Consider the following 89,818-nt stretch of genomic DNA (forward strand, 5'->3'; position numbering starts at 1 on the left):
CTTGATCTTGTGTTGATGCTGCAGCTAAACAGTCCAATTGTGTAGGACTTAAATTTGCAAATTTGTATTCAGTAGCAGGATTTTGAAATTCTAAGAATAGTGCCAAATCATCTATTGAATTACCTGACCATTCATTTTCTCTTGCAAGTAGATTACCGTACAAATTTGCAATGATGATTTGATTCGGCTCAGGTTCTGGCAATATTAAAAAATCAGGTAAAAAAGCGATAATTTGTATTGGTAATAGGCTTAAAGCATGTTGCCAAGTTTCAATAGTAGATTGAGCAACACCGAGCACACTGAGTTGATCATTTTGAAAATGATGTACTATTTTCATTTGATCAATCGGAAGCGTAACAAACTCTTCAAGCAAATACTTAACGCCTTCTTGACCTAATTGCTTGAAATGCAACTTCGTCATAGTTTGCTGCATTAATTGAGCATTTCGACTTGGAAAATAAACGACGGCTTCTTTTCCGTTGTGCTCATGTAAGTCTTGAATTAATTGTTCTAGGCTGTTGGCCTGTAACCAATTTTCTCCAGTCGACCAATACCATGTTCCATTGGTTTCAGGCATCCATAAATACAGCATCGGTGTTTAGTACCCTTTTTCATCCAAATATAGGATATAAGATTTTATATTGTTGGCGTAAAACTTTTTTTCTGTGTTGATAAGCCATTTGCAATCACTGTCTGATCATAAATTCGAGCTTCAGCTAATGCAAATGGATTAAAATTCTCATGCGTTAATTGCTCCGCAATATGCCCTACTACATTCATATGGCATACAACTGCAATTGATTCATATGATAATTTTGATAGCCATTCTATCGCATCTTTAGCATCATCATCTGGTTTAATTTTATCGCAAATTAAAACAGGAACACCCTCAAAATGCGCTTTGATATGTGCCAAAGTTTCTTGTGCACGTAGCAATGGACTAACTACAAAAATTTCTGGCTGAATAATATCTTTTAAGAAGTTTCCTGTTTCTTCAGCTTGCTGATGTCCACGCTCTGTCAGAGGACGTTGCATATCATCACCATTAATCGCAGGAGACGCTTCACCATGTCGTACTAATGTTAATTGCATATAAATACCTTATTATTAATGCTTGAGTTTAACCAAATATGATGACATTTTTTTGATTAGACTTCATGGTGAGGCAAAACAAATTCAACATCACTGCGATGACCATTTTTCATTAGAGAAAGCGCAATTGTCATCGGCGGTGCATTCTCAAAAATAACTTCATACAATGCATTGGTAATTGGCATGTATACATCTAATTCTTGAGCTTTGGCACGCACTTGTACAATCGTGTTAATCCCTTCAGCAGTCTGACCTAATGCTTTAGTTGCTTCAACAAGTGTTTTTCCAGAACCAAGTGCATAACCAATTTGATAATTACGGCTCAATGGACTATTGCAAGTTGCAAACAAATCTCCAACACCTGACAGTCCTAAGAACGTCAATGGATTAGCACCTTGCTTGACAGCAAAACGACTCATTTCTGCTAAAGCACGAGTTAAAATCATACTCTTAGTATTTTCACCAATATTATAAGCAGCCCCCATCCCCATTGCGACTGCGTAAATATTTTTCAATGCACCGCCCAGCTCAACACCATGTACATCATCGCTACCAAATACACGAAATAGCGCACTGTGTAATGCATGCTGAACCGCATATCGCACTAGTTCTGATTCGCTCGCAATCACCGTACCAGATGGCATACCCGCCATAATCTCTTTTGCCAAATTTGGCCCTGATAAAACCCCATAAGGTACTTCAGGCAACTCTGCGCGAATAATGTCACTCATGAAACTAAAAGTTTTTGCTTCAATTCCTTTCGTAAGCGAAACAACCGCTTGAGCTGTGATAAATGGTGCGATTTGCTTGAGCACATCTCGGAATGAATGACTTGGAATCGCGACCAAAATAATATCGCGATCTCGCACAGCCACTTCCAAATCAGAAACCGCACGCAAACCCGTTTCTAAGGTGTAATCAGGTAAATAACGTTTATTAATATGTGTTTGGTTGATCTCTTCAGCTGCAGCTGCATCACGAATCCAAATCATCGTGTCACAACCATTACGTACAGCCAAATTCGCCATTGCTGTACCAAAGCTGCCACCACCTAACACGGTAATTCTTAATGCTGTTTTTTGATCTACTGCAACTGGTTCAACTAAATCACTAAATTTTAACTCTGCCATTTTTTATCCTGAAATTCATTTATTCGTTTAGTTCATCATTCAATCTAAAAGTTAGCTTGCTTGCCAATTTTTTAAGAAATCTTGAGTAGCAATCTCTGCGCGTGGAGCAATCGCTTTAGCAGCAGTTCCAATATAAATAATACCCGAAATAAGGTCTTGGTCGTTTAAACCTAATTGATGCTTGAGCCATGTAGACTCCACGACAGCACCAGATCGCCACATCGTAGCAAAACCTTGCGCTTGCAAAGAGAGTAAGAAGTTTTGAACAGCAGCACCAGTACTAAGAATCTGTTCAAAATGCGGAACTTTTGGATGATCTTGGATAGTTGTTAATGCTAATACTAATAACGGTGCACGAAAAGGATGCTGCTTTACACGCTCTAACTGAGCTGAATCAGTTTCACCTAAATCAGCTAAAGCTTTAGCTAAATGCTCGCCAAAAGCGGCACGTAATTCAGGTGTCACTACAACAAATCTAGTAGGCTTCAAACGATGATGGTCAGGAGCAGTAAGTGCAGCTTGCACTGCTTTTTCAAGTTGTTGTGTATTTGGTGCTGGCTCAATTAATTGCCCAATAGATTGACGTTGATGAATATTTTGATGAATTGTCTCTATATTTGAGTCCGTCATTTAAATGAATCTAACTAACACATGGATTTTGCTAGATTAGCATAATCTCACTATTTTCCACCACGTCTAATCCCTGCTTAATCATCAATTTGAGAAATTTAACAGAGCCTCACTACAAACTGTACATAACCTGCAAAAGCATTCAAAAATTATATGTTCAAATAATACAATTATCTAACGACCTGAGAATAAGCAATGAATAAAGCATTAGTAATGAGTTTAATTGGCGGCTTGGCAATCGGTTTAACAGCTTGTGCATCTACCCCAACCAACACTTTGGCAATACAAAAAGAAAATAATCAATATGAAGTCACTGGGATTGGTAAAACCAACCTAATCTCTAAAAATAATGCGATTAGCGCAGCTCAAAAGACCTGTACGCGAAATACTAGCCCTGTTGTTGTGGACGAAAAAACAGCATATCAAGGTGTATTAAAAGATGTTGTGGATGAGGAAACTGGAAGATTAGTTGAAGCCGCTGCCGGCGTAATTGGTACGTTAACAGGCAAGAATGCCTCTTTAGCCAAAGATGATGATTATCAAACAACATTGACCTTCTACTGCAAAGCAAATACTTAAATAAAAAAAGCCGATGTCATCACATCGGCTTTCTTTATTAGCGAGGAGCTTATTGAACTTCGCTCGCTGCAACTTCTGATGCTGCACTTTCTACAACATCAGTATTTTTCTCATCTAAATTCGGTTTGTCGATTGCATCAATCGCAGCTTGTTGTTCTGGAGTAGTCTGTGTAGATACAGTTGAAGCTGCTTCTTCTTGCTGTTCAGCGTTGTTCGCTTCTTCTTTTTTTGCACATGCAGTTAACATGATTGGAGCAATAATTAAAGCGGCAAGAGTTAATTTAAATTTCATCACGGCTTTCCACAGTTACTTGGTTAAGTTGATGACAAGCATATTTCAAATATGTGACAGTTTTATGACTGATTTGTAATATAAAAGTAAAAGAGCCGATTTACATCGGCTCTTCTTTTCTATCTTTGTATATAAATCAAAAGATTAGTAACAACTATGCACGCTCAAGTAAAACGGCAACAGCTGGTAAAGTTTTACCTTCCACAAACTCTAAGAAAGCACCACCACCTGTCGAGATATAACCGATTTGATCTGCAACTTCGTATTTATCAATCGCAGCAAGTGTGTCACCACCGCCAGCAATTGAGAAACCTGCAGATTCAGCAATTGCTAATGAAAGCGCTTTAGTTCCTTCACCAAACTGATCTACCTCAAACACACCTACTGGACCATTCCAAAGGATTGTTTTCGATGTTTTTAAGATCTCAGCAAATGCTTTCGCTGTTTCAGGACCAACATCTAAAATCATGTCAGTATCAGCAACATCTTCTACTTTTTTAACAATTGCTTGTGCGTTTGCTAAAGAACCTAGGAAGTCACCAAAATCAATTTGACTTGCATCAGCCACAACGACATCTGTTGGTAATGGAACGCTTACTTTAGCAGCGATTTGTTTTGCAGTTTCTACCAAATCAGCTTCGTAAAGTGATTTACCTACATTGAAGCCCGCTGCTGCAAGGAAAGTATTCGCAATACCACCACCTACGATTAATTGATCGCAGATTGTAGAAAGTGAGTTCAATACATCTAATTTAGTTGAAACTTTAGAACCAGCAACAATTGCAACCATTGGTTTTTCTGGTGTTTGCATTGCACGACCTAAAGCGTCTAATTCAGCCGCTAATAAAGGTCCTGCTGCTGCGATTGGAGCAAAACGTGCTGCACCCTCAGTTGATGCTTCAGCACGGTGTGCCGTACCAAATGCATCCATAACAAATACATCACAAAGTGCTGCATATTTTTTTGCAAGCTCTTCGTTATTTTTCTTTTCACCATGGTTGAAACGCACGTTTTCAAGCAAAACAACTTGACCCGCAGCAACTTCCACACCATCTAAGTAATCAGTAAATAATTTTACTTCTTGACCTAAAGCTTTCGTTAAATACGCTGCTACAGGTGCAAGAGATTGTTCTGGTTTTGGCTCACCCTCTACAGGACGACCAAGATGAGAAAACACCATAACTGCTGCGCCTTTTTCTACAGCCGCTTTGATGGTTGGCAATGCAGCACGTAAACGTGCATCGCTGGTAATTTCCCCATTTTTTACAGGTACGTTTAAGTCTTCACGAATAAGAACACGTTTACCTGCTAAATCAAGGTCAGTCATGCGCTGAAAATTCATGGATGGCTCTCTAGTTGATTTTAAAAACGGCACAATTTTAAATGATTCTCAAAAATAAAGGTGAGTTTTTTTGCAGAAAAGCTGGCGAAAGCGTCACTTTTGATTATGATAAACATCGTCATTAAATCTATATACATATTATGTCTATACATCCAGATCCTAAAATTAATCGTTTAAATGTACTTGGTGAGCCTTTAGCGAGTTGCTGTTACGATCCGATAACTGGATATTTTCGCAATGGTTTCTGCCACACAGCGATCACCGATCTAGGTCAACATACCATGTGTGCTCAAATGACCTCAGATTTTTTGAACTTCTCTCAAAAAGTTGGTAATGATTTAATTACACCATTACCTGAAGTAGGCTTTCCTGGGCTAAAACCTGGTGATTTTTGGTGTATATGTGTGACTCGTTGGGTTGAAGCTTATCAAGCTGGGCATGCTCCACCTATTAAGTTAAATGCCTGCCACAATGCCGTTCTGCATTACGTACCACTGAATGTTTTAGTGGAATACGCAGTTTGATGAGCAATATTGAATTAATATTGGCATCAAGCAGCCAAACACGTAAAGATTTAATGGATCGTTTACGCTTGGATTATCGTAGCATTTCACCTGATATTGATGAATCGGCTAAAGATGAACTTCATGCTGATGATTTAGCAAAACGTTTAGCTTATGAAAAAGCAAAAGTTATTTCACAGCAACATCCCAATGCGATTGTGATTGGTTCTGATCAAGTCGCATGGCGTGAACATACCCCATCGGATTTTATTGGCAAGCCGCTATCAATTGAAAAAGCAATTCAACAGCTCCAATTAAACTCAGGAAAAACTGTTTTTTTCAGTACGGCGCTTAGTGTTCAACACCTAGATTCAGGTTTTGAGACGACACTAGTTGAACATTATCAAGTTAAATTTCGAGAGCTCACATTAAACGAAATAAAACGGTATATTGAAATTGATCAGCCTTTAAATTGCGCTGGTAGTTTTAAATGTGAAAGCTTGGGTATCAGCCTATTTGAAAAAATGATTGGTGATGATCAAACCACTTTAATGGGACTACCAATGATTCAACTTTGTAAGATATTACGAGAGTTTAGAATCAATGTTCCTTAAGAGTTCCCTTACCCAAGCTTGCTTTGGATAAGGGTGATTGCTACTCATCAATTGCGATTACTTTCTTTGGCAATGTAAACAAAATAAAAATCGATAAAATCAAAAACAATAAAGCAGCGACATTCAATACTGAACGATGCGATTGACTGAATGCCTGCTTCGCAGCTGTAATTACATGATGAGCAATCGTAGGATCTAATTGCTTAGCAGCTTGAACTGCCTCACCAATCGAACTGCTCAACTGTTCAATCATGCTATGCGGTACATTAGTTGGTAGCATAATCGAGTTTGCGTAGAACCATGACAACATCAAACCGAAAAAGGCAATGCCTAGACCTGCACCTGGACTGCCACCACTCTCCTAGACAAATTTCGTCTATTCTTTTTGCATAGGAGAGAACATTATGAGTGGACAACGATACACCCCAGAATTTAAAGATGAAGCTGTTAAATTGATTACCGAACGTGGATATTCTGTCACTGATGTGGCTGAACGTTTAGGTGTATCACAGCACAGCATTTATAAATGGCTAAAGGCCGTACAGCCTTTACGCAACAACCCTGATGAACATGAACTACTCGAAGCAAAGAAAGAGATCCTTCGTCTTAAAAGTCAGCTTAAGCAAACTGAAGAAGAGCGAGATATCTTAAAAAAGGCCGCAAGGTACTTTGCAAGCCTGCCCGAGTAAAGTATCAGTTTATCCTTGAGTACAGCCATCAATTTAAGATTAAAACGATGTGTCGGGTTCTTAAGATTGCTCGTGCTGGCTATTACGCCTGGCTACATGAACCCGAATCAGGCAGAACAATTGAAGACAAACGGTTATTACAACTGATCCGCTCTTCTTATGATGCCAGTTATGGCATCTATGGTTATCGTCGCATCACGCTGGATCTTAAAGAGCTAGGTGAAAGCTGTGGCCCCAATCGTGTGCTGAAGATCATGAAGAACAATGGCATTGCCGCTGTTCGAGGATATAAAAAGCATAAAAGTTATGGTTGTGGCCGTCCTCCGATTGTGCCACCAAATCACTTAAATCGAGAGTTCGCTGTGAACACCCCTGATACTTCCTGGGTGACTGATATTACCTACATCCGTACTTGGCAAGGCTGGTTATATCTGGCTGTGGTTCTCGATTTATATTCAAGGAAAGTCATCGGTTGGTCAATGAAACCTACGCTTGCCAAGGATATCGTTTTGGATGCACTTTTAATGGCGGTATGGCGACGCAGACCCAATGAACCTGTGATCATACACTCAGACCAAGGCTCACAATACAGTAGCGGAGACTGGCAGAAATTCTGTCAAAAGCATAATTTAGTTCCGAGTATGAGTCGTCGTGGAAACTGTTGGGACAATGCTGTTGCTGAATCCTTTTTTAGTAGTTTAAAGAAGGAAAGAATTAAAAAGAGGATCTATAAAACACGAGAAATGGCCCGTGCGGATGTGTTTGATTATATCGAGATGTTTTACAATCGAATCAGGCGTCATTCGCATCTCGATGGGATGAGCCCAGAAGCATTTGAGACAGCTTCAAAATGAGGCGGTCTCATGTCTAGGATACTGGGAGCAGTCCAATTTTTACCTTTAAAGTTGGCTCACTCATACTAGGTAAAATTGAAGGAATAGTTGTATTTGCATCGATTGTTTTGATCGGAGATGACATTAATACCCAGTGCGCACGATCACTTACGTACATAAATTCATACTGATCCTCTTTTTTCAAAGTTAAGGTAGCTGCAGTATTTACATGAGTATTTGCGATTTTTGCTGACCAAGTCGCTGAGGACTTAATGACTACACGATCTCGATCATTTGCAGTTGATGGTAGCGTGAAGTTTGGAACCCAATTTGCATCACCAAAACTTACTTCAGTTAATTACACTACTAAGCGAACTACCAATATTCTTCACATTTAATTTCAATGATTTAATATATTCAGGCACCCACTTTTGTAATGCTGAATTGTACTTAAACCAATATTCAGTGCCTTTATTTAAGTTAAAACTGCTCGGGAAAAGTAAATTATCTTTTGCTAACTGTGATGGATAGCCAGCAGTTGAAGTAATTTGAACCAAAGTGCCATTATTTACGTTCGAAGGTAATGCAACTGTGCCTGCCCACTTACCATCAGCAATAAGCACATGCTGAATTTTTGCTGTTGAGAGTGCAACTTGCTCATATTGTGAACCACTCACTGGGCTAACTGTGTTGAGCTGGACTAACCACTTCTTTAAGTTTGCATCGTATACAAATTGAAAACTATCACCACTTTGGATTTCTAATACTTCAATCGGCAAATTGGTATTCGATGTATCTAAATAACTTTTATAAGCTGCACTTGATTGAATCGTCACTTTATCAAGATGGTTAGCAGTCGTCGGCAAATAAACATTTTTTACCCAATTTCCATTCGACAATACAAAAGTTAAGTCACTGTATCCGCTTGGGATATTACCTGTATTGTTAATCTGATTTGGAGATAAAATTGTTGATGCATACACAGCAGAAGCAGCTATCACCCCAGCAAAACAGATCGCTTTTAATCCAAATTTCATATAATAATCCTTTTTGTGTTTTTTCTGCACGATTAACAATATCAAAAACCAACCACATCAATAAAGTTTATTTTTTCACTATATAAATATATATATCATAAACTTATTTTAAATATATTTTTATATTTTTTGCATATACGTTCAAATTTACTTCAAAAACCTACAATTATTGCAAGCTTAACTTGATTAATTAGGACTAAATCTAAAATCATAAAAACAATGTCTAATAGCGCACACGATGCAGTTATTTATTAAGTTTTATTTAACAATTATTAATTATAAGCAGCCATACTTTATGATTGAAAATGAGTTGTTTTCTAAGAGAAACTAGAAGCAGCTTAATGTTCTAATAATAAAAAAAGGGTGGTTAAAACCACCCTTTTCTTCCTTTAATCACTGCATCTGCACAGCGTAAAGCTTCTTGACTTAGCCCCCACAAACGATAATCTCCTGTTGCGGAGGTAATATTAAAATTATGTGTATAAGCAAAACTAAGCTCTCGATCTGAATCACACCAAGCACCAGAACCATTAAAGCCGACATGTCCAAAGCCATGTGGTGCACGTTTACCCATCGTCAAAATACGATGATAACCTAAACGCCAGTGCATCGGAATTGGCATAACACGATCTCGTGAAGTGGTTTGAACTGTACTTAACTGCTCAAATACACCTGGGCGAATCAGTTGCTGATTTTTCCATTGTCCTTTATTTGCAAGCATTGCATATACTCTAGCAAGGCTATTCGCTGTGAATACGCCATTTGCTGCTGGAATAACAGCTTGCAATCCTTCATCACTATAAAAACTAAAATTCCGCATACCTTTTGGAATCATGGCATCCTGAAAATCTTGCGGGCTTTGACCAGATAATTCTAATAATTTTTCAGACAATGAGGCTTTACGTGGTTGCTTGTCTTTTTTGGAATGAGGTTTAGCTGATGTTGCAGGTTTCGGTCTTTCCAATAAGCGAGCCACTCGACTTAATTCACTAGTCGGAGTTCCAAAATAAGCACCATCTAATTCAAGAGGTTGGACTAGATAACGTTGCATCAACCAACTTAAAGGTTGCTTGGCTGCTTTCTCTATTACACCACCAAGAATCCATCCATAGGTTAATGGTTGATAAGCATAACTTTGTCCTGCTGCAAATCTCGGTGTCGCAGCAGCTACAACATCTAACATATGTTGCCAATCGAGCATTTCTGTTGCGGTCTCGATGAGATTACGAATATCAAATAAACCAGTTTGATGTGAAAGGACATGACGCAAGGTAATATTTTCTTTATTGTTTTGAGCAAACTCAGGCCAATATTTTGCAATTGGCTTATCATAGTCTAATAGACCTTCACTGACCAAGATATGTGCAAGAGTCGCTAGAATCCCTTTTCCCGTTGAATAACACATTGCTAAAGTATCAGCTTGCCAAGCTTCATTTTGTGATTTCTTACCAGTAAAAATATCAACAACTTTTTGACCTTGGAAATACACAACCAAAGCAGCTCCGCCTTCATGGCTTCGAGCATCTTGGAATCGGCTAAATTGAGTCGCTAAATCTTTGAATCGTTCATCAACAGTGCCATGGTAGTTTTCAGTATTGGCAAAAAGAAATTCTTTAATCAAAGCACACATCCTTATAATATTATTTTTAAGAAAATCTCTCCTGCGAACAGAAAAGATAGATCTCAATGAAAATTACATCTTAAATTGCTTTTACAGTCCCAGCGACATGAGGTTTTTTCGATTTCACGTTACGGATCAGGAAATCAGTTTGCTTAGCATCTGTAGCAGTTAAAAATTCAACTGTAGATGGTAAGAACATAGGCAATTTAAACCATACATCCGCTTCATAAGCATCTGGAAGTTGAACGTTCGCCAAAGCTTTTGCTTTACTCCACATCCCGTGTGCAATCGCTTGTTTAAAACCAAATGCTTTTGCTGTAACAGCATGGATATGGATCAAGTTAAAATCGCCAGAAATCATCGCATAACGACGACCAGTATTCTCAGAGATATTCCATTCAGCTTGAGGTTGATATGAAGGTTCTTGAGCTTCTTTAGATTTTTCAGCAGCTTTTTTCTCAACCTTTTGACGAGACAAATAAGTCGTTAAGCTTTCCATCACCACTTCGCTACCTACTTTTGCAGTCGTGATAAAATCAAACTGCAAACCTTTATCATGTGGTTTAAGCTCACCAAATTTGCAAGAAAGCGTAATTTGCTCATTCACACCAATTTTACGAGTTTGTTTAATTTGGTTACGAATATGCACCAAACCCAAAATTGCAAATGGAAATGCTTCACTGGTCATCATATGCATTTGTAAGCTTTGAGATAACACAGCTAAGTAAATTGCTGGCACGAAACCATCATTTTTGAAACCACAAATTTCGTTATAGCTTTCTAAATGTTTCGTATCAATTTTAAGAGTATCAACCACGTATTCAACTTGTGGTAATACTTTTTCGCCTTTTGGCTTTTTAAAGATAAGACCTTGAATAACTTTTGGATAAGCTAAGTAAGGCTTTGGTAATTCACTAAAATGACGAGTATTCATAGTTAACCTTTTGATATTTTTCTATAAAAAAGGGATGCTATCGCACCCCCTCTTCAAAACCCTAATGCTTAAGCACCTAGTAAACTTTGACCACATACACGCACAACATTACCCGTTACGCCTGTTGAACCCGTTGAAGCAAACCATGCAATCGCTTCAGCTACATCGACTGGTTGACCACCTTGGTTCATTGAGTTCATACGACGACCCGCTTCACGAATCGCAAATGGAATCGCAGCTGTCATTTGAGTTTCAATGAAGCCTGGTGCTACAGCATTGATTGTAATACCGTTCTTCAAAGTTGGTGCAGTAAATTTAACCAAGCCAATTACACCTGCTTTAGAAACAGCATAGTTCGTTTGACCTAGGTTACCAGCGATACCACTGATAGATGATACACAAACGATACGACCATTTGCATTTAAACCATCATTAGATAGTAAGTAATCATTAACACGCTCGATAGCAGATAAGTTAATGTTAATCACTAAATCCCAAAGCTCAGGCTTCATATTCGCCAAAGTTTTGTCACGTGTAATACCAGCATTGTGAACAATCACGTCCAAACCGCCCTGCTTCGCAGCAGCAGTTTTGATTTTTTCACCTGCATCAGCAGCAGTAATATCGATTGCCAATACTGAACCACCAATAGAACCAGCAACACGCTCTAAGTCAGCTTGTTGTTGTGGAACATCTAAACAAATTACATGCGCGCCGTCACGTGCCAATACATTTGCAATCGCTTCACCGATACCACGGCTTGCACCAGTAACTAAAGCAGTTTTACCCGCTAAAGGTTTAGCCCAATCTAGGTCAACATTATCTGCTTTAGATACGCGAATCACTTGACCAGATACATAAGCAGAGCGTGGTGAAATTAAGAAACGTAAAGTAGATTCCAAGTTTGTTTCAGCGCCTTGATCTACATAAACCACTTGAGCAGTGATACCCTTTTTGAATTCTTTACCAACAGACTTCACAAAACCTTCAAGCGCACGTTGAGCAATCGCTTGTTTTACTGTTTTAGCTGTTTCAGGTGTTGTACCAATTACAATTACACGGCCAGAACTTGAGATTTGACGAGCGATTGGATTAAAGAAGTTGTACAACTCTTTTAATTGTTCTGAATTTTGGATACCAGAAGCGTCGAATACAACTGCTTTAAACTTAGATTCTTTATCATCTGCATTCAAAGGACGAAGGTTTAAACCTACTTTTGCAGCAGTTTGCTGTAATTCAACGTTATTGCCTACGTAGCTATCTGCATGGATATTACTAAGAACCTGTGCAATAGAAGCGGAAATCGTGCTTGAAGGTGCTGCGCCAAGCAATACGGCACCATTTACAACAGGTTGGCCACTTTCAAAACGATCTAGAGCAGCTGGCGATGGTAAACCTAAATTTTTTACAACAAATTTACCCAAAGGTGATTGTGTAAATGCTTGGTATTGATCGGTCATGATTATTATCTCTCATACAAATGAATTTTTTACAAACATCTAAACCATGTCAGCAAAATAACATGAAACCAATGTTTGATTGACTCACAATAAATCATACTTGACTTCATGTCTGGATGTCTTGACCTGAATGTGGTCTAAAGCGTCATTCTAGTCAATACAGCAGTATTGGAAATATGCTATGGTTATAGCAAGAATATCGCAATTATGCTTGGAAAAGCCTTATGAGCAAAACAACTCAAGAAAATCCAGCAGTCGAGAATTCTGCTCAAGAGACTGTGTCAAATACATCAAAAGCAACTTCTACTCCAAGTAAAAGTGCTGACGCAACTCCTAAAGCAGCAAGTACGACAACTAAAACGACTCGCCCTCGTTCTACCAGTCGTAGTACAAAAAGCACTGCTTCTTCTACATCTACAAAAGTAGCACCAGCTAAAACAACCAAACCTTCTGTTCAACAGGATAAAAGCATGAGCCAAAACACTGTTCGCCGTGTTGCCATTATTGGCGGTAACCGTATTCCTTTCGCACGTTCAAACGGCGCATATTTCACTGCTTCAAACATGGATATGTTCACCGCGGCATTAAACGGCTTAGTTGAGCGTTTTAACCTACAAGGCCAACGTTTAGGTGAAGTGGTTGCAGGTGCAGTATTAAAACACAGCCGTGACTTCAACATGACTCGTGAGTGTGTTTTAAACACTCAACTTGCACCAGAAACGCCAGCTTATGACATTCAGCAAGCGTGTGGTACTGGTTTACAGGCAGCTTTCCTTGTGGCGAACAAAATCGCTCTAGGTCAAATTGAAGTAGGTATCGCTGGTGGTGTTGATACTACATCTGACGCTCCGATCGCTTTAGGTGACGGTTTACGTAAAGCTTTGCTTGAGCTGAACATCGCTAAAACAGGTAAAGACCGCCTTAAAGCATTGAAAAAAATCAATGTTAAAGATTTGATGGATGCACCGAAAAATGGTGAGCCACGTACAGGTCTTTCAATGGGTGACCATCAGGCAATTACTGCTCTTGAGTGGGGCATTAGCCGTGAAGATCAAGATGCTTTAGCAGCTTCTTCTCATCAAAAAATGGCAAAAGCATACGAAGAAGGTTTCTTCGATGACTTAATCACGCCATTCTTGGGTTTAAACCGTGACAACAACTTACGTGCTGACTCTACTGCTGAAAAATTAGCAAAACTAAAACCAGTTTTTGGCAAGGGCGAAGCTGCAACCATGACAGCGGGTAACTCTACTCCACTGACTGACGGTGCTTCATGCGTACTTTTAGCTTCTGAAGAGTGGGCTAAAGCAAATGGTCATGAAGTTCTTGCTTACCTAACTTTCACTGAAACTGCTGCGGTTGATTTCGTTGGCAAGAAAGAAGGCTTATTAATGGCTCCTGCTTATGCAGTTCCACGTATGCTTGAGCGTGCTGGTCTTAAACTTCAAGACTTCGACTACTATGAAATCCACGAAGCGTTTGCATCACAAGTACTTTCTACTTTGAAAGCTTGGGAAGATGAGAAATTCTGTAAAGAGCGTTTAGGTTTAGATGCACCTTTAGGTTCAATTGATCGTAGCAAATTAAACGTTAAAGGTTCTTCTTTAGCTGCGGGTCACCCATTCGCTGCAACTGGTGGTCGTATCATCGCCACTGCTGCGAAAATCTTAAACCAAAAAGGTTCAGGTCGTATCTTAGTTTCGATCTGTGCTGCTGGTGGTCAAGGTGTAACTGCTATTATTGAAAAATAATTGCTAGATTACCCACAAAAAAGCTGAATCATCTGATTCAGCTTTTTTTATACTACTATTCATAAGGACATATTGGCTTATCTTGATCTTTGAAATTTCACATAATAATCATTCAAAACTTTGATCATTTCTTTGAACTCTTTGAGATTTTCTTCTGTATTCCCCAAGCGTTCTACAAAACGTTGCGAATAAATTTCTAAATCAATTTTTTCATTTATCTGTGGACTGATTTCAAACAACTTTGCCAAATCATCAAAGTGATCTAATTTTCGATTTGAAAAATACTCCAGACGAAAACCCAATTCATTCAGTTTTATACCCTTCAATATAACACCATGCTCCTTATCAAAGGCTAAAGCATGCTCTTTCAAAAACAATTGTTCTGGTGTCTCTTTTGAGCTTTTGAATAAACTAGATAACTGACTGAACATTAGTTGATCACATCACAATATTAACTAAAGTATTTAACCTGCAAAACAATCATGAGTGCAACAACCAAATGATAAAAAAAGCACCTTCTTGAAGGTGCTTTTTCAATATTTATTGTCCGTACTGTTTCTTTAGATACTCAACAATTTTAGCTGACTCAAACATTTTCACACCCGTGTTCGGATCAACCAAATATGGAACCTGAATATCACGCCCCATGATTTCAACAGTCTTTTCACGCTTACCATTTGGTAGTGGAATATATTTTCCTGGTTTTAAACGCAAAATCGCAGGACCCATATCTTGCCAACGCTCTTTCGGCACATTGTGCAACACATAAGGTAATTCTAATTCACATAATACTTCACGGACTAAACGCGTATACGGACTAGCCTCAAAACTCCATAGCTCTAAAAGCTCCGTTGGCGCTGGGCGATTAATAATTTTCTTATTAATCCAAACACCACGAGCTGCATTTGCAACAGTAGCCAAAGTCGAAACATACGGTAATTTAGGATAATGACTATATTTTTTTGGAGTTTGTCCCGTTTTTCCATAATGCTTAAATAAATGATGAATAATGTCTTGTGATTCGTATAACTGATCACCTGTATTTTCATCAATTAAAAATGGAAACTGCTTTTTCCCACCTTTTTGCTTTACGATTTGACGGTATTTTTCACCACCTTTCGGACATGGATAGATTTCAACATCCAAATTCAGAAGCGTAATAACTTCACGAACACGTCGGCAAAATGGTGAACCTTCAAATTCATATAGCTTGATTGGTTTTTCAGGCTGATTCGGAAATGGTGTTCCTGACACACCACGCCCACCTTCGATAAGTGTTGCAGCTACTGATTGTAAAACTTTAAACTGATGGCTCACCATTTTAAGCATACTGTTATCCTTTTAGCAGTCGACTAGTTTTTCTTTGGCAATCACAATTCCGTTATTATCTGCATAGATATAATCGCCAGAATTGATGGTCACACCACCAAAATACAATGTGATGTCTACTTCTCCTATGCCTTTACGATTACTTTTTTGCGGTATTGCAGCCAATGCATGCACACCCAAGTCTAATTCCGCAATTGCATCGACATCACGTACACAACCATAAATTACCACCCCATTCCAATGGTTTTTTACAGCCGAATCAGCAATTAAGTCCCCCATCAAAGCACAACGCATTGATGCACCACCATCAACAACCAAGACTTTACCCGTACCATCGGTCGCTAAAAGTTCTTTAACACGAGAGTTATCTTCATAACATTTAACGGTAACGATCTGACCACCAAACGTCTTACGTGCGCCGTAGCTCTTAAAAAATTTACCATCCATGCAAGGTGTTACAACTTGCAACTCTTTATCTGGATTATCATCTAATAGGTCACAGGTAACGAAAGATACTGTTGTCACAAAAGTTCTCCTTTATTGGGTCTGCTGAATCGCTAAATTATCATATAATTTAAATGCTGCTGATTGTGTTTGAGCTGCAATCACCATAGTATGCGCCAATTGTTCTGCACTGATAGGCTTATATTTAAACGGTTTAGTCCACGTTTTTTCTACAAGCTTAAACAGTGTTTGCGCTGTATCTTCCAATAAACGAACTTCGCTGCGTTTTCCAATCAACAAAGAAGGCTGAAAGATCGATAACTTATAAATTGACAATTTTTTCAAATAATCTTCTAACTGACCTTTTACCTTATTGTAAAAAATCGGCGAATTAGCATTCGCTCCAAGCGCACTAACAATTAACAGATGAATGTTTTTATCTTGAATTAAATCTGCAAAATGCGCATTAATTTCATAATCAATTGCATAAAATTTATCTTTAGAACCAGCCTGTTTGATCGTACTTCCCAAACAGCTAAAAGCATGGGTAAAACCATTTACATCTTCGTCATTAAGTAATAAAAAATCTTCAAGAACGAACTGCGTCACTTTAGTATAAGCATCTAATTTATCAGTTTTTTTACGAACAACCACCGTGATTGATTCAAAGTCATCAGACGATTGTAATTGTTCAATCAAAGCCAAACCGACTAAACCTGTCGCACCAATAATAATTGCCTTCTTCGCACCTATTTTCATTTTTATTTCGCTCAAGTTATCACTTGGACTAATGTAACGTTTTCTTGCAAGATAATCACCTGTTAAATGTACTTAAAAGTATCACAAGGCTTGACTTCGGGGCGTAGTTTCCTCAAAATATGGCACTTGTTTACGGGCTGGTGAATGTTGCTAATATTTTATTGGTTTTAACTTCAGCCCGCCCAGACCAACTTATTTTCAAGGAGTGCACGAGTGGCAAACTCTGCTCAAGCTAAAAAACGTGCTCGTCAAAACGTTAAAGCACGTAAACACAACGCAAGCTTGCGTTCTATGGTTCGTACTTACATCAAACGTACTGTAAATGCGATCGCTGCTGGTGATTATGCTGTAGCTTCTGAAGCTTACAAAACAGCTGTACCTGTAATCGACCGTATGGCTGACAAAGGCATCATCCACAAAAATAAAGCTGCTCGTCACAAGAGCCGCTTAAACGCTCAAATTAAAGCATTAGCTAACTAATTTGTTGCACATAAAAAAGCCCGATTTTCGGGCTTTTTTATTGTCTCTTGATTTTCAAATTTTATCATAATAGAAAGAGGCAGAGCTACCACCCCTTTCTTATGTATAAGCTATTCGTTTAATCCAAATACTTTTGTCGTTAATACTAAATTCTTAGCCGTTAGACCTGAAAGAATCAAACTATTATTAGCAGTTGGAATCGTCCATTTCTGGTTAGCTCCTCCTGTGCAACGATAGCGAATTAAGCGTGCACGATTATTCGTCAGATAACCACCCTCCAAATCAAAGCATTGATTAGCCTGCTTAATCGCTTGAGCACTCATGTCGGTAGTCCAAACTTGATTAGTTTGATTGTTATTACAAGGCTGTAAATTAATTACATTACCCGAAGTAGTTGCTAAGCATTGATCTATATATTTTTTGCTGTGAATTTTTCCTAATGCATCGTAAACCCATTTTTCTGAGTCATCGCCTATACAACCAGAAGCACCACTAATAAATGCATTGAATTGACCATTTTCAAGTTTTTCAGCTTTTAAACAATTTGTTCGATTCATTAAACTCATCGCAGAACCCAAATTAAAATCACTTTTCAGTTCGAGCTTATCTAGGAAAACATGAAAAGCGTTAACTGCATCAGCATTTAGATTCACTAAATCAGAGCGATATACATTCATCCAGCGATTCAAACGATACAGCGTGTTTTGCTGTTGGGTATAACGATTCATTTCGTTCTGCGCTGCAATCGAAAGCTGATCTTTGAATTTTTGATATGAATCGAACAACAATTTATTATCAGCTGACAAATTCACCACGGGTCTTGTAGCATTTTCCAAAAGAGCTTGCTCAAGTACTGGAAGTTCAATTTGTTTTAATGCTGAATACCCAACATTTTTACCAATTTCTGCATAAGGTGAAATTTGTACATTGTTTGCTGGAATCATTATTGTTGAAAGTAAAACTGCTTTTTGATTGGCTTTTCTACAATACAAATCTACTTGCTGTGGTGATTCACTTTGAGCCACATTAATATGGAACTTATTGGCATTACTATTCGTATTCATACGTTGAGGTGCTAGAGCAATATTTTGCTCATTTGATGCAAATCGAATATTTAACCAACAACTTGCCGTAGAATCATTTGGATTGATTTGAGGCAAGTTAAACACATTACCCCAATTCCCTCTTGCAGCTGGATAAATTAAACCCACTTGATTTACAGGATCATATCCACCCAGAATCGTATAAACAGGAACACCGAATAATCTTGGCTTTAAGTAATTTCCATCAGCTGAGTCATACCAAACATTTCCAGAGTTCGGTACTTTGGGCTGTGCAACTTCCATAGCTCGTGTTGTAGCATTCCACTTTTTATAACCAGTTGGTGAGTTTTTATCCCAGACATAACGATCAAAGGCAGGTTGAATCTTGAGATACGTGCTATAGCCTGTGTAATGTGTATATTTCGAAATCGAACTCGCAGTCGAACCACCAGACATCGCATCCCAACCATAAGCATACTTATTTAAAAAGTTTGGAACGCCATTACTACCATCTCCAAGATTTGTCGATGTCCAATTGAGATTACCACGCATTTTATTTCTAAAGGCGATATATCCCCAGCCACTATCTGCATGATGTGCAGCCCAAAACATATTATTATTCACGGAACCAGGATAATGTCCCAAACCATAGTGATGTCCAATCTCATGACTAAACTCATTACCTACAGAGTCAATCAGTGTTAGCATTCGATTACCACCACTCAAACCATGCGTGACGTCACCATTACTGTATTTACCGCGAGCATGATGTGTAACTACACTTTGTGTCAGTTGAGGCTGTTCTTGACTCGCCATAGAGGCACTGGTAATTCCCCAATTTGCTAGATTAATACCTACCCCAAATGTTGACTTTGCCGTATTTTCGCGCATATCACCACTATAGACATCACCAGTCGTTACACTGGCAGCATCATAAATTACCCCTCTAGCAACCATGACTTTATCGAGTTTTAAATCGTCATATTAGGTGACAATCATTCGAGCAGCTGGAATAGTCTGAAAATAATCTGTTCCTGCTTTTGCTGATTCTAACAGCATATAGTGACCGTTAGACTGAGGTGGATCGGTAAGTAATCCCAAACGAATATTTTGCACAACTAACTCACCTGGAGCGGCAAAATCAATATCTATCTCTGCTAAGTCACCACTACGATTAGTTAAGGGATCAATAATTCGAATATGCAAACCAGCTTTAACTTCATTCCAATTCAAAGCAGTGCTCCAAGCACGTTTTGAATAGTTCACCTGTGGTCGTCCATCATTATTTGATTGATCAGATGCAGCCAAACGAGATGGATCATCTAAATCTACCGTTCTCAGCAATTGATTACCCTGATAAATTTCAGCTTTTAAAGATTGAATATTCCCCATCTCGATTAATGGTGTCACTAATAAAAGTGCCTCTTTCTCAGAGGTTAAACGAGGCATGTAATCTTTTTCATTATTTTTTGGATTAACCACATGACTTTGAGCAAATTGAATCATAGCTGAAAAGCTTCCATTCAAATCATTCCTCAAAGTACGAGCTAAACCTAATTTATCGTAATCATAAAAACCAAGAACCGTATCATCGATAACATCTTTTGCTGGCTCAGGGTATTTTTCAGAAAAAGATGGATGAGAATCACCCGAACTTCCTGACCCCATATTACTTTCTGTTGATGAAGCACCACCACTTCCGCCGCCACAAGCACTTAACATTGCTGCAAGAACAGATAATGACAAATATTTAAGTTTTAAACACATCACATTTCCCCCAATAAACCGTAATAAATTATCAATAAAGATAAGTTTACGATTATTAATTAATATTAATAAAATCATGCATTTAAAAATAATATCATCTTTACTAAAAGATAAAAAATATAAATTTAGGATATCGTAAAATATCTAAAGATTTAGTTATCGCGATCTAGTCGGCTCTAAGGGTTAGTTATTTTTCTTTAAAATCTTTAATTAATAATTCTTGTTTTTGACCACGCCAAATCCATTTTAACTTGCTATTTGCAAAATCCTCACCCTCAAACCAAACAAATAATCCCTCCATCATATCTGGCCAGTCTGATTGTTGAATTTCTGTTTGACCTGAAATGACAGCTACAATTGCAGCCAAAATAGTGTCATGACTAACAGCAATACTTAAACCATTTTGATGTGTTGGATGTGTGTGATAAAGCAACTCAAGTACATCAAATACACCTGTAATAGGGTGTTTCATGCCAGGCAAAGCATTATTCACAAAACTATTGATAAACCCCAATGCACCCTGTTTACGAAAATATGGTGCAGCTTGTTGAATGTCTAATACAAAACTACCTGGCTCAACCAATAATCGCTGTTCAACAATCTCTATCGTATGAGTGTTTTCACCCTTACGTAACTGATCAGCACCTTCTATCATTAAGGCTGCCGTATCAACACATCGTTGGATAGGACTAGAAATACAGTGATGTATAGCTCGATCTGTATTTTGTATGAGATATTGCCCCCAAGCATATGCAAGCTCTCGCCCTTGCTCAGTCAACTGCAAATCATAACCAGCAAATCCCTGTCCATTGACAAGTTCTCGTAATGAATGACGTGTAAATAAGGTGACTGGCGTTGAAGTGTCTGGCAATAAATCCACAGCTTCAAACATACTTTTAGGCAATAAATGTAGCGCCATAATATTTATGTAATATAAAAATTTAACCCACTATAACATGGGTAATATAACTCTCAATCTAAAATCCCAGAATGCTGTAATGCTTCATATGCAATTTTTTTGCAGTACTGATCTTTAAATGCGATAAAGCCACCATTAAGAACAGTATCTCGCTGATTATACAAAAATGGCTTAGCTTCTAGAGTCAGTAGACCACCGCCAATACTTTCTAATAATGATTGACCTGAGCTCGTATCCCATTCCGATGTTGGATGAAACCGTGGATAAATATCAATATCACCTTCAAGCATCATACAAAACTTATAGGCACTACCAGCTTCACGTCGCTCAACAGCACGATGTTTGAGTAATGGTTGAATAAAATTTTGATATTTAGGATTTTTACTGTTGTGACTTAATCCAATTTGGAGAGGCGTACTTAAGTCATGTTCTTCTATTTTGTATTGAAACCATTCATTACGGCTAAAACTGTATTTATAAGGAAGTTGATTGCGATAACCGATATACATGACCTGTTCACAAGGCACTGCAATAATCGCAAAAGTTGTCTGATGGTCTTCGATCAAACTTAAATTAGTCGTAAATTCATCACGCTCATGTATAAACTCTTTCGTTCCATCTAGTGGATCAAGCATCCAACATTTTTTCCATGACTTCCGCTCAGAATAATCACTCTCTTCAGATAAGACAGGTAATTGCGGTGTTATCGTTGCCAAATGCTTGAGTAGAAAATGATTTACCTTTAGATCAGCTTGAGTCACAGGAGAATCATCACTTTTTTCCTGAATATTAAACTCGCAACCAGCACAATAACTTTGGTATTCTTCCAACAATATTTGACTAGCCTGCGCCATAATTGGAACAAGTTGCATAATCAAGTCATCTTGTGGAGCGAGCGTTTTTATAAACATAGACCAACCTTATGTCATATTCAGATTTACAGCAAAAGCCTATTGCCATGTTCGACATGGATGGCACATTACTCGATTTAGCCTTTGATGATTTTATTTGGAATGAGTGTCTACCTGAACGCCATGCTCAAGTACATCAATGCACTCTAGAACAGAGTAAACAGACACTATTTCAATTTTACCAACAACATAAGCATACACTATCTTGGTATTCTTCTGCGTACTGGACTACAAAAGTTGGAGTAGATGTTTTGCAACTCCAATACGAGCATCGAGAAAAAATCAAAGCGCGTTCCGGTTGCTTTGAATTATTAGAACAACTCAAACAAAAAGGCTATCGTTGTTGGTTACTGACTAACGCGGATAAAGCAGGATTACAGCTAAAACTTGAAAATGTTGCACTGAGCCCTTACTTTGAACTTATGATAAGTAGTGAAGAATTAGGATACGCAAAAGAAGATGTTTCTTTTTGGCGTGAACTTCAGCAACTGCATCCATTTGATCCAACGAAAGCAATTTTTATTGATGATACAGTTGCCGTATTGAAAGGTGCAGAAAGTTTTGGAATTTCAAAACTATTTAGCATATTACAACCATCAAGTAGCAAAGCTGCAAGGAATTCCAATGAACTTCCTTACCCCGCACTTGATGAACTCACTGATTTATTTGATTGTCTAGAAACCCATTTACAGGTAACAGATGCCAAAACAGCTTGAACCAGAAAGCATGGAAGCCATGCGAATTGATAAATGGCTTTGGGCTGCTCGTTTCTTCAAAACACGCTCCATCGCAAAAGCAGCCATTGAAGGTGGTAAAGTTCATCACAATAATGAACGCGTCAAAGTATCCAAAGATGTTCGGGTTGGAATGGAACTGACCATTCAACAAGGATTTGACAAGAAAACTGTCATCGTCAAAGCCCTATCGTCTATACGTGGCGGTGCTCCTATGGCTCAGTTACTCTATGAAGAAACAACTGAAAGTATTGAGCGTAGAGAGTTGCATGCATCGCAACGAAAATTGCATAATCTAGCCCGACCTGATCATCGACCAAGCAAAAAAGATCGTCGTGATATCAATCGTTTTAAACAAGAAAATGTTCAATCATGGTCTTATCATGATGAGTAATTTTTTCTAATTTAAGGTGCGTCATCTTGTGTCGTATTGACGCAGGTCAGATGTAGAATAAACAACTAGAATCTGCCACTATACTCAAGTCCCAACAAGTTGAGATTCAATACATCCACTTGGGTTAGTCGTTAAGAATATAAAGTTTTGAGGTTTTGAGATGGATGATAATAAAAGTAAAGCGTTACAAGTTGCGTTAAGCCAGATTGAAAAACAATTTGGCAAAAACACTGTGATGCGCTTAGGTGACAATACTGTACAAGCAGTTGAAGCTGTATCTACAGGGTCATTAACACTAGATATCGCTTTAGGTATTGGTGGATTACCAAAAGGTCGTATTATTGAGATTTATGGTCCTGAATCATCTGGTAAAACAACAATGACATTGCAAGCAATTGCTCAATGTCAAAAAAATGGTGGTACTTGTGCATTCATCGATGCTGAACATGCGCTTGACCCACAATATGCACGCAAATTAGGCGTTGATATTGACAACCTACTAGTCTCTCAACCCGACAATGGTGAACAAGCGCTTGAAATCGCAGATATGCTCGTTCGTTCAGGTGCAATTGATTTAATCGTTGTCGACTCAGTTGCAGCATTAACACCAAAAGCTGAAATTGAAGGCGAAATGGGTGACTCTCATATGGGCTTACAAGCTCGTTTGATGAGCCAAGCATTACGTAAAATCACTGGTAACGCAAAACGCTCTAACTGTATGGTGATCTTCATCAACCAAATTCGTATGAAAATTGGTGTGATGTTTGGTAGTCCAGAAACAACCACAGGTGGTAATGCACTTAAATTCTATGCGTCAGTGCGCTTAGATATCCGTCGTATTGGACAAGTTAAAGAAGGCGATGAAATCGTTGGTTCTGAAACTAAAGTCAAAGTTGTAAAAAACAAAATGGCACCTCCTTTCCGCGAAGCAGTATTCCAAATCATGTACGGTAAAGGAACTAATCAACTAGGTGAGTTAGTAGACCTCGCCGTACAACAAGATATTGTTCAAAAAGCGGGTGCATGGTACTCATACCAAGGCAACAAAATCGGACAAGGTAAAAACAACGTAATTCGTTATTTTGAAGAGAATTCGAAAATTGCTGCTGAAATTGAGAAGGTTGTTCGCGAGCAATTACTCACCAAAAACAATCCTGAAGCAGCACCTACAGAAGATGTAGAAGAACCAGATTTTTTAGAAAGTTAAACTGAAACGCCCTTCGGGGCGTTTTTCTTTCATGAGGATATAAAACTTGTTTAATTCTGAGAAAACAGAAAAACCTAAAACACTCACAGGCCAAAGACTTCGCTCTTATGCATTTGCCTTACTAACTCGTCGCGATTATTCGCAAGCTGAACTTATAGCAAAAATAAATCAATATGCGATTAATCCTGATGAAGTTGCAAAACTCATCGAAGAGCTAGCAGCAAATAACTATCAAAGCGATCAACGTGTTGCTGAGCAAACCTTAGCAAGTCAAATACGCAAAGGAAAAGGTCTACAACGCATAAAACAAGCTTTGAAAGCAAAACAATTAGATGAAGAGCTTATTACAGAAGAGTTAAAAGAAGTTGATTGGTTAGAACAAGCATATCAACTAAAAGTCAAAAAATTTGGTACTGAGGTTTCAAAAGATCAGAAGATCAAGGCAAAACAAATTCGATTTTTGCAGTATAGAGGATTTGATATGAGTGTAATTATGAAAGCGATTGCTCGAACGAGCGATGAAGAATAATTGGTGGCAACCCTACCAGCAAGACTCCGGCACATCATAGATCTACTACCGTTGCTACCTTCCGGTCCTGGCGGGGTTCATAGAGTACAATTGCGAAGCTACCAGCAGGGCTACCATTGCCTAACAAAGTATAGAGATTTTTATTGGAGTTGCAAGGCTTGTCTCCATTTTTAATTCAGTTTTTGATTCAACTGCTTAAATCAACACCAACTATGTTTTTTGTCTCGTTGAGAACATTATAATTTGTTTAATGTTTATACAAAACAAAACGTATTTTCTCCAAAAGTGCTTGAAGATTGTAAACACGTATTGCATTTAAATGTGTTGCTGTTTTAATGGCTAAATCTAAAAATGTTTGTTTGGTGTGTCTCAAGTAAAAAACAAAGCTTATTCACCCCACAGCTTTATTTTCAACTTTATGGATGAATTTTCATGCTAAAAAAGCATTCTGCAATTTTTATTGCACTACTTAGCAGTACACATTTGTATGCAAATATTCCTATTGAATCTCGTGCGTTAAGCCAACAATTTAATGACAACACAACTTCAGCACCCGTAAGCACAAATCTAAACTGGGATTTGATTCAGAAAAATCAGAAGCTCGAAGAAGAAGTTCGTAGATTACGTGGTCAATTGGAAGAGCATGAAAACTCTATTGAACTATTAAAGAAAGAATTAGCTAATCGATATACAGACTTAGATCAACGCTTAGAACTTTTATCACAAAAAATTGATCCACCTGAAGAAACAACGGAAGCTACAACAGAGTCAACAGCAGAAGCTGCAGCAGCACCAAAATCAGAACCGCCTTCCCCAGCCAATACAATACAACCAGATTCCCCTAAAAATACCTCTAATTCAACATCTACACCTGTGGTACAGGCAACACAAAATACTGCAACCACGAATACGACAAACGCTCAAATCGAATTAGAAAAAGCCGCATATACCGTTGCTTTAGATGCTTACAAACAAGGTGGAGCAAAAAAAGCGATCCAACCGATGCAAAACTTTATTAAAAATCATCCGAATGGTATTTATGTTGGAAATGCATATTTTTGGTTAGCTGAATTTTATCTAGCTGTAGAGCCTGTTGACTATAAAGCTGCAAAACAGAATTACAATATCGTGGCTACACGTTACCCAAACTCGGCTAAGGCACCAAGAGCGATTTACCAACTGTATAGCATTGCTAAAGAAGTGGACAAAAACACAGCTCTAGCAAATCAGTATAAAAACAAGCTGATAAGCCAATACCCACAAACAGAAGAAGCAAAATTTATTCAGAAGAAGTAATTTAAAACTTTTACCTATAAAAAAACCAGTTCATTTGAACTGGTTTTTTGCTTAAGTCTTATTTAATCTTTGCTTGTGATTTTAGATACTCAGTATAGTCCTCTAAAATCTGCTGACCACGGAACTGCTGATATAACTTCGTTAACTCATTCAACTGTTCTGGTTGTAAAGCACTTGCGGCATTTGTATTCACCGTAGAGACCGCCACAATTACCAACTCATTAGGTAGTTGAGTCGTTGTAACTGACCACATGCCTTCTTTAGTTGGCGCAGGGATACTAAACGCTGCGCGCTCGATAGCACGCTTTAAACCTTGTGAACGAGCAAAAGTACCTGCATCCTCAAAAATAATTTTTGACTTTGCAACAACTTGTGCAGCAGGTTGAGTCTTAAATTCAGCTAAAGTTGATGCGATTTTCGCTTGGGCAGCCTTATATGCTTTTTCCTCAATCACCTTAGCTTTGACTTCAGCAGTTGCTTGAGCAAGTGTCTTGACTCCAGCAGCACGATAATCACGCACCTTGATCCAGATCGTATCACCATTTGCTAATTGAATACTTGATGATGCATTGCGATCACCATTTTTTACATCATCATTAAACAATTTTGCTTTTACATTTAAATCGCTTAAATAAGGATTTTGCGTTGTTAAAGTAACACCTTTAGCAGATTCAACACGAACGCCTTTAACTTCTTGAGCCACGGCATCTAATGAATCATTCCCCACAACCATTTCATTTAGACTATTCACTGTATCGCTAAATAAATTGGCTTGTTTTGTTTTCTGCACTTCAGCAATTAAGCGTGGTTTTTCTGCTTCATACGATGGAATATCAATTGCAGGAGCGTTTGCAGCGATAATATGATAACCGTACTGTGTCTTAATTGGTTTAGAAATCTGACCATTCTTCAAAGAATTAACAGCGTTATCAAAGTCTGTTGAAAACACACCAGGAGCATAAGCTTCAACTAAACCACCTTGTGTTTTAGAAGAAGGGTCTTCTGAAAATTGTGCTGCAGCATCAGCAAATGACATGCCTGACTGAATTTTAGCGTATACATCATTTGCCAATTTCTGAGCTGTCGCTGCATCTCTTGAATCCGTTGTAATCAGAATATGTTTAACTTCTCGCTTCACATCTTTCTGTTGTTTATCAACGAATGCTTTATATGCCTGCTGTAACTCAGCTTCAGAAGGAGCTACATTTGCTTGTGGCAATAATGCTGGTGTTAAAACCACATAATCCACATCAACATTAGCAACCTGTTTAAATTGGTTTTTATGCTTGTTGTAATAATCTGCAATTTCTTGATTAGAAACAGTAATACCCTTTTTGTAATCATCTAACTTAATGCTAGCTAAATGCAAAGTACGTTGTTCTGTTTGTAAATTAGCAAGTTGCTGTAAATCAGATTTACTCACCAAAGCATAATCCATCAATGTCGATGAAATCATTTTTAAAGCATGATCTTGACGCAGACTAGCAATCAAGCCTTGATTGGTCATACCAACAGAGCGTAGATAATTTTCATAGAGCTTTTGTGAAAATTGTCCGTTTTCTTGAAAGCTAGGTTGTTGAGCCAACATTTGCTCAAGTTGCGTATCACTTAGGGAAATCCCTAGTTTTTCTGCTTGTTGTTGTAACAAGCTACGAGCAATCAGTGCATCTAATGCTTTTTCTTGAATAAGAGAGAGGTTCAAAAGAGACTCATCACCCTTTACTAAGGATAAATATTGATCTTTATAATTTTTAGTTGCTGTTTCTAATTCTTTATTAGAAATATCTTGGCCATTTACAGATTTTGCAACATCTGCTTTATTGCCTCCACTAAAATATCCTTCAATACCTACAAGCGCTAAAGGGGTCAAAAACAAAACTAGAAGGACTTTGCCAAGCCAACCCTTAATGAGTGTACGAAAAGATTCCATGAGAATTCCAATATTTTATTTCGGAGCAATTTTAACTGAAAAATAAAAGCGAATGAATGCAGAATAAAGCTCAAATCAACTTTTTCATTCGATAAATAAAAAACGCACCCGAGATGGTGCGTTTATTGATTTAAAAAGATTACGCAACTGAATCTTTCAAACCTTTACCTGGTTTAAAACTTGGTACTTTGCTAGCTTTAATTTGTAGCTCTTCACCAGTTTTAGGATTACGACCAGTGCGAGCAGCACGCTCTTTAACACTAAAAGTACCAAAACCGACTAAAGTAACCGTATCACCCTTTTTTAGTGCTTCAGTGATCGATGCAATTGTTGCGTCAAGTGCCTTACCAGCATCCGACTTAGATACTCCCCCTTTTTCAGCAATCGCATCAATTAATTCTGATTTATTCATGATAAAAAATATCCTCTTAATATCGTTTGTTAAGATCCAAGGCTATAGTTTAAAAGGCCATGCCGCCTTTATAGCAATGCTTTAGGGGAGAACGCAATACTAGAAAGGCGTTTTAACCAAAATAAATACTGAAATACGACATAAACGGACGAGCGTCAGGAGTTTTTTTACTTTTTATTCAATTTGGCCTTTAATTGGTTATTTTCTTCAATTAAAGCATCAACTTTGATATGAAGCTGCACCAAAAGCTGTTCAATATGCTGTAGATCTTTAGGAGTAACCAAACCGATTCGATTTAAAGAGTGATTTACACCTGTATCTAAAATTTTTTCTACTTTGTCTTTAGTGTCAGTCACAGACTCTTTTGCCTTCTCAGTGACTTTCCCAACGGTGTTATCTGCAAAATCAACAGTTTTTGACTCAAGCTCTTCACCAACTTTTACAAGCGAGTCAAATAATTTATTTCCTTCTTCTTCAGCTCGTGAAAATGCACCTAAACCTGCCAGCCAAATTTGTTGTGTATATTTTTTGAAATCCAAAGCAGATTTTTTAGAACTCTTTGATTTTAATTTGGTTTTCACCTCGGCTTCTTCACCTGAATTTTCAAGGTTAGTGTTATCCATAGACCAATGCTCCTAAGCACTTTACAAACAGTATGTCGTATTTAACCATAAAAATGTTTTTATAATATCAAAGTTAAGACTTGATCGTTTTAAAAAACTGTTCTACAAAGCTACAAAGTCATGTAAATTAATATTAATCATTGAGCAAGGATGCTCAAGTTTATATGCTTTATGGTTGTATCTATTGACTGGTAAGGAAAAAGAGACTCATGAGTGAAACGCAACAAAGACATAGACATCCTCATTTGTTGCTAAACTTTGTTATCATTGTTTTAGAAACTTTTTTCTCATTTATCCTGACTCATGATTCAGCACTTCGTCTACAGGCGAAACGATTTATTGACCAGCGTGTAACTTTACGCATCAATAGCTATATCCCTTTCTTTGATTTTTATATTCAGTTCACAGACAAAGGATTGCTATTTGATATGCAGTCTTTAGATCGAAAAATTGACCTTGAAATCAATAGTACGCTGATCGATCTTACTAAAATATTTGTGTTTAATAATCAGCGCAGCATTCACAACATGCGACTTTTAGGTGAAACCTCACTTGCCGAAGAGTTTTTAGATTTAGCACCGCATTTGACACTCCCAAGCATATTTGCTAACTGGAAACAGTGGTTTAGTGCATTCGATGATGATGCTGAAACCTTAGCTTCTCAGCAAAGAATTGCACCCTTGCTAGATAAAATTGATCAACAACGTTCTGAAATAAACTCATTACTCGTGGAAGTTAAACAATATCAAAATCGAATCCATAGACTCCAAAAGCGCCAACGCTTGATCAATATCAGCTTTGCTGTATTTAGCTTTATTTTGATTGGTTTTTTTGTATATAATATATGGATACAATAAAAACTTTATATTTCACTTTTCACACACATATTGGCAATTAAAAAACTTGACTATTTTAGTCGGAATTCATAAAATTTAGACATCTAGTCTAACCATGTGTACCGAATCATGCGTCTTACAACTCGCGGTCGTTACGCAGTGACTGCTCTACTTGATTTAGCTTTGCAGCCAACTGAACAAACGATCACGCTTGCGGAAATAGCAGCACGCCAATCCATCTCTGTCGCTTATCTCGAACAATTATTCGCAAAGCTTAAGCGCCATGGGTTAGTTTCAAGCGTTCGTGGTGCAAATGGCGGATATCATCTTGCGCGTATTGCAAGTGAGATCACAGTGCTAGAAATCATCGAAGCTGTAAATGAAACTGTTGATGCGACTCGTTGCGACCATAAAGGAAACTGCCAAAATGGTGCAATGTGTTTAACGCATGACTTATGGCAAGAACTCTCCCACCATATTGCCGATTATCTCGCCAAAATCACACTTGCAGATTTAATTGCACGCGACAATGTACAAACTGTCGCTCTGCGCCAAAACTCTACAAGCTTTGACTCAGCTCTTTTATCGGTTACAGGTATTTGACATGAAACGTCCAATTTATCTTGATTACGCAGCAACCACTCCTGTCCTTCCTGAAGTTGCAGAACGTATGATGGAATGCTTAACCTTCGAAGGGACTTTTGGTAATCCTGCATCTCGCTCGCATGCTTATGGTTGGCAAGCCGAAGAAAAAGTTGAATACGCGCGTGAACAAGTCGCTAATCTTATCAAAGCTGATCCACGTGAAATTGTGTGGACTTCTGGTGCGACTGAATCTGATAACTTAGCACTCAAAGGTATCGCTCAGTTTTATGGTTCAAAAGGCAAGCACATTATTACAAGTAAAATTGAACATAAAGCTGTTTTAGACCCATGTCGTGAGCTTGAAGAAGAAGGCTTTGAAATCACCTATCTCGAGCCAGAACCACGTACAGGTCTAATTACACCTGAAATGGTAAAAGCTGCTTTACGTCCAGATACGATCCTTGTTTCACTTATGATGGTGAATAATGAGATTGGTACAATTACTGACGTTGCTGCAATCGGTGAATTAACACGTGCGAATAAAACATTCTTCCACGTAGATGCCGCTCAAGCTGCTGGAAAAGTAGATATCGATCTTTCAACTATGAAAATCGATTTAATGAGTTTCTCTGGTCATAAAATTTATGGTCCTAAAGGTATCGGTGCATTATATGTTCGTCGTAATCCGCGCGTTCGCTTAAAAGCGCAAATGCATGGTGGTGGTCATGAACGTGGTATGCGCTCTGGTACTTTACCAACACATCAAATCGTTGGTTTAGGTGAAGCGTTCGAAATTGCTGGTAAAACCATGCATGCTGAACAAGAACGTCTACGCCAATTACGCGACAAACTTTGGAATGGGTTACAAGACTTAGAACAAGTTTTCTTAAATGGCCACCCTACTCAAAACGTTGCAAATTATTTAAACGTCAGCTTCAACTTTGTTGAAGGTGAATCTTTAATGATGGCATTGAAAGATGCAGCCGTTTCAAGTGGTTCTGCATGTACTTCTGCAACACTAGAACCATCATATGTATTACGTGCTCTAGGTTTATCTGATGAATTGGCACATAGTTCAATTCGCTTTAGCTTTGGTAAGTACACCACTGAAGCTGATATCGATCACGTATTGACAATTACCAAAGCTGCTGTTGAGAAACTTCGTGAACTTTCTCCGCTTTGGGATATGTACAAAGAAGGTATCGACCTTTCAACAGTTGAATGGGCTGAACACTAATTCATTGAACTTGAATTGAAAAACGTGTTTTAACCCTCATATTAATATTAGGCTGACCCCGAGGTTTGGAGAAGCGAAATGGCTTATAGTGAAAAGGTAATTGATCATTACGAAAATCCTCGTAATGTGGGTGTTTTGGATAAAAATGCTGAAAACGTTGGCACAGGTATGGTCGGTGCACCAGCTTGTGGTGATGTAATGCGCTTACAAATCCAAGTCGATGATAATGGCGTAATTGAAGAAGCTCGCTTCAAAACTTATGGTTGCGGTTCTGCAATCGCATCAAGTTCCCTTGTAACTGAATGGTTAAAAGGTAAAACTCTTGATGAAGCTCAAGCAATCAAAAACATTGATATTGCAACAGAGCTTGCTCTTCCACCAGTAAAAGTACATTGTTCTGTATTGGCTGAAGATGCGATTAAAGCTGCGATTGAAGATTATCGTGGCAAAAAAGCGAAAGCTTAATAGTTTAACGACGTAACACATTGGAGTTTTCATGATCCATTTAACTGAAAATGCTGCGACTCACATCAGCAACTACCTACAGAATCGTGGTAAGGGTGAAGGCATTCGTGTTGGTGTGAAAACTTCGGGTTGCTCTGGATTAGCTTATGTACTTGAGTTTGTTGACGATGTTGACACACATGATCAAGTATTTGAGCAGTTCGGTGTTAAAGTTTTTGTGGATCCCAAAAGCTTAGTTTATCTCGAAGGTTTAGAGATGGACTATGTTAAAAATGGTCTCAATGAAGGCTTTGAGTTCAACAACCCAAATCAAAAAGGTGAATGTGGCTGTGGTGAATCATTTACAGTCTAAAACTACATCACTCTCTTTTTTATTCATTAAAACAGTGTGTTCCGCACTGTTTTAATGTATTTATCAATAGCGGAATTCATCTCCCATGAATCATTTTGAGTTGTTCCAATTACCCGAAGCACTCGATATAGATTTGGCAGCTTTAAAAAAACAGTTTTTGAATTTGCAACAGCAATATCATCCAGATAAAGCTGCTGACAAAGATCAGGCGTTAATTAAGTCAAGTGAAATCAATCAAGCGTTTAAAGTACTTTCACAAGTTGATAGTCGTGCTGCATATTTACTTGCCTTAAAAAAGCAAGATCATCATCTTGATCAATCCATCAGTGATTTTGAATTTCTACAATCAGCACTTGAGATGCGCGAGCAACTTGATGAGGCTAGATCAACAGATCAATTACGTACATTAAAAGTAGACGTTCAACAATGGATTGATGGATTAGTTCGTGAATTCAAAATTGATTATGCTGACGAAGATTGGGCTGAAGCTCGTGATACGGTACGTAAATTACGCTTTTTCCAACGCGTAATGAACGATATTGATAAAGCCGAAGATCGCATGTTAGACGAAGAAGATAGCTTCGACCTAGATGATGATTTTTAGTCTGCCGTTACCAATTATTTTCAAGGGATACCTCACGCATGGCACTTTTGCAAATTGCTGAACCTGGTCAATCTACTGCGCCGCACGAACATCGAATTGCGATCGGTATAGACTTAGGAACAACCCACTCTTTAGTGGCGACAGTGCTATCGGGAAAACCGAAAGTTCTACAAGACGATAAAGACCGAGTTTTACTCCCTTCTATCGTTCATTATGCAAAGGATACAACTACATTCGGCTATGAAGCTAAGCCGTTCATGTTGACTGATCCTAAAAATACAATTGTTTCTGTTAAGCGTTTCATGGGACGTTCTCAAGCAGATATTAAATTCCAACATCCTTATGTGCTTGTTGGTGCTGAAAATGAAATGCCAGCATTTGAAACTGCTGCAGGTCGAAAAACACCTGTTGAGATTTCCGCTGAGATTTTAAAAGAATTAAAAGAACGTGCAGAGGCAAGCTTAAAAAATCCAGTTAATGGTGCAGTTATTACCGTTCCTGCATATTTTGATGAAGCACAACGTCAAGCGACTCGTGATGCTGCTCAATTAGCTGGTTTAAATGTACTACGCTTACTCAATGAACCAACGGCTGCTGCTGTTGCTTATGGTTTAGATCAGGATACCAATCTCAGTACAGATCGTAATTATGTAATTTATGATCTAGGTGGTGGTACGTTTGACGTATCTATCTTGCGCTTCTCACAAGGTGTGTTTGAAGTATTAGCCACAGGTGGTCATACTGCATTAGGTGGTGATGACCTCGACCGCTTAATCGTGAAATGGGCAAAAAAACAGCTTAGCATTGAAACTCTAAGTGATGAAGAATACGCTTTTTTTGTCGTTGCTGCACGCCAAGCTAAAGAGCAACTCACTGATCATGAATCTGCTGAATTAAAATTATTCGATGATCGTCTAGTTTTAGATCGCCCAACATTTGAATCAATCATTCAGGTCGCACTCGATAAAACAATCAGTGTATGTAAACGCGTATTACGCGATGCAAAACTTGAATTAGATGAAATTGAACATGTTGTTTTAGTTGGCGGTTCTACTCGTTCTTATGCAGTACAAAAAGCAGTTCGCGATATATTTAAACGTGAACCTTTATGTACAATTAATCCAGATGAAGTAGTTGCAATTGGTGCATCAATCACAGCAAATCAGCTCATCGGTAACAGCCAAGATGGCTCTTTATTGCTTGATGTTACTCCACTCTCATTAGGTTTAGAAACTATGGGCGGTCTGGTAGAGCGTTTGATTTCGCGCAATACAGCAATTCCTGTAGCTCGCCGTCAAGAATTCACGACTTATCAAGATGGACAAACTGCCATGCTGATTCATGTCGTACAAGGTGAACGAGATTTAGTTGAACATTGTCGTTCACTAGGTCGCTTTGTTTTGCATGGCATTCCACCGATGACAGCTGGTCAAGCGCGTATTGAAGTTACATTCCAAGTTGATGCTGATGGTTTATTAACAGTCTCTGCAAAAGAAACAACCTCTGGTGTTCAAGCACAAATTGATATCAAACCTTCTTATGGTTTATCAGCTGCAGATACGGAACGTTTATTAATTGAAGGTTTCCAGCATGCTGAAGAAGATAAACAACTTCGCCATTTGCAAGAAACAAAAGTTGAAGCAGAACGTGAATTAGAAGCTCTAGAACAAGCTTTAAAAGCTGATAAAGATTTACTTTCTCAGCAACAAGCTCGTGATTTAATTCTCGCTGCTGAAGCACTTAAAGCTCGCTTAAAAACTAATGAGTTAGAAGCAATTGAAAATGCTGTTCAACAACTTAAAACCCACAGCGATGCGTTTGCAGCACTTCGTATGAATCGACATATTGACCATGCCTTAAAGGGTACAAAACTCGAAGATTGGTCAAACTCAAACTAAAGGTATAGGTGATCAATATGCCACGTATTAAAGTTCTCCCTCATGCTCAATTCTGTCCTGAAGGTGCAGAATTCGAAGTGGAAAAAAATGCAAATTTATGCCAAAGCTTACTTAAGCAAGGCATCAAAATTGAACATGCATGCGATATGTCATGCGCATGTACCACATGTCACGTCATTGTCCGTAAAGGTTTTGACAGCCTCGAAGAAATGAATGACGTGGAAGCAGATTTACTTGACCGTGCATGGGGTTTGGAGCCAGACTCTCGCCTTTCGTGTCAAGTTGAAATTGTTGATGAAGATTTAGAAATTGAAATTCCTAAATACACAATCAACCATGCTTCAGAAAATCACTAAATTTTTCAAAATTAGTGACATAAAAAACTCCTCTAAATGAGGAGTTTTTTATGTGGTAGAGTATTTGCAATACAGAAGAAAAAAATAATCTATTGTTTAACCTCATCATCGAGATTTAAACGTGGAATGCCTTGTGCATTAGTAATTTTTTGCTGTGTTTTGATTCTCTGAATCATTTTCTCTAGAATTTCTACCAGCTCAGGGTATTCATAATTTTGTACTTCTTCAAAATTCAGCACCAAATGAAAACCCTTATATTCAAAATCAAACCATTTTTGTGTATCTGATTTTTTGCCTGTGAATTTCTCCATGACTTGCCATGTTTTCACAGGACCTTGAATCCCTTTCAAATAGATCGGCACTTTAGGAACACACAGAAATTCATTTTTAATTAACTGATGCGTATCATCTGCAATTAAAATTTCATCAACTTCAGCAGCTGATTGCAAACGGGCTGCCAGATTTACATCACGACCTACAATCGTATATGCCATACGATGTGAAGCACCATAATTCCCAACGTGACAATATCCTGTACTTATTCCCATGCGAATATGTAATGCTGGATAACCCATTTTTTTCCAGCGTTCGCGTAGCAATTTCATCTGTTGGCGCATTGCGATGGCCATTTCAACACAAGACTTCGCATCTTGTTCTACACCTTGAGAGTTTGGATCACCAAAGAAAATCAGGATCGCATCACCCATAAACTTATCGACGGTTGCTTCATACTGTTTTGCAATTTCCGTCATATGACTTAAATAATCATTTAATAAGAAAGCTAAATCATCTGGAATTAAACTTTCAGAAAGCTCTGTAAAACCCTGGATATCAGAGAAGAAGATCGTTAATTTTTTACGTTTATATTCGATTTTCGCTTCAGCCTCGCCACGCATAATCGACTGCCACAACTGTAATGGAGCATAACGACTTAGTTGATTTGCAAAGGCAATATAACGAGTCATTTGATTATGATAATGCTGACGTTGCTGACCTAGAATATTCAAACGACGATGTTGATAGTAGTTACCAATCACAATGAACATCATCAATCCAAGTAAACTCACCACTGTAAGTTCAGGATTAGTCGGTTCAAAATATTCTTCCGCACCAAATATAAAAAATGTTGAAAAATAAAAGGTCAACACACCAATCAAAATAATTAATGATGCTACTGGCAAAGTAATTTTATTGTTTAAACCTACATAAAGTAGTGCAAATAGGATTGTAAATGTAGGTACTAGGCTTAAATGTAATCCAGCTAAAACAATGGCAACGATAACAGCCTCTATGCCAAATAAGACATTCTTCTCTGTATCACGATCAAATTTGTATTGAAGCCATTTTTCAAGCTTAGGAGACAGTAAAAAGAAAACTAATAAAATTGGAAGAATATAGAGTTGGTGATTAGCGCTAGAAGAAGTAAAAGTATAAATAACCAAAATTAATGACAAAATCGAATATCCCATCAAACGATGGAAATAAGCGAACTGTCTAGGTTCTTTATCGATTAACCTATCTAGTAGCACCCTCTACTCCTTCCTTATCTAAGAAGACCTACAATCCTCTTGACTAAATCAGTCCATGCGCCAATCAAAAGGCATATCACCCTGACCACGTAATGCAAGCATAAGGGTTTGACGCATATGAGCAAGAACATCGCTGCTGTATGGTACAGCTGGAGTACCCCAAACTGGTTTAGGCCACGCAACATCATTTTGATAACGTACAACATGATGAAAATGAAGCTGTGGTACAACATTACCAAGTGCCGCTACATTCATCTTGTCAGCACGGAATACGCGAGAAAGCTGACTAGACAACCAACTCGATTCACGTAAAAATTGTTCCTGATCAGCTTGACTGAGTTCATATAACTCAGTGATTCCAGGAACACGTGGTATAAGAATTAGCCAAGGAAATTGCATATCATTCATTAAACGACATGTTGAAAGCGGAAAGTCGCCTACAAAAAATGTATCTTGAGCAAGTTGTGGATGCAAACTAAACATATCTTTATAAATGATGCAAAATAATAATGGTCAATACTATCACATCAGTTGTGATGTGAATATTATTAGTAACCTGTTTGATTACAAATAACAATGATTTTCCTCAGTTATTGATGCATCATCCGACCAAAAAATGATTCTGTATCGAATGATACTTCTCCCCTCAAATCTGATTTTCTAATTAGCCATTCAACTCACTTAACAACTTGTTCAACAAGGTCACAATAAACTGGATACGCTCTTCATATTCTGACAAATGAACTGTCAATTTCAATCGCTGACCACCCTCCATACGATAGTGAGTTGGATTCTTCTGCATCAACTGAATGATACTGATTGCTTGTACAGGTGTATCAGGAGAAAACTCGATATACCCACCGTTTGTATTCACATCGACTTTTGTAATTCCAAGTTGTTCCGCTTTAAGGCGCACTTGATGAACGCTGAACAACTGTTTAACTGCTTGAGGTGGAATACCAAAACGGTCAATCAACTCCATTCGGATATTATCCAGTTTCTCTTGTGTGTCTGTATTACTAATACGCTTGTAGAACAATAAGCGTTGATGAACATCGCCCAAATAATCATCTGGAATCAATGCTGGCATATGTAAGTTAATTTCAGCAGTAAGTGAAAGCGGAGCATCGAAATTAGGAGTTTTACCTTTTTGAATCGCCTTGGTTGCCTTTTCAAGCATCTCCATATACAAGCTGTAGCCAATTGCTTGCATTGAACCACTTTGCTGCTCACCTAAGAGCTCACCAGCACCGCGAATCTCTAAATCTTCTGTCGCCAGCATAAAACCAGCACCAAGTGTTGAAGCTCTTTGAATTGCATCTAAACGTTTTTCGGCATCACCTTTCAAATGTTTGAGTGATGGTACGAGCAAATAAGCATAGGCTTGGTGATGTGAACGCCCAACACGACCGCGAAGTTGATGCAACTGGGCCAAACCTAGTTTATCGGCACGTTCTATAATGATTGTATTGGCATTCGGTACATCAATACCCGTTTCTATAATCGTAGAGCAAACCAGTACGTTGTATTCTTTGTGGTAGAACTGCTGCATGACTTGTTCAAGTTCACGCTCACGCATTTGTCCATGAGCAACTGCTACACGAGCTTCTGGAACCAAGGTTCGAATACTTTCTGCAGCTCGTTCTATTGTATCGACTTCATTATGTAAGAAGTAGACTTGTCCACCACGCAATAATTCACGCAGAATTGCCTCTTTCACAGAGTCATCCGTATGCTCTTGAACAAAAGTTTTTACGGCTAAACGGCGTGCTGGTGGCGTCGCAATAATAGATAAATCACGCATTCCAGAGAATGCCATATTTAAGGTACGAGGAATTGGGGTTGCTGTGAGCGTAAGCATATCCACATCGGCACGAAGTGCTTTGATACGCTCTTTATCACGCACACCAAAACGATGTTCTTCATCGACGATCATTAAACCTAAATTTTTAAACTGTACATTTTCTTGCAGAATTTTATGGGTTCCGACCACGATATCAACTTTGCCATCAGCCAAATCTTCAATGATTTTTAGATGCGTTTTGTTGCTTCCGAAACGTGATAAAACTTCGATACGAACTGCTGTATCCGCAAAGCGATCTTTGAATGACTCATAATGTTGTTGCGCAAGTAAGGTCGTCGGTACCAAAACTGCAACTTGTTTATTGTTTTGTACTGCTACAAAGGCTGCTCGCATCGCAACTTCAGTTTTTCCAAAACCAACATCACCACAAACCAAACGATCCATAGGTTTCGCAAGTTGCATGTCATGAAGAGTTGATTCAATCGCATTGGCTTGGTCTAGTGTCTCCTCATAAGCGAAGCCACTTGCGAATTGCATATATGCCGTGTGATCTAGCTCAAATGCAAAACCTGGTTTTGATTGTCGACGAGCTTGTATATGCAATAACTCAGCCGCTACATCATGAATTTGCTCTAAGGCTTTGCGCTTAGCTTTACTCCATGTATCTGTACCCAACTTGTGCAAAGGTGCAAGATCAGGATCTCCACCACTATAGCGACTGATCAAATGTAAATTGGTGACAGGAACATAGACCTTAGCCCCATCAGCATAATCAAGTTGTAAAAACTCATGATCTTGCTGATCAATCTCTAAAGTGACTAATCCAGCATAACGTCCAACACCATGATCAATATGTACGACAGGCGCACCTATACTCAGTTCGGTTAAACTCCGAATTAAAAACTCTTCGGAAACTTCTTGCTGACGTTTTCGTCTACGTTGAACAACTCTGTGTTCGTAAAGTTGATTTTCAGATATAACTGATAATTGATCTGTGAGAAGTAAACCACGGTCTAAAGGAGCACTGGTAATCGCAACTTTTAGCTTATCCTTTTGGAATTGAGCAAAGCTATCGACTGTTTGAATTTCTCCTAAAACTGAGCGCAGCGCATCTTTTAAAGTTTCGCGTCGTCCTGCACTTTCAGCGACTAAAAGCACAGGAAATTTAATTTGATCGATATAATTTTTAACAGCTTGAAAAGGCTGCTCTTTTTTAGGATCTACAGCGAGTTTTGGAGGTTGCTCTGCTGATAAATTTAGAACACCAGCTTTCTCGTCGAAAGTATCTGCCGAAGCAAGAATTCTTGGAAATTGATTTAATGCCTGCAAAACATGATTAGGCATTAAAAATAGATCTTCAGGAGGTAGGATCGGTTGATCAATATTGTGTCGACGATCTTCGTAACGACGAACGACTTCCTTCCAAAAACTAATTAATTCATCTTCAACTTCATTATTTGTAATGACAACGCAATTCTTTGGTAAGTATGTCATTAACATACTTTGCGCTTCCATTAACTTTTTATCAAAAAATAAAGGAAAATAAAACTCTAACCCCGGTGTTGCTATACCTTCGAGTACATCTTGATAGATAGGATTTTTCTTGGGATTTGCGGTAGGAAAACTTTCCGCATAGCGATCTCGGAATGTTGATCTACCTTCTTTGAGAGGGAACTCTTTGGCAGGTAATACAGTAAAATTCTTTAATGATTCAGTTGTTCTTTGAGTTTCAGAATCGAAAAACTTCAGGCTTTCAATTTCGTCATCAAATAAGTCGATACGAATAGGTTGATCTTGTCCTGATGCATATATGTCCATAATACTGCCACGAACTGCAAACTCACCATGATCATAAACAGTATCAACTAAGCGATAGCCTGCTTGGACTAATTGTTTTTTCTGTGCTTCTAAATCAAGTTTTTGACCAACTTTAATATCAAAATGCTCACCAACAACCCATGAGTAAGGTGCAACACGTTGAGCCAAAGTACTAGCAGAAATTAATAAAATCCCCTTTTGTGGCATATTAGATAAAATAGCCAAACGCTCGGAGACGATATCTTGGTGCGGAGATAAGCGATCATATGGCAATATTTCCCAGTCAGGAAAGATTGTTGGTTTTATGCCATAAAATTCAAGCTCACTTTCAAGCTGTGCAAGATGTTGATTATTTCGTGCAACAATTACATATAAATTAGAATTCTGAGTGGCAATTTCTTTGAATAGTAGTGCAGCAGATGACCCAAGAAGCGAACCAATCCAGCGTTTTTCGCCAGCTTTGAATTGTTGTAAGTTTAATTGAGAGATTTCTTGTTGAAACATAGAGAAAATCGTGCAATTTAAAGGACAAGTGGCTTAGTTTAGCATGATGTTTTTTAGATAAATAAGAAATTCTATATTTGATAATTATCATTGAATTTCACTTAGGCTATTTTTGAAGATTAATAAAAAGATCGCATTTTGATAGTTCAATTTTAAAATCTAAATTTATAATCCAAGCTTTATGCTCACTAAATTGAATCTCTTTGCATAAAAAAAGCACTCTTCAACTCACTCAGAAAAGTGCTTTTTATAAACTCATTTACTTTTAAGAAGCAAATTTTGCATTTGGAAAGAAACGGTTTTCAATCGTGTCATAGCACCATTGGAAAATAAATGTATAAACCAGAATACACATGGTCAAAGCAAAATCTAGAATCAATGCTTCGATAAATGACATATTCATCATATAAGCAATAATTGGAATAGTTGCGAGCATCAAACCGCCCTCAAACCCAATAGCATGCATAATACGAACAGGTATCGTTCTTTCCCACTGATATTTAAACTCAATTTTCTCGAAATAGTGATTAAATATCATATTCCAGATCACTGAAATAACAGCCATGATCACACCTAAAACACCTGTGACCTCAAGTGGCATACTAAAAATAAAACTTAACGCGATAGCGATGATGACCAATAAAATCACTTCATAACTGATCGCATGAATGAGCCTTCTTTTGGAAATCAACATTTTTAAAACACTCTTTTGTTTGGATATGGCTCATTTTATTTTTATAATTTTGATCAATCCAATCAGATTCTTTCAGTTTTATTGACAGATGAATATAAATCAAGAACAACTACTCATGTTCCAAACCGTCATGGAAACAGGTTCATTTTCAGCAGCAGCACGAAAGTTAGGTAAAGTCCCATCTGCGATAAGCATGTCGATTGCAAACTTAGAAATTGATTTAAACCTCAATTTATTTGACCGTATCGGACGAGAACCTATTCCTACTGATGCAGCAAAAATGCTGTATGAAAAAACTCATTTGCTTTTGATTGAAATGAATCAATGGAAACAGCATGCTCACGCGTTGAGTAATGGTCTGGAATCCACATTAAATATTGTCGTGGTATCAGAACTATTGCACACCAATTGGACAGATTACATCACATTGCTCGAACAAAACTTTCCGAGTTTAGCAATCAATATTGTCTCTGCCCCACAGGAAGATGCCCTGCAAATGCTACTTGATCAAACCGCCCAGTTAGCACTGATGTTTGAACGGGAGCATTTAGATAGTCGGGAACAGTTTGTTGAATTAAAAAGAGAGGCTTTGGTTCCTGTTATTGCAAAACATCATCCTCTTGCTCAACTCAAACAAGTGTCATTTGAGCAAATGGTGCAAACCCGTCAGATTGTGGTGGCGAGTCGAGACCATACCATCAAGCCTGAACTGTTATTTTCCAAAGATTACTGGCGCACCGATAACCATCATTCCGCCTGCATGATGATTGTGCGAAATCTTGGCTGGGGAGTACTGCCTCTTGAAATGTTTAATGAAAATCCAGAATTGAAGAAAAAGTTAAAAATCATGGAACTTTATGATTTTACGCCAAAGTTTGAATATTATGTAGACTTGGTCTGGAGCCGTGAAAGTGATCTGGGTGCAGCAGCACGTTTCTTAATTGAACATGTTCGCCAAAAACGTCAGCTTGACCACAAATAATCAAAAGCGAATAGATAAATCTTAATCTGTAATGAAAGCAGGGCTTTGCTTTCACGGAGATTATGCTATAACAGAAGTTACCAATAATATTGTTTAGCAAGAAACCTATAGCAATGACTGAATCTGCATTACATCAATTAAAAAAATTAACCACTGTGGTTGCTGATAGTAGCGATCTGGAAGCGATTGAAAAATTCCGCCCTTTGGACGCGACTACCAATCCATCTCTGATCACGGCTGCTGCTGAACAACCAGAAAGTAAAGAACTGATTGAAGATGCCTATGCACAGGCAAAACAAGAAGGTTATCAAAGTGATGAACTGATTGAACGCACCATTGATATTTTAACTGTGAAATTTGGTGTTGAAATTTTAAAGCTGATTGATGGCCGTGTATCAACTGAGGTAGATGCCTCACTGTCTTATGATACCGAAGCGACGATTGCCAAGGCACGTGAACTCTCCAAGCTTTATCAGGGCTATGGCATTGAACAGTCACGCATCCTGATCAAGATTGCGTCAACATGGGAAGGCATTCAAGCAGCTAAAGTTTTAGAGGCTGAAGGGATTCCATGTAACCTAACATTATTGTTTGGTTTGCATCAGGCACAAGCTTGCGCAGATGCCAAAGTCACGCTGATTTCCCCATTTGTAGGTCGTATTCTGGATTGGTATAAAAAAGCTGAGGGTGTTGATCAATATCCTATTGAAAAAGACCCTGGAGTGCTGTCGGTTAAGAAAATCTATAACTACTACAAACAACACGGCATTCCAACACAGGTCATGGGTGCAAGCTTCCGCAGCACAGCGCAAGTTTTAGGCTTGGCAGGTTGTGATTTATTGACCATTGCGCCAAATTTATTGGCGCAACTGGAACAGGATCAGCAAACGGTTACAGCTCAACTCAGTACCGAAGCAGCACAACAGGCAGAAAAAATTGAACGTCCTGCCCAAAGCAAAGAAAGCTTTAAGGCAGAACTTGAACACGACTTGATGGCTTTCCAGTTACTGCAAAGCGGTATTGATGGCTTTATCAAGGCGCGTGACCAGCTCAGTTTATTACTGCGCCAATCTTTTGGTATTGATGCTGAAATCAAGCCTTAATTAGTCGATTTTTCAACTATAAAAAACCGATTTTTGTTACTATAGCAAGAATCGGTTTTTTAATGAGTTGATTGTGTTTGGTATCACAGATTTAACCGCTTACATCATTGGTACAGTGTTGATCATCTTATTACCTGGCCCCAACTCGTTATATGTAATGTCGGTTGCCTCACGTTATGGGATCCGAACAGGTTTTTGGGGTGCATTAGGCGTATTAACAGGTGATTCTATTTTAATCCTGCTGACTATTTTTGGAGCAGCATCCCTGTTACAAGCTTTTCCAATTTTATTTGTGATTTTAAAAATAATCGGGGGTGCCTACTTAGCCTATTTAGGTTTTAAATTATTACAGGGCGCTTATCAAACATGGAACACACCACAACAGCATGCTGAACTGCCTGATTTACCTCAATTAGATCAAGTTCATCCTTACCGTACAGCATTGAGTATCAGCTTGCTTAATCCCAAAGCCATCCTATTTTTTCTGTCTTTCTTTGTGCAGTTCGTCAAGCCAGACTATGCCTATCCTGCATTAAGTTTTTTAATTCTGGCGATTATTCTGCAATTGATTAGCTTTAGTTATTTAACCGCCTTGATCTTTTCTGGTATTAAATTGGCAGCTTTCTTTAAACATAACCTTAAACTGGCAGCAAGTGGTATTTGTCTGGTCGGTATCCTGTTTTTTGGTTTCGGTCTTAAACTCGCAAGCTCAACGCTGGCTTAATGCTACTTTTGATCGAATGATCAATTTATCCAATCATTTTAGAACTACGATTTAGCGGATATTAACGATATACTTTTCAACAAATTTTAATCAACTATAGATGCATAGATGCAACGCCTTATTCAAGATTTTTCCATTCCTGCGGTATTTGCTGGTTTTATCACCTTTTTAATCGGGATTAGCGTTTCTGCGGTCTTGGTGATCCAAGGCGCACAATCTTTAGGGGCAAATACAGCACAAATCAGCTCTTGGTTTTGGGCACTGGGTTTGGCAATTGGTCTATCAGGCTTAATCCTGTCATGGAAATATAAATATCCCGTTGCAACAGCATGGTCGACCCCTGGGATTGCGTTGATTATCGCTTCTACAGGCCATTATGATCTGTATGAAGCCATTGGTGCTTTTCTGGTTTGTGGGATTGCGATTGCAATAGTCGGATTTTCTGGAATTTTTCTAAAACTATTGGCGCATATTCCGCAAAGCCTCACCTGTGCGATGCTTGCAGGAATTTTATTAAAATTTGGCATACAGATTTTTAGCAGTATGCAAACTCATCTGGGGTTTATCCTGAGTATGCTGCTGATTTATCTGCTCTCAAAAAGACTGTTTCCGCGTTACAGCATCGTACTCACCGTGATTTTAGGAGCGATGATTTGCCCATTCTTTATCGAGTTTCAATTGCATTCCATCACATGGTCTTTGGCACAACCTGTCTGGATGCAACCTGCATTTTCATGGTCTGCCTTACTCGGTCTGGCTTTACCGCTGTTTGTGATTAATATGACCTCACAAAACTTGCCTGGGATTGCCATGATCAAGAGTTATGGCTATCAACCGCATGTCAATCAACTGGTCGGCTGGACGGGTGTTGCCCATACCATCTTTGCCCCGTTTGGCTGTTTTTCGATAAATTTGTCTGCGATTAGTGCGGCTGTCAGTCTGGATGATCAAGTTCACCCTGACCCCGCCAAACGTTACATTGCTGGCATCAGTTGCGGCGTTTTCTATATTTTGATGGGACTGTTTGCAGCAACGCTGGTTAGCCTGCTAATGTCATTTCCACAAATCTTTATTGTGGCGTTGGCTGGAATTGCCCTGTTTGCAACCATTAGCCATAACGTTGCACTTGCTTTTGCCGATGTCGAAGAACGTGAAGCCGCCTTGCTGACTTTTTTATGTAGCGCTTCTGGTGTGCAGTTCTGGGGGATTGGTTCTGCTTTTTGGGGATTGATCTTAGGTATTTTTGTTTTAATCTTATTCAAGTTTAAACTCAAAAATAAGCCTTAGTATCCTAAGGCTTATTTAAGAATATAATTGGCTAACCGTTATTTTTCATCCAAATCTTTCTGCGCCTCTTCATCATTTAAAATGCGTCCAGCCTGTTTAGGTCGAATTAATGGTGCAGTTGGACGTGGATGTGCATTGGTATATTGCAGACCCACAGCTGCATAAACGTCATCCGCAGCGATTTCTGTTTCAAAACGCTCATCATCACGCTCACGAATTTCATCGGTGATGCGCTGAACCTCATCTTCATCGACACCCAGTTCTTGCAAAATCACGCCGCCAAACTTGATTGCAGATTCAAAGGTTTCACGAATCATATAATCCACTTTTTGCTTGACTAAATAAAGTGAGTGTTCGCGGTCATAGGAACGTACCAGCAGCTTGGCCAGTGGAAATTCGTGCGTCACCAGCTTCACAATTCGATTGGTGGTTTCTTTACTATCGACACACACCACGATTGCCTGCGCCGTAGCCGCCCCTGAAGCATGCAGAATATCCAGACGGCAACCATCACCATAATAGATTTTAAAACCGAATTTTTCCGCGTTTTGAATCATGTCAATGTCATTATCAATAATGGTGACATCAACGCCTCTTGCCAGTAATAATTGACTGGTCACCTGTCCAAAACGGCCAAAACCAATCATTAGAATACTGCCACTAAGCCCCTGTGCAACATTAAGATTGTCTAAATTAATTTCTTCTTTAGTTTGAGTAAATCGCTTGAATACAATCCCTAAAATTGGAGTCAACACCATTGAAAGTACGATAATTGCGGTCAGGTTCGACTTAACGGTATTATCAATCACTTGAGCGGAGACAGCAGTAGAAAACAGAGCAAAGGCAAACTCACCACCTTGAGCCATCAATAAAGCACGATCCAAAGCTTCCGTATGCCTACTTTTGGTCAGGCGAGCAACAATATAGATCATCAGTGCCTTGGCAAACATCATCGCCAACACACCACTTAGAATAAGCTGCCAGTTTTGGGCAACCACGGACAAGTCAAGCGACATCCCGACCCCGAGGAAAAACAGGCCCAGTAACAGCCCTCGGAATGGTTCAATATCCGCCTCGATTTGATGCCTGAATGTTGATTCAGATAACAACACACCTGCAAGAAAAGCACCCATCGCCATAGACAAACCACTGACTTGCATCAGCAATGCAGCACCCAGCACAACCAGCAGCGCTGCTGCGGTCATGACTTCCCGCGCCTTTGCAGCCGCCAGCAATCTAAACAGAGGATTCAGCAACCAGTAACCTGCTGCAATCAAACCTGCAATTGCAATTAAACCAATACCAATATTTTCTAAACGCGCCGAGGTACTTTCAACCACATGGTTGGGCGCCATAAATGCTACGATAGCCAATAAAGGTACAATCAATAAATCTTCAAACAATAAAATGGCAACAATCTTCTGGCCCTGTGGCTGGGCAATATCACCCCGATCTCCCAGTGACTGCATCACAATTGCTGTTGAAGTGAGTACAAAACCAGCCGCCCCAATAAAAGCCACCTGCCATGTGAAGCCAAATAATAGCCCCACACCTGTTAATGCGGTCGCACAGACTACTATCTGCAATGTCCCCAGGCCAAAGATTTCGCGTCTGAGTCCCCATAAATGTGAAGGCTGCATTTCTAGACCAATCACAAACAGGTACATGACAATCCCTAATTCTGCAATATGTAAAATTGATGTGGAGTCGTGGAAAAAAGCAAAGCCAAATGGTCCAATGATCAAGCCTGCAATTAAGTAACCCAATACCGACCCCAAACCTATTCGTTTAAAAATAGGGACTGCAATCACAGCCGCGGCCAATAAAACCACGGGTGCAATTAAGCTAATTGAATGTGCCTCTGAACTCATGTTGTTCTCATTTTTATAAATGCGATTTTATTCTATGTGAAAGCTTAAAAGACTGATATATCATTTATGAGACATAACCTATCAATTCATTTATTTTCATGCGGATAGAAACAAAAAAGCCGTCAACCATGACGACTTTTTTGTGTTCATCTTGAAAATCTAAAGTTATAGCTCACGCACCACTACGCTTTTTGCGATTTTGTCATGCCAACCTTGTTTTTTGCTATCGAATGCAATCCAGATAAAACCTAGAAAGAAAACCAGCGTAGATGGGAAATAACCGATATAACGAAGAATGGCTTGCCCAACCGTCAGGTTTTCACCTGTTTTTTCATCCAGTACCTTTAAACGTAATAACCGTTTTCCAGGTGTACCTGCAAATTTAACCCAACAAAAAATATAGAACACTGCCATCAAAATTTGCCAAAACCAATCTGATGCTGTAGTCATTTGAAATGAATAGCTCGTTGCTTCCCTACCAAATAAAAGCGTAATTGGTAGCAAAGCAACAACGACAATGATTGAGTCGATAATGGAAGCAACTAAACGAATCCAAAAACCAGCATATTCGTATTTATAAGACATTTACCCCTCTCCTTTTTCTTTGTAAATATTCATAAACATTGAAGAATAATAAACTTCTCTTAATTTTATTTATATTGAATTTTGTTTTAGTTCTCTTTCAAAGAAATCTAAGGTTCGCTGCCAAACGACTTTCGCCTCGGGTAAACCTCGACTCACACTGCGGAAACCATGCGGCATATTATAAGTATAAGCTTCTACACGATCACCTAACTGATTAATGAGTTTGTTACGTTTCGTTGCTGGGCAAAATGGGTCTACAGTTGACCAATGACCTTGTAGAATTCGGATATCATCTAAGGATTCTTTTTTCGGTACACCTGCACCCTGAATGCCCAAAGAATGATGATAAACCACAGGTGCAAGCATATCCTCACGTTTTGCCATTTGGATAACGTAACCACCTGTTAAGCATTGACCAAGCATACCAAGTCGACCATTTGAGCGTGGGTCAGCCTTTAATGCATCAAGTAATACATGAATCTCTTGATTAACATCACTATCAGCGGCATTGATCCGCCCAGCCTTACTGACCATTGCACGAATACAGTATTTAACTGCACCTCCACTAAATAAATTGGGTACATAAACCAAATAGCCGCGGTCTGCTAAATCTTGAGCATCTTCACGATAGACATCAAGTACGCCAAACAACTCATGTAGCAATAAAATAGCAGGTACTTTTTCTGATTTTTCAGCAGGTGCATAAACTTCTACTTCTATGTCACGTGTGGGTAATGTGATTGTTTTTATTTCCATGTTAATGATCCATCTTGTTTTAAAATTAATCACATACTATTTATGACAATATTAATTGTCAAATAAAAAAGGATGCTATAAACATCCTTTCTATGAGATTTCCAATTTCTGTTTTTCAATCATTTAAATGATGCTTAACACTCTATCGAATTTACAGCTAAACCTCCTTTCGAGGTTTCTTTATATTTATCGGACATGTCTTTGCCTGTCTCTTTCATGGTTTGAATGACTTTATCCAAAGAAACATAATGCTCACCATCACCATTGAGCGCCATCTGTGCTGCGTTAATGGCTTTTACAGCAGCAATAGCATTACGCTCAATACATGGAATTTGTACTAAGCCACCCACAGGATCACAAGTCAGTCCTAGATTATGTTCTAATCCAATTTCGGCAGCATGTTCAACTTGTTCAGGTGTTCCATTTAGAATTTCAGCTAAACCAGCTGAGGCCATTGCACATGCTGAACCGACCTCACCCTGACAGCCAACCTCAGCACCAGAAATAGAAGCATTCAATTTACATAAAATCCCAACTGCTGCGGCACTTAAAAAGAATTTTACAATCGTATCCTCAGATTCATCTTCGGAAAAATTCACGTAATAAGATAAAACTGCGGGGATAATACCAGCCGCACCATTGGTCGGTGCAGTCACGACTCGACCACCTGCTGCATTTTCCTCATTTACTGCAAGTGCAAATAAATTCACCCACTCCATTGCATTAAAAGTGGTCGCGATCAGATTGCTATGTTCTTTTCTTAATAACCGTTGGTGAATACTTTTCGCGCGACGTTTTACTTTTAATCCACCTGCCAAAATGCCATCATGCTGTAAACCACTTTGAATACAAGATTGCATCACATGCCAAATTGCTATGATTTTTTCACGTATCTCAGTTTCAGTTCGCCAGCTTTTTTCATTTTCTAGCATCAAATAACTAATGCTGCACTGATACTTTTTGCAAAGTGCTAAAAGTTCCTTTGCGCTTTGAAATGGATAAGGGATCCGAGTTTTATCTTCAATAAAACTTCCTTGGTCTATATGACTCTCATCTAAGATAAAACCGCCCCCTATCGAATAATAAGTATTGGCATAGACTTCATTGTTTTGCTGATCAAATGCAATAATTTTCATTGCATTCGGGTGATAAGGCAAAGCTTCATCTATAAAGAGGATATCTTGATTCGCATCAAATGGAATGGAGTGAGTCCCTGCAATTTTTAAAATTTTAGAGTTTAAATCGAGTTCTAGAGTTAAATGACTTTCTAAAATATTGATTGTTTCAGGATCATTACCCATTAGCCCCAGTAAAGTTGCTTTGTCTGTAGCATGACCGATTCCTGTTGAAGATAATGAACCGTATAAGTAAATTTTAATCTGTCTGACCTTTTCTAAATCACGGCGTTGTTGCAATACCTCGACAAAACGATATGCTGCTCGCATCGGTGCGACAGTATGTGAACTTGAAGGACCTACACCGATTTTAAAAAGATCAAATACACTCAAAGCCATGTGTGATTATTCCTATAATGCTCCCATTTCTATTTTTTATAATTTTTTAATTGAGGGAAATTCTATAAATGATAAAAAACAATAACCACAACCGTAAACGATTGTGGTTAAAGGTAAAACTTACTTTAGATTAAATACTGAGTAAAGAATTTAGTGTTTCAGAAACATTCTTAGATTTAACTTTCGGCTGCATCGCTTTAAGTGCTTGCTGTACCTGAGAACGCTGAGGTTCGGCTAAGGTGTACCAACGTGACAACACTTGTAATAAACGAGAACCTAAAATTGGATTTTTCTCATCTAGATAAGTCGCAAGATTAATGAAATGTTCAACGCCAAAACTCCATGTATTCACGGGACTATTAGATAATCCACCACTCACAGAGCGAATACGATTCGGTGTACCTAGATCATAATCAGGATGCTTAGTGAGGTATTCTATGGTTTCAGCAGTCGCATTAGGGTTAGATGATTGAATCGTAAACCATTGATCTAAAGATAAAGCTTCATCTTTAAAACGATTATAGAAATCATCCAATACCGACTGGGCTTGAGGTGCATCATTCCAAACAAGAACCCGCAAAGCATCTAAACGCTCAGACATATTTCCTGTTTGCTGATATTGCTGATAGGCCAATTCAAAAGCAGATTCATCACCTTGACGTGCCAACATATTTAACATGATGTTTTTCAATGCACGCACACCCATTGCCAAAGAAAATTCTTTCTGCAAGTCAGGATCAAGCGCTAAATAGGTTTCTTTCCAGAATGAACCAAGGTCACGTGCCAAACGATTTATAACTGCTTCACGTTTTTCACGTACTAATCCTGGTTCATAATCTTGATCGATACGGCTACCTAAGTAACTTTCACTTGGAACATCAAACAAACGTGATGCAAGTAAAGGATCTTTATTAACCAAATCAGGCAAAGTATTTTTAATTGCTTGGATGTAAGTATCTGCTTGATGATCTTCTAATAAAATACGTTCTAGCAACGTTTGTGTCGCTTGCCATTGGTTAAAACCATTGGTTTCATGTTGAATCAAGAAAGCTAGATCATCATTTGAATAATCAAAGCTTAAATTCACTGGTGCAGAGAAATTGCGTAGTAATGAAGCTACTGGTTGTTCGGTCACATCTGTGAATTCAATAGTCGCTTCATCTTGATCAAATAGGTAAACGCCATCTTTTACATCATTTACAAACAGATCAGCACTATGCAAAGTGTACTGCTCACCTGTTTTTGCATTGAACAATGCTAAAGCAACTGGGATTGGCACAGCTTTCAAGTTTGGATATTTAGGATGTGCTTTTAGACTTTGTTTCAAGCTCAAATGATAGGTTTTTGCAGCCGCATCATATTCACCTTTCGCTTCTAGCTTAGGTGTACCTGGTTGGTTATACCACGTAAGGAAATTTGATAAATCCACACCTGAGCCTGCACTGAGTGCAGCAACCCAATCTTCAACAGTAACCGCTTGACCATCATGACGAAGGAAATATTCATCTGTGCCTTTACGATATTTTTCTTTACCTAATAAGGTCGCCATCATGCGGTTAATTTCCGCACCTTTTTCATAAACTGTCGCTGTGTAGAAATTATTGATTTCCACAAAATGATCTGGACGAGGAGGATGAGATAAAGGACCTGCATCTTCAGGGAATTGATGTGCTTTTAATACAGCAACATCATCGATACGCTGTACTGCTGCCGACTGTAAATCCTCAGAGAAAGACTGATCTCGGAATACAGTTAAGCCTTCTTTTAAGCAAAGCTGAAACCAATCACGACAGGTAATACGGTTACCAGTCCAGTTATGGAAATATTCATGTGCAATCACCGATTGAACACGCATGATTGCAGCATCAGTCGTATATTCTTCATCAGCAAGTACACAAGAGGTATTAAAGATATTTAAGCCTTTATTCTCCATCGCACCCATATTGAATTGGCTGACAGCCACAATCATATAGTTGTCGAGATCATAAGGACGACCATAATGTTCCTCATCCCAACGCATCGAATGCTTTAATGCTTCCATCGCAATATGACATTTTGGAATATCTTTCTCGATCGCGTAAATTTCTAAGGCAACATCACGACCTTCAGAAGTTGTATAACGATCTCTCAATACCGCTAAATCACCAATGACACAGGCGAATAAGTAACTTGGTTTCTTGGTTGGATCTTGCCAAATTGCAAAATGACGATCTTCACCTGCCTCACCCGTTTCCAGTAAGTTACCGTTTGCCAATAAAACAGGATATTTTTTGTCTGCTTCTACACGCGTTGTGAAGACAGTCAATACATCAGGACGATCCGGATAAAAGGTAATTTTGCGGAAACCTTCAGGTTCATTTTGGGTAACAAATAAATCACCTGCCTTATATAAACCTTCCAGTTGGGTATTAGACTCTGGGTGAATGATCACCTGAGTTTGAATAATGACCTCATCTGGTGCATCGGTGATCTTTAATTGCTCTGTATCTAACTCATATTGATCGGCAGTTAATAATTCACCGTTGAGTTGAATAGATTTAAGTTCTAAATCACGTCCTAATAAGATTAAAGCACCTGCCGCTTGTCTCTTCATCACTAATGTTGAATCAACAATCGTATGATCATCATAGACTTGTATATCTAAGTTGATTGATTCAACTAAAAAAGATGGTTTTTGATAGTCTTTCAAATAAATGGTTTGATCTGCTTGTACAGGAGGTTGCGCCGCAATATTCATCAGTAATCCTTAATCTTTCATCATGTCGTTAGATGGTCTTGTTGGCAAGACTTCTTGATTTGCAAATCATACGCCAACTTATAAATCCTGTCTTTAGAACCACAGTATCACTTTGATTAGTTTTATTGGGTTTGTATAAACGAATTTTCAAATTTAAACGTTGAATCAACTTATCGTTTAGACAAAATTACAACACTGTTTTCCATTCTTAAATCAAAAATACAAAAGCAAATGTCACCCATCGACTAACTTACATTTTTTTGCTGTGTTTAACATTTTGTGCACGGTTATTGCTTAATCACATATGCCAAAGTAGGTATGTAAAAATAACAAGTGAGGGTTTTATTATGGAATTAAAAGCGCATCTATATCGTTTAGAAAACATTAAAGCAATTCACGATCTCGCAACGGCTGGAATTGATCATCAAGTTATTTCAGTCTTTTTATCAGCAGAAGGCATTTGTATTACACCAATTGAAGTAACAAATATTGTGAATACTTACGATGCCTTAGGTAAAGAAAAAGTCCCAACAAAAAAAGTACAAGCCTTACTCGCTGCTAAAAAAATCTGTCAGGAGGACGAAAATTTACCATGCCCTGTTTAATCAAATTCAACCCAACAAAAAACCTCGAATTAATCGAGGTTTTTTTATTCATTTAGAAGTTATGGATTAGCACTATCCGTTCTTAGCCAAACAACCGTTCGCCCGAGAGCAGAAACACCCATATAACCACGCATACGAAGACGCTTTCCTTCGCCAGTCACAACACCCTTGCCTTTGTAGATGCGACCCGAAGTCGGTTCCAACACACGACCATCAATATATGAGTCAGGTTTATTTGGATCTTCTCTAAATCCTGAAAGAATTTGCAGTCCCAATATCGGCTTATTGGTAAAAGGTGCAGGACATTTTGAACAGTTTGTTAAGGCAATACCATGTGAATTTGGATAACGATAGACAATTTTCCCGTGATAACGCCCATCATTTCCTTTACGGATCTCAACAATTGAAAGCTGCTCACCTGTACGCTCTTCTATACTTTTCCAGTAGCCTTCGATAGACGCAGAAAAACCTAACGCACTCACAAACGATAAACTAAGCCCCATGATTCCTTTCATGAGCATTTGATTCAACATATTAACCCCTTCATTTTAAAAACTAAATTATTCATGTTTATAGATTTAATGCGCGAAAACTAACATAGTTTTAAACAATTTACACTGTACGCATGAGTTCTTTTGACTATAAAAGCAACATGATTAATCGTTATTGTTCACATAATTTTAATGTTTTATTCAAATAAAAAACCCTGACATTCTTGTTCAGGCTTTCCTAATAAATATAAATTATGGATTTGCGCTATCAGTACGAATCCATACCTGCGTACGACCTAGTGCAGAGATGCCCATATAGCCTCGCATACGCATACGCTTACCATCTGCACTTAACTGAGCTTTACCTTTGTAAATATTACCAGTTTTAGGCTCTAAGACCCGACCATCAATATACTGATTCGGTTTCTTAGGATCTTCTTTCAAACCCCAAGCGATTTGCAGTCCTAAGATTGGTTTATTTTTAAAAGGTTCAGGACATTTAACACAGTTCGTCAATACTGCTCCACCTGGCACTGGATAGCGATACACAATCGTTCCAGTATACGTATTATCAGGTTTCTTTTTTAATTCGATAATTGAAAGTTGTTCGCCTGTTCGATCGTCAATACTTTTCCAAAAACCTTCAGGTGTAGCTGCAAAAGTCATCAAACTAGATAAGGCTAATGACATGCTCATGAGTCCTTTCATGAGTGAGTTTTTTTGCATAAATCGCTCCGTAATGCAAAATAGATCCATCTAAGATACATATGTATTACAATGCTGACTGGCAGTCAATCAGACTTGAGCATATTTAATTACTTAAAATCAAAATATTTCCTAATAAAATCACATATTGAAAAACTAATATTAACCACTTCACATTTTAGCATTATTCAACAACACCATTTGAGATTCTATCCAATCTAAATATCTTCAATTTCACCTCAAAACTATTGCCACATATCCAACTCCTCCCATCGTTGTAAATCTATTTTAATCTTTACATCATAGATTATGCTCTACATGTATAATTACCGTTTTGAGGTTCAGAGGTAATAATTCAATGGAATTACAGATTCTACAAAAACAGTTAGATGAAAGTAGCCATTGCCCTTTATGCCACGCTTCAATGTATTGGGTTGAAGCTGAACAATATTCACAAGAAATTCAATTTCACGAATGTAGCCATTGCCAACATCGAGTATTTACAAATAGCAGTAAGTTAAATTGCCATTGTGATCAATGTACAGCTCAGCGTAAGAAACAAACACAACAAACAAAAATTCAAGAACAGCGTAAATACAAAGTCAAAGACGAAGTCATCTACAGCTTGAATCAGCTCAGCTTTATTCATAAGTTGTTCTTATTAAGTCTACTTGATGGATATGCCCGTGAAGATGTTCAACATGATGAACTCATTCATTGGAAAAACATTAAGTATCATGAGATTACTCCAAACTATTTATTTCAAAATCAAATTGTTAAAGAGCTATTAAATAGTGGAATCTTAAAATCTCCAGATTCAAGTATCGAGACAGAAAGTTTTTACTTAAATATAAGACTTGATGGCTATTCTGATCCAAGTTTATTCAGTGTTGCTCAGCAACTTCGATATTGGTTTTACGAAAATTTAAGTTTAGGCATTCCATTTAAAACAGTAGATGAAGTAAAAGATGCACTTTATCTTGTTTTATATCAAGAAATTGTCCAGTTTATGCAATTTTACTGTCGTACGTGGGGTATCCAAATTGCAGGTAATCGCTCTTTTCAAGGCTTTTGCTATCGATTAATGGAAAATCTAGCTGTTGGTCAACTCTTTTATTTGATTCAAACTGCATTGGAATATTTGTATAAGCAAAAAGCGCTACAAGTTAAAAATGAAAAGTTTATTAACACTAATCTCTTGAAAAAAACCTTAGAGCAGTATCGAGAACGAGCAACAACTGAGCGTTGGGAAACAAGCACTTTACCAAGACCTCATAACATTCCGTTGAGTAAAATGAGTGAAGTCTTGTTATTTAAATTTCTTGGTTATGATGAAAGTATTTTTTTCCAACCAATTTGGAAGTCATGGCGCAAGATTGAACCACGTTTAAATTTTTATTCAGTAAAGCGTTGTATGTATTGTGGTTCGAATGATCTTGCGGTTGATTATGATGCAAAAGATTATGTTTCGTTGATTTGTCGCCAATGTAAACATCAAGACCACTATTTTACACGCTAAAATTTAGCAACTAGTTTCATAAAGTAAGGATTCGATATGTCTTTAAAACAACAGCTTATTGATCAAGTGATTGAGGCTTGGCATTCCTTACAAGACAAAGTTCCTCTTGTTCAATGTATCACCAATAGCGTTGCAACGAATTACACTGCGAATATCTTGCTTGCTGCTGGTGCTTCTCCAGCCATGATCGACAATCCTTTTGAAACTGAAGCATTCACTAAAATTAGTTCCGCGCTTAGTATCAATACTGGGACCCCCACGACGGAACAAACGCAAGCGATGCTCATTTCTGCACGGACAGCACAGCAGCAGCAAACGCCTTGGGTACTTGATCCAGTAGGTTATGGAGCAGTTTTGCGATGGCGGAGCGAGACAGTAGACCAGTTATTAAACTTTAAACCCAATATTATTCGGGCAAATGCTTCTGAAATTAGCACCATAGCTGGTAATCAAACAGAATCGAAAGGTGTAGACAGCACATTAAACAGCCAAGATGTTTATGAACAAGCAAAAAGCTTATTGCAATATTCAGAGTGTATTGCGATTTCTGGTGAATCCGATTTCATCATTTCAAAACAACTAAATACAGTGATTCAGGTGAATGGTGGTTGCTATCTTCAACCTAAAATAACGGCAACAGGCTGTGCATTAGGTGCATTGACTGCTGCGTATCACGCTGTTAGCACGCCTACAATTGCTGCACTTGCTTCACATATACATTTTGCTATAGCTGGAAAATTGGCGTATGAACATGCTCAAACTGTGGGTAGTTTCAATGTCGCATTTTTAGATTATGTACATATGTTGGATGATAATTTGATTCGGCAATATGTCGATATTGAATTGTTATAATCCGAATTATGGATGAGCCATAGAATTTTAAAAAAATAAATATTAAGGCTATCAGTTGAGTTCAAACGGCATTGTTGCACAAAGCTATTCTTGAAGGCTTCGATACAGCGATTTAATGCTGTTTAATGATTAAATCTCTATTCTGTCTTTTTAAACATATGGTCACTGGCTTTGCTCAAAGCCTGATTAAACTCTGTGGTTTGAAGTGGACACACCAGATTACTCCACCCTCTGTAGACGACAAAAGCATATTGATATTGCGATAAGCTATCAGAAAAGTCGTGACGGGTTACATCTACTCGTCGACTTTACAGGGTTAAAATTTTTAGATGAAGGCGAATGGAAGCGTAAGAAACATCAGCATGAATATCGTCGCCAATGGCGCAAACTTCATATTGGTATAGATGCTAAGACCCTTCAAATACGAGCAGTTCAGCTCACAACAAACAATGTGAGTGATTCACAGGTGCTTGGTGATTTGCTTGATCAAATTCCGTTGGATGAACAAATTGATTCAGTCTATACAGATGGTGCTTATGACACAAAGCACTGCCGACAAGTCATTTTAGATCGAGATGCACATGCAGCCATTCCACCTAGGAAGAATGCAAAGCCTTGGGAAAGATAAGAACTTGAGATCTTTAGAGAGGAATGAATTATTAAAAACAGTCAAACGACTAGGTAGGTTACTTTGGAAAAAATGGTCTGGTTATCATCGTCGAAGTTTAGCGGAAACCAAAATGCATTGCATCAAATTATTAGACGATAAATTAACAGCAAGGAGTTTTCCTATTCATGTGAATGAGATTCATGCACATGTAGCAGTTTTGAATAAATTCACAGAATTAGGTCGCCCTCATACCGAAGTTGTCACTTGAATTTAGCTCAATTAGGGTAGCATTATCTTTCAAACCTTTGTGCAACAAAGCCGTTTACAACCAAAAGAACAAAATGGAACTTATTACTATTGCAAAACCAAAAAAAATTGACGACTTAATATAAAACCATATTTTTTTATGTTGATCTATTACTTCTATTGCCGAGTTAAAATTCAACCCATAGAATAGTTTTCTTTTTTTAAAAAAGTTTTCTAAGCTTTTTTCCGAAATAAAGAAAATTATATTGATAAAAGTAACACCTAAAATTACTGCCTCAATATTAGCAACATCCATTGATTTGTTTTTATACAAGTTACCATAAAATATACTCTTCAAACCTTCATTACTATTCACGTATCTTGCAGCCAATTGGTGAAAAATCGCCCACAACACAACAGATAATAATAAATAAATTACTAATAAATCTTTAAGCAACATATAAATCCCAATTATTTAAGTCTTTCATAGCTATATTCTGCAATTGTCGCACCAGTAACTCCACCCAAATATCCTCCACCCAAAGTAAATACAACACCAGCTACTCCTAATACAACAAGGACTGGAAGTCCAACAGTTCCTCCAGCAACACCTATTACAATAGCACCAACTGCAGCTCCAGCTTTAGCTCCCAGAACTCCACCAATAAGCCCCCCCTCAATTTTTCCAGTTTGCTTAATAATTTCTTTTCTAGTAGCCTCTGAATCACCAGTCTTATAAACATCTGCAACAGATTGCCCGCTGCTAATAATATCCCAAGCAAAAACTAAACGACCACCATATTTTAAACCTTTACTAACTTTCGAGGTTTCATCCATATTTTTAATATATTCATCAATACTACTATTATTTTTAGCTCGAACAAAAACAGTACGTCTTATTGCATCTCTATCATTCTTATAATTAATTCCATGATTCCATGAAAAAAATTTTTGGCCTGCAGCTTGGTTCATTCTTTTTATATCACTGGCATATTGCCTTTCAAAGCCAGCAAAGTGTCTCCTTGTCGATATTTTACTTTTTATACTTTTTTCATAGTCCATATATTTAAGTAAAGCAGTATAGCTACTAGCAGCTTCCTTATTTGCATGTCCTATTAAATTAACGGCACTATCCACCCCTTCTTTTGCAGCAAAAACAAATGGATCTTTTTTTAAATTTTCTGCAAAAAGTTCATGAAAATCAGGAGTTATGGGTTCCTTTACAAAACCAACTAGATCACTCTGTTTCTTTATTTCTTGTAATTGATCGTATGTGTTAGCAAAATATAAAGGATCAAAACTCGAGTCTTTTAACAGCGATTTTAATTTAGACTCAGCTTGACTTGCTTTTACACGATAATCAGCTAAGTCCTTTGCAGTAGTACTGTTAGACAAAATAAGAATTTGGCCTGGTATTAAAATTTTTATAGGCGCGATATTTTCAATGTGTGCATTGTTACTTCTTAAAACATCCCAATCAGAACTTGTTAATGGACGTTTAAATACTCGTTTAGACCAATCCATCATTGTTTCTTTTTGTTTAACCAAATACCAACCAACTTTACCATCGTTTAAATAAATTTCTTTAATGTTTTCAGTAGCTTTTTTAGTAATCGCACTTGTCGTTTTTATGCTAAAAGCACTCCAATTACTTTTTGTTGAATAGGCTTTGGCAGAAATTTTTTGCAGTAGCTCTCCCCGAATATAAACCTCATAAATCAAAACAGTATTTATATTATGAATTTCATACCATTGAGTAAAACCTTGTTCATCAAAACGGCCTTCAAAAATTGTTTGTTTATTCGTACTTTTGTTATGAACAACAAACTTATATGTCAAATCTTTTAACTTTAAAGGAGCTTGTACATTAAGCTTTAATCGACTGTGATGCATATCTGCTCCTTATTCTTCCGCATTTCCATCTTCTTCAGCTTCTTCAATCTCATTGACCATGACCCTTGTTGTCAGGGATTGAGCTGAAGCCGTGGTTTTTAAATTCATAAACCCATTTCTATCCGTTACACCCTTTTGGATATTCCCACTTTCATCAATAAGAAGATAAGGTCTTTTCATTAATGCCTGATTTTCTTTATTTTTAACTAAATATTGAAGAATATAGGGGTTATCCATTTCAGGCAAAACAGGCATTTGTGGTGATATAGTTGCCCCATCCATAAACAAATGCTGCCCTGCTTTTGCTTCAAACTTGCCACTGGTCACAGGGAAAATACCTGAACCATTCAGTTTGATCTGAGAACCACCGGCAGTAATCACAATTTCTTTGGGGCTAGTGATCTCAATGCGGTCTTCGGTTGAAATAATCTGAATGCCTTGCTTGGCCAGTAAGTCCATGCCATCCGATTGAGCCTGAACCTCAAACTTACCTTTGGCAGCAACCTGCTTAATCCCACTCTCTGCGGCAAACAGGCTAATCCTGTTTTGTGCATGCGTAATCAGGTTCTTCTGTGTACTTAAATTGATACTATCACCTGCAAACTGGTTGATCTACCCATCCGCAGATAAATGAATATCTTCATTGGTACTTAAACCAATACCCGCACGTGAGTTCAGCAATAATAGTGATTTTTTAAATTGAGCAATTTTATCTTGAATCTGCTCAGCGAATTCTTTGAGTTGATCAACGGATTCAATTTCATCGGTCTGCTGGTTCTTGGCCACTTCACTTAAGGCTTTGGCATTGTTTTGATTGCCTTCCAGCTGCTGCTTGGCAGGCTGTACATCAAGATGTTCACCTTGCGCCTTATCCTGTTTATGCGTGGAAACGAGTAAACCTTCACCTGCACGTACTGCACCCCATTGATCTGTACGCAATTCAAAGCCTTCACCGCGGTCTTCGCTTTCCGCTGTAGCTTTTGGGTGGCTCAGTTTACCAAGATTCAACTGGCTGGCAGCATGACTGCTTTGCAGTTGCGCACTGATCTGACCTGTAGTGTCATCAAAACGCAGTTGGTTAAAACCTTCGCCCTGATATTCTCTGGACTTAATCCCTGCCAGTTTTTTGGTGTCTGGCAGCTTGCCGGCATTGTCAAACTTGGTTGGACTGCGATGGGCTTCGTGAATGCGTCCGACCACAAATGGACGGTCAATGTTGCCATCAAAGAAGTCAATTACCACGATTTCATCGATACGTGGCAGGAAGCGTGCACCATAGCCTTCACCAGCCCAAGGGGTCAGTACATCGACCCAGGCTGAATCGGTATCGTTGTCATTGGCCCCCGCACCACCATCGTGGTTATGGTCTTCACTACGGGTAAACAAGAAACGGACTTTGACACGGCCCCATTCATCCACATGGATTTCTTCACCGCTTGGCCCTACCACTTTAGCGCGTTGTGGGTGTACTGTGGGTCGGTGTTGCTCTGGTTGATATTCAGGGACTGTTTTGATGTTACGGCGTTGTAAGGTCAGTGTATTGGCTTGGCGTTCTTCTTTATTGGTTTGGATATTGGCATTTTGCCAATTGCTTTGTTGCAGCAATTGGTTAATTTGCTGGTTCAGATCTTTGGGAAGGTTGTTTTGATTATAGTAGCTTTTGCCTGTAATCAGAAATTCTTGATCTGATCCACTGTGTTGGTCTATTTCAGGATGTTCAGTCAGTTGAAACCAGTAGCCTACTTGTGTATCACGTACCGTAGTTTGAGCGGTGAAGTATTTGGATTGTAGGTCGTGATAGTGTCCTAAGATTTGGTTAAACTTTTCGATTTGTGAGTTGCCTGATGCGGTCACTCCATCTTCTCCGTTGAGGTCTTGCATCCATGCTGGGCTAAAGTGCCATGCATCCTCTAAGCTGAGACTGGCATTGTCGAAGTGTGCACTATGTTGATGGGTACTTTGTACACGTCCTGCACCCTGTTCTTGTTTCAGTACATCAGCTTGCCAGCGTTGGATATACACACTATTGGGTTGCAGTGAGCGTTGTCCTATCAAACTAGTCATACTGTCATATTGTTCTGTGGCGTTACTGCGACGGTATCGAATCTGTCGACGCGCTAAAGTTCGGTATTGACTGTTGTCATCAATCAGACGGAGTTTTTGGGGTTGGATGGCTGCACTGCTGTTTGGCACGATCAGCAGTGCTTCATCAATAAGCCAGTTGATGCCTTCACTACGTAATAATCGAGTTAAGAACTCATAGTCCGTTTCGTTGTGTTGCATGATAAATGGACGGACACCATCGTCTTGTTGTAGTCCATTTAAATCAAGGCTTAGGCTCGCAGCGAAGAGTGAGCTTTTTTGTTGCCATTCTTTAAATACAATCTCTATAACATCAACCACAGTTTTATTGATAAACACACGGCTATTGCGACGTTTTTTCCACAGTGCAGTAGGATCTACAAGTGTAAGTTTATAGAGGCTTAAACTGCCGTCGGATTGGCCCTGAAAGGCCTGAGTAATAAGACCTGTAGTGCGAAACAATTGTCCTGAGTCAGTGACTTGATCAACCGCGACTTGGCTACCAATGAATTGTTTTAATGAAATCGTAGCATCAGTGGATAAGCAAATCAGTTCCGCACGGATGCCTTGATTGATTTCATGTTGCCCATCTATGCGTTGTAAAAAGACTTTGGCATTTAATATAGGATTGGAAAATTGAATATGGAGGGCACGTTTTTGTGAAGTGATGCCTAATTGATCTAATGCGCGAAATATATTATTCAACATCTCTTGTTATTTAATATTGACTTAAATTTCGCGCATTCTATAAACGATAGACTAATCTGTCTATATTTTTAATGTTAATTTATTGCAACAAATTAACTAATCTGTTGAATTCTCAAAATTAATCTCGTAATTTCAATCATACGGTAGACTTAAAATAATTTTCTTTAGGTATATCAACAACTTAAACACAAATTTGTGTTTTAAAATCTGATTCAGATTGTAAATATTTTTTTATTTTAAGTGCCTGTAAAAGTGCTTCACCAAGTTGCTTTTTCTGTTCTGCAGTTCGCCCACTTAACAGATATAACTTGAGATGAATATATGCTTCTAAAGGCAGATTTATTCCAATTAAAAAACTCTGATCTTTGAAAATTCGTGACTTAATGTCCTGTTCGACAAATTGCTTCGAGTCAAGTAATGTTGAATTAATTCGCTCTAATAATTGAACTTCATCTAAATCAATCAAGTTTGCTGAATAGTTCACTATGATATGAGGCATATGATCGTCCTATTCTATAAATAACAATGCCAAACGCACCTGATCATAAGCCATTCTCGGACTAGTTGCTTCAACAATCGGGCGTAATTTAATAGAGCCATCATCCGTAAAATGTTCTGGATTTTTACGCTTGCTCAATCGTTTATAGATTTTTCGAACTTCCTCAACAACTTCATCACCAGGATGTGCAACTGAAATATCCAAACCTTGCTCTTTGTGAAGGCGCGATAAATGATTGATGATGGTAGCTGGAGTCAAACCTCTCTCGTGAGCAATATCTTCAATTTCATAACCACCCTCAAACAATGCCTTCGTTTCATCCAAAGTAGCAGCCGCATAATTTTGCTTAGCTCCTTTGCTTAATTTTTTCTCATTTCGACTAATTTCAGTCGGGTTCAAAGTCCCCCCACAGTGTCGAATAAAGGCATTATGTTGAGTTGTCAAATCCATTTGTTCAAAGCTGATTTCCGCCTCACTCGAAAGCTCTTGAAAACGGCGATCTGCTTTTATTGCTAAACTATCCAACTCTAAAGCTTGCTCATTAAATCCAAGAAGTTTTAGACCTGTTAGTGATTTTAAACGCGAAAGAGCCACATACCCCTGACCTTTTTCAAAAGTATGGGTAAGATTGATTTCGGCAGCTTCTAAAGTCATTCCTTGGCTTTTATGAATCGTAATCGCCCATGCTAGACGTAATGGAATTTGTTGAAAACTTGCAATCACTTTGCCTGCTTCATTTTCAATTGACCATGTTTCTGGCTCAACCAATAATGTTGTTCCATCCGTCAATTTAACTTTTGGCAAGATCCCTTGTGTATCATCTTCCTCGAAGCCAATCACCTCTCCCAAGCTTCCATTGATATATCCCATATCAAAATTGTTTTTTACAAACATAACTTTGGCATGCTTTTTCAAGGTAAGTTCTTCTGGAGCGCGAACAGATGATTTCAAGGTTTCAATCAGTTTTTCATTTCCATCAACAACCGCATTGAATTGATGGCTCTCGTTATCAATTTCATTCAAATGCTGATAATTAATGTTATCAACATCCATATTATGTGTATAAAGTCGTGTAAACGTCTCACCTATATCGTGATGTTTAGACTGCTGCAATGCTGAGATATGGTGATTTTGAATACTTTGAGCACGAATAGCGTTTAAAATTTGGTTAAGAATTTCATCGTCTTGACGATGTTGTTCGGTTAAATAGCAAACTCGAAATTTAGCTTCAACCCATGCATCAGACATAAAGCAAAATTTATCACGGTTGGCTTCACCGTTTCGACCTACGGGTGGTAACTGGAAAAAATCTCCCGCAACAATCACTTGTATGCCACCAAAAGCCTCATCGCTTTCTTTAAAATATTTTAAGACTTGATTAACAAGATTTAGCTGCTTAGCGTGCAGCATTGAAATTTCATCTATGATAAGAACCTGAGCATTTTCTAAATGTTCTTTTAAATACTTACGCTCTTTCATACGCTTAAGATCATCATCACTCAAGCTATCTTTAATTCCAATCCCTGCCCAAGTATGAATAGTCATACCATTCATATGCGTCGCTGCAATTCCAGTAGATGCAGTGATCGCTACTGGAACTTTACGCGCCTTGAGGTACATGATGTATTGATTGAGCGTATAGGTTTTACCTGCACCAGCTGAACCTGTTAGGAAAACATTTTCCCCAGCTTTGAGTATATTCAGTGCAGTTTCTTGTTTCATAATTTCGTCAGTCAAAAACAACAGCACATAGCTTAACGATTTTTTAATAAAAATAAAAATCTAGCTGTTTAGAGAACTGCCAATGTCGCAGATTTGGATTGACAACTTATAGTTTTCATTTAATGTGTTTGCTAATGAATTTTGACTCGATATATAACAATGAATACTTCAAACCTTCATACATATCAAACAGATATATTAGGTGAGGATTATCAGCAACTGACTTTAAATTTTGCTGATGATTACGATGGCAAAGTCGTGGCAACATTAATTCGAAAAAAAGCCCACAACCCAACAAAAAAAGCTGTTTTGTATATTCATGGTTTTGCTGATTATTTTTTTCAAACCGAAATGGCTGAAAAATTTAATCAACATGGTTATGACTTTTATGCGCTCGACCTAAGAAAATATGGTCGTTCGAAGCTTCCGCATCAGAAATTGTATTATGTACTTGATTTAAGAGAATATGATGCTGAAATCAGTAAAGCACTCGAGATGATCGCTAAAGAAAATCATAATCAAGTTCTATTGGCAGGACATTCAACGGGTGGACTCATCTCAACCTTATATGCTGCGCATTATCCTGATCATCGTTTAATTAAAGCATTATGGGCAAATAGCCCATTTTATGACTTTTATAAAAGTGTGATTGAGAAAAAAGTCGGTATTCCTCTATTAAGTGAAGCAGGTAAACATTTACCCAATGCCAAATTTCCAAGTGGGCTAAACCCTTGGTATACCCCAAGTTTGCATAAAGACTTTTATGGAGAGTGGGATTTCAATTTAGATTGGAAACCTAAATCTATGCCATTTGTACATTTGTGTTTCGTTCACGCGATTCATGAAGCGCAAAAAGAAATTCATCGTGGTGTAAGTTTGAAAATTCCAACGCTGATCATGCATTCCCATCAATCTAAATATCCTAAAAAATGGGGTATAGATGCGCAGCAAAGCGATGTGATTCTTGATGTGAAAGATATGATTCACAATGCTAAGAAAATGAAAGGTGATGTACAAACTTTAGCAATTCATAATGGTTTACATGATCTTGTTCTGTCGGCGCCACCTGTTCGTGAAAACGTTTACCAACAATTGTTCCAATGGTTAGAACAAAAAATTCAATAATCATATTTATATTTGGCTGATTGAATCAGAGCAGTTATGAACTAGTTCTGATTTGGTCAGCTTCAATTTAAAAACGCACCAAATTTTAGCATTTTCTAAAAAAAGCCAAGCCATCAGCGCTAAAAACAAATAAATCCAGTGCATAAAAAATAGTCATAAATTTATAAAAACCCCAAATATTTTACCAAATGGAATAAAAACACTCTTCTAACCCATCTAACGACATTTTAGGCATCAGTTTTGCACTTCATAAGATGAATAAATCTTCTTGGAGTGTTTTATGAATCACTCAAAATCTCCCTCATTTACTGCAAATGATACGTCTATTAACTCAGATGAATACTTTTCACAACGCCAACTTAAACAAGGATCTGTTGGTTGGGTGTTATTGATTGGGCTCGGTGTAGCTTATGTTATTTCAGGCGATTTCGCTGCTTGGAATTTTGGACTAGCTCAAGGTGGTTGGGGCGGAATGTTTATTGCCACCATTTTAGTTGCGATTATGTATTTGTGCTTATGCCTATCAATGTCAGAAATGTCGTCTATGATGCCAACTGCAGGTGGCGGATATAGTTTTGCACGTTTAGCATTTTGACCTTTCGGCGGATACCTGACAGGCACAGCGATATTGATTGAATATGCAATCGCTCCTGCTGCAATTGCTGTGTTTATTGGCGCTTATTGTGAATCATTATTTGGTATCAATGGGTGCATGATTTATCTAGCCTGTTATCTCATTTTTATGGGGATTCATTTAAAGGGTGCTGGTGAAGCGCTAAGTATTATTTTTGCAATCACTTCGATTGCAGTTCTAGCATTGATTGTTTTTATTGCAGCAATGCTGCCACATTTCCAATTTTCTAATCTTTTTAATATATCTACCACTTCAGCAGCAGGTGCAAACGCCTTCTTACCGAATGGCTATATAGGCATATGGGCAGCAGTACCTTTTGCCATCTGGTTTTTTCTCACCGTTGAAGGTGTCCCTCTAGCAGCTGAAGAAGCAAAAGAACCTCAGAAATCTCTCCCTCGTGGACTAATTGGTGCAATGTTGATCCTGACGACTTTCGCATTACTGATTTTGATCTTAGGTGTTGGTGCCGCAGGTGCAGATACATTAAAAAATTCTGGAGCCCCTTTAGTTGATGCACTCATTACTGTGTATGGTAAGGATTCTTGGTTAGCAACTTTTGTTAATTTCGTTGGTTTAGCTGGACTGATTGCAAGCTTCTTTTCCATTATTTATGCTTATTCTCGCCAATTATTTGCATTATCACGCGCTGGTTATCTTCCTACATCCTTATCATTGACCAATAAAAACAAAGCGCCTTATTTGGCAATTATTATCCCAGGTATCATCGGTTTTTTCCTGTCATTGACCAAACAAGGTGATGCACTGATTTTAAAGGTTGTCTTAGAGAAGGTGGTTATTGGTCACATCAGTTTCGTGATTTGCTACAATACAGCTTACTGCTTTCCGATTGGTGTACCAGTTAATATCACAAGGTCAGCTTGTTGAATAAAAAATTCAATCAAAATTAATAAAAGAGTTTAATCAAATTTATGAATCTCCGAACTTCATTTCCAAAGACAATTTATGCAATTCAACATCTTGCGTTTGAAGACCTCGGCTCTCTTGAAGATGTATTCTATCAATTAGGTTTTAGAGTAAGGTATTTTGAGGCTGGTGTAGATGATCTAACTCAAGCACTAAACTATGAAGGATTAACGATTATCCTTGGTGGTCCAATTGGCGTATATGAATCAGAAGATTACCCATTTTTAATTCATGAAATCGAAGGACTAAAACAACGCTTAAAAGACAACAAACCTACTATAGGGATTTGTTTAGGCGCGCAATTGATTGCTTATGCTCTAGGTGCAAAAGTTTATGCTGGTCATAAAAAAGAGATCGGTTGGGATAAATTAAAAATAAATCAGAAAGATAATAATCTTTTAAGTCCTCTTGAAAATATTCATGTTTTACACTGGCATGGAGATACTTTTGATTTGCCAGACGAAGCTACGCTACTCGCAAGCTCTGAACTTTACCCAAATCAAGCATTCCAAATTGGCAAGAATATTTTGGGATTACAATTTCATATCGAAATTTATAAAGATAAATTCGAACGATGGTTAATCGGTCATACTTGTGAAATAAGACAAACCGGCGTTTCGATTTCACAACTAAGAACAGATAATCAATTATATGCTGATAAGTTAGAACAAAGTTGCTCTATGGTTATTCAGCAATATTTATCTCAAATTTGCTAAATCATGATTACTTTGTGTATTGATTAGATATTAATTTTATCTAACAAATAAGAACTATTATTAATATTAACAATTTAATACAAAGAAAAAATTTATTGAACTGATTAGAATTATTGCAAAAATATCGTATGCAGTTACAATTGTTACCTAAATGTTATGAAAATACATTTTTATTTAATATTTTTATGGTAGTGAAATGGACATCTTAAAATTTATCAAAAGTTTCCATACGGTTAACACATACTTAACATTAGCAATTTTTTTGCTTTGTACATTAGTTATTTATTTTTATCATCTAAATCCAAATAACTAAGTAAGAATTACTGTATAAGTAGAGTAACTAAATAAACTTTATAGTTATTAAAGTTAAAAAAGGGGGATATTCCCACTACTGTCCCATAGTTTGCTTTAAATAAAAAAACCTGAGTCTAAATAGTTAAAATATGAGTGCAAACAAACACTTTAACTATAAAGGACTCAGGTTTTGTCACATCAGAATACCGTATTTCATCAATTACTCAAACCCATTCTAAGACAAGATTTTGAACGTCTGGCTAAACTGCATCACTCTGGGCATGGGATCAGTTTGTTGCCATATTGATGTCCCAACTTTCTTGTCGGCAAAGCTTAAGAGACATTCAATCCAATCTCGAATCCCAGCAGGAAAAGCTCTATCATCTTGGCGCGAAGAGAATTGCGCGAAGCACCTTAGCAAGACTCAACGAAGAACAGCCCGCCAGCCTGTATCAGCAATTGTTCACACAGCTGCTTCAGCGCTGTGAAAACTCTAAAACTGCACATAAATTTAGATTCAAAAATCCGCTGTATTCACTAGATGCCAGTCATATTGATCTTTCACTGTCATTGTGCGCATGGGCAAAAGTGCATGAATCCAAAGCCAGTATTAAACTCAGTGTTGGCTTAAATCACAGCAATACCATTCCTGAATTTGTAGCGCTTGGGGATGGTATTGAAAATGATATGGTGCAAGGCAGAGCATTTAAATTTCCTGCTGGTAGCATTATCGTCTTTGATAAAGGATATGTTGATTATCAATGGTTTGCTCAGTTGACACTTCAGAACGTCAGCTTTGTAACCCGGCTACGCCCAAAGACAGTTTATCAAGTTAAATCAAGCCGCAGCGTATTAGCGACTAAAGGGATTATTGCGGATGAATGTATTGAATTGAGCAGTGAGTATGCCAAGAAAAGAGGCGCACCTGAATTATTAAGACGTATAGAGTTTTATGATACAGATAAGAAAAGAACATTCGAATTTCTGAGCAACAACTTTCATCTGGCAGCATCCACCATTGCTGCAATTTATAAAGATCGCTGGAAGATTGAGTTATTCTTTAAAGCCATCAAGCAGAATTTAAAACTGAAGTCATTTCTAGGTCGAAGCCGCAATGCGATACAAACGCAAATATGGATTGCATTAATTGCCTATTTGCTGGTGAACTTCGCTAAACACATGGCACAAGAAGGATGGAGTGTTCAGCGTTTACTGAGAATTATTCAGGTCAATTTATTTGAAAGGAAACTTTTAAGGTCACTCTTTGTGCCTGATAAAAAATGGCGAAAACAAGAAGAACCTCAATTGAGGTTCTTCTTTTGATATTTGTGGGACAGCAGTGGGATATTCCCCCTTTTTGCTGTCTTATTTCTTATCGACTTTAAAACTATCTTTCAAATCAAGAATGCGGTTGAATACAGATTTATCAGCATTATGATCATGCTGATCTGCAACAAAATACCCTTCTCGTTCAAATTGGAAACGATCTTCAGGCTTTGCTTGAGCTAAAGCAGGTTCAATCACAGCTTGCACAACTTTTAATGATTCAGGATTAAGATTTGCCAAGAAATCATCATCTGCATCAGGTGCCGCTTCAGTAAACAAACGATCATAGATTCGAACTTCTGCAGGTACACCTTTAGTTGCTGATACCCAATGAATAACCCCCTTAACTTTACGCCCCTCAGGGTTTTTACCTAAAGTTTCAGGATCAATTGAACATTTAAGTTCAATAACTTCACCGTTCGCATCCTTAATCACTTCATCACATTTAATCACATAAGCATGACGTAAGCGTACTTCGCCATCAGGAATTAAACGTTTAAAACCTTTAGGTGGGACTTCTTCAAAATCCTTACGATCAATATAGATTTCACGAGTTAAAGGGATAATTCGCTCACCCATATCTACGTTTGGATGACGGGCATGCGTTAGATCTAACTCTTCAGCTAAATTCGTCAGAGTCACTTTAAGAGGATTCAATACAGCCATTCCACGTGCTGCGGTATTTTCTAATGACTGACGAATACAGAATTCAAGCATTGCTACATCAACAATACCATCCGTTTTAGACACACCTACACGCTTACAGAAATCACGTAAACCTTCTGGAGTAAAACCACGACGACGCATACCAACAACAGTAGGCATACGTGGGTCGTCCCACCCATTCACATAACCACCCTCAACCAATTTACGTAGTTTACGTTTAGAGGTGATCGTATAATCCACATTTAGACGCGAAGACTCATACTGACGAGGAACTGCATCAGAGTGAACTTTTTCGATAATCCAGTCATAGAATGGACGATGATCTTGGAACTCTAATGTACATAAAGAATGCGTAATTCCTTCGATAGCATCTGATAATGGATGAGCGTAATCATACATCGGATAAATTTTCCATTTATCCCCTGTTTGATGATGTTCTGAATGTAATACACGGTAAAGGATCGGATCACGCATGTGAACATTTGGGCTAGCCATATCAATTTTGGCACGTAAAACAGCACCACCTTCCTGAATTTCACCGTTACGCATTTGTTCAAAACGCGCTAAGTTTTCTTCTACGGTCGCATCACGATAAGGTGAGTTCTTACCTGGCTCTACAAAGTTACCGCGATTAAGTCTAATTTCTTCAGGCGTTTGCAGATCGACATAAGCATCGCCTTGCTTAATGAGCTGAACCGCCCATGTATAAAGTTGATCAAAATAGCCAGAAGCATAACGAGGTTCACCATTCCAGTCGAAACCTAACCATTTTACATCATTGGCGATACCATCTACATATTCTTGATCTTCGGCATCAGGATTTGTATCGTCAAAACGCAGATTACATAAGCCGTCAAATTCCTCGGCAATACCGAAATTTAGACAAATCGCTTTCACGTGACCAATGTGCAAATAACCATTTGGTTCAGGTGGAAAACGTGTCACAACTTTCTGAGTACGACCTTCTTTTAAATCATCAGTGATTACTTGGCGAATGAAATCTAAGCCTGCCTGTTGTTCTTGCTGCGCAGCATCGACAGAGGCATGAGTATTCGTCGGGGTCTTTGGCAGTTCTGAAACAACATCATTTGGCTTCATAAGGTGTAAATCACTTCTTGCTTGTTAAAAAATAGAAAATTAAAACGCAAACTTTGGTTTTTATCAAAGATTTTAACGTTTTTTACTTGCCTTGTAGTTTACAGTTTGCTTATGCTTCTCTCAACCAAAAACCCATGGTCAATTTGCCCATGTTTAGGAGATTAATGTAATGAGTTTTCCTCAAGTCGAATTAAACACCAACAAAGGTCGTATTGTTCTTGAGCTTAACGCTGAAAAAGCACCAAAAACGGTTGCAAATTTCTTAGAATATGTACGTGACGGTTTCTATGACGGCGTAATTTTCCACCGTGTGATTGATGGTTTCATGATCCAAGGCGGTGGCATGGACGAAAACTTCAAAGAAAAAGCTACTCGTGATTCTATCGAAAATGAAGCTGACAACGGCTTAAGCAACGATGAAGGCACAATTGCTATGGCACGTACGCAAGCTCCTCATTCTGCGTCAGCTCAATTCTTTATCAACGTAAAAAATAACTCTTTCTTAAACCACACTGGTAAAACAGCACAAGGTTGGGGTTACGCAGTATTTGGTAAAGTTGTAGAAGGTATGGATGTTGTAGCTACAATTAAAGGTGTGCGTACTGGTAACCGTGGTTATCATGCTGATGTTCCTTTAGAGAATGTAGTTATCGAATCTGCTAAAATTATCTCTGAATAATTTTATCCAACAGGATTCTTTGTGACTTATCTGTTTATTTCAGATTTACACTTGTCACCTGATCACCCTCGACTCGTTCGAGGGTTTTTGGCTTTATTAAAAGAATATAAAAATAAAAACACTCAACTCTATATTTTAGGTGATTGGTTTAATGCTTGGATTGGTGATGATTATAGTGCCCCATGGCTAGATGAAATTATTACAGCCTTACAAGAATTTACAGCTGCGAATAATCATGTTTATTTCCAAGTTGGAAATCGAGATTTTGTTTTGGGTAAGAAGTTTTTAGCATTATTTAATGCTACGCTTTTACCTGATGTTTATATTCTAGAAATTAATCATAGGAAGTTTCGCCTCGAACATGGCGATGCTTTATGTACCGATGATGTTGCTTATCAACGTTTTCGCAAAGTGATACGTAATCCAATCTTATTGGGCATTCTAAAGCGCACACCTTTAAATTTTAGACAAAAACTTGCCAATGGTTTTCGTAAAAAAAGTAGTGAAACTAAACAACTAAAAAGTTATGACATTATGGATGTGAATCTACATGCCGTTGAAAATGCAATTCATCAAGTAGATTTCTTAATCCACGGTCATACCCATCGCCCTGAAATTCACGAAGTTATCAATAAAAAGCGTATTGTCCTTGGTGATTGGCGTGAAGATACGGCTTGGATACTTGAGATTAATGAGCAAGAAAACTTTAAGCTAGATTTCAAAAAATGGTCATATTAATCGAGTAAATACGTAGAATATTTTTGACTAACTTATTCACCGTTCGTAAAACTTAAATCTATATAAAAAATCACATTTAGCTACTTTCGATGTAATTAATATCAAGTAAAATCATTAAAATTTCTAATTGAGTGAAAGACGGATGGATGTTCTAGTTACTGCCAAAACACGCTATGCAACAAAGGCATATAATGCAGAGAAAAAAATTCCACAACAACAATTTGAAAAACTACTCGAAGTTCTGCGTTTTAGCCCTTCTTCAGTAAATATTCAGCCTTGGCACTTTTTAATTGCTGAAACCGATGAGGCGAAACAAAGAATTGCGAAGGCCCTAACTGGTAATTATATTTATAATTCAGCAAAAGTTTTAAATTCTTCGCATACTCTTGTATTTTGTACTCGTACTGATATCAGCGCTGAATACTTAGAACAATTACTACAACAAGATGAACTAAATGGTCGCTTCAAAGATGAAACCGCAAAACAAGGGCAACGAGATACTCGTAAAGGCTATGTTGAGTTTTATCGTAATGAACTCAAAAATCTCTCTGCTTGGATGGAAAATCAAACTTATCTTGCACTAGGGCAACTACTATTCGCTGCAGGATTAGAAGGAATTGATGCAACCCCAATGGAAGGCTTTGATCGAGATACTATCAATCAAGAATTTGGATTAGCTGAAAAAGGTTTAAAGGCATCCGTTGTTGTTTCTCTAGGTTATCGTAGTGAAAATGACTTTAATGCAAAATTGCCTAAATCTCGACTGCCAGATCAAGTCGTATTCACTCGCTTATAATTTTTATTTAAGGGAGTCAAAGCTCCCTTAATTCATCATTGATTTAGCTAAACACAGCACCGCAAGTATTCCAGCAAATAAACCAATCCATGTGTAAGTAGTTAGTTTTTCTTTAAAAAACACTACGCCACTAACTACACCTAACATGACGACAAGAATATTCATTCCAGCAAATACGATTGCAGGTGACTCTTTAAAAATCATATGTGCTTTTACATACAAGGCAATATTCGCGAAATTTACCCCACCAAGAAGTAGACCCATAAATATATTTTTTGGTTGCCAATTTGGTTGCGCAAATGCGAGATAGCCTATTGATAAAATAAATGCAGCTATAAATGTTAAATTTAATGTCACTGCAAACTGCAGCCCTAAAGTACTGCTATATTTAAGCAATACATCAATTGCAGCATATCCAGCCCAAACACTTAACAGGAAAAGCGCTGATCTTACACTGGTGCCTTTAAGCGATTTCTCAGTCGCCTGTCCAAAAATAATAGCGAACACTGCGATTATTCCAACACCGACACCAATTAATTTTAACTGGCTAAATTGTTCTGAAAATATAAAGTAGGCCGCAAGTAAAGAAAGTACAACTGATAATCTTTGGGCTATTTCAGTTTTAAGAATTCCAGCAAATTGCAATGATTTAGCTAAGCATAAGAAAATGCTAGGGAGTAAAATAGCTAAAAGAAAAATAAGCCACCAAGGAGTATTCTGAATTGAGATATGCGTGATGTCAGTTTTAAACCAATAAAAACACAAGATGCTTGCACTCAAATAGTTCCATGCGATCATTTGAAAGACATCAAACCCTTTTGTCTTTAAAAACTTTAATAAAATCGATACCAGTACACTGCAACACGCAGCGGCAATAATCATTTCCATAATATTTATTCTGACTTTTTAAACACAAAAAAATGCCAGTCTGAAATTAGACTGGCATTTTCTTAACGATCATTATCAATTAACGATTATTTTCGTCTTCTTGACCATCTTCGAATTTAGTTTCGCTATCGAAGCCACCTTGATGACCACCGAAGCCACCTTGGCTACCAAAGCCGCCTTGACCACCGAAGCCGCCTTGACCACCGAAGCCACCTTGACCGCCGAAGCCGCCACCTTGACCACCGAAGCCACCTTGACCACCGAAGCCGCCACCTTGACCACCGAAGCCGCCACCTTGACCACCGAAGCCACCAGCAGCACCTTGACCACCGAAGCCACCTGTAGCACCTTGAGCTGGGAAGCCACCAGTACCTTGAGCACCAGCTGGACGAGGGTTACGCGCAGGAACAACTGTAGAAATAGCGTGTTTGTAAACCATTTGGCTTACAGTGTTCTTTAACAAAACAACATATTGGTCAAAAGACTCAATATGCCCCTGCAATTTAATACCGTTCACAAGGAAAATAGAAACTGGAATACGTTCTTTACGGAGAGAATTTAAGAACGGATCTTGTAAAGTTTGACCTTTAGACATTTTTAACTCCAAAAAAAATTTTAAATCAGCGCAAAAAAACTATCTTTATTTTTCAACTAAAAATTATAAAAAGACAGCCAGCGAATTTTGCTTTATCCAAAGAAGTTTCGCAAGTCTTCTTTCGCCTGCTTTATCGTCACGTAAGTTTTAAAATCGTGTATTTCTTGCAAAGAACGTAACCAAGTGTATTGACGTTTGGCAAGTTGCCGTGTCGCAAATAGCGCTTTGTTCTCCATTTCTACTTTATTTTTGAGACTTAAGTCACTTTTTAATAAAAAATCTAAAGCTTGACGATAACCAACAGACCGCATGGATGGTAAATTGTCATTTAAATCGTATTTAACAATTAGCTCCTCCACTTCATTCAAAAAACCAATATCCCACATTTTGCACAATCTTTGCTCAATGCGTTTATGTAATTCTAACCGATCAGGCATCAAAGCGTAGTTATGAAAAGTGTAACGGTATGGTTGATTTTTAGGTTGTTCTGCTTGTAGTTTTGTTATCGGCTCGCCAGTTAATCTATACACCTCGAGCGCACGAATAATGCGTTGTTTATCCGAGACTTTAAATTTCTGCCCCGCAATGGGATCAACTGCAACTAATTCATCATAAACTGCTTGCCAGCCTTCTTGTTCCGCTTTTGCTACGATTTCTTCCCGCGTTTTCGCATCTGCATTAGGTAAGTTATCTGCAAGCCCTTCCAGCAATGCTTTGAAATAAAGCATCGTGCCACCCACTAAAATCGGGGTCTTGCCTCTCTTGTGCATATCATCAATCAGTGGACATACATCCTCGACGAATTGCGCTGCAGAATAAACTTCTAATGGTGTAATAATATCAATCAAATGATGAGGATATTGTTCCTGCTCTTCTTTAGTTGGTTTTGCAGTACCAATATCCATGTCTTTATAAACTAAAGCTGAATCGACTGAAATAAGTTCAAAATTTCCACGCTCATAAAGTTCACATGCCAATGCTGTTTTACCACTTGCGGTAGGCCCCATTAAATTGATGACGGGCAATTGATTTGACATGTAGAACTACTCTCCTCGAGCAAATAATTTATCTAGTTGGTGAAGTGGGAATGCACGCCACGTTGGACGACCATGGTTGCATTGACTGGCAAACTCAGTTTGTTCCATTTGACGTAATAAAGCATTCATCTCTGATAAACTCAATTGACGATGTGCACGAACAGCACCATGACATGCCATTCCTGCTAAAAGTTCATCACGTTTTTGCAATAAGCCTCTTGCTTCATCATTTGGATCAAGATCATTTAACAGCTCTGGAATCAGACGATCAAAGTCAGCTTTTTGTAAAATGGCAGGTACGCCACGCACAATCACTTGCTCATCACCATATTGATTAATTTCTAAACCCAAACGCTGTAATTGAGATTGTAATTCTTCAATTCGCACGGCTTGCATACGGGTTATAGAAACAACTTTTGGAATTAAGAGTTGCTGTGATGTCCAAAATTCAGGTTTATCCCATGCTGATTTCATTTGTTGCAGCAAAATACGTTCATGCGCGGCATGCATATCAACAATAATTAAACCCTCAGTATTCTGAGCTAATATATAGATTCCATGAAGCTGTGCAATTGCGATACCGAGTGGAAATTCGTCTACTCGAGTTTTAAATCCCTCTAGGTCACCATTTTTCACAGATGAAGTATCTTCATGCTCAAATGATGTTTTCTCATCTCGTAAAGGAGCAAGATAAGTTTTTAGTGCGTTATTGAGTTGAAATGAACCATTGTAACTTGGTTCTTGCGGTACTGAATTATATTGCACAGCTTGTGGACGACTTTGATTAAACTCTGTAAGTAAATCAGTTGAAATCTGATTTTGATCATTTATTGAGAATTCAGTTTCAACATGATTACGATGTAAATTAAATTGTTCTTGGTACTTAGGTTGCGATTGGTAATTAAAATTTGTTGTGGATTCCTCCACTTTCATCGCTTGGGATAAATCAGCACTTGCAGTTTGAAATTGTGACAAAGTTTCTTTTGCATAGTGTCGCACAAACTCGTGAACTTCACGCTGATTCAAAAACCGTATTTCATGCTTCGTTGGATGTACATTTACATCAATATTTTCTGGATCAACTTCTAAAAAAAGTAAGTACGAAGAATGCTGATGACCATGCAAAATCCCGTCATAAGCCATTCTTAAAGCATGTGAAATTGTTTTATCTTTTACAATACGACCATTTACATACACATATTGCAAGTCTGCTTGAGCACGTGCATCAGATGGATGACCCAACCAACCTGACAAACGCATATTGATACTTTCAGCATCTATCCAATACGCATTTTGAATGAATTGTTGACCTAATAGTTGTTGAACACGTTGATAGCGTAACTCTCCACTATCTGCGACGGGTAAATTCAGGCGAATATTGTCGTTGTGTTCTAAAACAAAACGAATATCAAAATGAGTCAGAGCCAAACGGCGAACTATTTCTTCAATATGACCAAATTCAGTACTTGGTTTCTTTAAAAACTTACGGCGCGCAGGTACATTAAAAAATAAATCTTGCACACGAATATGTGTTCCTTTCTGTGCAGCGACAGCTTGAACTTGTTGATGATCAAACGCAGTACCATTCACTTCAACCTGATAGCCAATTCCTTGATCATCTTGACTACTGGTTAATGTTAAACGTGACACCGCAGCAATCGATGCAAGCGCTTCCCCACGAAAACCTAAACTGACAATTGCATGAAGATCTTCAGAAGTTTTAATTTTACTCGTAGCATGGCGCATTACAGCCAAAGGTAAATCATCTGAATGAATACCATGACCATTATCTATGATTTCTATCAGTGTTGAGCCACCTTGAGCTACGCGAATAATCAACTCAGTCGCACCAGCATCAATTGAGTTTTCTAATAATTCTTTTACTACAGATGAAGGACGCTCAATTACCTCACCTGCCGCAATTTGGTTCGCTAGTGCGGCATCAAGAGTATGAATACGACGTATTGAATCATGCACCATGCAATTGTTCCTGCAAAGTATCGGCTAGCTGCTGTGAATTTACATCTAATGTCACAAAACGAGTTAACTCATCATCTGATTTTTGTATATCAATAACAACATCAGCCTGTGGAATTTCATCACCACCTTTTGATGGCCATTCAAATAAAAATAACCCATTTGGTGTTTCAAGATAATCTCTAATACCCATTAACTCTAATTCATATGGATCATCTAATCGGTATAAATCAAAATGGAAAACTTCTTGACCATTGATGGTGTAAGGCTCAACCAATGTATATGTCGGGCTTTTTACTGAGCCTTGATGCCCCAAACTCTGAAGAAAGTAGCGTGTGAAAGTCGTTTTACCAGCACCTAGATCACCAATCAAATAAATAATGCCTGAACGAATCTGCTGAGATAAGACTTGTGCAAAACGTTGAGTGTCTTGTTCATGATTTAGGGTAAATTTCACTGAATACGACATGGCAAATAAAACAAAATTGGGATGGCAGCTATGATAACATTGCCCTGCTTTAAAGCCTAATCCGTAAAGAAAAGCTGCTACATTTTAATGCAATTATGATCTCAAAAATTAAAGGATCAATATGTCTTCTGAAGCTTTATTAATTGACTGTGCATGCCACGGTCAAAACTATGCTGCTGTCATATGTGGGCATTTAGTTCAAAATCATGGACATCCATTAGGATTTATTGAAAACGTTTCAGATCGAACCAATCCTCAAGGTTGGTGTTTAGCATGTGAATATGTTTTTACACAAGAACAAGAAATGACTGATGTATTTCGTAATTTCAACCAAATGGCAGTAGTGTGTATTGAATGCTATGACAGCATTAAAAATAAACACAATATCTACCCACATCCTTCAGTTTAAATTACCTACTTTAATATCTTATGATGAAAGCAGCAAAATCACTATTTACTCCTCCGTTAATAAATGGTGTTAGTGCCAGTAAAGTCTTTCTACCCAATGATGTCTCTGAATTGACTATTTTTGAATACTTATGTGTTCAATTCCCTCATATACAAGCAATAGAGTGGCAACAACGCTTTGAGGATGGATTAATTTATGCCTCAGACGGTATGAAATTAAGTATCCAGGATAGATATACGCCCAATACTTTTATTTTCTATTATCGTTTTCTGGCACATGAAATACATGTGCCATTTGAGCATCAAATTCTATTTGAAGATGAACATTTGCTTGTCGTGGATAAACCACATTTCCTGACGATGTCTCCAACAGGTCAATACGTTCAAGAAACATTATTGGTAAGACTAAAAAAACAAACGGGATATGCTGAACTAACACCAATACATCGACTTGATCGTGAAACTGCAGGCGTAGTGCTTTTCTGTAAGAAAGCAGAATCACGCGGAATCTATCAGCAACTTTTTGCCGAACGAAAAGTACAAAAAACTTATCATGCTATCGCTGCATATCGACCAGAAATCAAATTTCCAATGTCTTTGGAATTACACATGGAAAAAGGTCATCCTTTCTATACCATGCGAGTGAACTATGACAAAACAGCAAATACTGAAACATTTATAGAATTACTTGAACACAATTTCCAACATGCTAAATATCAACTTTCACCCAAAACTGGAAAACAACACCAACTTCGGGTGCATCTCAATCATCTAAATATTCCTATTCTAAATGATCCTTTTTATCCAACCGTACTACATAAAGCAGACGATGACTTTAATCATCCACTTCAACTGTTAGCAAAAGAAATTAGTTTTATTGATCCGATCAGTAATTTACAAAGAATTTTTAGATCCAACCATGAATTGACATTGTAAGTATGACGTAATGACAAAAAAAGCATTATTTCAACTCAAAACGATTGAAATTAGCTTTTGATCGTTTAAAATACCTAGCGATAATTAAAAAATATTTGGTCATATTTTTCATGAGAAAAACAGAAGTTTATCAGGTTCGTCTTGATTCACAGGAAAAGAAACAAGCTTTTGCTGTTTTTAAGCAGTTAGGTATCTCCCCTGCTCAAGCAGTTCGACTTTTCTTCAAACAAGTAGTTTTGACAAAATCTATCCCGTTTGCGATTGAAAACCAAAACATCAACATGGAACAGTTACTGAAATTAAGAAAATCAAAAAATGCTACAACCGCTGATCATTCAACATCTACAGACTTAGAAGATGACCATGAAGATTTGTTTGAAGAACTAAATGCTTTGCTTGGTGAAAGTGACAAAAGTTAACAATGTTGCATTTTTAAACAAGTTTTTAATTTTTAAGCTGAATCTTTTTAGATATTCTGACAATCCAAATAAAATTATAACTCAAGGATTTAGGAATGATTGTCAAGAGAGCAACACGCGAAGACCTAGAACAACTTGCTGTTTTATTTGATGAATATCGTCAATTTTATGGTGCCTCTGCAAACATTAAGCAATCCTACCAATTTTTGAAGCACCGATTTGACAATAAAGAAAGTGTTATCTTTATTCACGTAAAAGATAATGTCTTTACAGGATTTGTCTTACTTTATCTTGCGTTCTCATCAGTTGCTTGTGAAACCTACTATATTTTGGATGATGTCTATGTAACCCCATCCTACCGTAAACAAGGTTCGGCAAAACAACTCATCGACACCGCTATTTTATTTGCAAGACACGAAAATGCTTTACGCATTAGTTTAGAAACTCAAAAAAATAATATTGAATCTCATCGACTTTATGAGCAAATGGGTTTTATGCGTGATGATGAGTTCAACACCTTTCATTGCTTCCTCAAATAATTACTTTTCCAGTGCAATATTATGACTAAGCTGTTTTTGTGTAGAAGATAAATACAGCCACTCACCCTCTGGAATTTTTGGCAATTCAAATAAACCAACTTGATGACGATGTAAATCTTCCACCTTATTGCCAACTGCAGCTAACATTCGCTTAACTTGATGATAGACGCCTTGGTGAATCGTCATAGAAAGCTGATGTTCAGAAAATAAATGAACATCCGTAGCAGCGTAAATTCCTTTTTCATTTCTCAGCTCAACACCTTGTTCTAAAGCCTGTTTTTGCTCTAGTGTAATAGGGTCTGATGTTGTGACATGATAAACTTTTGGAACATGTCTACGCGGATTGGTCAAAGCTTGCAAATATTGACCATCATCAGTTAATAATAATAATCCTGTTGTATCCTGATCTAACCGCCCAACACATTGAATACCACGATGTAGAAGAATTTCGGGAAATAAACTGAATACGCTTTTATGATGCGTTGCTTGGTGAGAACACTCATAACCTTTAGGTTTATTTAACACGATATAAACATTCTCGCGAAATAAATACTCTTCGCCAAAAACTTCAAAACTTAAATGTTCTGTTGGGAAATTTTGCTTCGGATTATCACAAATTTGGTTTTCAATCGTCACTGAACCATTTTTGATAATTTGTTGACAGTATTTTCGAGAACCAAACCCTTGCGATTGCAAAATTTTTTCCAACAACATCTTTTAAATCCGATCAAAAACTCCGTTTATTGTACTCTATTCCTTACCCATACTGCTGTATGTTGAACTGTATGTATATCCGATATAGGCAATCTTCACAATTTCTCCATTTGTAATACAAGCAATACAAAACCCTTCTAAAAGAATCAAACTCTGAGGCTTGCACTCCATATTTTGGCTCAAAATTCTTGTTACATTTGTTTCAAGCAAAAATATTGTCCCAAAAAATGGACAAGGAGTCTCAGTATGAAATCTAAAATTTGGTTATACAGTACTATTATTGCAACCTCATCTATGCTGTCTGTTGCTCATGCGGATAATTCAACTCGTGTTGCCGCGACTTCAGCACTGGGTAGTGTTGTTGGAACTGCAATCGGTCAACAACTCGGTGGCAATACTGGAGCTATGATTGGTTCAGCGATTGGTGGTGCAGGTGGTGCAGCCGCGTCAAGTAATAAACGCGATCGAACTGAAGCTGCTATTGGTGGAGGATTAGGTGGTGTAGGTGGTTATACTGTAGGACGTAATGTAGCAGGAACCAATGGCGGTTATGTAGGTGCTGCTCTGGGTGCTGCAGGTGGTGCTGTTTTAGGTCAAAAAGTAGGTCAAGATCGTGATCTAGACAATCGTAGATATGATGACCGCTATGAAAATCGTCGCTCATACGATGATAGACGTTATTACAACTCTCGTTACAAATACCGTCACGACAATGGTTTACACCGTGGTTGGTACAAAAATCGTTGATTTTAAATATTTAATATGAGCACCTTCGGGTGCTTTTTTTATTATTGAGATAATATATCGAAAAATTTCGATATACATAAAAAACAATATATCGTATTATTCCGATATATTGTTTTAGGTTATATCGATGAAATCATTACAAGAGATAAAGTTTTCAGTTTTGGAGCTGGCACCTGTTCGCGAAGATAAAAGTATTGAGTTTTCACTTCACCATGCACTTGAACTCGCACAACATGTAGAGCAACTAAATTATGAACGTTTTTGGCTAGCTGAGCACCATAATATGGATGGTATCGCAAGTTCCGCTACCGCTGTTCTTTTAGGTTTTATCGCCGCACACACGCAACATATTCGTTTAGGCTCTGGTGGCATTATGCTGCCTAATCATGCACCACTCATTGTGGCTGAACAGTTTGGTACCCTAGCAACACTTTACCCCAATCGATTTGATTTAGGCTTAGGTCGTGCGCCTGGCACAGACCCTTTAACTATGCGAGCACTTCGACGTGGTCGCCAAGAGACTGAGGACCAATTTCCTCAGGATGTATTAGAAATACTACAATATTTCAAAGCGCCTCAACCCAATCAAAAAATTATTGCCACACCTGGACAAAATACTCATGTGCCCGTTTGGTTATTGGGTTCGAGTCTATTTAGTGCTCAGTTAGCAGCGAAACTTGGGCTTCCTTATTCTTTTGCATCACATTTTGCTCCACGCATGCTAGGACAAGCTATTCAACTTTATCGCGACAATTTCCAAGCTTCTGAATATCTTGATCAACCGTATGTATCAATGGGTATTCCAACTGTTGTTGCATCTACGGATGAGGAGGCCCAATATTTAGCAACTAGTTCTTATCAACGTATTTTAAACTTGATTCGTGGTGATAGTTTAAAACTTAAACCTCCTGTTAAATCGACTGAAGGCCTTGCAAGTAGCGCTGAACAACTAGCTATACAAAACTTTTATGCGATGGCTCAAATTGGTTCGAAAGATACTGTTCAAGCGGGCCTAAGTAAAATTATCCAACAATATGATGTTGATGAGTTTATTTTCACGTGTGATATATACGATACCCAAAAACGTTTAGACAACTTTAGCCTACTGATGGAAATTAAACACAGTTAAGTACTTTAGATTATGAAGTAAGTATGACTTAGAAAAATACTTACTTCACTGTACCCAAATATTGATAAGCTGGATCTTTTTTGACATATCTTAAATACTTATTTAGTGGTTTGAAATTTTGGTTTAATAAAAGAATATCTATGGTACTCAAGTCTTTACTGATACGAATATATTCAGGCGTGTCACTGCTGCCCATATGATGATTACAATCATAATCAACTGTAATTTGATCCAACAACGATTTCTTGGTTTGAAAAATCTTTGTAAGCTCCAACTCCCCTGATGCTAACAATTTAAAGCTTTGAATAACATATGTTCCAACACAACTGCTTCCTTTATAATAACTCTCAATCAAATAAATTGGCTGTTTGTTCAACAAACTTTGTTTAACATCCAAAATGAAACCAGTCTCAATGGGAGTAACTACATTCTTTCCGTAAATAAGTGTTTGTGAATAAGAAGAAAACTCCCCCATTGTTCCTCCTCCACCGATATCGAAGGTATAAAATTTTATTTTTTTGTCAGGAGAATAATGTGTTCTCAAATTATAGTGATCTTGAAATGCAGGAAAAGAGTAACTAAAGCTTGTTTTATCGTTTTGAATTTTAGCCACTATCTCAGTCTCTATTGACTGATTCACATCATAAAAAGATTTGTCTTTATAATTTTTAACTACCCTACTTTCAAACTGGGCTAAAGTCTCGGCATGAATAATTGAGCTAAATATTAATGCAATAAAAATGAAGATGTTTTTCATTTTATCTATCCGTTTTTCTTATTAGAAATTTGAGTATAGATTTTTTATCTATACTCAATAAACATTCATTTTATCCAATACGGCGTTTTAAACCCGTCATCTGTAAAACACGCGTTGAAATTTCCTCAATCGACATTTCAGTCACATTTAAGTATTTAATCCCTTCAGAAATATAAATACCTTCAATCGCACGCAACTCCATTTGGCATTGACTAAAACTCGAATAACGACTATTCGCTTTACGTTCATTGCGAATCGCAACCAAACGCTCAGCATCGATCATTAAGCCAAACAATTTATTCTTATGTTCTTTGAGAATTTTAGGCAAACGATTGTCATCCAAATCTTCTTCTGTGAGAGGATAATTCGCAACACGAATACCAAATTGCAGAGAAAGGTAAATTGAAGTCGGTGTTTTCCCTGAACGAGATACTCCGATCAAAATAATATCTGCTTTATCGTAATGTCGAGTTCTTGCACCATCATCATTGTCTAGCGCAAAGTGAACCGCATCAATACGAGCCTTATAATATTCAGAATCCGTTACTGCATGTGTTTGACCAACTAAAGTCGTTGGTGGTGTCCCAAGCTCATCAGATAATTTACTGATTAAGCCTTCAAAAACATCCAAATTTACAGCTTTTGCTGTGTTGATGATTTCACGAACATGTGGATCAACCAAAGTGTCAAAAACAAGGGGCAAAGAACCGTCTCTATTTTGACAAGCATTGATCTCAGCAACAACGTTCATCGCAGCTTCTTCAGTGGTGATATAAGGCATAATATGAATGTCAAAATCAACGTTCGGAAATTGAGCAAGTAGTGAATGCCCAAGGGTTTCAGCTGTAATCGCTGTACCGTCTGAAATAAAATATACGCTCCGTTTAATTTCTTTACTTACGGGCATCAAAATTCTCCTTAAACATTTGTCTTAGTGCTCTATAATCTTTATAGTAAACTCATCTAACATGACTGTCGCTTAGTAAAACGGTTAATCTAGGCACTTTCGTATAATTTCATACCAATGATGGTCATTCATACTGCAAAAAAAGTGGAGTAAATACTTTGGAAGCGCGCGTAATCGGTCTGGAAAAATTAGGGAAACACGATGTCGAACTCGTAGGTGGGAAAAACTCATCTTTGGGTGAAATGATCAGCCATTTATCCAATGCTGGTGTATCGGTACCTGGTGGCTTCGCAACAACTGCTGCTGCCTATCGTGAGTTCTTGGATCAAAGCGGTTTAAACGCTCGTATTCAGGCTGAACTTGCACAACTTAATGTAGATGATGTAATCGCACTTGCTGAGACTGGTGCAAAAATCCGTAAATGGATTGTTGATACTCCACTGACCGCCGCACTAGAAAAAGAAATCCGCGAGGCATTTGCAGTACTTTCAAACGGTAATCCAGACATCGCTGTAGCTGTACGCTCTTCTGCAACTGCAGAAGATTTACCTGACGCATCATTTGCAGGTCAACAAGAAACTTTCTTAAATATTCGTGGTATCGATAATATCCTGATCGCGATTAAAGAAGTTTTTGCATCTTTATATAACGATCGTGCGATTGCATATCGTGTACACCAAGGCTTTGAACACAGTGTTGTTGCGCTTTCAGCTGGTGTTCAACGTATGGTTCGTTCTGAAACTGGTGCTGCTGGTGTTATGTTTACACTTGATACAGAATCTGGTTTCCGTGATGTTGTATTCATTACAGCTTCTTATGGTTTGGGTGAAATGGTTGTACAGGGTGCAGTTAACCCTGACGAGTTCTACTTATCTAAGCCACTTTTAAACAATGGCAAACATGCAGTATTACGTCGTAATCTTGGTTCTAAACACCAAAAAATGATTTATGGTGAAGAAGGTTCTGCGGGTAAATCTGTTGTTGTGGTTGATGTAGAAAAACCTGAACGCCAACAATTCGCATTAAATGATCATGAGCTTCATGAACTTGCAAAACAAGCATTAATCATTGAACAACACTACGGTTCACCGATGGATATCGAGTGGGCAAAAGATGGTGATGATGGTCAAATCTACATCGTTCAAGCACGTCCAGAAACCGTAAAAAGTCGCCAAAATGTCGGCACAATGGAACGTTACCTGTTAAAACAACGCGGTACAGTTATCTGTGAAGGTCGTTCTATTGGTCAACGCATCGGTTCAGGTAAAGTTCGTGTCGTAACTTCGATTAAAGAAATGGATAAAGTACAAGACGGTGATGTACTTGTATCTGACATGACTGACCCAGACTGGGAACCAGTAATGAAACGTGCTGCGGCGATTGTAACTAACCGTGGTGGTCGTACATGTCACGCAGCCATTATTGCTCGTGAACTTGGTGTACCTGCAATTGTTGGCTGTGGAAATGCAACAGAAGTATTAACTGATGGTCAAGAAGTCACTGTTTCTTGTGCTGAAGGTGATACAGGCTTTATTTACGAAGGTGCGTTAGACTTTGAAGTTCAACGTAACTCAATTCATTCTATGCCAAAACTACCGTTCAAAATTATGATGAACGTTGGTAATCCAGACCGTGCATTTGACTTTGCACAAATTCCAAATGAAGGTATCGGTCTTGCACGTCTTGAGTTCATTATTAACCGAATGATTGGCGTCCACCCTAAAGCTTTATTAAATATTGAAAGTTTGCCACGCGAAACACGTGCAGCAGTGATGACACGAACTGCTGGCTACACCTCTCCGATTGAGTTCTATGTTGAAAAATTAGTTGAAGGTATTTCAACTCTTGCAGCTGCATTTGCGGAAAAACCAGTCATTGTTCGTATGTCTGATTTCAAATCAAATGAATACGCAAACTTAATTGGTGGTAAATTATACGAACCAGAGGAAGAAAACCCGATGTTGGGCTTCCGTGGTGCAAGTCGTTATGTATCAGATAACTTCCGTGATTGTTTCGAGCTTGAATGTCGCGCATTGAAAAAAGTGCGTGATGAAATGGGCTTAACTAACGTACAGATCATGATTCCATTTGTTCGTACAGTTTCTGAAGCAAAACGTGTTATCGAATTACTTGCTCAAAACGGCTTAAAACGTGGTGAGAATGGTTTAAAAATCATCATGATGTGTGAATTACCAACCAATGCTTTATTGGCTGAACAATTCCTTGAACATTTCGATGGTTTCTCTATAGGTTCAAACGATTTAACGCAGTTAACACTAGGTTTAGATCGTGATTCGGGTATTGTTTCTCACTTGTTTGATGAACGTGATGCAGCAGTTAAAGCGCTTCTTTCAATGGCAATTCATGCTTGTCGCAAAGCAGGCAAATACGTTGGTATTTGTGGTCAAGGCCCATCTGACCATCCTGATCTTGCTAAATGGTTAATGGAACAAGGTATTGAATCGGTGTCATTGAACCCAGACTCAGTACTTGATACTTGGTTCTTCCTTGCAGAAGAGCAGATCAAAAAGGCTTAATCTTTATTAGAAAAAGACCCTCTTTCGTAGGGTCTTTTTTCATCTTTAGTTCTTGAGATTTTAAAATTATGCAAATTTACTTGGCTCGTAACAATCAACAAGCTGGACCTTACAGTTTAGAACAAGTAAACCAAATGCTCGCAAGTCAACAAGTTTTACTTACTGACTTAGCATGGCATGAAGGTATGACTGAATGGAAAACTCTTGGAGAATTAACTCAAGGCAAACTTGTATACGAACCTGTAGGTTATTCAACTTTTAATACACCAATTAAAAATGAAGCTGAAAATTCAAGCTTCAAAATTAAACTTGAAACGAAGTCTGATAATTTTGAACTGGCGTCATTTGCGTCGCGTGCGTTGGCAAAAATATTTGATCTAATGCTATGGCTACCGATGGCAGCAATTCCCTCTTTCTTTTTTGATCAAAGCCAATACACTCAATTGTTTGAAATTCAAAAACAATTACAGGCTACAGACGTAGCATCTAGTAAAGCTGTTGAACTGCAACAACAACTTATTCAATTAATTCCAAATGAAGCATGGATCAGTATTTTTGCATATCTTATTATCATGTTGATGTTACAAGCATTCATGATTGCAAAATCAGGTCAAAGTCTTGGAAAGAAAATTGCCAAAATCAAAATCGTAGATGCTGAGACAACCACAAATGTAAGTACAATTCGTGCTTTCTGGGTGAGAAGCATACTTTTCATCATTCTGAATCTACTATTTATGCCTTTTATCACAATTATTGATTATGGATTCTTCATGTTGAACAAAAAACGTCAAACTTTGCATGATAAAATAGCCAAAACGAAAGTCGTAAAGCAATAAATAAGTGAAGATATAAAAAAGAGGATTTACTCCACTGCTGTCCCACAAATATCACAAGAAGAACCTCAATTGAGGTTCTTCTTGTTTTCGCCATTTTTTATCAGGCACAAAGAGTGACCTTAAAAGTTTCCTTTCAAATAAATTGACCTGAATAATTCTCAGTAAACGCTGAACACTCCATCCTTCTTGTGCCATGTGTTTAGCGAAGTTCACCAGCAAATAGGCAATTAATGCAATCCATATTTGCGTTTGTATCGCATTGCGGCTTCGACCTAGAAATGACTTCAGTTTTAAATTCTGCTTGATGGCTTTAAAGAATAACTCAATCTTCCAGCGGTCTTTATAAATTGCAGCAATGGTGGATGCTGCCAGATGAAAGTTGTTGCTCAGAAATTCGAATGTTCTTTTCTTATCTGTATCATAAAACTCTATACGTCTTAATAATTCAGGTGCGCCTCTTTTCTTGGCAT

The 89,818-nt window shown here is 38.0% G+C and carries 82 protein-coding genes, 1 other RNA gene and 7 pseudogenes (1 of these 90 cut by a window edge); 42 read left to right on the forward strand and 48 right to left on the reverse strand.

The window, feature by feature from the left end; translation table 11 throughout:
• The 4 genes in view from gspL to F948_RS08515 are tightly spaced (at most 56 nt apart) and all read right to left on the reverse strand, a layout consistent with a single transcriptional unit that may run on beyond the window.
• Positions 1 to 592, reverse strand: the 5' portion of a protein-coding gene (gspL, locus tag F948_RS08500) for a type II secretion system protein GspL (RefSeq protein WP_004962679.1). Its footprint begins 548 nt before the window's first position; 592 of the gene's 1,140 nt are visible here — the first part of the coding sequence; the start codon lies at positions 590 to 592; the stop codon falls past the left edge of the window.
• Positions 593 to 636: 44 nt separating this feature from the next.
• Positions 637 to 1,092 carry a phosphohistidine phosphatase SixA gene (gene sixA, locus F948_RS08505; RefSeq protein WP_004911924.1) on the reverse strand — a complete coding sequence of 152 codons (456 nt, stop codon included), beginning with the start codon at positions 1,090 to 1,092 and terminating at the stop codon, positions 637 to 639.
• A gap of 56 nt (positions 1,093 to 1,148) precedes the next feature.
• The gene (locus F948_RS08510; protein WP_004962683.1) at positions 1,149 to 2,222 is read right to left on the reverse strand and encodes an NAD(P)H-dependent glycerol-3-phosphate dehydrogenase; all 1,074 of its coding nucleotides are present in this window, start codon (positions 2,220 to 2,222) and stop codon (positions 1,149 to 1,151) included.
• 51 nt (positions 2,223 to 2,273) lie between these two features.
• The gene (locus tag F948_RS08515) at positions 2,274 to 2,852 is read right to left on the reverse strand and encodes a nitroreductase family protein (protein WP_004962686.1); all 579 of its coding nucleotides are present in this window, start codon (positions 2,850 to 2,852) and stop codon (positions 2,274 to 2,276) included.
• A 195-nt stretch (positions 2,853 to 3,047) separates the two neighbouring features.
• On the opposite strand from F948_RS08515, the gene F948_RS08520 reads away from it, so the two are divergent.
• Positions 3,048 to 3,431 (forward strand): hypothetical protein, encoded by a 384-nt coding sequence (locus tag F948_RS08520; protein ID WP_004911933.1) that lies wholly within the window; start codon positions 3,048 to 3,050, stop codon positions 3,429 to 3,431.
• Between the two features lie 49 nt (positions 3,432 to 3,480).
• Here the strand turns inward: F948_RS08520 and F948_RS08525 are convergent, their stop codons facing one another.
• Complete coding sequence (locus F948_RS08525; protein WP_004962690.1) at positions 3,481 to 3,723, reverse strand: hypothetical protein; 243 nt, start codon at positions 3,721 to 3,723, stop codon at positions 3,481 to 3,483.
• A gap of 154 nt (positions 3,724 to 3,877) precedes the next feature.
• Positions 3,878 to 5,065 (reverse strand): phosphoglycerate kinase, encoded by a 1,188-nt coding sequence (locus tag F948_RS08530; RefSeq protein ID WP_004911938.1) that lies wholly within the window; start codon positions 5,063 to 5,065, stop codon positions 3,878 to 3,880.
• Positions 5,066 to 5,205: 140 nt separating this feature from the next.
• Between F948_RS08530 and F948_RS08535 the strand changes: the two genes are divergently transcribed.
• Both F948_RS08535 and F948_RS08540 read left to right on the forward strand, forming a co-directional pair.
• A complete protein-coding gene (locus F948_RS08535) occupies positions 5,206 to 5,589 on the forward strand; it encodes a DUF2237 family protein (RefSeq protein WP_004911941.1) in 384 nt (127 codons plus the stop codon).
• Complete coding sequence (locus F948_RS08540; RefSeq protein WP_004962694.1) at positions 5,589 to 6,182, forward strand: Maf family protein; 594 nt, start codon at positions 5,589 to 5,591, stop codon at positions 6,180 to 6,182. The genes F948_RS08535 and F948_RS08540 overlap by 1 nt, the downstream gene beginning before the upstream one ends.
• A 40-nt stretch (positions 6,183 to 6,222) precedes the next feature.
• Here F948_RS08540 and F948_RS08545 read toward each other — a convergent pair.
• A pseudogene (locus F948_RS08545) lies at positions 6,223 to 6,525 on the reverse strand (MFS transporter); the annotation flags it as partial.
• Positions 6,526 to 6,586: 61 nt separating this feature from the next.
• On the opposite strand from F948_RS08545, the gene F948_RS08555 reads away from it, so the two are divergent.
• A protein-coding gene (locus F948_RS08555; RefSeq protein WP_115636313.1) for an IS3 family transposase occupies positions 6,587 to 7,725 on the forward strand; the annotation gives its coding sequence in 2 pieces (ribosomal slippage) (positions 6,587 to 6,845 and positions 6,845 to 7,725; 1,140 coding nt in all).
• 34 nt (positions 7,726 to 7,759) lie between these two features.
• Here the strand turns inward: F948_RS08555 and F948_RS08560 are convergent.
• The 4 genes and pseudogenes from F948_RS08560 to F948_RS08575 all read right to left on the reverse strand — a co-directional run.
• A pseudogene (locus tag F948_RS08560) lies at positions 7,760 to 8,741 on the reverse strand (metalloendopeptidase CpaA); the annotation flags it as partial.
• Positions 8,742 to 9,108: 367 nt separating this feature from the next.
• Positions 9,109 to 10,362 carry a serine hydrolase domain-containing protein gene (locus F948_RS08565; protein WP_026057349.1) on the reverse strand — a complete coding sequence of 418 codons (1,254 nt, stop codon included), beginning with the start codon at positions 10,360 to 10,362 and terminating at the stop codon, positions 9,109 to 9,111.
• Between the two features lie 79 nt (positions 10,363 to 10,441).
• Positions 10,442 to 11,296: a MaoC family dehydratase gene (locus F948_RS08570; RefSeq protein WP_004962709.1), complete on the reverse strand. Its 855-nt coding sequence runs from the start codon at positions 11,294 to 11,296 to the stop codon at positions 10,442 to 10,444.
• Between the two features lie 68 nt (positions 11,297 to 11,364).
• Entirely contained in the window at positions 11,365 to 12,756 is a 1,392-nt protein-coding gene (locus F948_RS08575; protein ID WP_004962711.1) for a 3-oxoacyl-ACP reductase, read from the reverse strand.
• A 224-nt stretch (positions 12,757 to 12,980) separates the two neighbouring features.
• Between F948_RS08575 and F948_RS08580 the strand changes: the two genes are divergently transcribed.
• The gene (locus F948_RS08580; RefSeq protein ID WP_004962714.1) at positions 12,981 to 14,507 is read left to right on the forward strand and encodes an acetyl-CoA C-acetyltransferase; all 1,527 of its coding nucleotides are present in this window, start codon (positions 12,981 to 12,983) and stop codon (positions 14,505 to 14,507) included.
• Positions 14,508 to 14,584: 77 nt separating this feature from the next.
• Here F948_RS08580 and F948_RS08585 read toward each other — a convergent pair whose 3' ends face one another.
• The 4 genes from F948_RS08585 to F948_RS08600 form a co-directional block, all read right to left on the reverse strand.
• Positions 14,585 to 14,938, reverse strand: a complete 354-nt coding sequence (locus tag F948_RS08585; protein ID WP_004962718.1) for a hypothetical protein — start codon at positions 14,936 to 14,938, stop codon at positions 14,585 to 14,587.
• 109 nt (positions 14,939 to 15,047) lie between these two features.
• The gene (locus tag F948_RS08590) at positions 15,048 to 15,836 is read right to left on the reverse strand and encodes a glutathione S-transferase N-terminal domain-containing protein (protein WP_004911986.1); all 789 of its coding nucleotides are present in this window, start codon (positions 15,834 to 15,836) and stop codon (positions 15,048 to 15,050) included.
• Between the two features lie 12 nt (positions 15,837 to 15,848).
• Positions 15,849 to 16,361 carry a ribonuclease E activity regulator RraA gene (gene rraA, locus F948_RS08595; protein WP_004962721.1) on the reverse strand — a complete coding sequence of 171 codons (513 nt, stop codon included), beginning with the start codon at positions 16,359 to 16,361 and terminating at the stop codon, positions 15,849 to 15,851.
• A gap of 12 nt (positions 16,362 to 16,373) precedes the next feature.
• Complete coding sequence (locus F948_RS08600) at positions 16,374 to 17,039, reverse strand: Rossmann-fold NAD(P)-binding domain-containing protein (RefSeq protein ID WP_004962725.1); 666 nt, start codon at positions 17,037 to 17,039, stop codon at positions 16,374 to 16,376.
• Positions 17,040 to 17,252: 213 nt separating this feature from the next.
• Here F948_RS08600 and rpsT point away from each other — a divergent pair, with 213 nt between their 5' ends.
• Positions 17,253 to 17,519 (forward strand): 30S ribosomal protein S20, encoded by a 267-nt coding sequence (gene rpsT / locus F948_RS08605; RefSeq protein WP_004639414.1) that lies wholly within the window; start codon positions 17,253 to 17,255, stop codon positions 17,517 to 17,519.
• A gap of 110 nt (positions 17,520 to 17,629) precedes the next feature.
• Here rpsT and F948_RS08610 read toward each other — a convergent pair.
• From F948_RS08610 to F948_RS08620, 3 genes and pseudogenes are all read right to left on the reverse strand, one after another.
• Positions 17,630 to 20,329, reverse strand: a pseudogene (locus tag F948_RS08610) (M66 family metalloprotease).
• 187 nt (positions 20,330 to 20,516) lie between these two features.
• A complete protein-coding gene (locus F948_RS08615; protein ID WP_004912000.1) occupies positions 20,517 to 21,248 on the reverse strand; it encodes a histidine phosphatase family protein in 732 nt (243 codons plus the stop codon).
• Positions 21,249 to 21,301: 53 nt separating this feature from the next.
• The gene (locus F948_RS08620) at positions 21,302 to 22,159 is read right to left on the reverse strand and encodes a 3'(2'),5'-bisphosphate nucleotidase CysQ family protein (RefSeq protein WP_004962737.1); all 858 of its coding nucleotides are present in this window, start codon (positions 22,157 to 22,159) and stop codon (positions 21,302 to 21,304) included.
• An 11-nt stretch (positions 22,160 to 22,170) separates the two neighbouring features.
• Between F948_RS08620 and F948_RS08625 the strand changes: the two genes are divergently transcribed.
• The 4 genes from F948_RS08625 (at position 22,171) to F948_RS08640 (ending at position 25,023) form a co-directional block, all read left to right on the forward strand.
• Positions 22,171 to 22,875, forward strand: a complete 705-nt coding sequence (locus F948_RS08625) for an HAD-IA family hydrolase (RefSeq protein WP_004962740.1) — start codon at positions 22,171 to 22,173, stop codon at positions 22,873 to 22,875.
• The gene (locus F948_RS08630) at positions 22,859 to 23,287 is read left to right on the forward strand and encodes an RNA-binding S4 domain-containing protein (protein ID WP_004962742.1); all 429 of its coding nucleotides are present in this window, start codon (positions 22,859 to 22,861) and stop codon (positions 23,285 to 23,287) included. Before F948_RS08625 ends, F948_RS08630 begins: the two co-directional genes overlap by 17 nt.
• Positions 23,288 to 23,447: 160 nt before the next feature.
• Entirely contained in the window at positions 23,448 to 24,494 is a 1,047-nt protein-coding gene (recA, locus tag F948_RS08635; RefSeq protein ID WP_004962745.1) for a recombinase RecA, read from the forward strand.
• Positions 24,495 to 24,540: 46 nt separating this feature from the next.
• Positions 24,541 to 25,023, forward strand: a complete 483-nt coding sequence (locus tag F948_RS08640) for a regulatory protein RecX (RefSeq protein WP_004962748.1) — start codon at positions 24,541 to 24,543, stop codon at positions 25,021 to 25,023.
• Between the two features lie 10 nt (positions 25,024 to 25,033).
• Here F948_RS08640 and ffs read toward each other — a convergent pair.
• Positions 25,034 to 25,130: signal recognition particle sRNA small type (gene ffs / locus F948_RS16060), an RNA gene on the reverse strand.
• A gap of 325 nt (positions 25,131 to 25,455) precedes the next feature.
• On the opposite strand from ffs, the gene F948_RS08645 reads away from it, so the two are divergent.
• Positions 25,456 to 26,319, forward strand: a complete 864-nt coding sequence (locus tag F948_RS08645; RefSeq protein WP_004962751.1) for a YbgF trimerization domain-containing protein — start codon at positions 25,456 to 25,458, stop codon at positions 26,317 to 26,319.
• A 58-nt stretch (positions 26,320 to 26,377) separates the two neighbouring features.
• Here the strand turns inward: F948_RS08645 and F948_RS08650 are convergent, their stop codons facing one another.
• The 3 genes from F948_RS08650 to F948_RS08660 all read right to left on the reverse strand — a co-directional run bounded on the left by F948_RS08650 (position 26,378) and on the right by F948_RS08660 (position 29,284).
• Complete coding sequence (locus F948_RS08650) at positions 26,378 to 28,249, reverse strand: SurA N-terminal domain-containing protein (RefSeq protein ID WP_004962753.1); 1,872 nt, start codon at positions 28,247 to 28,249, stop codon at positions 26,378 to 26,380.
• Positions 28,250 to 28,388: 139 nt separating this feature from the next.
• A complete protein-coding gene (locus F948_RS08655) occupies positions 28,389 to 28,661 on the reverse strand; it encodes an HU family DNA-binding protein (protein WP_004878739.1) in 273 nt (90 codons plus the stop codon).
• Between the two features lie 167 nt (positions 28,662 to 28,828).
• Positions 28,829 to 29,284, reverse strand: coding sequence for a phasin family protein (locus tag F948_RS08660; protein ID WP_004912022.1), 456 nt, complete (start codon positions 29,282 to 29,284; stop codon positions 28,829 to 28,831).
• A 209-nt stretch (positions 29,285 to 29,493) separates the two neighbouring features.
• Here F948_RS08660 and F948_RS08665 point away from each other — a divergent pair, with 209 nt between their 5' ends.
• From F948_RS08665 to fdx, 8 genes are all read left to right on the forward strand, one after another.
• Complete coding sequence (locus F948_RS08665; RefSeq protein WP_004962757.1) at positions 29,494 to 30,141, forward strand: hypothetical protein; 648 nt, start codon at positions 29,494 to 29,496, stop codon at positions 30,139 to 30,141.
• A 108-nt stretch (positions 30,142 to 30,249) separates the two neighbouring features.
• Entirely contained in the window at positions 30,250 to 30,723 is a 474-nt protein-coding gene (locus F948_RS08670; RefSeq protein WP_004912027.1) for an Rrf2 family transcriptional regulator, read from the forward strand.
• A gap of 1 nt (position 30,724) precedes the next feature.
• Positions 30,725 to 31,942 (forward strand): IscS subfamily cysteine desulfurase, encoded by a 1,218-nt coding sequence (locus F948_RS08675; protein WP_004954960.1) that lies wholly within the window; start codon positions 30,725 to 30,727, stop codon positions 31,940 to 31,942.
• A 78-nt stretch (positions 31,943 to 32,020) separates the two neighbouring features.
• Positions 32,021 to 32,407, forward strand: a complete 387-nt coding sequence (gene iscU, locus F948_RS08680; protein WP_004639432.1) for a Fe-S cluster assembly scaffold IscU — start codon at positions 32,021 to 32,023, stop codon at positions 32,405 to 32,407.
• 31 nt (positions 32,408 to 32,438) lie between these two features.
• Positions 32,439 to 32,759, forward strand: a complete 321-nt coding sequence (gene iscA / locus F948_RS08685) for an iron-sulfur cluster assembly protein IscA (RefSeq protein ID WP_004912036.1) — start codon at positions 32,439 to 32,441, stop codon at positions 32,757 to 32,759.
• An 85-nt stretch (positions 32,760 to 32,844) separates the two neighbouring features.
• Positions 32,845 to 33,363, forward strand: coding sequence for a Fe-S protein assembly co-chaperone HscB (hscB, locus tag F948_RS08690; protein WP_004954963.1), 519 nt, complete (start codon positions 32,845 to 32,847; stop codon positions 33,361 to 33,363).
• Between the two features lie 38 nt (positions 33,364 to 33,401).
• The gene (gene hscA, locus F948_RS08695) at positions 33,402 to 35,261 is read left to right on the forward strand and encodes a Fe-S protein assembly chaperone HscA (protein ID WP_004962764.1); all 1,860 of its coding nucleotides are present in this window, start codon (positions 33,402 to 33,404) and stop codon (positions 35,259 to 35,261) included.
• Between the two features lie 17 nt (positions 35,262 to 35,278).
• The gene (fdx, locus tag F948_RS08700; protein WP_004912046.1) at positions 35,279 to 35,617 is read left to right on the forward strand and encodes an ISC system 2Fe-2S type ferredoxin; all 339 of its coding nucleotides are present in this window, start codon (positions 35,279 to 35,281) and stop codon (positions 35,615 to 35,617) included.
• A gap of 89 nt (positions 35,618 to 35,706) precedes the next feature.
• Here the strand turns inward: fdx and F948_RS08705 are convergent, their stop codons facing one another.
• From F948_RS08705 to aceI, 4 genes are all read right to left on the reverse strand, one after another.
• Entirely contained in the window at positions 35,707 to 37,146 is a 1,440-nt protein-coding gene (locus F948_RS08705) for an adenylate/guanylate cyclase domain-containing protein (protein WP_004962768.1), read from the reverse strand.
• 48 nt (positions 37,147 to 37,194) lie between these two features.
• A complete protein-coding gene (locus tag F948_RS08710; protein WP_004912054.1) occupies positions 37,195 to 37,629 on the reverse strand; it encodes an HIT domain-containing protein in 435 nt (144 codons plus the stop codon).
• Positions 37,630 to 37,810: 181 nt separating this feature from the next.
• Entirely contained in the window at positions 37,811 to 41,272 is a 3,462-nt protein-coding gene (gene mfd, locus F948_RS08715) for a transcription-repair coupling factor (protein ID WP_004962772.1), read from the reverse strand.
• 265 nt (positions 41,273 to 41,537) lie between these two features.
• Complete coding sequence (gene aceI / locus F948_RS08720; protein ID WP_004912058.1) at positions 41,538 to 41,966, reverse strand: chlorhexidine efflux PACE transporter AceI; 429 nt, start codon at positions 41,964 to 41,966, stop codon at positions 41,538 to 41,540.
• Between the two features lie 88 nt (positions 41,967 to 42,054).
• On the opposite strand from aceI, the gene aceR reads away from it, so the two are divergent.
• From aceR to F948_RS08740, 4 genes are all read left to right on the forward strand, one after another.
• Positions 42,055 to 42,948 carry an HTH-type transcriptional regulator AceR gene (aceR, locus tag F948_RS08725; RefSeq protein ID WP_004962775.1) on the forward strand — a complete coding sequence of 298 codons (894 nt, stop codon included), beginning with the start codon at positions 42,055 to 42,057 and terminating at the stop codon, positions 42,946 to 42,948.
• 113 nt (positions 42,949 to 43,061) lie between these two features.
• On the forward strand, positions 43,062 to 44,051 hold the full coding sequence (tal, locus tag F948_RS08730) for a transaldolase (protein ID WP_004962779.1): 990 nt from the start codon (positions 43,062 to 43,064) through the stop codon (positions 44,049 to 44,051).
• A gap of 73 nt (positions 44,052 to 44,124) precedes the next feature.
• Positions 44,125 to 44,775 (forward strand): leucine efflux protein LeuE, encoded by a 651-nt coding sequence (gene leuE, locus F948_RS08735; protein WP_004962781.1) that lies wholly within the window; start codon positions 44,125 to 44,127, stop codon positions 44,773 to 44,775.
• A 108-nt stretch (positions 44,776 to 44,883) separates the two neighbouring features.
• Entirely contained in the window at positions 44,884 to 46,062 is a 1,179-nt protein-coding gene (locus tag F948_RS08740; protein WP_004962783.1) for a benzoate/H(+) symporter BenE family transporter, read from the forward strand.
• A gap of 38 nt (positions 46,063 to 46,100) precedes the next feature.
• On the opposite strand, the gene F948_RS08745 is transcribed toward F948_RS08740, so the two are convergent.
• The 5 genes from F948_RS08745 to pepN all read right to left on the reverse strand — a co-directional run bounded on the left by F948_RS08745 (position 46,101) and on the right by pepN (position 53,525).
• The gene (locus F948_RS08745; protein WP_004962787.1) at positions 46,101 to 47,933 is read right to left on the reverse strand and encodes a monovalent cation:proton antiporter-2 (CPA2) family protein; all 1,833 of its coding nucleotides are present in this window, start codon (positions 47,931 to 47,933) and stop codon (positions 46,101 to 46,103) included.
• 165 nt (positions 47,934 to 48,098) lie between these two features.
• Positions 48,099 to 48,518: an RDD family protein gene (locus tag F948_RS08750; RefSeq protein WP_004912070.1), complete on the reverse strand. Its 420-nt coding sequence runs from the start codon at positions 48,516 to 48,518 to the stop codon at positions 48,099 to 48,101.
• Between the two features lie 69 nt (positions 48,519 to 48,587).
• Positions 48,588 to 49,274, reverse strand: coding sequence for a dienelactone hydrolase family protein (locus F948_RS08755; RefSeq protein ID WP_004912073.1), 687 nt, complete (start codon positions 49,272 to 49,274; stop codon positions 48,588 to 48,590).
• Positions 49,275 to 49,408: 134 nt separating this feature from the next.
• On the reverse strand, positions 49,409 to 50,788 hold the full coding sequence (locus F948_RS08760; protein WP_004962792.1) for an L-serine ammonia-lyase: 1,380 nt from the start codon (positions 50,786 to 50,788) through the stop codon (positions 49,409 to 49,411).
• 130 nt (positions 50,789 to 50,918) lie between these two features.
• The gene (gene pepN / locus F948_RS08765) at positions 50,919 to 53,525 is read right to left on the reverse strand and encodes an aminopeptidase N (protein ID WP_004962796.1); all 2,607 of its coding nucleotides are present in this window, start codon (positions 53,523 to 53,525) and stop codon (positions 50,919 to 50,921) included.
• Positions 53,526 to 53,872: 347 nt separating this feature from the next.
• Between pepN and F948_RS08770 the strand changes: the two genes are divergently transcribed.
• A complete protein-coding gene (locus F948_RS08770) occupies positions 53,873 to 54,130 on the forward strand; it encodes a hypothetical protein (RefSeq protein ID WP_004955000.1) in 258 nt (85 codons plus the stop codon).
• A gap of 59 nt (positions 54,131 to 54,189) precedes the next feature.
• On the opposite strand, the gene F948_RS08775 is transcribed toward F948_RS08770, so the two are convergent.
• Positions 54,190 to 54,663 (reverse strand): DUF2147 domain-containing protein, encoded by a 474-nt coding sequence (locus tag F948_RS08775; protein WP_004955003.1) that lies wholly within the window; start codon positions 54,661 to 54,663, stop codon positions 54,190 to 54,192.
• A gap of 210 nt (positions 54,664 to 54,873) precedes the next feature.
• Positions 54,874 to 55,347 (reverse strand): DUF2147 domain-containing protein, encoded by a 474-nt coding sequence (locus F948_RS08780; protein WP_004962800.1) that lies wholly within the window; start codon positions 55,345 to 55,347, stop codon positions 54,874 to 54,876.
• A gap of 337 nt (positions 55,348 to 55,684) precedes the next feature.
• On the opposite strand from F948_RS08780, the gene F948_RS08785 reads away from it, so the two are divergent.
• The 3 genes and pseudogenes from F948_RS08785 to F948_RS08795 all read left to right on the forward strand — a co-directional run.
• On the forward strand, positions 55,685 to 56,845 hold the full coding sequence (locus tag F948_RS08785) for a hypothetical protein (protein ID WP_004962803.1): 1,161 nt from the start codon (positions 55,685 to 55,687) through the stop codon (positions 56,843 to 56,845).
• Between the two features lie 36 nt (positions 56,846 to 56,881).
• Positions 56,882 to 57,697 carry a hydroxyethylthiazole kinase gene (thiM, locus tag F948_RS08790; protein WP_004962805.1) on the forward strand — a complete coding sequence of 272 codons (816 nt, stop codon included), beginning with the start codon at positions 56,882 to 56,884 and terminating at the stop codon, positions 57,695 to 57,697.
• A gap of 116 nt (positions 57,698 to 57,813) precedes the next feature.
• Positions 57,814 to 58,575: pseudogene (locus F948_RS08795) on the forward strand (IS5 family transposase); the annotation flags it as partial.
• A gap of 54 nt (positions 58,576 to 58,629) precedes the next feature.
• Here the strand turns inward: F948_RS08795 and F948_RS08800 are convergent.
• The 5 genes and pseudogenes from F948_RS08800 to F948_RS08825 all read right to left on the reverse strand — a co-directional run bounded on the left by F948_RS08800 (position 58,630) and on the right by F948_RS08825 (position 65,457).
• A complete protein-coding gene (locus F948_RS08800) occupies positions 58,630 to 59,013 on the reverse strand; it encodes a hypothetical protein (protein WP_004962815.1) in 384 nt (127 codons plus the stop codon).
• An 11-nt stretch (positions 59,014 to 59,024) separates the two neighbouring features.
• Entirely contained in the window at positions 59,025 to 60,446 is a 1,422-nt protein-coding gene (locus F948_RS08805) for a hypothetical protein (protein WP_004962817.1), read from the reverse strand.
• Positions 60,447 to 60,455: 9 nt separating this feature from the next.
• Positions 60,456 to 63,236: pseudogene (locus F948_RS08815) on the reverse strand (type VI secretion system Vgr family protein).
• 181 nt (positions 63,237 to 63,417) lie between these two features.
• Positions 63,418 to 63,735 carry a 5-carboxymethyl-2-hydroxymuconate Delta-isomerase gene (locus F948_RS08820; protein ID WP_004962827.1) on the reverse strand — a complete coding sequence of 106 codons (318 nt, stop codon included), beginning with the start codon at positions 63,733 to 63,735 and terminating at the stop codon, positions 63,418 to 63,420.
• Positions 63,736 to 63,744: 9 nt separating this feature from the next.
• On the reverse strand, positions 63,745 to 65,457 hold the full coding sequence (locus F948_RS08825) for an AAA family ATPase (protein ID WP_004962829.1): 1,713 nt from the start codon (positions 65,455 to 65,457) through the stop codon (positions 63,745 to 63,747).
• 159 nt (positions 65,458 to 65,616) lie between these two features.
• On the opposite strand from F948_RS08825, the gene F948_RS08830 reads away from it, so the two are divergent.
• From F948_RS08830 to F948_RS08850, 4 genes and pseudogenes are all read left to right on the forward strand, one after another.
• Positions 65,617 to 66,582, forward strand: a complete 966-nt coding sequence (locus F948_RS08830) for an alpha/beta hydrolase (protein ID WP_004962832.1) — start codon at positions 65,617 to 65,619, stop codon at positions 66,580 to 66,582.
• A gap of 280 nt (positions 66,583 to 66,862) precedes the next feature.
• Positions 66,863 to 67,996, forward strand: a pseudogene (eat, locus tag F948_RS08840) (ethanolamine permease); the annotation flags it as partial.
• A gap of 149 nt (positions 67,997 to 68,145) precedes the next feature.
• On the forward strand, positions 68,146 to 68,856 hold the full coding sequence (locus F948_RS08845; protein WP_004962841.1) for a glutamine amidotransferase: 711 nt from the start codon (positions 68,146 to 68,148) through the stop codon (positions 68,854 to 68,856).
• Positions 68,857 to 69,340: 484 nt separating this feature from the next.
• A pseudogene (locus F948_RS08850) lies at positions 69,341 to 70,473 on the forward strand (IS4 family transposase).
• A gap of 42 nt (positions 70,474 to 70,515) precedes the next feature.
• Here F948_RS08850 and F948_RS08855 read toward each other — a convergent pair.
• Positions 70,516 to 72,240 (reverse strand): glutamine--tRNA ligase/YqeY domain fusion protein, encoded by a 1,725-nt coding sequence (locus F948_RS08855; protein ID WP_004962850.1) that lies wholly within the window; start codon positions 72,238 to 72,240, stop codon positions 70,516 to 70,518.
• 169 nt (positions 72,241 to 72,409) lie between these two features.
• Between F948_RS08855 and F948_RS08860 the strand changes: the two genes are divergently transcribed.
• From F948_RS08860 to F948_RS08870, 3 genes are all read left to right on the forward strand, one after another.
• Positions 72,410 to 72,919 (forward strand): peptidylprolyl isomerase, encoded by a 510-nt coding sequence (locus F948_RS08860; RefSeq protein ID WP_004912121.1) that lies wholly within the window; start codon positions 72,410 to 72,412, stop codon positions 72,917 to 72,919.
• A 21-nt stretch (positions 72,920 to 72,940) separates the two neighbouring features.
• The gene (locus tag F948_RS08865; protein ID WP_004962853.1) at positions 72,941 to 73,657 is read left to right on the forward strand and encodes a UDP-2,3-diacylglucosamine diphosphatase; all 717 of its coding nucleotides are present in this window, start codon (positions 72,941 to 72,943) and stop codon (positions 73,655 to 73,657) included.
• A gap of 142 nt (positions 73,658 to 73,799) precedes the next feature.
• On the forward strand, positions 73,800 to 74,453 hold the full coding sequence (locus tag F948_RS08870) for an oxygen-insensitive NAD(P)H nitroreductase (RefSeq protein WP_004962856.1): 654 nt from the start codon (positions 73,800 to 73,802) through the stop codon (positions 74,451 to 74,453).
• A gap of 27 nt (positions 74,454 to 74,480) precedes the next feature.
• On the opposite strand, the gene F948_RS08875 is transcribed toward F948_RS08870, so the two are convergent.
• The 5 genes from F948_RS08875 to tsaE form a co-directional block, all read right to left on the reverse strand.
• Positions 74,481 to 75,341 (reverse strand): DMT family transporter, encoded by an 861-nt coding sequence (locus F948_RS08875; RefSeq protein WP_004962858.1) that lies wholly within the window; start codon positions 75,339 to 75,341, stop codon positions 74,481 to 74,483.
• Between the two features lie 79 nt (positions 75,342 to 75,420).
• Positions 75,421 to 75,936 carry an RNA chaperone Hfq gene (gene hfq, locus F948_RS08880; RefSeq protein WP_004962861.1) on the reverse strand — a complete coding sequence of 172 codons (516 nt, stop codon included), beginning with the start codon at positions 75,934 to 75,936 and terminating at the stop codon, positions 75,421 to 75,423.
• 92 nt (positions 75,937 to 76,028) lie between these two features.
• A complete protein-coding gene (gene miaA, locus F948_RS08885; RefSeq protein WP_004962864.1) occupies positions 76,029 to 76,973 on the reverse strand; it encodes a tRNA (adenosine(37)-N6)-dimethylallyltransferase MiaA in 945 nt (314 codons plus the stop codon).
• A 6-nt stretch (positions 76,974 to 76,979) separates the two neighbouring features.
• The gene (gene mutL / locus F948_RS08890) at positions 76,980 to 78,953 is read right to left on the reverse strand and encodes a DNA mismatch repair endonuclease MutL (RefSeq protein ID WP_004962868.1); all 1,974 of its coding nucleotides are present in this window, start codon (positions 78,951 to 78,953) and stop codon (positions 76,980 to 76,982) included.
• The gene (gene tsaE / locus F948_RS08895; protein ID WP_004912134.1) at positions 78,943 to 79,419 is read right to left on the reverse strand and encodes a tRNA (adenosine(37)-N6)-threonylcarbamoyltransferase complex ATPase subunit type 1 TsaE; all 477 of its coding nucleotides are present in this window, start codon (positions 79,417 to 79,419) and stop codon (positions 78,943 to 78,945) included. The genes mutL and tsaE overlap by 11 nt, the downstream gene beginning before the upstream one ends.
• Before the next feature lie 121 nt (positions 79,420 to 79,540).
• Here tsaE and F948_RS08900 point away from each other — a divergent pair, with 121 nt between their 5' ends.
• The 4 genes from F948_RS08900 to F948_RS08915 all read left to right on the forward strand — a co-directional run bounded on the left by F948_RS08900 (position 79,541) and on the right by F948_RS08915 (position 81,721).
• The gene (locus F948_RS08900; RefSeq protein WP_004962871.1) at positions 79,541 to 79,828 is read left to right on the forward strand and encodes a hypothetical protein; all 288 of its coding nucleotides are present in this window, start codon (positions 79,541 to 79,543) and stop codon (positions 79,826 to 79,828) included.
• A gap of 20 nt (positions 79,829 to 79,848) precedes the next feature.
• Positions 79,849 to 80,763 carry a pseudouridine synthase gene (locus F948_RS08905; RefSeq protein ID WP_004912138.1) on the forward strand — a complete coding sequence of 305 codons (915 nt, stop codon included), beginning with the start codon at positions 79,849 to 79,851 and terminating at the stop codon, positions 80,761 to 80,763.
• Between the two features lie 110 nt (positions 80,764 to 80,873).
• Positions 80,874 to 81,182 (forward strand): type II toxin-antitoxin system RelB/DinJ family antitoxin, encoded by a 309-nt coding sequence (locus tag F948_RS08910; protein ID WP_004955067.1) that lies wholly within the window; start codon positions 80,874 to 80,876, stop codon positions 81,180 to 81,182.
• Positions 81,183 to 81,277: 95 nt separating this feature from the next.
• Positions 81,278 to 81,721 (forward strand): GNAT family N-acetyltransferase, encoded by a 444-nt coding sequence (locus tag F948_RS08915; protein WP_004912141.1) that lies wholly within the window; start codon positions 81,278 to 81,280, stop codon positions 81,719 to 81,721.
• On the opposite strand, the gene F948_RS08920 is transcribed toward F948_RS08915, so the two are convergent.
• Entirely contained in the window at positions 81,722 to 82,435 is a 714-nt protein-coding gene (locus F948_RS08920; protein ID WP_004962875.1) for a pseudouridine synthase, read from the reverse strand. It abuts the gene before it with no gap.
• 246 nt (positions 82,436 to 82,681) lie between these two features.
• Here F948_RS08920 and F948_RS08925 point away from each other — a divergent pair, with 246 nt between their 5' ends.
• Both F948_RS08925 and F948_RS08930 read left to right on the forward strand, forming a co-directional pair.
• A complete protein-coding gene (locus F948_RS08925; protein ID WP_004955072.1) occupies positions 82,682 to 83,182 on the forward strand; it encodes a hypothetical protein in 501 nt (166 codons plus the stop codon).
• Positions 83,183 to 83,309: 127 nt separating this feature from the next.
• Positions 83,310 to 84,311 carry an LLM class flavin-dependent oxidoreductase gene (locus F948_RS08930; protein WP_004962883.1) on the forward strand — a complete coding sequence of 334 codons (1,002 nt, stop codon included), beginning with the start codon at positions 83,310 to 83,312 and terminating at the stop codon, positions 84,309 to 84,311.
• Between the two features lie 40 nt (positions 84,312 to 84,351).
• Here F948_RS08930 and F948_RS08935 read toward each other — a convergent pair whose 3' ends face one another.
• Positions 84,352 to 85,068 (reverse strand): hypothetical protein, encoded by a 717-nt coding sequence (locus tag F948_RS08935; RefSeq protein WP_004962886.1) that lies wholly within the window; start codon positions 85,066 to 85,068, stop codon positions 84,352 to 84,354.
• 70 nt (positions 85,069 to 85,138) lie between these two features.
• Positions 85,139 to 85,975, reverse strand: a complete 837-nt coding sequence (gene ppsR, locus F948_RS08940; protein ID WP_004912152.1) for a posphoenolpyruvate synthetase regulatory kinase/phosphorylase PpsR — start codon at positions 85,973 to 85,975, stop codon at positions 85,139 to 85,141.
• A 158-nt stretch (positions 85,976 to 86,133) separates the two neighbouring features.
• Here ppsR and ppsA point away from each other — a divergent pair, with 158 nt between their 5' ends.
• The gene (gene ppsA / locus F948_RS08945) at positions 86,134 to 88,512 is read left to right on the forward strand and encodes a phosphoenolpyruvate synthase (protein ID WP_004912155.1); all 2,379 of its coding nucleotides are present in this window, start codon (positions 86,134 to 86,136) and stop codon (positions 88,510 to 88,512) included.
• Positions 88,513 to 88,580: 68 nt separating this feature from the next.
• Complete coding sequence (locus F948_RS08950; RefSeq protein ID WP_004962891.1) at positions 88,581 to 89,348, forward strand: RDD family protein; 768 nt, start codon at positions 88,581 to 88,583, stop codon at positions 89,346 to 89,348.
• Between the two features lie 51 nt (positions 89,349 to 89,399).
• On the opposite strand, the gene F948_RS08955 is transcribed toward F948_RS08950, so the two are convergent.
• A partial coding sequence (locus tag F948_RS08955; protein WP_004962893.1) for an IS4 family transposase occupies positions 89,400 to 89,818 on the reverse strand: 419 nt, incomplete at its 5' end.

It is taken from the genome of Acinetobacter junii CIP 64.5 (assembly GCF_000368765.1).
GTDB classification, from domain to species: domain Bacteria; phylum Pseudomonadota; class Gammaproteobacteria; order Pseudomonadales; family Moraxellaceae; genus Acinetobacter; species Acinetobacter junii.

Coding starts and splice junctions, on each gene's coding strand:
- sixA (WP_004911924.1), bottom strand. CDS start 1,092: ATGCAATTAACATTAGTACGACATGGTGAAGCGTCTCCTGCGATTAAT.
- F948_RS08510 (WP_004962683.1), bottom strand. CDS start 2,222: ATGGCAGAGTTAAAATTTAGTGATTTAGTTGAACCAGTTGCAGTAGAT.
- F948_RS08515 (WP_004962686.1), bottom strand. CDS start 2,852: ATGACGGACTCAAATATAGAGACAATTCATCAAAATATTCATCAACGT.
- F948_RS08520 (WP_004911933.1), top strand. CDS start 3,048: ATGAATAAAGCATTAGTAATGAGTTTAATTGGCGGCTTGGCAATCGGT.
- F948_RS08525 (WP_004962690.1), bottom strand. CDS start 3,723: ATGAAATTTAAATTAACTCTTGCCGCTTTAATTATTGCTCCAATCATG.
- F948_RS08530 (WP_004911938.1), bottom strand. CDS start 5,065: ATGAATTTTCAGCGCATGACTGACCTTGATTTAGCAGGTAAACGTGTT.
- F948_RS08535 (WP_004911941.1), top strand. CDS start 5,206: ATGTCTATACATCCAGATCCTAAAATTAATCGTTTAAATGTACTTGGT.
- F948_RS08540 (WP_004962694.1), top strand. CDS start 5,589: ATGAGCAATATTGAATTAATATTGGCATCAAGCAGCCAAACACGTAAA.
- F948_RS08570 (WP_004962709.1), bottom strand. CDS start 11,296: ATGAATACTCGTCATTTTAGTGAATTACCAAAGCCTTACTTAGCTTAT.
- F948_RS08575 (WP_004962711.1), bottom strand. CDS start 12,756: ATGACCGATCAATACCAAGCATTTACACAATCACCTTTGGGTAAATTT.
- F948_RS08580 (WP_004962714.1), top strand. CDS start 12,981: ATGAGCAAAACAACTCAAGAAAATCCAGCAGTCGAGAATTCTGCTCAA.
- F948_RS08585 (WP_004962718.1), bottom strand. CDS start 14,938: ATGTTCAGTCAGTTATCTAGTTTATTCAAAAGCTCAAAAGAGACACCA.
- F948_RS08590 (WP_004911986.1), bottom strand. CDS start 15,836: ATGCTTAAAATGGTGAGCCATCAGTTTAAAGTTTTACAATCAGTAGCT.
- F948_RS08600 (WP_004962725.1), bottom strand. CDS start 17,039: ATGAAAATAGGTGCGAAGAAGGCAATTATTATTGGTGCGACAGGTTTA.
- F948_RS08615 (WP_004912000.1), bottom strand. CDS start 21,248: ATGGCGCTACATTTATTGCCTAAAAGTATGTTTGAAGCTGTGGATTTA.
- F948_RS08620 (WP_004962737.1), bottom strand. CDS start 22,159: ATGTTTATAAAAACGCTCGCTCCACAAGATGACTTGATTATGCAACTT.
- F948_RS08625 (WP_004962740.1), top strand. CDS start 22,171: ATGTCATATTCAGATTTACAGCAAAAGCCTATTGCCATGTTCGACATG.
- F948_RS08630 (WP_004962742.1), top strand. CDS start 22,859: ATGCCAAAACAGCTTGAACCAGAAAGCATGGAAGCCATGCGAATTGAT.
- recA (WP_004962745.1), top strand. CDS start 23,448: ATGGATGATAATAAAAGTAAAGCGTTACAAGTTGCGTTAAGCCAGATT.
- F948_RS08645 (WP_004962751.1), top strand. CDS start 25,456: ATGCTAAAAAAGCATTCTGCAATTTTTATTGCACTACTTAGCAGTACA.
- F948_RS08650 (WP_004962753.1), bottom strand. CDS start 28,249: ATGGAATCTTTTCGTACACTCATTAAGGGTTGGCTTGGCAAAGTCCTT.
- F948_RS08655 (WP_004878739.1), bottom strand. CDS start 28,661: ATGAATAAATCAGAATTAATTGATGCGATTGCTGAAAAAGGGGGAGTA.
- F948_RS08660 (WP_004912022.1), bottom strand. CDS start 29,284: ATGGATAACACTAACCTTGAAAATTCAGGTGAAGAAGCCGAGGTGAAA.
- F948_RS08665 (WP_004962757.1), top strand. CDS start 29,494: ATGAGTGAAACGCAACAAAGACATAGACATCCTCATTTGTTGCTAAAC.
- F948_RS08670 (WP_004912027.1), top strand. CDS start 30,250: ATGCGTCTTACAACTCGCGGTCGTTACGCAGTGACTGCTCTACTTGAT.
- F948_RS08675 (WP_004954960.1), top strand. CDS start 30,725: ATGAAACGTCCAATTTATCTTGATTACGCAGCAACCACTCCTGTCCTT.
- iscU (WP_004639432.1), top strand. CDS start 32,021: ATGGCTTATAGTGAAAAGGTAATTGATCATTACGAAAATCCTCGTAAT.
- iscA (WP_004912036.1), top strand. CDS start 32,439: ATGATCCATTTAACTGAAAATGCTGCGACTCACATCAGCAACTACCTA.
- hscB (WP_004954963.1), top strand. CDS start 32,845: ATGAATCATTTTGAGTTGTTCCAATTACCCGAAGCACTCGATATAGAT.
- hscA (WP_004962764.1), top strand. CDS start 33,402: ATGGCACTTTTGCAAATTGCTGAACCTGGTCAATCTACTGCGCCGCAC.
- fdx (WP_004912046.1), top strand. CDS start 35,279: ATGCCACGTATTAAAGTTCTCCCTCATGCTCAATTCTGTCCTGAAGGT.
- F948_RS08710 (WP_004912054.1), bottom strand. CDS start 37,629: ATGTTTAGTTTGCATCCACAACTTGCTCAAGATACATTTTTTGTAGGC.
- mfd (WP_004962772.1), bottom strand. CDS start 41,272: ATGTTTCAACAAGAAATCTCTCAATTAAACTTACAACAATTCAAAGCT.
- aceI (WP_004912058.1), bottom strand. CDS start 41,966: ATGTTGATTTCCAAAAGAAGGCTCATTCATGCGATCAGTTATGAAGTG.
- aceR (WP_004962775.1), top strand. CDS start 42,055: ATGAATATAAATCAAGAACAACTACTCATGTTCCAAACCGTCATGGAA.
- tal (WP_004962779.1), top strand. CDS start 43,062: ATGACTGAATCTGCATTACATCAATTAAAAAAATTAACCACTGTGGTT.
- F948_RS08740 (WP_004962783.1), top strand. CDS start 44,884: ATGCAACGCCTTATTCAAGATTTTTCCATTCCTGCGGTATTTGCTGGT.
- F948_RS08745 (WP_004962787.1), bottom strand. CDS start 47,933: ATGAGTTCAGAGGCACATTCAATTAGCTTAATTGCACCCGTGGTTTTA.
- F948_RS08750 (WP_004912070.1), bottom strand. CDS start 48,518: ATGTCTTATAAATACGAATATGCTGGTTTTTGGATTCGTTTAGTTGCT.
- F948_RS08755 (WP_004912073.1), bottom strand. CDS start 49,274: ATGGAAATAAAAACAATCACATTACCCACACGTGACATAGAAGTAGAA.
- F948_RS08760 (WP_004962792.1), bottom strand. CDS start 50,788: ATGGCTTTGAGTGTATTTGATCTTTTTAAAATCGGTGTAGGTCCTTCA.
- pepN (WP_004962796.1), bottom strand. CDS start 53,525: ATGAATATTGCGGCGCAACCTCCTGTACAAGCAGATCAAACCATTTAT.
- F948_RS08770 (WP_004955000.1), top strand. CDS start 53,873: ATGGAATTAAAAGCGCATCTATATCGTTTAGAAAACATTAAAGCAATT.
- F948_RS08775 (WP_004955003.1), bottom strand. CDS start 54,663: ATGTTGAATCAAATGCTCATGAAAGGAATCATGGGGCTTAGTTTATCG.
- F948_RS08780 (WP_004962800.1), bottom strand. CDS start 55,347: ATGCAAAAAAACTCACTCATGAAAGGACTCATGAGCATGTCATTAGCC.
- F948_RS08785 (WP_004962803.1), top strand. CDS start 55,685: ATGGAATTACAGATTCTACAAAAACAGTTAGATGAAAGTAGCCATTGC.
- thiM (WP_004962805.1), top strand. CDS start 56,882: ATGTCTTTAAAACAACAGCTTATTGATCAAGTGATTGAGGCTTGGCAT.
- F948_RS08800 (WP_004962815.1), bottom strand. CDS start 59,013: ATGTTGCTTAAAGATTTATTAGTAATTTATTTATTATTATCTGTTGTG.
- F948_RS08805 (WP_004962817.1), bottom strand. CDS start 60,446: ATGCATCACAGTCGATTAAAGCTTAATGTACAAGCTCCTTTAAAGTTA.
- F948_RS08820 (WP_004962827.1), bottom strand. CDS start 63,735: ATGCCTCATATCATAGTGAACTATTCAGCAAACTTGATTGATTTAGAT.
- F948_RS08825 (WP_004962829.1), bottom strand. CDS start 65,457: ATGAAACAAGAAACTGCACTGAATATACTCAAAGCTGGGGAAAATGTT.
- F948_RS08830 (WP_004962832.1), top strand. CDS start 65,617: ATGAATACTTCAAACCTTCATACATATCAAACAGATATATTAGGTGAG.
- F948_RS08845 (WP_004962841.1), top strand. CDS start 68,146: ATGAATCTCCGAACTTCATTTCCAAAGACAATTTATGCAATTCAACAT.
- F948_RS08855 (WP_004962850.1), bottom strand. CDS start 72,240: ATGAAGCCAAATGATGTTGTTTCAGAACTGCCAAAGACCCCGACGAAT.
- F948_RS08860 (WP_004912121.1), top strand. CDS start 72,410: ATGAGTTTTCCTCAAGTCGAATTAAACACCAACAAAGGTCGTATTGTT.
- F948_RS08870 (WP_004962856.1), top strand. CDS start 73,800: ATGGATGTTCTAGTTACTGCCAAAACACGCTATGCAACAAAGGCATAT.
- F948_RS08875 (WP_004962858.1), bottom strand. CDS start 75,341: ATGGAAATGATTATTGCCGCTGCGTGTTGCAGTGTACTGGTATCGATT.
- hfq (WP_004962861.1), bottom strand. CDS start 75,936: ATGTCTAAAGGTCAAACTTTACAAGATCCGTTCTTAAATTCTCTCCGT.
- miaA (WP_004962864.1), bottom strand. CDS start 76,973: ATGTCAAATCAATTGCCCGTCATCAATTTAATGGGGCCTACCGCAAGT.
- mutL (WP_004962868.1), bottom strand. CDS start 78,953: ATGGTGCATGATTCAATACGTCGTATTCATACTCTTGATGCCGCACTA.
- tsaE (WP_004912134.1), bottom strand. CDS start 79,419: ATGTCGTATTCAGTGAAATTTACCCTAAATCATGAACAAGACACTCAA.
- F948_RS08900 (WP_004962871.1), top strand. CDS start 79,541: ATGTCTTCTGAAGCTTTATTAATTGACTGTGCATGCCACGGTCAAAAC.
- F948_RS08905 (WP_004912138.1), top strand. CDS start 79,849: ATGATGAAAGCAGCAAAATCACTATTTACTCCTCCGTTAATAAATGGT.
- F948_RS08910 (WP_004955067.1), top strand. CDS start 80,874: ATGAGAAAAACAGAAGTTTATCAGGTTCGTCTTGATTCACAGGAAAAG.
- F948_RS08915 (WP_004912141.1), top strand. CDS start 81,278: ATGATTGTCAAGAGAGCAACACGCGAAGACCTAGAACAACTTGCTGTT.
- F948_RS08920 (WP_004962875.1), bottom strand. CDS start 82,435: ATGTTGTTGGAAAAAATTTTGCAATCGCAAGGGTTTGGTTCTCGAAAA.
- F948_RS08925 (WP_004955072.1), top strand. CDS start 82,682: ATGAAATCTAAAATTTGGTTATACAGTACTATTATTGCAACCTCATCT.
- F948_RS08930 (WP_004962883.1), top strand. CDS start 83,310: ATGAAATCATTACAAGAGATAAAGTTTTCAGTTTTGGAGCTGGCACCT.
- F948_RS08935 (WP_004962886.1), bottom strand. CDS start 85,068: ATGAAAAACATCTTCATTTTTATTGCATTAATATTTAGCTCAATTATT.
- ppsR (WP_004912152.1), bottom strand. CDS start 85,975: ATGCCCGTAAGTAAAGAAATTAAACGGAGCGTATATTTTATTTCAGAC.
- F948_RS08950 (WP_004962891.1), top strand. CDS start 88,581: ATGCAAATTTACTTGGCTCGTAACAATCAACAAGCTGGACCTTACAGT.